Source organism: Pseudomonas sp. NPDC089554 (genome assembly GCF_050280645.1).
Lineage (GTDB): Bacteria > Pseudomonadota > Gammaproteobacteria > Pseudomonadales > Pseudomonadaceae > Aquipseudomonas.
Genome location: NZ_JBNNVR010000008.1, coordinates 1 through 91,710 on the forward strand (window position 1 = coordinate 1; position 91,710 = coordinate 91,710).

Consider the following 91,710-nt stretch of genomic DNA (forward strand, 5'->3'; position numbering starts at 1 on the left):
AGAACCTCATGACCGAGACCGAGAAGCGCGATATCGACCTGTTCGTGCAGTTCGAGGAAACACCGGTCATGGAGCGCGATCTTGGTGGACTCGTCGCCGATGCGCTCCAGGTCGATCACCGACTTGGAGATGCTGATGATCAGGCGCAGGTCGGAGGCCGCCGGCTGGCGGCGGGCGAGGATGCGCACGCACTCCTCGTCGATGTTGCGCTCCATCTGGTTGATCTGCTCGTCGACCTCGCGTACCTGCTGGGCCAGGCCAGAGTCGGCCTCGATCAGCGCGGTGACCGCGTCGTTGACCTGCTTCTCGACCAGGCCGCCCATGGCCAGCAAGTGGCTGCGCACCTCCTCGAGCTCGGCGTTGAACTGCTGGGAGATGTGATGGGTAAGGCTTTCTTTGTTGATCATCGTTCTCTGTCCGTGGCGATCCTGTAGGAGCGGGCTAGCCCGCGAACACCGGCAAAGCCGGTGCCATACGCATGGCGGCTAGCCGTAACGACCGGTGATGTAGTCCTCGGTCTGCTTCTTCGCCGGGTTGGTGAACAGCGTATCGGTGTCGCCGAACTCGATCAGCTTGCCCATGTACATGAACGCGGTGTAGTCCGAAACCCGCGCGGCCTGCTGCATGTTGTGGGTCACGATGACGATGGTGTACTTGGATTTCAACTCGTAGATCAGTTCTTCGACCTTCAGCGTCGAGATCGGGTCCAGTGCCGAGCACGGTTCGTCGAGCAGCAGCACTTCCGGCTCCACGGCGATGGTGCGGGCGATCACCAGACGCTGCTGCTGGCCACCGGAAAGACCCAGGGCCGACTCGTGCAGGCGGTCCTTGACCTCGTCCCACAGCGCCGCGCCCTTCAGCGCCCACTCGACCGCTTCGTCGAGGGTGCGCTTCTTGTTGATGCCCTGGATACGCAGGCCATAGACCACGTTTTCATAGATGGTCTTGGGGAACGGGTTGGGCTTCTGGAACACCATGCCCACGCGGCGGCGCAACTCAGCCACGTCCTCGCCCTTGCGGTAGATGTTGTTGCCATACAGGTTGATGGCGCCATCCACCCGGCAGCCGTCGACCAGGTCGTTCATGCGGTTGAAGGTGCGCAGCAGGGTCGACTTGCCGCAACCGGACGGGCCGATGAAGGCGGTCACGCGCTGCTTGGGGATGTTCATCTTGACGTCGAACAGCGCCTGCTTGTCGCCGTAGTACAGAGACAGGCCAGGCACCTCGATGGCCACGGTTTCTTCGGCCAGGCGCAGGCTCTGCTTGTCGCGGCCCAGGGCCGACATGTCGATGCCGTGGGAGTGGGAATCTTGCTGCATGGTCAACTCCATACGCTATCAATGCGTTTCAAAGGGCCGCCCTGCATACGGGCGGCACACTTGCAATCAGGGTCAGCTGTCGAGAGCCTTGTACTTCTCGCGCAGGTGGTTACGGATCCACACCGCCGAGAGGTTGAGGGTGGCGATCACCAGCACCAGCAGCAACGCGGTGGCGTACACCAGCGGCCGCGCGGCCTCGACGTTGGGGCTCTGGAAGCCGACATCGTAGATGTGGAAGCCCAGGTGCATGATCTTCTGGTCCAGGTGCAGGTAAGGGTAGTTGCCGTCCACCGGCAGCGACGGCGCCAGTTTCACCACGCCCACCAGCATCAGCGGCGCCACCTCACCCGCGGCGCGGGCCACGGCGAGGATCATGCCGGTCATCATCGCCGGGCTGGCCATCGGCAGGACGATCTTCCACAGTGTCTCGGCCTTGGTCGCCCCCAGGGCCAGCGAGCCCTCGCGCACAGTACGGGGAATACGCGCCAGGCCTTCCTCGGTGGCCACGATCACCACCGGCACGGCCAGCAGCGCCAGGGTCAGCGAGGCCCACAGCAGGCCCGGCGTGCCCAGGGTAGGCGCTGGCAGCGACTCGGGGAAGAACAGCCGGTCGATCGAGCCGCCCAGCACATAGACGAAGAAGCCCAGGCCGAACACGCCGTAGACGATCGCCGGCACGCCCGCCAGGTTGTTCACCGCGATGCGGATCAGCCGGGTGGTCGGGCCCTGCTTGGCGTATTCGCGCAGGTACACGGCGGCCAGCACACCGAACGGGGTGACGATCACCGCCATGATCAAGGTCATCATCACGGTGCCGAAGATGGCCGGGAAGATCCCGCCTTCGGTGTTCGCTTCGCGCGGGTCGTCGCTGAGGAATTCCCACACCTTGCCGAAGTACGCGCCCACCTTGGTCGGGATCGACATGGCGTTCGGCTGGATGGCGTGCACCACCTTGCTCAGGTTGATCTCGACCTGGCGACCGTTGCCATCGCGCGCCACCAGGCTGTCGCGGGCAAAGGCCTGGTGCAGGCCGGTCAGGCGCTCCTCGATGGCCTTGTAGCGGTTGTTCAGCTCGGCGCGCTCGGCCTCGATGTCGGCCTGGGCAACGGCGTCCAGCTTGCCCTCCAGCTCCAGCTTGCGGCCTTGCAGGCGCAGGCGCTCCAGGCCATGGTTGATGGCGCCGATGTCTTTCTTCTCGAGGGCCTGAAGCTGGGCATGCAGTTCATCGGCGCGCTTGAGGCGGCTCTGCAATTCGGCCCAGGCTGCCGGGCCTTCGGCCACCACGCGACCTTCCTGCTTGACGCTGACCAGGTAGCCATAGAAGTTGCCCCACTCGCGGCGCTCCAGGGCGATCAGGTCGACCGGCTTGGCTTCATCGACCAGCCAGTCGCCCACCAGCCAGGTGAAATCGGTGCCATTGAGGTCGCGGTTGCCCACCTTGATCAGTTCGCGGGTCATGAACTCCGGGCCCTGGTCGGGCACCGGCAGGCCGGCGCTCTTCAGGCGTTCGCGGGGCACTTCTTCCTTCTGCACCACTTCGCCGACGATCACATGGTCGGCCTGGCCCGGCACCTTGTAGGTGGCCTGGACCAGGTCGGCCGGCCAGAAGTGGCCCAGGCCGCGCACGGCGATCACCGCCAGCAGGCCAACGGTCATGATCACCGCCATGGCGACCGCGCCACCGCTGATCCACACGCCGGGAGCACCGCTCTTGAACCAGCTGCTGAGGGAATCCTTTTTCACGGATCTCTACCTTTCTATCAAAGCGAGGAGTATTTCTTGCGCAGGCGCTGGCGAATCAGCTCGGCCAAGGTGTTCATCACGAAGGTGAACAGCAGCAGCACGAGGGCGGCGAGGAACAGCACACGATAGTGGCTGCCGCCGACTTCCGATTCGGGCATTTCCACGGCCACGTTGGCGGCCAGGGTGCGCATGCCCTCGAACAGGTTCATCTCCATCACCGGGGTGTTGCCGGTGGCCATCAGCACGATCATGGTCTCGCCCACCGCACGGCCCATGCCGATCATCAGCGCCGAGAAAATGCCCGGGCTGGCGGTGAGGATGACCACGCGGGTCAGGGTCTGCCAGGGCGTCGCGCCCAGGGCCAGCGAGCCCAGGGTAAGGCTGCGCGGCACGCTGAACACGGCGTCTTCGGCAATGGAGTAGATGTTGGGAATGACCGCGAAGCCCATGGCGATACCGACCACCAGGGCGTTGCGCTGGTCGTAGGTGATGCCGAGGTCGTTGCTGATCCACAGGCGCATGTCGCCGCCGAAGAACCAGCTTTCCAGGAACGGGCTCATGTGCAGGGCGAACCAGCCGATCGCCAGGATCACCGGGATCAGGATCGCCGCTTCCCAGCCATCCGGGATGCGCAGGCGGATCGACTCCGGCAGGCGGCTCCAGGCGAAGCCGGCCACCAGGATACCGAGCGGCAGGATCACCAGCAGGCTGAACACGCCCGGCAGGTGGCCTTCCAGGTACGGCGCCAGGAACAGGCCGGCAAAGAAGCCGAGGATCACCGTGGGCATCGCTTCCATCAGTTCGATCACCGGCTTGACCTTGCGGCGCATGCCCGGGGCCATGAAGTAGGCGGTGTAGATGGCGGCGGCAATGGCCAGCGGGGCGGCCAGGATCATCGCGTAGAACGCGGCCTTGAGGGTGCCGAAGGTCAGCGGTGCCAGGCTCAGCTTGGGCTCGAAGTCGGTGTTCGAGGCGGTGGACTGCCACACGTACTTCGGCTCTTCATAGTTCTCGTACCACACCTTGCCCCACAGCGCGCTGAAGGAGATTTCCGGGTGCGGGTTGCGCAGGTTCAACGGCAGCAGCTTGCCACCTTGCTCGATGACGATGCGGTTGGCGCGCGGCGACAAGGCCAGGGTACCGGCACCGTCGGCCACCGGCTCGACCAGCAGGGTGCGGTGCGCGGTGCTGTGGAACACGCCGAGCTTGCCGGCGTTGTCCAGGGCGATGAAGCCCTTGCGGCGTTCTTCGGCGTCGACCTGCACGATCGGTGCGTTGCCCAGCTGGAAGCTGCGGATCAATTTCAGGCGCGACTCACCATCCGGGTCACGGGCCATGAACCACTGGCTCAGGCCGCCCTTGGAGTCGCCGAGGATCAGCGAGATGCCGCCGACCAGCTGGGCGCTGGCGGTGATTTCGGCGTTGCCGTCATCGAGCAACTTGTAGCGGCCATTGAGGCTCTTCTCACGCAGGCTGAACACGTCGGCCTGGGCACGACCGTTGAGCACGTACAGCCACTGCTGGCGTGGGTCGATGAAGATGGCCTTCACCGGCTCGGTCATCTGCGGCAGGTCGATGCGGCTCTGCTCGGTGCTGACCTCGCCGGTCATCATGTTCTCGCTGCGTTCGAGCTTCACCACTTGCAGGTGCGAGCCGGTGGAGCCGCTCAGCAGCAAGGTGTCGCTGTTGGCGTTGACGCTCACGTGCTCAAGCGCCCGACCCTGCTCGTCGAGAGCGAACGGCTGCTGGCCGTAAGGGAAGTCGATACCGGGCTCGATGGTCTTCTTGTTGTCCGGGTAGGTGACCTTGTAGGTGTGCTGGAACACCAGCGCCTGGCCGTTGGACAGGCCCAGCACCACCAGCGGGCTACCCGGCTGGTCGCTGCCGATCGAGCTGATCTGCACGCCTGCCGGCAGCGGCAGGTCCACGCGCTTGAGCTCGGCACCGCTCTTGGTATTGAAGAACAGCGCCTGGCCCTTGTCGGAAACGCGCATGCCCACGAGGTTCTGCTCCTCGAGGGCGATCATCAGCGGCTTGCCGGCATCCTGTTGCAGCCAGGTAGGCTCCAGGGCTTTCTTGCTGGTCAGCTCGGCCCCCTGGAACAGTGGCAGCACAACGTAGGCCAGGTAGAAGAAGATCAATGTGATCGCCGCCAACACCGCCAAACCACCCACCAACACGTACCAGCGGGTGAGGCGATCCTTGAGGGCGCGCAGGCGACGCTTGCGTTGCAGCTCGGGCGTATTGAAGTCAATCCGCACCGGTGGGGAATTTGGGGTCATTGTGGAATTGGCCAGATCATTCATGCGCACACCCTAGCGGTCCCATATGACAGAAAAGTGACAATGCAGTGACGCAAAAAAGCCCGCCGCGCAGGCGCCCTGGCGTCGGACTGAAACATTCGTGTTGAAAAGGCCGACACACTAGTGTCGGCCTTTCCATGCCGTTTCGGCTAATTACTTCTTGGCAACGTTGGCCGCGTGGGACAGGCCCAGGTCAGTCAGGGTCTTCTCTACGACTTTGGCCGGCAGCGGGATGTAGCCATCCTTCACCACGACTTCCTGGCCTGCCTGCGACAGCACCAGCTTGAGGAACTCGGCTTCCAGCGGGGCCAGAGGCTTGTTCGGCGCCTTGTTGACGTAGACGTACAGGAAGCGCGACAGCGGGTACTTGCCGTTCAGAGCGTTTTCTTCGGTGTCCTCGATGAACTCGGTACCGCCTTTCTTGGCCAGGGCAACGGTCTTGACGCTAGCGGTCTTGTAGCCGATACCCGAGTAGCCAATGCTGTTCAGCGAGGAGCTGATCGACTGCACCACCGACGCCGAGCCTGGCTGCTCGTTGACGTTAGGCTTGAAGTCGCCTTTGCACAGGCCTTCTTCCTTGAAGTAGCCGTAGGTGCCCGATACCGAGTTGCGGCCGAACAGCTGGATTGGCTTGTTGGCCAGGTCGCCGGTCACGCCCACGTCGCCCCAGGTCTTGACGTCGGTCTTGCCGCCGCACAGACGGGTGGAGGAGAAGATCGCGTCGACCTGCTCCATGCTCAGGTGCTTGATCGGGTTGTCCTTGTGCACGAACACGGCCAGGGCGTCGACGGCGACCGGGATGGCGGTCGGCTTGTAGCCGTACTTCTGCTCGAAGGCCTGCAGCTCGACGTCCTTCATCTTGCGGCTCATCGGGCCCATGTTGGCGGTGCCTTCGGTCAGCGCGGGTGGCGCAGTGGAGGAGCCGGCAGCCTGAATCTGGATGTTTACGCTTGGATATTCCTTCTTGTAGGCCTCAGCCCACAAGGTCATCAGGTTCGCGAGGGTGTCGGAACCGACGCTGGAGAGGTTGCCCGAAACACCGGTGGTCTTGGTGTAGGTCGGGATAGCCGGGTCGACAGCGGCTACCGCGTTGGCCGTAGCCACGCCAGCGGCAGCAAAGGTCAGGGCCGCCATCAAACGCTTCAGTTTCATGCCTTGCTCCTAGCAGGAATAATTGGGTGTTGGATGAATCGGGCCCAAGTATCCGAAGGGCGCATGAACACGATATGACCCCAATATGACAATTGGATGAAAGGCCATCATCACAGATCCGGGATGGCCTTTCGGGTTTCGCAGGACTGTCGCCGCTATTTATTCAGCGTTTGTTGAGCAGCAGGTACAGGCCAATCAAGAAGCCAACGCCACACAGCCCGGCTACGTAATAAGCCGGTGCCATGGGGCTGAACTTGAGCAGCGAAGTCACCACCAGCGGGGTGAGGCCGCCGAAGATGGCGTAGGCCACGTTGTAGGAGAACGAAAGACCACTGAAACGCACCACGGCCGGGAACGCCTTGACCATCACGTAGGGCACCGCCCCCACCACGCCGACGAACAGGCCGGTCACGGCATACAGCGGGAACAGCAGGTCGGGGCGGGTCGGCAGGCTGTGGTAGAAGCTCCACGACGACACCAGCAGCGCCAGGCTGCCGATCACGAATACCTTGCCTGCGCCGAAGCGGTCGGCCAGGCTGCCAGCACCAATGCAACCCAGGCTCAGCAACACGATTGCCAGGCTGTTGGCCTTAAGCGAGTCGGTGGGGCTGATGTGGTAGAGGGTTTGCAGCAGGGCCGGGGTCATCAGGATGATCACCACGATGCCCGCCGACAGCAGCCAGGTCAGCAGCATCGACAGGATGATCGCGCCGCGGTGGTCGCGCAGCACCGCACGCAGCGGCAGCTCCTCGGCCAGGGCCTTGCGCTGCTGCATCTCGGCGAACACCGGGGTTTCATGCAGCCAACGACGCAGGTACACGGCGAACAGGCCGAACACCCCGCCCAGCAGGAACGGGATACGCCAGGCGTAATCGGCCACTTCCGTGGGGGTGTAGACGGTATTGATCAGCGTGGCCACCAGCGAACCCAGCAGAATGCCCGCCGTCAGGCCGGCAGTCAGGGTGCCGCAGGCATAACCGGTATTGCGCGCCGGCACGTGCTCGGACACGAACACCCAGGCCCCCGGCACCTCGCCACCAATCGCCGCGCCCTGCACGATGCGCATCAGCAGCAACAGGATCGGCGCCCACAGGCCGATCTGCGCGTAGGTTGGCAGCAGGCCCATGATCAACGTGGGCACGGCCATCATGAAGATGCTCAGGGTGAACATCCGCTTGCGCCCCAGCAGGTCGCCGAAGTGGGCCATGATGATGCCGCCCAGGGGCCGCGCCAGGTAACCCGCCGCGAAGATGCCGAAGGTTTGCATCAGGCGCAGCCACTCGGGCATGTCGGCGGGGAAGAACAGCTTGCCGACCACCGTGGCGAAGAACACGAAGATGATGAAGTCGTAGAACTCCAGCGCGCCGCCCAGGGCAGACAGTGAGAGAGTCTTGTAGTCACTGCGGGTCAGCGGCCGCGAGGGCTGCTCGATACTGCTCGGCACGGAGGTCATGGACGTTCTCTTTATTAGGCTTGCAGGCCACGTTGGGCGTGGCTCTTGAACGGGGAACGGCGAAGATAACAAATTGCCCCACGCCGCTCATAGCGGTACAAAATCGCTTCAGATATTCATGAATGTCCGGTCGTCGCTGGACTTATGCGTCTATATACTGCCCGCTCGTGGGAAAACGTCGCTCGCGACCTGGGATATTGTGCGAAAACGCCGGCCATCCGCTGTGCAGGCGCTTTCGCAGAGTTTCCCTTTCGCCGCCCCCCGAAGCGAAATCAGCGTAGTATGTTGCCAGCTGAATCGTTTTAAAGGCGTCCCTCACTGCGCCAACCAACGAAGCGTCACGGGTCAGAGGCCCCACGGCATGATTGAGCTCGAACAAGAAGATCCTATCCCCCAGGGCGACCTGGCCTTGCAGATCACCGCATTGCCCCGCGAAACCAACGGCTTCGGCGATATCTTCGGCGGCTGGCTGGTCGCCCAGATGGACCTGGCCGGCACTGCCATGGCCAGCCGCGTGGCCGGTGGCCGGGTGGCCACTGTCGCTATCGACCGCATGGCCTTCCTGGTCCCGGTAGCGGTGGGTGCGCAGCTGTCGTTCTATACCCAGACCCTGGAAGTCGGTCGCAGCTCGATCCAGATGATGGTCGAAGTGTGGAGCGACGACCCGCAATCCGGCGAATGGCGCAAGGTTACCGAGGCCGAATTCGTCTTCGTGGCCATCGACCCCAACGGCCGCACCCGCTGCGTGCCTCGTCGCTGAAACCGGCGCGCGGTAAACTCGTCGAATGATGCGAGGTCCAACGGCCTCACCTGTAATCGACGAGACACGCGCATGGCTACCTTCCAGGTCGTAACCGAGCAACACGGCGAACTCAACTGCTGGCGTATCAGCAGCGCCCACGCCGAACTCCTGGTCGCCCAACAGGGCGCGCAGATTTTGAGCTACCAGCGCATGGGCGAGCCGCCGCTGCTGTGGCTCAGCGACCAGGCCATCTTCCGCCAAGGCAAGTCGGTGCGCGCAGGCGTTCCGGTGTGCTGGCCCTGGTTCGGCATCTTCGAGCGCAACCCTCAGGCCGTGAAGGCCGAGTACCAAGGCGAGCAGGCGCCAGCCCATGGCTTGGTGCGCGGTCGTGACTGGCAGTTGCTTGGCATCGAAGAGCGCGGCGACAGCCTGCGCATCGAGTTCACCCTGCCAGAGGCCCGTGGCGACCTGCCGGGTTGGCCGCACGATGTCGAACTCACTTTGGTGATCGAACTGGCCGAGCGCCTGACGGTAACCCTCACCAGCCACAACCATGGCAGCGACAGCGTGGCGTTGAGCCAGGCCCTGCACAGCTACTTCGCCGTCAGCGATGTGCGCCAGGCGCGAGTAGAAGGGGTCGATGGGCTGGGCTACATCGAAACCCTAGCCAACTGGGAACAGCGCCAGCAGCAAGGCGCGCTGGGTTTTGCCGGCGAGACCGACCGCATCTACCTGGCCGCCCCCGAACAGCTGGCCATCGTCGATCCGCACTGGAACCGCCGCATCACCTTGCGCGCCAGCGGTTCACGCACGGCAGTCATCTGGAACCCCTGGACCGACCGTGCTCGCGACCTGCCCGACATGGCCGACGATGGCTGGCAGCGCATGCTATGCATCGAAACGGCGAATGTGTGGGATGACGTGGTGACGCTCAAGCCTGGGCAGGCGCACTCGATGGGCGTGAGTATCGGCAGCGAAGCGCTCTGACGGCTCTATCGCGGGACAAGCCCGCTCCCACAGCATTGCGAAGGCTTCCAGACCTGCGTAGTACCTGTGGGAGCGGGTTTACCCGCGAAGAGGCCGGCCCAGGCAACCTCAGAGGTCGGCATCCTCCACCACCCTCACCGTCCCCGCATCCAGCGCATAGGCCGCATCGGCCAGGTCATTGCTGACCGCCTCCACCTTCAGCTTTCCGGTCACCCACAGCGGCGTGTAGATATCGTCGATCTTCACGCCCTTGGCAAAACGTACCAGCACCAGCTGGTTCGGCGGCGGTGGCGGCACGTGGATGCAGGCCCCGGGGTATGGCACCAGGAAGAACAAGGTGCTATTGCCCTTGGCATCGCTCTCCAGCGGCACCGGGTAACCCCCCAAGCGGATGTCCTTGCCGTTCATGGCCGCCACGGTCTTGGTCGAATACATCACCGCCGGCAGGCCCTTGCTTTGCTTCAGGCCGCCCTTCTGGTCGAACACACCGTTGGCTTCCGGGGAGTTGTGATCGATTTCGGGCATGGCTTCGAGTGCTCGCTGGTCCGACTTGGGCATCAGCTCCAGCCAGTCGGTTTCGGGCAGCTCGGCATGGGCCAGGGTACTGGCCAGCAACAGGGGGAGGAGAAAGAACGCACGCATGACAATGCTCGGCAACTCAAGTGAATTGCCGCGCATTCTAGCCTGGGTTCAGCGCTTCTTGATGAAACCGTAGATCACCAGCAGCACGATGGCGCCCACCAGCGCGCCGAAGAAGCCTGCGGCCTGCCCGGCCTGGTAGATGCCCAGGGCCTGTCCGCCGTAGGTGGCGAGCAGGGAACCGGCGATGCCGAGAAGAATGGTCATGATCCAGCCCATGCTGTCGTCCCCCGGTTTCAGGAAACGCGCCAGCAGGCCAACGATCAGGCCAACGAAAATGGTTCCAATGATGCCCATGACAAACCCTCTGCTGAGAAATGGAACAGGCCAAAGCCTAGACAGCGCTTTGGCCTGTTGCCATTTCAGAGGGCAGGCGCCCTGCAGAAGTTCGATCAGCCGGCGATCAACGCCTCTACTTCGGCGATCTTGGCCTTGAGGGTGGCCATGTCCTGGCAGCGCAGGGTGGCGTGGCCGACCTTGCGCCCGACCTTGAAGGCCTTGCCGTAGTGGTGCAGGTGGCAGTCGTCGATGGCCACGACCTTGTCCACTGCGGGCACTTCACCGATGAAGTTGAGCATGGCGCTCTCGCCCACCTTGGCGGTCGAGCCCAGCGGCAGGCCGGCCACGGCACGCAAGTGGTTCTCGAACTGGCTGCACTCGGCGCCTTCGATGGTCCAGTGCCCGGAGTTGTGCACGCGCGGGGCGATCTCGTTGGCCTTCAGGCCACCGTCGACCTCGAAGAACTCGAACGCCATCACACCGACGTAGTCGAGCTTGTGCAGCACACGACCAACGTAGTCCTCGGCCATGGCCTGCAACGGGTGCGCGACGCTGGCCACCGACAGCTTCAGGATGCCGCTCTCGTGGGTGTTGTGCACTAGCGGGTAGAAGCGGGTTTCGCCATCGCGAGCGCGCACGGCCACCAGCGACACTTCGCCGGTGAACGGCACGAAGCCTTCCAGCAGGCATGGCACGCTGCCCAGCTCGGCGAAGGTATCGACCACGTCTTCAGGCGTGCGCAACACCTTCTGGCCCTTGCCGTCGTAGCCCAGGGTGCGGGTCTTGAGCACCGCCGGCAGGCCGATGCTGGCCACGGCGGCGTCCAGGTCTGCCTGCGAGAGGATGTCGGCGAAAGCTGGGGTCGGAATACCCAGGTCGCGGAACATGCTCTTCTCGAACAGGCGATCGCGGGCGATGCGCAGGGCTTCGGCGCTGGGGTAGACCGGCACGAACTGCGACAGGAAGGCCACGGTCTCGGCCGGGACGCTCTCGAACTCGAAGGTCACTAGGTCGACTTCGTCGGCCAGCTGGCGCAGGTGGTCCTGGTCGCCGTAGTCGGCACGCAGGTGCTCGCCCAGGGGCGCGGCGCAGGCGTCCGGTGCCGGGTCGAGGAAGGCGAAATTCATGCCCAGCGGGGTGCCCGCCAGGGCCAGCATGCGGCCCAGCTGGCCGCCACCGATTACACCGATCTTCATGTGGTAAGCCTCAAGCCTGACGCGGGTCCGGGTTGTCCAGGACGGTTTCGGTCTGTTCGCTGCGGAACTGCTTGAGTGCCGCGTGGAACTGCGGGTGCTTCGCGCCAAGGATGCTCGCCGACAGCAGCGCGGCGTTGATTGCGCCGGCCTTGCCAATGGCCAGGGTAGCGACCGGAATACCAGCCGGCATCTGCACGATCGACAGCAGCGAATCGACGCCCGACAGCATCGAGGACTGCACCGGCACGCCCAGCACCGGCAGGTGGGTCTTGGCCGCGCACATGCCTGGCAGGTGGGCCGCACCACCGGCACCGGCGATGATCACCTCGATACCACGGCCTTCGGCCTCTTCGGCGTACTGGAACAGCAGGTCCGGGGTCCGGTGGGCGGACACCACCTTCACCTCGTAGGGAATGCCGAGTTTTTCCAGCATATCGGCGGTGTGGCTAAGGGTGGACCAATCGGACTTGGAGCCCATGATCACGCCAACCAGTGCACTCATCGTCGAGCCTCTCCTGCAAGCGCCGTACGGCGCGCTAAAAGCAACAAGCCACGCAGGTGGCGTGGCTTGTCATATGGATTCTGAATCGACCAGGCTGGCCGAAGGCGCGGGATTATAGCGCACTGCAAGCCACGCCGCCCACCCCTTGCAAGCACATGTCGGATCAAAGGGCAAGCTGTCCTGCGAGACAACTTTTCCGGCTACCTGCCCTTCTGCGCGAATCGGACACTCGGCCACGCCAAGTACAACTGCGCCGGAGGAAACACAGATGCCTGGATACAAACACATTGCCCTTGCGTTATCCCTCACACTGACCCCGTACGTACCCACGACATGGGCCGCCAGCCCATTGGTGGTCAAGGTCTTTATCCATGACGAACTGGCCGAGGTCAGCGAAGAAAAACTCAAAGAGGACTACTTCCAGTACTGGCTGGACGAAATGCGTTGGATTGCCAGCAACTATCCCGTGGAACTCACTTTTCTACGCGCGTTGCCCGGTATAACGGATATCGACTACCAAGCGCTCACTGCAGAGGACATGCTGGAAAGGTTCAAGAACTCAGTCGACGAGATTGACACAAACGAGGGGTTCTCCTACCTGAAAAAGAACCTGCTACTGACTCGCAACTCTTATGACCGCCGCACCACGGGTATCGCCTACGACAACCACAACTACGGCATCGCCTCGATGGATCACTACGGCATAGTAGGCCACGAAATCGGCCACATGCTGTCTGCTACCCACGAGAATGCACAGACTCGAAACAACGGCTGGTTCTGCGAGACCTATATGGCACCAGAACGCAACCCGCTGCGTTCCAACTGCTACCGCTACAGCGACGCCAACCGCAAACTGATCACCGACTACCTGAAGTACAACTCAAACTGAGGCATCGCCCGGTGCCGAGGCCGACTCCAGTTTGCGCCACAGCAAGCGCACGTTGGCCTTGCGCACCAGTGCGCAGCGGTACAGGCGGATTTCCAGCGGCACATGCCATTGGCTACCGCCACAAATCACCAGCTCGCCGCGCTCCAGCTCACCACGCATCGACAGGCGCGGCACCCAGGCAATGCCCATGCCTTCCAGCGCCATGCTCTTGAGGCTGTCGGCCATGGCCGTTTCGTACACCGTGGTGTAGCGCAGGCTGCGCTGGCGCAGCAGCAGGTTCACCGAACGCCCGAGAAACGCCCCCGCACTGTAGGCCAGCAGCGGCACGCTGCCCTCGCCTTCCAGGTCGAACAACGGCTTGCCGTCTTCGCCCACCGCGCATACCGGCAGCATTTCGGTGGTGCCCATGTGCAGCGAGGGGAAGATCTCGGCGTCCATCTGCAAGGCGGCGTCGGGGTCGTAGAACGCCAGCATCAGGTCACAGCCGCCTTCACGCAGCGCATGCACCGCATCGCCGACGTTGGTAGCCACCAGGCGCGTGGCGATGTTCAGCCCATCATTGCGCAACTGCGCCACCCACCGCGGGAAGAAACCGGACGCCAGCGAGTGCGCCGCAGCCACCTGCACCACCTCGCCCTGGCCGCCTTCCAGGTGATGCAAATGACGAAGAACTTCGCCCAACTGGTCGACAACGGTACGTGCCGTGACCAGAAAGAGCTGGCCCGCCTCGGTCAGTTCGATCGGCGTACGCGAGCGGTTTACCAAGGTCAGCCCCAAGGCCGCTTCCAGGCTGCGGATGCGCCGGCTGAAGGCCGGCTGGGTGACGAAGCGCCGCTCTGCCGCCTGGGAAAAGCTGCGCGTGGCGGCCAGGGCGCTGAAGTCTTCCAGCCATTTGCTTTCGAGGTTCATGAACAGCTCCGCACAGCGCGCACCAAAATGGCACACGCTCGAATGTCAATCGGCGTCACGCCAAAGCGTATGCCGTTTGTGCATAGGTTAGCGCGCAACAGCATTGGCCGCCAAATCGGCTCAGCCCTAGCATTGGCGGCATTCCGGCAGGTGCCGGGTTTAAATCGAGATGATATCCATCATGTCCGCTGCTGCATCGTTCCGCGTCGAAAAAGATCTGCTTGGTACCCTTGAAGTCCCTGCCGATGCCTACTACGGCATCCAGACCCTGCGCGCTGCCAACAACTTCCACCTCTCCGGCGTTCCGCTGTCGCACTACCCCAAGCTGGTCGTGGCCCTGGCCATGGTCAAGCAGGCCGCTGCCGACGCCAACCGTGAGCTGGGCCACCTGAGCGATGCCAAGCATGCCGCCATCAGCGAGGCCTGTGCCCGCCTGATTCGTGGCGACTTCCACGAGCAGTTCGTGGTGGACATGATCCAGGGCGGCGCCGGTACTTCGACCAACATGAACGCCAACGAGGTCATCGCCAACGTTGCGCTGGAAATCATGGGTCACCAGAAGGGTGAGTACCAGTACCTGCACCCGAACAACGACGTGAACATGGCGCAGTCGACCAACGACGCCTACCCCACAGCCATTCGCCTGGGCCTGCTGCTGGGCCACGACGCCCTGCTGGCCAGCCTCGACAGCCTGATCCAGGCGTTCGCCGCCAAGGGCCAGGAGTTCGACCACGTCCTGAAGATGGGCCGCACCCAGCTGCAAGACGCCGTGCCGATGACCCTGGGCCAGGAATTCCGCGCCTTCGCCACCACCATGGGCGAAGACCTGCAACGCCTGCGCTCGCTGGCCCCGGAGCTGCTGACCGAAATCAACCTGGGCGGCACCGCCATCGGTACCGGCATCAACGCCGACCCGGGCTACCAGGCCCTGGCCGTGCAATGCTTGGCCACCATCAGCGGCCAGCCGCTGGTACCGGCTGCCGACCTGATCGAAGCCACCTCCGACATGGGCGCCTTCGTGCTGTTCTCCGGCATGCTCAAGCGCACCGCAGTCAAGCTGTCGAAGATCTGCAACGACCTGCGCCTGCTGTCCAGCGGCCCGCGCACCGGCATCAACGAGATCAACCTGCCAGCGCGCCAGCCAGGCAGCTCGATCATGCCAGGCAAGGTCAACCCGGTGATCCCGGAGGCCGTCAACCAAGTCGCGTTCGCCATCATGGGCAACGACCTGGCCCTGACCGTCGCCGCCGAAGGTGGCCAGCTGCAGTTGAACGTGATGGAGCCGCTGATCGCCTACAAGATCTTCGACTCGATCCGCCTGCTGCAACGCGCCATGGACATGCTGCGCGAGCACTGCATCGTCGGCATCACCGCCAACGAACAGCGCTGCCGTGAACTGGTCGAGCACTCGATCGGCCTGGTCACCGCCCTGAACCCGTACATCGGCTATGAAAATGCCACCCGTATCGCCCGCGTCGCCCTGGAAACCGGCCGAGGCGTGCTGGAGCTGGTGCGCGAAGAACAGCTGCTGGACGAAGCGATGCTCAACGACATCCTGCGTCCGGAAAACATGATTGCACCCCGCCTGGTTCCGCTGAAGGCGTAACCCGGCCGCTACATCTCTGTCTCACCAGGTCGAGGGACTAGACACCTCTCAACCCTTGCAGGGCCCGAGCGCACGCTCCGGGCCCTTTTTTTATTCTCCCGGCACACAACTTGCTCGGTAATGCCACCCTGCCTCCATGGGAAGCCGAGCATGCTGCACAGCCACCTCACCACCCTCAACGCGGTTTCGCTGATTCTCAACGTCTTCCAGGAAGACGGCTGCCAAGCCTCGGTGCTGCTCGCTGGCAGCGGCATAGGCCCGGCTGACCTTGGCCATCCCGATGCGCGCATCACCACCCAGCAGGAGTTGCAGGTGTGTGCCAACGCGGTGGCGCAACGCGAGGACATCGGCCTGGAACTGGGGCGGCGCATGCATGTGTCGTGCTACGGCATGCTCGGTTACGCCCTGCTCTCCAGTGCCACTTTGGGTGACGCCTTGCGCCTGGCACTGCGCTACCCGGCACTGCTGGGAACAATCTTCCAGTTGCGCCTGGTGGAGGAAGGCCGGCGGGTCTGGCTGTGTGCCAGCGACTATCGTGAAAGCCCGGCCCTGGCGACCTTCAATGCCGAATTCTGCCTGGTCTCGCTGAAAGTCATCTGCGACGACCTGCTAGGAAGCACCTTGCCGCTGCTGGGCGCACGCTTCGAACATGCGCGGCCCGGCTACCATCCGCTCTACGGCGGTGCATTCCAATGCCCGCTGACCTTCGAGGCCAACGACAACGCCTTTGCCTTCGAGCGCCGCTGGCTGGACATGCCCTTGCCGCTGGCCGACCCGATCACCCACAAGGCCATGAGCGAACGCTGCCGCTTGCTGAACCTGGAGTTCACCGGGCGCCAGGCATGGCTAGGACGTATTCGCCAGTTGCTGGTGCAGCAGTTGGACGCCGCGCCTGGCCTGGAAGGGCTGGCGCGGCAGATGAACTGCTCGTCGCGCACCCTGCGCCGACACCTGCAAGCCATGGGCAGCAGTTATCAACAGCTGCTCGACGAGCTGCGCTTCGAGCGCGCCAAGCAGCTGCTAGCCGAGGACCAGATGCCCATCTACCGCATTGCCGAAACCCTGGGGTTCAGTGAAACGGCCAGCTTCCGGCATGCCTTCCAGCGCTGGAGCGGGGTAGCGCCAAGCCACTACCGCGGCTAAGCAGCACTGGCCACATCGATCCCCTTTTGGCCGTTTGCGTCGTTCTCTGCCAACCGGCGGCCTCCCACAATGAGGCACGCCAGTACAACCGGAGAACAACAAATGCTGACGATCTACACCGACGATCACCGCCTGCACCATGGCCGCTGCGAGCTGATCGACGGCAAGCTGATGCCATGCTTCGAGATGCCCTCGCGCGCCGACCACGTGCTGGCCCAGGTAGAGAAGCGCCAGCTCGGCCCGGTCCAAGAACCGAAGGATTTCGGCCGCGCCCCGCTGCTGCGGGTGCACAGCGCCGCCTACCTGGATTTCTTCGAAGGCGCCTGGGCGCGCTGGGCGCAGATGGGCCAAGAAGGCGACCTGCTGCCCTATACCTGGCCAGCCCGAACCCTGCGCCACAAGAAACCCACTGGCCTGCACGGCGAGCTGGGCTACTACAGCTTCGACGCCGGCGCGCCGATCACCGCTGGTACCTGGCAAGCTGCCTACAGCGCAGCCCAGGTAGCGCTCACCGCCCAAGCCGCGATCCAGCAAGGCGCCCACTCGGCCTTCGCCCTGTGCCGCCCGCCCGGGCACCACGCTGCTGCCGAGGTGATGGGCGGCTACTGCTACCTGAACAACGCCGCCATCGCCGCCCAGGCCTTCATCGATCAGGGCCACGCCAAAGTGGCCATCCTCGATGTCGACTACCACCACGGCAACGGCACCCAGGACATCTTCTACGAGCGCGCCGACGTGTTCTTCGCCTCGATTCACGGCGACCCGCAGGACGAGTTCCCGTTCTTCCTAGGCTACGCCGACGAGACCGGCAGCGGTGCAGGCGAAGGCTGCAACATCAACTACCCCCTGCCGGCAGGCAGCGACTGGGCTACCTGGAGCAAAGCCCTGGACAACGCCTGCCAGCGCATCGCCGCCTTTGATGCGCAGGTGTTGGTGGTTTCGCTAGGCGTAGACACCTTCAAGGACGACCCGATCTCCCAGTTCAAGCTCGACAGCCCCGACTACCTGGCCATGGGCGAACGCATCGCCGCGCTGGGCAAACCCACCCTGTTCGTGATGGAGGGTGGCTACGCTGTGGAAGAAATCGGCATCAACGCGGTCAATGTGCTGGAAGGCTTCCAGCGCGCCCAGCCAGGAGCCCGGACATGAACCGACTCAAACACGCGCTCGTCGCCGCCTGCCTGTGCGCAGGCGCCCTGCAGGCCCACGCCGAACAGCGCACCCTGCGGGTGTACAACTGGTTCGACTACATCACCCCACAAACCCTCACCGACTTCCAGAAGGACAGCCAGGTCAAGCTGGTGTACGACATCTTCGACACCAATGAGGCCCTGGAAGCCAAGCTGCTCACCGGCAATTCCGGCTATGACGTGGTGGTGCCGTCCAACGTGTTCCTGGCCAAGCAGATCGAGGCCGGGGTATTCCAGCCGCTGGACCGCGCCAAGCTGCCGAACTGGCAGCACCTGGACCCGGCGCTGATGAAGCTGATCGAAGCCAACGACCCTGGCAACCAGTTCGCCGTGCCCTACATGTACGGCACCGTGCTGATCGGCTTCAACCCGGACAAGGTCAAGGCTGCCCTGGGCGAAAACGCCCCGGTGGACAGCTGGGACCTGATCTTCAAGGAAGAAAACCTCGCCAAGCTCAAGCAATGCGGCGTGGCGCTGCTCGACTCACCTTCGGAGATTCTGCCGCTGGCCCTCAAGTACCTGGGCCTGGACCCCAACAGCAACCGCCCCGACGACTACAAGAAAGCCGAAGCCTTGCTGCTGAAGATTCGCCCGCACGTCACCTACTTCCACTCCTCCAAGTACATGGCCGATATCGCCAACGGCGACATCTGCGTGGCAGTGGGCTATTCGGGCAGCTTCTCGCAAGCGGCCAACCGCGCTCGCGATGCCAAGAATGGCGTGGTGGTGGACATGCGCCTGCCCAAGGAAGGCGCGCCGATCTGGTTCGACATGCTGGCCATTCCCAAAGGCGCGGCGAACCCGGAAGACGCCCATGCGTTCATCAACTACCTGTTGCGGCCTGAGGTGATCGCGCCGATCAGCGATTTCGTCGGTTATCCCAACCCCAACAAGGATGCGACCGACAAGGTGAACCCGGAGATTCGCAACAACCCGAACCTGTACCCGACTAGCGATGCGATGAAAACGCTGTACACCCTAAAACCGTTGGCGCGCGAGGGTGAAAGGGCGCGGACGCGGGCCTGGACGCGGATCAAGTCCGGAACCTGAGCCGCCCTTTTTCGCGGGCAAGCCCGCTCCTACAAGGACTGCGTTATACCTGTAGGAGCGGGCTTGCCCGCGATGGGCCGCGCAGCGGCCCCAGCTATTTCCAGGCCCTGCGCAACCGCAGCAACGCCTCTGCAATGTCCGCCTCCGGCACCGCCGCAAACCCCAGCACCAACCCCGCCCGCTTATCCACAGGCTCATTGCTGTCCGCCAGCCAATAGCTGCTCAACGGCTGCATCTCCACACCCACTGCCTCGGCCTTGGCCAACAACTCCTGCTCCCGCGCAAAGTTACCCACAGGCACCCTGACATGCAGCCCCGCCGCCACCTCTGGCATGGCCCCCAACCCAGGCACATCCGTAGGCCAGCCAGCCTTGAGCACATTGCGCCGCGCCAGCGCCGCCCGCCGCATGCGCCGGATATGCCGCAGGAAATGCCCCTGCGCCATGAACTGAGCCATCACGCACTGCGTGCCGACCTCCGAATGCCTTACCGCCAACGCTCGCCCCTGGCTGAAGGCCTCGGCCAGGGGCTGGGGCAGCACCAGGTAGCCAAGACGCAAGGCCGGGAAAGCGATCTTGCCGAAGGTGCCGATATAGATCACCCGACCATGGGGGTCCAGCGCTGCCAGGGGTGCCAAGGGCGCACCGCTGTAGCGGTACTCGCCATCGTAGTCATCCTCGATCACCCAGCCGTCCTGGCGCTGCGCCCAGGCCAGCAGCGCCAGGCGCCGGGCCAGGCTCATGGTCACGCCGGTGGGGTACTGGTGCGCTGGGGTCACATAGGCCAGGCGGCACTCGGAAAGCTGTGCGAGCTGTTCGCAATCCATGCCCTCCTCGTCCACCGACACACCCCGTACCTTGGCTCCCGCCAGGGCGAAGGCATGACCGGCTGCCCGGTACCCCGGGTTTTCCACAGCCACCTCCTCCCCAGGCTGCAACAGCAACTGTGCACAAAGGCTGATCGCCTGCTGTGCACCACTGGTGATCACAATTTGTTCAGCCGTGCACGTGAGCCCTCGTGAACGACGCAGGTAGGCGGCAATCAGCTCGCGCAGCGATGGGTCGCCGGCCGGGTCGCCATAACCTAGCAGCGCAGGGTCGGGGTCACGCCAGAAACCCGCCTGCAGCTTGGCCCAAACCTCGAACGGAAAAAGATCGAAGGCCGGCACGCCCACCCGGAAAGCGCGTGGAGCACCTGTTTTGGGCGGGGAAAGATGGTGGGTTTTCAAGCGCTCCAGCGCACCGCTGGACGGCGTCGAGCTGGATAAATCCTCAGTATCAGAAGGCAAAAATGTGGATAAACCTATTGATAACCTATGGGATAACCCTGTTGATAACTGTGTGGATAGTTTCGGTAGCTGACTCACATAGGTGCCATCCCCCACCCGGCTTTCGATATAGCCTTCGGCATACAGCTGGTCATAGGCACGCACCACGCTGTTGCGCGACAACGCCAGCATTGCCGCCAGATCGCGAGTGGCCGGCAAGCGCGTGCCGCTGCTCAAGCGGCCATCCAGCACCCGTGCCCGCAACGCCTGGTAAAGCTGCTGGCTCAGCCCGCGACGGCGGTCGAGCACAAGGCCGGCGGGGTCGAAAGGCAGGGCAAGGGGGCGTTCGCTCACAAGATTGGACCTATTAAATTGGCATGGAATGGCTCTTACACCGAACCAATAGCCTGCCTAGGATGGCACCATTCGACAAGGACAACACCATGTACAACGCCAAGCTCCATCAGGAACACGACCTCGAGCAACTGCATCGGCACATGCAGGCGACCCGCCTGGCGATGCTGGTCAGTCATGGCGAGCAGGGTCTACTGGCAACCCACCTACCTGTACTCGTGGATACTCAGGATGGCGAACACGGCACGGTGCTCGCCCACCTGGCCCGGGCCAACCGCCAGTGGCAGGACCTGGAACGCGGTAGCGAGGCGTTGCTGGTATTCCCAGGTGCCGACGCCTACGTCAGCCCAGGCTTCTACCCGAGCAAGGCACACAACCCCAAGGTCGTGCCCACCTGGAACTACGTCTCGGTACACGCCTACGGCCCGGTGGAAGTCATTCACGATGCCCCGCGCCTGCTGGACATCGTCAGCCGCCTCAGCGACCGCCATGAGCAAGCCCGCGAGCGCCCCTGGAGCGTCAGCGATGCCCCGGCCGACTACATCGACGGCATGCTGCGCGCCATCGTCGGTATCCGCCTGCCCATCGCTCGTCTGCAAGGTGCCCGCAAGCTCAGCCAGAACCGCTCGGCCGAAGACATCGCCGGCGTGCGTGAAGGCCTTGCCACGAGCAGCGACTACCTGGACAACCAACTCGCGGCGCACATGCGCCAACCCTGAAGGAAAGCCCCATGCCCAGCGTTACCCTGCGCCCCGTCGGCGCCCAAGACCACGCCGCCTGGCTCGCCCTGTGGCAGGCCTACCTGCGCTTCTACCAGACCGAACTGGCCGAAGAGGTCAGCCTCAGCACCTGGCAACGCCTGCTCGACCCCAATGAACCCACTCACTCGGCACTGGCCTGGGTCGATGGCAAGGCGGTGGGGATGGTCAACTGGATCTATCATCGTTCCAACTGGAGCATCGAGAACTCCTGCTACCTGCAGGACCTCTACGTCGACGACACGCAACGCGGCCTGGGTATCGGCCGCCAGCTGATCGAACAGGTGTACGCCACCGCCAAGGCCGCCGGCTGCATCAAGGTGCACTGGCTGACCCACGAGACCAACGCCACCGCCATCAGCCTGTACGAGCAGGTGGCCGAGCGCCCGGGCTTCATTCAATTTCGCAAGCCACTGTAGGCCCACCATGACCCAAGCATTGAACTGGAAACCCGCGACAACGCCCCAGGCCGAACCCCTCGAAGGCCGCTTCATCCGCCTGGAAAAGCTCGACCCGGCACGCCATGGCGACGACCTGTGGGAGGTGTTGCAGGGCCCGAACTCCGACCCTCTGCTGTGGGACTACCTGCCCTATGGCCCGTTCGCCGAACGCGCCGCCTTCGACCGCTGGCTGGAGGCCAACGCCGCCAGCCGCGACCCACTGTTCTACAGCGTCATCGACCTTGCCAGTGGCCAGGTCCAGGGCATTCTCAGCTACATGTCGATCGTCCCCGAACAGGGCCGCTTCGAGCTCGGCCACATCGCCTTCGGCGCGGCCATGCAACGCACACCCAAGGGCACCGAGGCGGTGTACCTGCTGGGCAAGCTGGGTTTCGAGCTGGGCAACCGGCGGCTGGAGTGGAAGTGCAACGATGCCAATGCGCGCTCCAAGCGAGCAGCAGAGCGCTTTGGGTTCATCTTCGAGGGGGTGTTCCGCCAGCACATGGTGGTCAAGGACAGGAACCGCGACACGGCCTGGTATTCGATTACCGATGGGGAATGGCCTGCGGTGAAGGCCGGGTTCGAGCGTTGGTTGAGTGACGAGAACCAGGGAGCTGGGGAGCAGGTGAAGACATTGGAGGCATGCCGCCTTGGGTGAGGCATTCGCGGGCGAGCCCACAAAGGATTTATCCGGCCTGCAAATTTTTGAAATCTGCATTAAAAAGCAGAAAAATCTTAGAAAACTGAGAAAATCTGCAAAATAATGCAGTTTTTCAAGCAAAAAAAGGGGAGCACCCGCTCCCCAGAGGTTAACCGCCTACAGCCGAGGGCTTCGCTCAGCCCTCGATCTCGATCAGGATATCGCCCGGGGTCACCCGGTCGCCCTTGGCCACGTGGATGGCCACGACCTTGCCGGCGATGGCCGCCTGCACTTCGGTCTCCATCTTCATCGCCTCGGTGATCAGCAGTGCCTGGCCGGCCTTGACCACGTCGCCTTCCTTGACCAGTACATCGACGATGTTGCCCGGCATGCTGGTGCTGACATGGCCCGGCCCGCTGGCCTGTTTGCGCTTGCTGCTGCCGCCGCCGACGAAGTCGTTGAGCGGCTCGAACACCACCTCTTCCGGCATGCCGTCGATGGACAGGTAGAAGTGACGCTTGCCTTCGGCCTTCACGCCCACACCGGTGATATCGACCCGGTAGGTCTCGCCGTGCACATCGATGACGAACTCGGTCGGCACGCCTTCGCCGCTGGCCGATGCCACCGCACCGGCTTCCGGAATCGGCAGCAGGGCTTCGGGCTTGAGGGTGCCGGCTTCGCGTTCCTCGAGGAACTTGCGGCCAATGTCCGGGAACATGGCGAAGGTCAGCACGTCTTCTTCGCTGTGAGCCAGGTTGCCGATATCGGCGCGCAGCTTGGCCATTTCCGGCTTGAGCAGGTCGGCAGGACGTACGTCGATCACCTCTTCGCTGCCGATCGCCTGGCGGCGCAGCTTCTCGTTGACCACGCCCGGCGCCTTGCCATAGCCGCCTTGCAGGTACAACTTCACCTCGTTGGTGATGGTCTTGTAGCGCTCACCGGCCAGCACGTTGAAGAACGCCTGGGTGCCGACGATCTGCGAGGTCGGGGTAACCAGCGGCGGGAAGCCGAGGTCTTCGCGCACCCGCGGGATCTCCGCCAGCACTTCGTTCATGCGGTTGAGCGCGCCCTGCTCCTTGAGCTGGTTGGCCAGGTTGGAAATCATCCCGCCCGGCACCTGGTTGACCTGCACGCGGGTGTCCACGGCGGTGAACTCGCTTTCGAACTGGTGGTACTTCTTGCGCACGGCATAGAAGTACAGGCCGATTTCCTGCAACAGCTCAAGGTCCAGGCCGGTGTCGAACTCGCTGCCCTTGAGCGCGGCGACCATCGACTCGGTGCCCGGGTGGCTGGTGCCCCAGGCGAAGCTGGAGATCGCGGTGTCGATATGGTCGGCGCCGTTTTCCACCGCCTTGAGCTGGCACATGGCGGCCAGGCCGGCGGTGTCGTGGGAGTGGATGAACACCGGCAACGACTGCTCGGCCTTCAGCGCCTTGACCAGCTCGCCGGTGGCGTAGGGGGTCAGCAGGCCGGCCATGTCCTTGATCGCCACCGAGTCGCAGCCCATGGACTCCATCTGCTTGGCCTGCTTCACGAAGGCGTCGATGGTGTGCACGGGGCTGGTGGTGTAGGCGATGGTGCCCTGGGCGTGCTTGCCAGCAGCTTTCACCGCTTCGATGGCCACGCGCAGGTTACGCACGTCGTTCATGGCGTCGAAGATGCGGAACACATCGATGCCGTTGACCGCCGCCTTGGCCACGAACGCCTTGACCACGTCGTCGCTGTAATGGCGGTAGCCCAGCAGGTTCTGGCCGCGCAGGAGCATTTGCAGGCGAGTGTTGGGCAAGGCTGCGCGCAGCTTGCGCAGGCGCTCCCACGGGTCTTCCTTGAGAAAGCGCACGCAGGCGTCGAAGGTAGCGCCACCCCAGACTTCCAGCGACCAGTAGCCGACTTTGTCGAGCTTGTCGCAGATCGGCAGCATGTCTTCGGTGCGCATGCGGGTGGCCAGCAGGGACTGGTGGGCGTCGCGCAGGATCGTGTCGGTAACGTGGATTTTCTTGGACATTCTTGTTTTCCTCAGATGCCTGCGTGGGCGGCGATGGCGGCGGCGATGGCCAGGGCCAGCTCTTCGGGCTTGCGCTTGATCGAGTAGTTGGTCAGTTCCGGGTGGCTTTCGACGAAGCTGGTGTTGAACTGCCCGCTACGGAATTCCGGGTTACGCAGGATTTCCTGGTAGTACGCGGCGGTGGTCTTCACGCCCTGCACACGCATGTCGTCCAGGGCCCGCAGGCCGCGGTCCATGGCTTCTTCCCAGGTCAGCGCCCAGACCACCAGTTTCAGGCACATGGAATCGTAGAACGGTGGAATGGTGTAGCCGGTGTAGATTGCCGTGTCGGTGCGCACGCCCGGGCCGCCGGGGGCGTAGTAACGGGTGATCTTGCCGAAGCTGGGCAGGAAGTTGTTCTTCGGGTCTTCGGCGTTGATACGGAACTGCAACGCGTAGCCGCGATGCAGGATGTCTTCCTGCTTGATCGACAGTGGCAAGCCCGAGGCGATGCGAATTTGCTCGCGGACGATGTCGATGCCGGTGATTTCCTCGGTGATGGTGTGCTCCACCTGCACCCGGGTGTTCATTTCCATGAAGTACACCTCGCCATCGGCGAGCAGGAACTCCACGGTACCGGCGTTCTCGTAGTTCACCGACTTGGCCGCGCGCACCGCCAGGTCGCCGATGTAGGCGCGCTGTTCGGGGGTCAGCTGGGGGCTGGGAGCGATTTCGATGAGCTTCTGGTTACGACGCTGGATCGAGCAGTCGCGCTCGAACAGGTGCACCACGTTGCCGAAGCTGTCACCGAGAATCTGCGCCTCGATGTGCTTGGGGTTGACGATGCATTTCTCGAGGAACACTTCCGCCGAGCCGAAGGCCTTGGTGGCCTCGGAGATGACGCGGGGGAAGTTCTGTTCCAGTTCCTCGCGGCTGTTGCAGCGACGAATACCACGCCCGCCACCACCGGAAGTGGCCTTGAGCATCACCGGGTAGCCGATGCGGTCGCCTTCGCTCAGGGCTTCGTGAATGTCCGCCACGTTGCCTTCAGTACCGGGCGTGACCGGAACACCCGCTGCGATCATGGTGCGGCGCGCTTCGGTCTTGTCGCCCATTCGGCGAATGACCTCGGCGGAAGGGCCGATGAACTTGATGCCACGCTCGGCGCAGATCTCGGCAAGTTCGGCGTTTTCCGACAAGAAGCCGTAGCCCGGATGTAGGGCGTCGCAGCCGGTTTCCACCGCGAGGTTGACCAGCTTGCGTGGGTTCAGGTACCCGGCCAGGGGCTCGGCACCAATGCAGTAGGCCTCGTCGGCACGTTTGACATGCAAGGCCTGGCGGTCGGCGTCGGAAAAGATCGCCACCGAGCGAATGCCCATCTCGGCGCAGGCACGCACGATCCGAACTGCGATTTCACCCCGGTTGGCGATCAGGATTTTTTTTATCACTGGAGTCTTCCCAAAGCCGTAGGAACAGACGATCCGGTTCTACCGGTCGGCGCGTGACCAGATGCTGCTGGCCAGTCGCATAATCAAACTAGCGCTGTAGGTCGATAAACAAAAATCAATATTTGTTAGAGGCAGCATTAGCAAAAGCTTATAGTTCGGTTACAAGGTTTTGCCGAGGCGGGAGATAAAATGCGTAAGTCATTGATGCGTATGACATTGCGTCAATTGCAGGTCTTCAATGAGGTGTGCGATTTGCGCTCTTACAGCCGCGCCGCGCAGGAGATGTCGCTGACGCAACCCGCCGTTAGTCTACAGATCCGTCAGCTTGAGGAGCTGGTCGGCCAGCCACTGTTCGAGTACGTCGGTAAGAAGCTTTACCTCACCGAAGCGGCCGAAGCGTTGCAGCGCGCCAGCCGGGACATCTTCGGGCGCCTGGAGAACCTCGACATGCAGCTGTCGGACATGCAGGGGTCACTGCAGGGCCAACTGAAACTGGCAATCGAATCCAGCGCGAAATACTTCGTGCCGCACCTGTTCGCCACCTTCAAGCAACGCCACCCGGAGGTGAACCTGACGCTCACGGTGGTCAACCGCGCCCAGGCGATTCGCAGGCTTTCGGACAACCGCGACGACCTGACCATCATGTCGATGGTGCCGCAGGACATGGGCCTGGAGTTCCTGCCCTTCCTGAACAACCCCATCGTCGCCGTGGCACCCGCCAACCACCCGCTGTGCAAGCTCGAACGCCTGCGTCTTCAAGACCTGGAGCCGCACACCCTGCTGGTTCGCGAACAGGGCTCGGGCACGCGCAAGGCCTGCGAGGAATACTTCAAGGAAAAGCGCGTGCACTTCACCCAGACCCTGGAGGTGTCGTCCAACGATGCTCAGCGCGAGTGTGTGGTGGCGGGCCTGGGCATCGCCCTGCTGACCCGCCATGCGCTGAACATGGAGCTGGCCGCGGGGGTGCTGAAGGAGCTGCCGGTGGAGGAGTTGCCGCTGTACCGCAGCTGGTGCGTGGTGCAGTCCAAGGCCAAGCGGCAGTCGCCGGTGGCCTTGGCGTTCCTGGCGTTCATTCGTAACGAAAGGTCGAAGATCAGCGGGCTTGCGGAGCGTTTTTCGGGGAAGTTGCCGACGCTACCTGCCATACCGTGATGTCACCCATGTCGGGGTAGTCGGCGATGTCGCGCAGCAGTTGGCGTTGGTCGCAGTAGCTTTCGATGGCGCGGCGATACTCCATGCGGCGCTGGTCCTTTTCGGCCTGCTTGCGAGCCTTGGCGTTGGGTTGGTACGAACCGTCGTAGTCACGAGCCATTGCCTGTCCCCCAGATCGGATATCGGAGCTTCAGGGTGGGCCTGGGGGTTTACAGATGGGTGACAGGGCTGTGAATTTTCATTGGCAATGCGGGCCTCTTCGCGGGTTTACCCGCGAAGAGGCCCGGACAGACTGAATCAATCGTCGGTAGCTTTAATCGACTTGGGCGACAACCGCAGGCTACGCAAGCTGCGCTTCACGCTCTTGAGGTGGTTGACCAGGCTCGGCCCACGGGCCATGGCCACCCCCATCGCCAGCACGTCGATCACCACCAGGTGGGCGATGCGTGAGGTCAGCGGGGTGTAGATCTCGGTGTCTTCATGCACGTCGATTGCCAGGTTGACCGTGGACAGTTCGGCCAGCGGGGTTTGGCTCGGGCACAGGGTAATCAGGCTGGCGCCGCTTTCACGCACCAGGTTGGCGGTGATCAGCAGGTCCTTGGAACGACCGGACTGGGAAATACACACCGCCACGTCACCGGGCTTGAGGGTCACCGCCGACATCGCCTGCATATGCGGGTCGGAATAGGCCGCCGCACTGAGCAGCAGGCGGAAGAACTTGTGTTGGGCATCGGCAGCCACCGCGCCGGAGGCACCAAAACCATAGAACTCCACGCGCTGGGCTTGGGCCATGGCGCTCACCGCCTGCTGCAACGCATGCGGGTCGAGGTGCTCGCGCACTTCCATCAGCGTGTGCAGGGTGGTGTCGAAGATCTTCAGGCTGTAGTCGGCGACCGAGTCGTCTTCATGGATGGCGAACTGGCCGAAGCTGGCGCCAGCGGCCAGGCTCTGCGCCAGCTTGAGCTTGAGGTCCTGGAAGCCCGAGCAACCGATGGCGCGGCAGAAACGCACGATGGTCGGTTCGCTGATGCCGACACTGTGGGCCAGATCGGCCATCGAGCTGTGCATGACGGCAGCCGGGTCGAGCAGCACGTGGTCGGCCACTTTCAGTTCGGACTTGCGCAGCAGGTGGCGCGATTGGGCGATATGTTGCAACAGATTCACAGGCTGGACTCGGTTATGATCGGCTGGCCGGGGATGTAGCTATCTTGTAGTTATACTACATGACCGGCAAACCGCCCAGCTAAACGAACGTGGAGAGTGGTGGCTTGACGATCCCTTGCGACATTCTGGTCTTCGGCGGCACCGGCGACCTGGCCTTGCACAAGCTGCTGCCGGCGCTCTATCACCTGTACCGCGAGGGCCGCCTGCACAACGCCGTGCGCATCATCGCCCTGGCCCGCCGCCCACTGCCGCGCAACGACTACCTCAAGCTCGCCGAGCGCCATTGTCGCGCACAAGTTGCGCGCAATGACTTCGACGAGGAGACCTGGCAGCGCTTCGGTGCACGCCTGGACTACTTCCCCATGGACGCCTCGCAAGGCGCCGACTTCAACCGCCTGGCCCGCTACCTCGGTGAGCCCGGCGGCCTGACGCGCATCTTCTACCTGGCCACCGCACCCAACCTGTTCGTGCCCATCGCCAACCACCTGCGCCTGGCGGGTTTGGCCGACAGCGAGGCGCGCATCGTGCTGGAAAAGCCCATTGGCCATTCGCAGGCTTCGGCCACCGCCATCAACGAAGCCATCGGCGCGGTGTTCGAGGAAAACCAGGTGTTTCGCATCGACCACTACCTGGGCAAGGAGACCGTGCAGAACCTCATGGCCCTGCGCTTTGCCAATGCCCTGCTGGAGCCGGTGTGGCGCAACAGCCAGGTGGACCACGTGCAGATCAGCGTCTGCGAAACCCTGGGCGTGGAGAACCGCGGCGGCTACTACGACCGTGCTGGCGCCACCCGCGACATGCTGCAAAACCACCTGCTACAGCTGCTGTGCCTGGTGGCCATGGAGCCACCGGCGCAGTTCGAAGCCGAAGCGGTGCGGGATGAAAAAGTGAAGATCCTGCGCGCGCTCAAACCTATTGCCGGGCAGGACGTCCAGGACATGACCGTGCGCGGCCAATACAGCGCCGGCAAGATCGGCGGCCAGGAAGTGCCGGCCTACTACTTCGAGAAAGACGTCGACAACGACAGCGATACCGAGACCTTCGTCGCCGTACAGGCGCATGTCGAGAACTGGCGCTGGGCCGGCGTGCCGTTCTACCTGCGCACCGGCAAGCGCATGGCCCGGCGCACCTCGCAGATCGTCATCCAGTTCAAGCCGGTGCCCCACGAGCTGTTCAGCGGTGGGCAGGTCAACCAGTTGCTTATCCAGCTGCAACCCGACGAACACATCAGCCTGCGCATGATGACCAAGAGCCCCGGCAAGGGCATGCGCCTGGCACCGGTGGAGCTGGACCTGAACCTGGCCCAGGCGTTCGGCCATACGCGTCGCTGGGAAGCCTACGAGCGTCTGCTGCTGGACGTACTTGACGGCGACTCGACGCTGTTCATGCGCCGCGACGAAGTGGAGGCCGCTTGGGCTTGGATCGACCCGATTCTCAAGGGTTGGGAAGAACACTTCCAGGCACCGCGCCAGTACCCGGCTGGTAGCAATGGGCCGGAGCAGGCCAACAGCCTGTTGGCTCACCAAGGCAGGCACTGGCATAGCTGAAGCCCTTCGCTCTGCTGGTGTACGTCAGCAGCGGGCAGCCTTGTGTCGAGGCAATGCATACCGCGTTGCCCTATCGATAAAGGTACTCATCGTGATAATCGACTCGAAAAACTGGAGCGCACGCCAAGAAGGCAACCAGCTGTATGTAGAAGGCACCGTCACCGTCGGGCACCCTGGTATCGAACCGCTGCTGGAGCTGTCCGAGATCCAGGACAGGTCATCCAACCTCAACCTTGACCTCAAGACGCGATTACTGGAAGGCGGCTTTCTCCAAGTCGTTACGGAAAAGCAAGTCGTGTTCGAAATGACCGTGGACTACCCCGTTCCTGAGATTAACGTGCGCGGTGAAACCGCGATGATCACCAGCATTGCGGTGGAATCTAGCGAGGCTTGACATTCATTTTGCTGCGGGGCGTTCGAGCAAGGCTCTGAACGTCCCCGCATCTACCGGGCGGCTGATCAAGTAGCCCTGCGCTTCGTCACAGCCCTGTTCGCGCAGGAATGCCAACTGCTCCTGGGTTTCCACCCCCTCCGCCACCACTCGCAGCTCCAGGCTCTTGGCCATGGCGATGATTGCCCGGGTGATCGCCGCATCCTGGCTGCCCTCGCGCAGCCCGCGAATGAACGCCTGGTCGATCTTCACGTAGTCCACCGGGAAGCGCTTGAGGTAGCTCAGTGATGAATACCCGGTGCCGAAGTCGTCGATCGCCAGCTTCACCCCCAGTTCGTGCAACTGCTCGAAGGTGGCGATGATGTGCTCGACGTTGTCCAGCAACTGGCTCTCGGTCAGCTCAAGCTCCAGCAAGTGCGGCTCCAGGCCACTTTCCTGCAATACCTGGCGCACCAGGCTGACCACCTTGCCCTGGCGCAACTGATAGACCGACAGGTTCACCGAAACCCGCACTTCCAGGCCCTGGCGCCGCCATTCGCAGGCCTGCCAGCACGCCTGACGCAGCACGAATTCCCCCATCGGCGCGATCAACCCGGTTTCCTCGGCCAGGCCAATGAAATCGCCCGGCGGCACCATGCCAAGCTCTGGGTGCTGCCAACGCACCAAGGCTTCTGCGGCATGCAGACGCCCGCTGCTCAGGCACAGCTTGGGTTGGTAGTAGACCAGCAACTGGCCTTCGTCGATGGCCTTGCGCAGCTGGTTTTCCAGGGTCAGGCGCTCCAGGGTGCTGGCGCGTAGGCTCTCGGTGTAGAACTGGAAACTGTCGCCGCCCAGGTGCTTGGCGTGCTGCTTGGCCATGTCGGCCTGGCTGAGCAGGGCATTGAGGTCGAAGGTCGCATCCGACAGCACGCTGATCCCAACCGACGCACTCACCACCACCTCATGGCCGCCCAGGCGTTGCGGCACCCGCAGCTTGTCGAGCAGCCGCGTGGTGACCCGCACCAGGCTCGACAAGTTGCTGTAGCCGTCGAACAGAATGGCGAACTCGTCGCCTGAGAGTCGCGCCACGGTATCGGCCTCGGGCACGGCGCTGGCAATGCGTTGGGCCATCTTCTTCAACAGCTGGTCGGCCAGCTCGTGGCCGAGGCTTTCGTTCAACAGCTTGAAGCGGTCCAGGTCGACGTGCAGCAGCACCAGGCTACGCCCGCTGGCCCGCACCCGTTGCCTCGCCTCGTGCAAACGCAGGCGGAACAAGGCACGGTTGGCCAGGCCCGTCAGGTCGTCGTAATGGGCCAGGTAGCGCAGGCGCTCCTCGGACTCGCGCCGTGCCGACAGGTCACTGAAGAACGCGACGATATTGCTGATGCGCCCGTGTTCATCGCGCACAACGTTGAGCAGCAGGTTCTGCGGGTACAGCTCGCCATTCTTGCGCGCCTCGACCAGCTCGCCCTGCCAGCGCCCGTGCAGCTCCAGGGCCTGCTCGATGGCCTGGCTGTGGCGTCGCGCATCGTGGCTACAGGGCAGTTCCAGGAGGTTGCGCAGAATCAGCTCGTCACGATGGTGTCCGGTCATGTCGCAGAACGCCTGGTTGGCCACCAGCAGCTGGAAGTCTGCGTCGAGAATGGCGATACCCTCGCTCGCCGCCTCGAACACCGTGCCCGCCAGGCGCTGCTGCTCCTCCTGCTCCTTGGCCGAGGTGATATCGCGACGGGTGCCGAGCATGCGCAGTACCCTGCCGCCAGGGCCGCGCTCCACCGCCCGGCCGCGGTCCTCGATCCAGCACCAGTGGCCCTGGGCATGGCGCACGCGGTACTCCACGCGGTAGTCCTCGCTGCGCCCCTTGAGGTGTTCGACCAGGGTGCGACGCAACGCGGGCAGGTCTTCCGGGTGCAGGCGGGGCTTGAGGTCGGTGCGCACCGAGCGCACCTGGCTGACATCCAGGCCGAACAGGGCATGCAACTGCGTGTGGTGCACCTCGTCGCTTTCCAGGTCCCAGTCCCACAGCCCCAGCTCACTGGCCTCCAGCGCCAGGGCCAGGCGCTGTTCGCTCTGGCTCAGGGCTTGGTTGGCCTGGGCCAGTTCCTGGCCACGCTGGGCCACCCGCTGTTCGAGAACGGCCTGGGCCTGGCGCAACTGCTCCTCGGCCCGGCGACGCTGCTCCACTTCGGTGCTGAGCACCTGCCGAACGCCCTGCAGGTGTTCGATCAGCGCCTGGTTCTGGAAACGCCGCAACAGGCCCCGCTCGACCAGCCGGTTGACCTGCCAGGCCACCACCGTCAACGCGCCCAGCAGAATCAGGCCCAGCCAGCCCCAGCCACGCTGCAAGCCGTCCTGGTACAGGAACAGGAAGACGACCGGCGGCACCAGGCAAGGCAGGGCGAAACTGAGAAAGGCGGTAAAGCTCGCCGCGTAGGCGACACTCGCCGACAGCGCCGCCGCGCCCAGCAGGCCGAACACCCAGGCCTGTTGCACGAAACTGTCCACCGGCACCAGGGCGATCGCGGCGCTGGCCAGTGTCAGGCCGCTGAAGGCCGAGCCGAACAGGAACATGCGCCACCACGTAGGTTGCGCCTGACGCTCGGGCGTCGCCGCCTCGAATGCCGCTACCTGGATCACACGCAAGGCGACCAGCGCCAACAGCCAGGCCATCCACACGCCTACCAGCAGGTAGCGCGCGGGGTTCCACAGCAGCCACGCACACAGCAGGCCGTTTATCAACATGAACAGGGTGGGCAACAACGAGCCCTGGTACAGCAGGCGAGTTCGCTCGATGGTGAGCTGGGTTGCGAACTGCCTGCGAACGTCCCTTGTCGTCTCGGGCGATGCACCGATCGCCGCGCAATTCTGGGTCATATGGCAGTGTTCTTATAATGGTTAGCCGCAAACGTGCAGCGAGCATACACAAGCGCGGGCTCAGGCCAAACTGCTCTGCGTCAGGAATTCTCCAACGGCCTGCGGCCTACCCGCCGACACTGCATAACCCATGCCGATGAACGTGTGCAGATTTCTCCCCTCGCGGTTTGCCCCTGCCCCCCGCGCGGCCCTAGAATGGCCGGATGCACACTGATGACCTCTCCCTCCTGCTCAACTCCCTCAACGATGCCCAACGCCAGGCCGTAGCGGCCCCGCTGGGGCGTCAACTGGTGCTTGCCGGCGCCGGCTCCGGTAAAACCCGCGTGCTGGTGCACCGTATCGCCTGGTTGATCCAGGTCGAGCAGGCCTCGCCCCACTCGATCCTGTCGGTGACCTTCACCAACAAGGCCGCTGCGGAAATGCGCCAGCGCATCGAGCAACTGCTGGGCATCAACCCGGCCGGCATGTGGGTCGGCACCTTCCACGGCCTGGCGCACCGCCTGTTGCGGGCGCACTGGCAGGAAGCGCGGCTGGTGCAGAACTTCCAGATCCTCGACGGCGACGACCAGCAACGCCTGGTCAAACGCGTGATCCGCGAGTTGGGCCTGGACGAACAGCGCTGGCCGGCCCGCCAGGCGCAGTGGTTCATCAACGGCCAGAAGGACGAGGGCCTGCGCCCGCAGCATATCCAGGCCGGTGGCGACCTTTACCTGGCGACCATGCGCAGCATCTACGAAGCCTACGAGCAAGCCTGCGAGCGGGCCGGGGTCATCGACTTCTCCGAACTGCTGCTGCGCGCGCTCGACCTGTGGCGCGACCACCCCGGCCTGCTCGAGCACTACCAGCGGCGCTTCCGCCACCTGCTGGTGGACGAATTCCAGGACACCAACGCCGTGCAGTACGCCTGGCTGCGCCTGTTGGCCAGCGGCGGTGGCAGCCTCATGGCGGTGGGCGACGACGACCAGTCCATCTATGGCTGGCGCGGTGCGAAGATCGAGAACATCCACCAGTACACCGCCGACTTCCCCGACGCCGAACTGATTCGCCTGGAGCAGAACTACCGCTCCACCGGCGGCATCCTCAAGGCGGCCAACGCGCTGATCGCCAACAACAGCGGGCGCCTGGGCAAAGAGCTGTGGACCGACATGGGTGAAGGCGAGCCGCTGACCCTGTACGCCGCCTACAACGAACACGACGAAGCGCGCTATGTGGTGGAAACCATCGAGCGCGTCATCAAGGATGGCAACGCGCGCAACGACATCGCCATCCTCTACCGCTCCAACGCCCAGTCCCGCGTGCTCGAAGAAGCCCTGCTGCGCGAACGCATTCCCTACCGCATCTATGGCGGCCAGCGCTTCTTCGAACGCGCCGAAATCAAGAACGCCATGGCCTACCTGCGCCTGCTCGAAGGGCGCGGCAACGACGCGGCACTGGAGCGGGTGATCAACGTGCCGCCGCGCGGCATTGGCGAAAAGACCGTCGAGGCGATCCGCGACCACGCCCGCCATAGCCAGCTGTCGATGTGGGAAGCCATGTGCCAACTGCTCGCCGCCAAGGCCCTGAAGGGCCGCGCAGCCAGTGCCCTGGGCGCGTTCATCGAACTGATGGAGCAGCTCGCCAGCAAGACCCAGGACATGCCGCTGCACCTGATGACCCAGGCGGTTATCGAGCAGTCGGGGCTGATCGTCTACCACCAGGAAGAGAAAGGCGAAAAAGGCCAGGCCCGGGTGGAAAACCTTGAGGAACTGGTGAGCGCGGCGCGCAACTTCGAAACCAGCGAAGACGACGCCGACCTCTCGCCGCTGTCGGCCTTCCTTGGCCACGCCTCGCTGGAAGCCGGCGACGCCCAGGCCGATGAGCACGAAGACAGCATCCAGTTGATGACCCTGCACAGCGCCAAGGGCCTGGAATTCCCCTACGTGTTCCTGGTGGGCATGGAGGAAGGCCTGTTCCCGCACAAGATGAGCCTGGAAGAGCCGGGCCGCCTGGAAGAGGAGCGCCGCCTGGCCTATGTGGGCATTACCCGGGCCATGCGCCAGCTGATCATGACCTATGCCGAGACCCGTCGTTTGTATGGCAGCGAAACCTACAACAAGGTGTCGCGCTTCGTACGCGAGATTCCGCCGGGCCTGGTGCAGGAAGTGCGCTTGTCGAACAGCGTCAGCCGTCCCTTCGGCGGCGCGAAAGCCAGCACCAGCAACCTGTTCGCCAACGCGAATATCCCGCAGACAGCCTTCAACCTCGGCCAGCGGGTGCAACATTCTGTATTTGGCGAGGGCATCATCCTCAACTTCGAGGGCTCCGGCGCACAGGCCCGGGTGCAGGTGAACTTCGCTGAAGGCAGCAAGTGGCTGATGCTGGGGTATGCCAAGCTGGAAGCGATCTGAGGCACTGCTCTGCGGTGCCCTTTCAGACAGCATATTCGGAATGCGCCTACTCCACAGGCACAAGTCAGGCAAAAGCTGGAAACATTTGGTCGCTGGTCATGTGCCCTGGAACCTGTGCACCATGGCGCGCGTGCAATCCACAAAACGGGAAATCCCAACTTATGCAACGTTTTCTTAGCATCGCACTGGCGCTTTGCGTTGGCCTGACGCTGAGCCTCGACGTCAACGCAGCCAAGCGCTTCGGTGGTGGCAAGAGCTCGGGCGCAGCGCCTATGCACCAGACTCGCCAGGCCGCACCTACCACTCCAGCTGCCGCCGCCACTGCCCCAGGCCGTGCACCGGCCGCCGCCAGCGGCGCCTCGCGCTGGCTGGGCCCACTGGCCGGTATCGCCGCCGGTGGCCTGCTGGCCTCCATGTTCATGGGCGATGGCTTCGAGGGTATGCAGATCCTCGACTTCCTGCTGATGGGCCTGGTCGCCTTCCTGGTGTTCCGCTTCATCGCCGCGCGCCGTCGCCAGCAGCAGCAACAGCAGCCGCAAATGGCCGGTGCCGGTCACGCGCCGTACCAGCGTGAAGCCCAACCTCAGCAGCCTGGCGCATCGATCTTCGGTGGTTCGGCCGCACCTGTGGCAGCCGCTTCGCCGGTCATCAACGCCCCGGCCTGGTTCAACGAGCAGAACTTCGTAGCTGCCGCCCGCAACCACTTCCAGTCGCTGCAGCAGCACTGGGATGCCAACGAGATGGACAAGATCGCCGAGTTCGTCACCCCGCAAATGCTCGAGTTCCTCAAGCGCGAGCGTGCCGAGCAGGGTGAAGCCGATGGCTTCCAGTCCACCTACATCGACAACCTCGATGTACAGCTCGACGGCGTGGAAGACCGCGCAGACAAGACCATCGCCACCCTGACCTTCCGTGGCGTGTCGAAGTCCTCGCGTTTCGACCAAGGCGAAGCTTTCAACGAAAGCTGGCACATGGAACGCGCCCAAGGTGAGAACCAGCCTTGGATGCTCGCCGGTATCCGCCAGAACGGCTGATTCTGACGCGCTGCACAAAAAACCCCGGGCTCTGTCCCGGGGTTTTTGCTTTTGCCAGAGTGGGCTACTAGGGTATAAACCGCAGCGTCGTCAACAAGGTCAGAGGATGTGAACCGTGGAAGAAGTGATCGAACAACTCCGTGAAGCCAACGAGCCAGTACCGGTGCCCCTGGAGCTTCCCGACGAAGACCAGTTGGTCGAGATCGAGGAGCAGCTGTTCATCAACATTCCCTTCGTCTTCAAGGAGTTCCTGCTGACCGTCAGCGACGTGGTTTACGGCTCACTGGAGCCGGTCACCGTGACCGACCCGCAGTCGCACACCTACCTGCCGGACGTCGCCGCCAACGCCTGGGATGCTGGCGTGCCGCGCGACCTGATTCCGCTGTGCGAGGATGGCAACAGCTACTACTGCGTCGAAGAAGACGGCACCGTGGTGCTGTGGGATGGCGACGAGGAGATGGTAGGCGAAGACAGCTGGGAGTCGGTCTGGCACTGGGCGCGGGACGTCTGGCTGGAAAGCTGAAACTACACGGGGCTGCCCTGCTGTGCAGCCCCGGCGCAACACTTCAATGCGAGTGATCGCGGCTATTCTCGAGGGTTTCCAGCAACGCCACCTGCATGCGCGTATGCACCCGCACGAACCAGCGCCACAACACCGCCACCACCACCGCTGCCACCACCGCGATGATCAGCAACAGTTCGTTGGTCGGCAGGATGCTCGCCGACAAGGCCGACAGCAGCAGGAAGATCACCAACAGCGACAGCAGCGGGATCACCTCGGCGACTACGCGACGCACGCGCTGGGTATGACGCCCGGCCATTTCCGGTTTCACCCCCATCTCCGCCAACAGCATCGACAGCGCCTTGAGCTTGCGGTACGCCGCGATCAGGAACGGCAGCGACAACAGCAACGCCGCGCCCCAGATCACCGCCTTCTGCTGGCCGACATCGCCGACCCACTCGCTCAGCCAACTGCCAATGCGCACGGCGAAGTAACCACCGCTGAAGAAGATGGCGATCACCAGTGCCAGGTTCACCCCCACCTGCAGCAAGATGCGCCGGATCATCGCCGCCAGCATAGCGCTCTCACCCTGGGGCTGGATGTTGCGCAACCACTCGCCATACAACGACAGCACCCGTGACAAGCGTTGTGGCATCACCTTGCCCAGCTTGATCGACAGCGGGTCGGCAGCGCGAATCAGGTAAGGCGTCAGCAGCGTGGTAATTGCCGACACCGCCACGGCAACCGGGTAGAGGAAATCGCTGGTGACCTGCAGGGTCATGCCCAGCGCGGCGATGATGAAGGAAAATTCGCCAATCTGCGAAAGGCCCATCCCAACGCGTAGCGAGGTGCGTCCGTCGTTACCGGCGATAAACGCGCCCATGCCGCAGGAAAGCATCTTGCCCAGCACCACCGCGATGGTAATGACCACGATGGGCCAGGCATAGTCGATCAACACCTGCGGGTCGATCATCAAGCCGATGGCGACGAAGAAGATGGCGCTGAACATGTCGCGTACCGGCTCGATCAGGCGCTCGATCTTCAGCAGTTGGCGCGACTCGGCCATGATCGCGCCAATCAGGAAGGCGCCCAGCACCATGCTGTACTCCAGCTTGACCACCAGCAGGCAGAAGCCGAAACACAGGCCCAGCACGGTGATCAGCAACATCTCGTTGCTCTCGAACTTGGCCACGTAGGCCAGCAGGCGCGGCACCAGCAGGATGCCGACCACCAGCGCGACGATCATGAACAGCGACAGCTTGCCGACCGTGGAGAACACTTCCCCGGAGCTCACCGCACCACTCACGGCAATGCCCGACAGCAAGGCGATGATGCCGATACCCAGGATGTCCTCAACGATCAGCACGCCGAAAATCAGCTGGGCGAAGCGCTCGTTCTTCATCTTCAGGTCATTGAGCGCCTTGACGATGATGGTGGTCGAGGAAATCGCCAGGATCGCGCCAAGGAACAGCGAGTCCATGGTGCTCCACTCGAACCAGCGGCCAATTTCGAAGCCGATCCAGATCATCAACACGATCTCGAGGAACGCCGCGATGAACGCGGTGGCGCCCACCTTGAACAGCTTGCGCAGGCTGAACTCCAGCCCCAGGCAGAACATCAGGAAGATCACCCCAAGTTCGGCGAGGGTCTTGATGGTGTCTTCGTCATGGATCAGGCCGAACGGCGGCGTATGCGGGCCGATGATGAAGCCGGCGACGATGTAGCCCAGCACCACGGGCTGGCGCAAGCGGTGGAAAAGGATGGTGACCACACCGGCGACCAGCATGATCACTGCCAGGTCTTGAATGAAACTGATGGCATGCATGGCGTCGGGCTCCTTTTCGATGCACGGGGGCAGACCGCTCCTCTGCCAGGAAACCCCGATCGAGTAGCAAGTACATACTGTTTTTAATGTCAGAAAAGCCCCAAGTACAAGGGCCCGCTCAGGGTAACATTGCGCTTGGCCATCAGCGGCCGGTGCAATATGTAGAAACAGATCGGCCCTTTCGCTTTCGCGAATGGCATGATCGGCGTGACGACGGACTGTCCGGCGACGTCCCGTACCAGGAAACCACCCGAGGGGAATAGAAGTGTCAGCAGATACCCACCCCGTTTCAGCGCAACCTCACCGTGAGCACACTATGGAACCTGGAAACGCCCAGCTGAGCATGACCGTCCTGATGACCCCGGACATGGCCAACTTCTCTGGCAACGTACACGGCGGCACCCTGCTCAAGTACCTCGACGAGGTCGCCTATGCGTGCGCCAGCCGCTATGCGGGCAGCTATGTGGTGACCTTGTCGGTGGACCAGGTGATCTTCCGCGAGCCGGTGCACGTCGGCGAGCTGGTGACCTTCCTCGCTTCGGTCAACTACACCGGCAACACCTCCATGGAGGTGGGCATCAAGGTGGTCACCGAGAATATCCGCGAGCGCTCGGTGCGCCACTCCAACAGCTGCTTCTTCACCATGGTCGCGGTCGACGACAACCGTCGCCCGGTGCCGGTACCGCCACGCCAGCCCCAGAACAGCGAGGAGAAGCGCCGCTTCCTCCAAGGCCAGCAGCGTCGGCAGATCCGCCAGGAACTGGAAAAGCGCTACCAGGACCTGAAAACCGACATCTAAATCGCCAGGCGCTGCGCCTCGAAACGCACCCGCGGGTGCGCGATGCGGTCTTGGGCCCGCACCAGCTGCAACTCGTAGCTGGCGCAGGCCTGGGTTTCCAGCAGCACCTCGTGCACCGCTGCGGCGGTGAACTCGAACGCCTGCACCCAGGAATCGCCCAACAGCACCCGCGCCAGGAACAGCCCGGAGGTCAGGTCGCCCACCCCCACCGGCTGCCGCGGGAAGGCCAGCAGCGGCCGGCGCAGGTGCCAGCAGTGCTCGCGGGTCACCAGCAGCATTTCGAAAGCGTCCTCGGCGCGCCCCGGGTACGCCAGGTGCTTCACCAGGACCACCTGCGGGCCACGCTCGAGCAGGCTGCGTGCCATTGCTACGCAATCGTCGAGGGACTCGGCACGACGGCCACAGAAACTGTCCAGTTCCAGCTGGTTGGGGCAGAGGATGTCGGCCACCGACGCGGCCTGTTCGAGCAGGAAGTCACTCACCTCCTGCGGCACGATGCAGCCTTTCTCTGCATGCCCCATCACCGGGTCGCACAAGTACAACGCCCGTGGGTTGACCGCCTTGATCCGCGCCACCCCCGCCAGGATCGCCCGCCCCTGCTCCGCGCTGCCCAGGTAGCCCGAGAGCACTGCATCGCAGTGGCCCAGCTCGCCGATATTGGAAATGCCTTCCACCAACGCAGGAATTTGCGCCGGCGCGAGCACTTCACCCGCCCACTGGCCATACTGAGTGTGGTTGGAGAACTGCACTGTGTTGAGCGGCCAGACGTTCACCCCCACCCGCTGCATGGGGAACACCGCCGCGCTGTTTCCGGCGTGGCCGAATACCACATGGGATTGGATGGCGAGCAGGTGAGGCGTACGTTTCATGCAGGAAATTTCCGAAGGTGTCTTGATGAACATGCGGCGCGCAGTATGAACCCGAATGCTACCTGTACGACAGGCCAGGGACGCAGTTAAGCTTTAGCCACCTGTCTGGAGCCTACGCAAATGTTGACCTTGGAGAACGTGTTCGTCCTGATGCTGCTGGCAACGGCGGGCGCCTGGTTGTGGCACAACCACGGGCTGCGCGAGAAGGCCCTGGCGCGGGTCAAGCAGCATTGCGCCAAGCTCGACCTGGAGCTGCTGGACGAAAACGTCGCGCTCAAGCGCATCGGCTTCGTACGCGATGCCAACGGTCGCAAACGCCTTGCGCGGGTCTACAACTTCGAGTTCACCGTCACCGGCGAGCAGCGCCACCCCGGCACCGTGACCCAGTTCGGCGCCCACACCATGCAGATCGAGCTGGCTCCCTACCCGTTCGAGATCAACACCCCGCCGCGTACCGACAACGTGGTCGAGATGCAGCAGTGGCGGCAAGAACACAACCGCTGGCGTCACTGATCAATCCATCTGGCGGCAGCTGGCCAACGCGGTTTGCAGCTCCTGCTGGGCTTGCGGCTGCTCGAAGATCAGCTCGATTCGCGAATCCTTGCGCCACTCAGTGGGGCGCCACTGCACGTTATCCCCAGCCAGACCATTGAACGAACACCATCCTTCACCGCTGTGGATAACCCCTTTGGCCCGTCGCCATGGCCATCGCTCCAGGAAAGCCTGCACCAGGGCCTGGTCGAAACGCTGCCTGGGGTGCCAGCGCCAGCCAATGCTCCAGCCGCCATCGCCTTGCTGAGACTGACAAATCGGCTGTTGCGGGTCTGTCCACAAGGCCTGCGGGCTAACGAGCGAGCTATCCACAGGGAGGCTATCGATTACCGGAAAATCGTCCGCCCCTGTGGGTAGAATGCCAAGGTCCTTCAGCGCGACCGTGCCATGTTCGGCCCAAACTGCGCTGATTTCAGGAAGACGCGCAGTTATCAACAGGCGCTGCTGGTCATCCACAGAGGCCGACTTGTTGAATATCAACAGCCCAGCCTGGGCAAGTGCCTGGGCCTGGGTATCCGGCAAGGGCTCTGCACGCGCCAGTGTCTGGCTGTCCAGCACCATCAGCAATGGCTGCACCGACAGCACATCGCGCCAAGGTGCCTGCGCCAATTGCCTGAGCAGCTGCAACGGGTGGCCCAGGCCCGATGGCTCGATGAACAACCGGTGCGGGCGAGCCTTGCGCAGCAGCCGGCCCAGGCCGACCTGAAACGGCACACCATTGACGCAGCACAAGCAACCACCCGCCACTTCGCCAATGGCGATTCCCGCTTCGTCGCGGCTGAGCAGGGCAGCATCCAGGCCGACCTGGCCGAACTCGTTGACCAGCACCGCCCAGCGTTCATCAGCGGGGCGCTGGGCCAGCAAATGACGTATCAGAGTGGTCTTGCCCGCGCCCAGGGGGCCGGCGATGACATGGGTGGGAATATGGCTGAGCATGGCGGGTGTCAGGCGGAAGGTGTGGACAAGTCTATCGTGTCCACACCACGCGGCAAACGCCCGCTAGCCCAACCAGTCCAGGCTCAGCAACAGGCGTCGCTCCCCCGCAGGCGTCGTCGGCGACCGGTGCACCAGGCCTGCGCCCTCGTTGCCCAGCCACTTCTCGCCCTTGAGCAGCGCCACTTCTCCGGCCTTCAGGCGCTGGATGTTATCCACAGGCGCGTGTTGCAGGTTCGCCCGATCGATTGCCCCTTCTTCGAGCCATTCACTGCCTGCCCCTACATAGGTGGTCAGCAGCCGCAGCGGCACGTGGTCGACGTGGAAACGCGGACACATGGCGCCCTCCAGCACCCGCAGGCGCAAGCCGATGCGCCGCGCGCCGAGCAGGCAGGTATAGGCTGCGATCAGCCACGACACATCGGCAACGAAGCCTTCGTAGCCATGCAGGTCGGCCGCCTCGGGGAGAAAACCGGCCAGCTGCGGCGCCTCGCGCTCGTTCACTTCGAGTACCCGCGAATCGCCGACAGATTGGCCGAGGTTGACCAGCAGCGCAGCGAAGTCCTCGACCTGCGCGGGTAGCTGTCGGCGCCACACCGCCAGGTTGACGCCATCCTGGAAGATTTCCGTCATCACCTGGGGCGATTCGCCGAACGCCTGGCGGATATCCACAGCCCTGGTTGCCAATCTCATGCCGCCGCCTCATCGAGCCAGGGGCCGAACGGGTCCGGCAGGCGCAGCCAAGCCATCGGCCCCTGGGCCATCTCGATGTCGGTCAACAGGCAAGCTTCCAGCTCTGTGGATAACTTGGCGAAGTCGATGTTCTGCCCAATAAACACCAGTTCCTGTCGGCAATCGCCGGTCTCCACCTCCCACTGCTTGAGGATCGCCGCCAGGTTGTCTTCATCCTGCGGCCACTGTTCACGCGGCACGAAGCGCCACCAACGCCCGGCCAGGCCATGGCGCATCATGCCGCCTGCTTGCGACCAACTGCCCGCTTCCTGGTACTTGCTGGCCAGCCAGAAAAAGCCTTTGGAACGCAGCAGCCGACCGTTTTCCCAAGGCTTGTGGATAAAGTCGAAAAAGCGCTGTGGATGGAATGGCCGACGCGACTGCCAGGTAGTAGCGGCGATGCCATACTCCTCGGTTTCCGGCACATGCTCGCCACGCAGTTCCTGCAGCCAGCCCGGCGCCTGGGCGGCTTGATCGAAGTCGAACAACCCGGTGTTCAGGATGCGCGCGAGCGGCACCTGGCCCATCACCATCGGCACGATCTGCGCACGGGCATTGAGGCTGCGCAGAATGGCAAGCAACTCTTCGCGCTCATGCTGGCTGATCAGGTCGATCTTGCTCAGCAGCAGCACATCGGCGAACTCCACCTGTTCGATCAACAGGTCGCTGATCGAACGCTCGTCGCCCTCGCCCAGGGTTTCACCGCGGCTGGCCAGGCTGTCGGCCGCCTGGTAGTCGCGCAGGAAGTTAAGGCCATCGACCACCGTGACCATGGTGTCCAGGCGCGCCATGTCGGACAGGCTGCGCCCCTGCTCATCGCGGAAGGTGAAGGTTTCCGCCACCGGCAGCGGCTCGGAAATACCCGTGGACTCGATCAACAGGTAGTCGAAGCGGCCTTCGCTCGCCAACCGGGCAACTTCGTCCAGCAGGTCCTCGCGCAGGGTGCAGCAGATACAGCCGTTGCTCATCTCCACCAGTTTTTCTTCGGCGCGGTTGAGGCTGACGTTGCGCTGTACTTCGCTGGCGTCGATGTTGATTTCGCTCATGTCGTTGACGATCACCGCAACCCGCAGGTTCTCGCGGTTACGCAACACATGGTTGAGCAAGGTGCTCTTGCCGGCCCCTAGAAAACCGGACAACACAGTGACGGGAAGACGCTTGGACATGGTGAACCTCATCAGACAGTGCGCATTCGAAACGATGCATTGCATGATGTTATATTATAACAATACAATTTCGCCAAGCCGCGTTCGCCGAACGGCTGCTGGAGATGGACATGAAACTGCCCCGCGTCACCCTGCTTGTACTGCTTGCATTGCCCGCACCGCTGCTGGCAGCCATACCGCGCACCGACCTGGCCACCTGCACCCGCAGCGCTACGCTGCTGGCTTGTAAGGACCGCAGCGGTAATTACTACAGCGTTCGCACCGAGGGCAGCACCTTCTACTTGCGCGGCTATGACGTGACTAGCCGTCGGCTCTGGGCACAGACCAACAGCCGCTATGGCCAGCTGACCTTCTTCACCGGCCTGGCCAGCGATGGCGAGGCCTGGGTGGGCTACAGCCGCCGCGTCGGCTGGACCACGCTGAACCGGGTCTCCAGTTCCAGCGGCCAACGCTTCAACCTTCATTGCAGCTTGATCGGCGGTTGCCGCTGACGCTGCCTTTTCATGGAACCCTCCCGATGACCAGCCTGACCCTTCCCGATATCGCCTCACAAACCGCCCGCAAGGTCCTGCCGTTGGATTGGGTAGGCATGCGCGGCATCGCCCTACCCATCCAGTTGGGCGGACGCACCCTGGGCGCCAAGGCTGATGTTGGCGTCAGCCTGGATGACGGCAAGTCGCGTGGCATCCATATGTCGCGCCTGTACCTCGCACTGGAAGCCTTGGAGCACACGCCCCTTACGCCGCTTGCCCTACGCCAGCTGCTGGCAGGTTTTCTCGACAGCCATGCAGGCCTGTCCAGCCGCGCTTATGTGCGGCTGACGTTCGATTACCTGGTGAAAAGACCAGCCTTGGTAAGCCCCTTGTCAGGCTGGAAAAGCTATCCGGTGACGGTAGATGCACGCATCGAGAATGAAATGTTCCACGTGGAACTAGGCGTAGACATCCCCTATTCCTCCACCTGCCCGTGCTCAGCCGCCTTGGCGCGGCAGCTGATCCAGCAGCAATTCCTCAACTGCTTCGCCAATCGCGAGGTGGATGCACAAGCCGTGCTGCAATGGCTGGGCAGCACCGATGGCTTGGTGGCAACGCCTCATAGCCAACGCAGCCAGGCGCGCATCCAGACGCGCCTGCACCGTCAGGATGCCCTGCCTGTGGAAGCGCTGATCGATAAGGTTGAAGCCGCCCTCGGCACCGCCGTACAGACGGCAGTGAAACGTGCAGATGAACAGGCCTTCGCCTTGGCCAATGGGCAGAACCTGATGTTCTGCGAGGACGCCGCACGACGCGTGCACCAGGCGCTGCGGGAGTTACCGTGGGTCGCCGGCTTCGCCCTGCGCGTGGAACATGCAGAAAGCCTGCATGCCCACGACGCGGTGGCGGCCAGTCAATGGCAGTGGTAGCCGTCAGCTACGCGGGCGTACGTTACCGCAGTCGTTGCCCAGCCAGACGGCCCGGGTGTTCATGCTGCCCTGCTGCTGAACACCGGACGCGTTGAAGGTACCGTTGACCTGGGTGACGAACTCGCGGTCGCTGAGGAAGGTGGCCTGGCCGGTGCCCTGGGCGCGGGGGCAACTGAACTGGAATTTCCACACGTTGCCCTGGCGCTCGGTGATCTTCTGGGTGCAGCCGGACTGCGGGTCTTGCAGCGGAATATCGTTGGTCTGCACCTGCTCAGGCGTCAGGCACGAGCGCACGCCCTTGCCCGCAACTGCAATGCCCTGCTTGGCCAGGGTGCCTTCCAACATGGCGCGCTGTTCAGGGGGTAGGTTCTTCAGCTGGCCAAGCATGAACTCCATGTCCGGCAGGGGCTTTCCATCGACCTGCATGTTGCTGGTGGTCAATTCCCACAGGCCAGGTTGCAGCATCTGAGCATTGGCCAGCAGCGGGCTGCCCAGGCCCAAGGCCAGGGCGATCAATGGCAGGCGAATCTTCATGGGTACAGGCTCCTCGAAATACCGGCTCGAGGCCGGACAGAGGCTTAGACGCGTTTTTGGCGTCCGGGTTGCACGCCTGCCCATGAACATGGTCTGTTAGGCATCTGTGCCTTTGGTAAGCAGGATGCGTATGGATTACCACAGCCCGTATTTCTTCGGCTATTTGCTCGGCCTGATTCACTTGCTCGGTGGCATCGCCGCGCTGCATGCCCTGTTCACTGTGCGTACCGCCCAGGGGTCGATCGCCTGGGCAATGTCGCTGTTCTTCGTGCCCTACCTCACGCTCATCCCCTACCTGGTATTCGGCGCCCGCTCGTTTTCTGCCTATATCCAGGCCCGCCGCCAGGCCAATCAGGAAATGCACGTGGCCATGGCCAACCTGAACTGGCGCCCCTGGGTCGAAGAAGCACTCGCCGCCCGCGAGTCGCAAAGCTATGCGGCGCTGCGGGCGATGCCCAAGCTAAGCCGCATGCCGTGCCTGGCCAACAACGAGGTCAAGCTGCTAGTCAATGGCGAGGCCACCTTCCATGCCATCTTCGCCGCCATCGGCGAGGCGCGGGACACCGTGCTGGTACAGTTCTTCATCATCCACGACGATGCGCTCGGCCGTGAGCTGCAACAGTTGCTGCTGCGCAAGGCGGCCGAAGGGGTGAAGGTGTTCGTGCTGTACGACAGCGTCGGCAGCCACGCCCTGCCCGCCAGCTACGCCCAGGTACTGCGCGATGGCGGCGTACAGATACACGCCTTTGCCACCCGTCGCGGCTGGTTCAACCGCTTCCAGGTCAACTTTCGCAACCATCGCAAGATTGTCGTGGTGGATGGCCTGCTGGGCTTTGTCGGCGGCCACAACGTCGGTGATGAATACCTGGGTGCAAACCCGCGGCTCTCGCCCTGGCGCGACACCCATGTACAGGTCAGCGGCCCGGCGCTGGCCTGCCTGCAGGAGTCTTTCGCCGAGGACTGGTACTGGGCGGCCCGCGAACTGCCGCCGCTGATTCTGCCAGACACCTACCCGGAAAACGGCGTGCTGTGCCAGGTAATGGCCAGCGGCCCGGCCGACCCGCAGGAAACCTGTGCGTTGTTCTTCCTCGAGGCCATCCACTCGGCCAACCGCCGCGTGTGGATCACCAGCCCGTATTTCATCCCCGACGAAGCGGTATTCGCCGCGCTGCGCCTGGCTGCGCTACGTGGGGTGGATGTACGTGTGCTGATTCCCTCGCGGCCAGACCACCGCATCGTCTATGCCGCCTCCAGCCTGTTCGCCTTCGAGGCGGTGCGCGCCGGTGTGCGCATGTTCCGCTACCAACCAGGCTTCCTGCATCAGAAGGTGGTGCTGGTGGACGATGAAGTCAGCGCGATTGGCAGTGCCAACCTCGACAACCGCTCGTTCCGCCTGAATTTCGAGATCACCCTGCTGACCATCGACCGAGCCTTTGCTGACCAGGTCGAGCGCATGCTGGAGGAAGACTTCGAGCAGTCGCGGGAGATTACCGCGGAGGACAGCCGGGATACGCATCGCTTGCAGCAACTGGGGATGCGCATCGCGCGGCTGATTTCTCCCATTCTGTGAATGTGTCGGTCCCTGCCAACTACCGATACAAATCCTCACGCGTCCACGGCAGGTCATGATGCCCATCGGCATAGGGCTTCACCGCCAGGATCTGGTGCAGGTTGATCCACCCCTTGGTGAAGGCATAAGCGCAGCCAGCCAGGTACAAACGCCAGATACGCAGGGCCTTCTCCGGCACCAGGGTCGCCGCCTTGTGCAGCTGGTTCTCGAGGTTCTCGCTCCAGTGGTTGAGGGTCTTGGCGTAGTGCAGGCGCAGGCTCTCGACATCCACCACCTCGAGGCCCGCCTCGCAGACACTGGCGCTGATCATCGAGATATGCGGCAGCTCGCCATGGGGGAACACGTAGCGCTCGATGAACTCCCCTGCCCCACGCCCGACTGGCCGGCCATCGACATGCTTGGCGGTAATGCCATGGTTCATCACCAGGCCGCCTTCACGCACTGCGCCGAACAGCTTCTGGCTATACAGCTTGAGGTTGGCGTGCCCCACGTGCTCGAACATGCCCACGCTCACCACCTTGTCGAAGCGGCCATCCTGGGGCAGGTCGCGGTAGTCGAGGATCTGCAGGTCGACCCTGTCGGCCAGGCCTTCTTCCGCCACGCGCTGGCGTGCCAGCGCCAGCTGCTGCTTGCTCAGGGTAATGCCGAACACCTTGGCGCCATATTCACGCGCAGCGAAACGCGCCAGGCCGCCCCAACCGCAACCGACATCCAGCAGGTAGTCGTCGGCCTGCAAGCGCAGCTTGCGGCATAGGTGGTCGAACTTGTCCTGCTGGGCCTGGGCCAGGGTGTTGTCGGGCTCCTTGAAGTAGGCACAGGAATAGGCCATGTCCGGGTCGAGCCAGAGCTGGTAGAAGTCGTTGGAAAGGTCGTAGTGGTAGGAGATGGCTTCGGCGTCGGTGCGCTTGTCGTGGGCGGTACGCACCGGCAGCACGTCGTCTTCGCCAGCGAGCAAGGCTTCGCTGAGCTCGTCGCACACGCGGATGACTTCGCCGATATTACCTTCCAGTTCAAGTTTGCCCTCGACGAAGGCAGCGCCCAATGCATCCATGCTCGGATGGGTCAGCTGGGCAATCAGCTGCGGCTCCTTGACCAGAATGGTGACCTGCGGGCTCGGCCCTAGATCGAACTGGTTGCCGTCCCACAGCTTGAGTCGTAAAGGCAATTGCAAGCTTTGCAACGCTGGTGGAAGTTGCGCAAGCATGGATGACCCTCCGTTTCATGATCGGGGCCCCCTGACATTTCGAGCGCCACCGCAAGAGGGTAGTTCATCCGTGCGAAGTTTCCGTTTATCGCGACCATAGTCTAGAACTATCGAAACAGGCTTACACGATGGATTGTATACAATCCACCAGGCAACCACTATCTTGTGCCCCTCTTGCGCTTTTTTCTCCCTGGAGTGAAACCCATGAAATCCTATGATGTGGTGATCATCGGCGGCGGCCCCGGCGGCTATAACGCGGCCATTCGTGCAGGCCAGCTGGGCCTGAGCGTCGCCTGCGTGGAAGGTCGCTCGACCCTCGGCGGCACTTGCCTGAACGTCGGCTGCATGCCCTCCAAGGCGCTACTGCACGCATCCGAGCTTTTCGAGGCCGCCAGCGGGAGCGAGTTCGCCCATCTGGGCATCGAGGTCAAGCCGACCCTGAACCTGGCCCAGATGATGAAACAGAAAGATGAAAGCGTGACCGGGCTGACCAAGGGCATCGAATTCCTGTTCCGCAAGAACAAGGTCGACTGGGTCAAGGGTTGGGGCCGCCTGGATGGCGTCGGCAAGGTCGTCGTCAAGGCCGAGGACGGCAGCGAAAGCACCCTGCAAGCCAAGGACATCATCATCGCCACCGGCTCCGAGCCCACCCCGCTGCCGGGCGTGACCCTCGACAACCAGCGCATCATCGATTCCACCGGCGCCCTCGCCCTGCCCCAGGTCCCCAAGCACTTGGTGGTGATCGGCGCGGGCGTCATCGGCCTGGAACTGGGCTCGGTATGGCGCCGCCTGGGCAGCGAAGTGACGGTCATCGAGTACCTGGACCGCATCTGCCCCGGCACCGACGAAGAAACCGCCAAGACCCTGCAAAAAGCCCTGGCCAAGCAAGGCATGAAATTCAAGCTGGGCAGCAAGGTGACCCAGGCCACCAGCAGCGCCGACAGCGTCAGCCTCACCCTGGAGCCGGCCGCCGGCGGTGCTGCCGAAACCCTGCAAGCCGACTACGTGCTGGTGGCCATCGGCCGTCGCCCGTACACAAAGGGCCTGAACCTGGAAAGCGTGGGCCTCGAGACCGACAAGCGCGGCATGCTGGCCAACGACCACCACCGCAGCACAGTACCCGGCATCTGGGTGATCGGCGATGTCACCTCCGGCCCGATGCTCGCGCACAAGGCCGAGGACGAAGCGGTATCGTGCATCGAGCGCATTGCCGGCAAGGCCCACGAGGTCAACTACAACCTGATTCCCGGTGTCATCTATACCCGCCCGGAACTGGCCAGCGTGGGCAAGACCGAAGAGCAGCTCAAGGCCGAAGGCCGTGCGTACAAGGTCGGCAAGTTCCCCTTCACCGCCAACAGCCGCGCCAAGATCAACCACGAGACCGAAGGCTTCGCCAAGGTGCTGGCCGATGCCAATACTGACGAGGTGCTGGGCGTACACCTGGTGGGCCCGAGCGTCAGCGAGATGATCGGCGAGTTCTGCGTGGCCATGGAGTTCAGCGCCTCGGCCGAAGACATCGCCCTCACCTGCCACCCCCACCCGACCCGTTCCGAAGCCTTGCGCCAGGCAGCAATGAACGTCGAAGGGATGGCCATGCAGATCTGAAACCGCTGAATGCATCGACCTCTGCGCGGCATTCCAAGCGTAAAGGTCGGTGCCGCCGTCGGCTATCGCTTAACCCCATGTCCCAGCAGGGCGCCTGGAATGTGAGGAATTTTCTTTAAGCCGTGTGGGCAATCAACTAATTGACCCGCCAGATACATCGACACTTTCCAGCACCCGGTTTGCCATAAATTGCTGGTGTCCTGCCGCCTTCCGTATACTTTTCGTTTATCGGGCAACCCTTGCCGCCTGCCACGCGCCAGCGAATCCACATCCTTCCTTCGAGGCCATGATGCTCAATGCAATGATTGTGGACGATCACCCTTTCATCCGCTCAGCAGTCCGAATGGTGCTCAAGCAACAGCATTATCAGATCGTCGCCGAGGCGGGTAATGGTGCAGATGCCGTGCAGCTTGCCCGCGAGCACAAGCCCGACCTGATGGTCCTCGATATCTCCATGCCGGGGGTCGATGGGCTGGGTGCCCTGGGTCGCTTCACCGACCTGCGCCTGCCGACCAAGGTAATAATCCTCACTTCCCTGTGCGCCACGTTCTTCTCCATGCGTTGCATGCGTGCAGGCGCCAGCGGCTATGTGTCCAAGGGCGACGACCTCGATGAACTGGTAAAGGCCATCGATGCGATCAAGGCCGGCTACACCTTCTTCCCCGACCTGGCCATGAGCTCGGTGCGCCACGATGACGCCTATGCCAGCGAAACCACAATGATCCAGGGCCTGTCCGACCGCGAGCTGTCGATCTTCCAGCAGCTCGCCAACGGCTTCAGCAACCAGGAAATCGCCGACAAGATGCTGCTAAGCAGCAAGACCATCAGCACCTACAAGGCCAGAATTATCGACAAACTGAAGTTGAAATCGCTGGTACACCTGTCCGAATTCGCCAAACGCAACAACCTTATTTGATGAAACCACTCGTAAACGTGTGCCTGGCAGCCTTGCTGCTACTGACAGGCTCCACAGGGGTGTTCGCCGAGGACGACGCCCTGCGCCTGCTTGGACGCTCGCAGGTAACGGGCTACCAGCTCGACCTGACCCAGGACGATGCCCACTGGCTACGCGCCAGAGGCACGCTGCGCCTGGGCATCTCGGCACCGGACTACCCGCCATTCGACCTTACCAGCGACCACCAGTACGAAGGCCTTTCCGCCGACTACGCCGCGTTGGTGGCGCAGTTGCTGCACGTGCAGTTGAGCATTCACCGCTACGACTCGCGAACAGCGCTGATCGATGCCCTCAAGCGCGGCGAGATCGACCTGCTGAGCACGGCCAACGGTTTCGAGGATGACGACCCCGGCATCACGCTGTCCAAGCCCTACAGCGACGACCAGCCGATCCTCGTCACGCGCACCGATGACAACACCCCGCAAGTCGCAGAAATGTCTGGCAAGACCATCGCCATGCTCAACCACTACCTGCCCGCCGACCAGGTACGCGAGGCCTACCCAACCCCCCCCTGCAGCTCTACCCCTCGACCATCGAGGCCATCAATGCGGTGGCGTTCGGCAAGGCCGACGTGTACCTGGGCGATGCCATCAGCGCCAACTACCTGATAAGCCGCAACTACCTGAACAACATACGGCTGACCGATTTCGCCGGCCTTGAAGGCACACGCTTCGCCTTCGCCGTGGCAACACCGCAAACCCGGCTGTTGCGCCTGCTCGACCAGGCCTTGGAGGCCATTCCCCACAGCGAGCGCATCGCCATCCTTCGGCGCTGGGGCGCGTTCGACATGAGCATCCCGGGGCAACACCTGCTGAACTTCGACGAACGCGAAGACCGCTGGATGCAGGCCCACCCGCGGGTCACGGTGGTGGCGGTGGAGAACTTCCGGCCCATCACCTTCTTCAACGAACGAGGCGAGGCCCAGGGCGTCGCCGTCGACCTGCTGGCCAAGGTGGCCTTGCGCACCGGCCTGCAATTCGAAATACGCAAGGCTTCCTCTCTCGCCCAGGAACTCGAAGACCTGCGCAGCGGCAAGGCGCAACTGATTGCCGCCCTCACCCCCAGCAACGAGCGCACCAACGACCTGCGTTTCACCCGACCCTACCTCAACAGCGCCTTCGTGCTGATCAGCCGCAAGGCCGCCGGTAGCCCGCAAACCCTGGAAGAACTCGGCGGCAAAAGCCTGGCCTTGATCCGCGGCAACTACCTTGCCGAAACCCTCGCCCAACGCTTCCCGAACATCCGCATCACCCTGGTGGACAGCGCGGCCGAGGTGATGGAACGGGTCGCCAAGGGCCAGGTGGACGCCGGGGTCAACTCCCTACCCATCGCCCGCTACCTGATTTCCCGCCAGTACCCGCGCCTGCAAATCACCAGCACCGTGGGCAGCGAACCGGCGCGCTTCTCTTTCGCCGTCCCACACGACGCCCCCGAACTGCACTCGATCCTGGAGAAAGCCTTGCTGAGCATCTCGCCCGAGGAAATGGGCGAGCTGACCACGCGCTGGCGCAACGACGTGTTCATCGACAACAGTTATTGGCAACGCAACCGCGAGGCGATAATGCGTGGGTTCCTGGTCGCCGGTGCCCTGCTGTTGCTGGCGCTGGCCTGGATCATCTACCTGCGCCGTCAGATACGCCGACGCGTGCGGGCCGAACAAGCGCTGGGCGACCAGCTCGAATTCATGCGTGTGCTGATCGACGAAACCCCGCACCCGATCTACGTGCGTGACCGCCAGGGCCTTCTACTGGCTTGCAACAGCGGATACCTCAACGTGCTCGGCGTCAGTCGCGAGCAGGTGATGGGCAAGGGCGCGCTCGATGTGCCCGACGTCGACCCCGGGGAAGCGGCGCAGTACCACGCCGAGTACCTCAGGGTCATGGCCGAGGGCACCCCGCATGTTCAAGATCGCCAACTGACCCTACGCGATGGCCAGCGCCTGACCATCTACCACTGGGTACTGCCCTACCGCAGCAGCGACGGCGCGGTGATCGGCATGATCTGCGGCTGGATCGACATCAGCGAGCGCCAGCAGCTGCTCGACATGGTGCAAGAGGCCAACCGGGCCAAGACCACCTTCCTGGCGACCATGAGCCACGAAATCCGCACCCCGATCAACGCCGTCGTCGGCATGCTGGAACTGGCCCTGAAAAAGGCCGAGCAGGGCTTGCCCGACCAGGTCGCCATCGAGACCGCCTCGGACGCTGCACACGGCCTGCTCGAGCTGATCGGCGACATCCTCGACATCGCCCGCATCGAAGCCGGCAAGCTGTCGCTGACCCCCAAGCGGGCCAACCTGCTTGCGCTGCTGCGCCCACAAGCACGTATCTTCGAAGGCCTGGCCAAACAAAAGCGCCTGCCGCTGGTGTTGGAGCTCGACCCGCAGGCCGACTGCGACGTGCTGATCGACCCATTGCGCTTCAAGCAGGTGGTTTCGAACCTGCTGAGCAACGCCATCAAGTTCACTGCCCAAGGCCAGGTCAGCCTGAGCTTGCAGGTGCTGCCAGAAAGCGACGCGCAGAGCCTGCGCATTCGCCTGCGGGTCGAAGACACCGGGGTCGGTATTTCGGACGCCGACCAGAGGAAACTCTTCAGCCCCTTCACCCAGGCGTCCAGCAATACCCAGTCGGCCCGCACCGGCTCCGGGCTTGGCCTGGTGATCTGCCGCACGCTGTGCGACATGATGGGTGGCCAGCTGCAACTGCACAGTGTGCTGGGCCAAGGCACCCGGCTGGACATGCGCCTCGACCTGCCGATCCTGGAGCCGCTCGCCAGTACAGCAGCGGTGGCCGACGACAACGCACCCGCCAGCGCACGCTGAGCATCCTGGTGGCCGACGACTACCCCACCAACCGCCTGCTGCTGGGCAAGCAGCTGGGCTACCTGGGCCACCAGGTCAGCGATGCCCAGGACGGCGCCCAGGCGTTGCAGGCCTGGCGCGAGCAGCATTTCGACGTGGTCATCACCGACTGCAACATGCCCGTGATGAATGGCTACGACCTGGCCCGCGCCATTCGCCAGGACGAAGCGCAGCACGGCAAGCCGCGCTGCACGATCCTAGGTTTCACCGCCAACGCCCTGCCGGATGAGAAAGAGCGCTGCCTGGAAGCGGGCATGGACGACTGCCTGTTCAAACCCATCACCCTGCCTGAACTGGCGCAGTGCCTGGGCCAGACAGCCCCTGCCGCGCCGCCGCCCAGTGACAGCGAACCCCAGCCAGAGACGGCTCCGTGCATCGATCTGGCCTACCTGGAAAAGCTCGTGCAAGGCGACAGTGCTGCACTTCATGCCCTGTTGACCGACCTGGCCGCCAGCGTCGCCAACGACCAAGCCGAGCTGGCAGCGATCGCCGAGGGCCAGGACCTTACGCTGTTGAAGGACATCGCCCACCGCATCAGGGGCGGAGCGCGTCTGGTCAGGGCACTGCCTGCGATCGAAGCCTGCATCCAGGTCGAAGCGGCCTGTGCTACTGCAGACGAGGCTCGAATGGCCCTGGCAGCCGAACACCTGAAGCAGGAAATGAACACACTGGCGCAGGCACTGCGGAGCAACCTGGAACGCGCCTGAGCAACCTGGCTTCAACGCCGTTTGAGCACTACGTCGTAGGGTTTGACGGCAGAGCCGCAGGCGCTGGCGGGGTAGATACGCACACTCGGCTCGCTACCCAGATCGCTGCCCCTGGGCAGCTCGAGCCTGTGCATCTGGCCCGGCAGGATGTAGGTATTGGGCAGCATCAGGTTGGTGTTGGCCGCGATCACGTTGACCTGCCGATAGAGGCGAACGACGTAGCGACTGTCGTTCCTGACCACCAGCTGCTGGCCCTCCACCGACCATTCCAGCAAGGTCCAGGGGTCGCTCTTTTCCGGCAACCCGCCGGGGCCTGCCAGCCCCGCCAGGTCAGCGTTGAGAGAGGCCATGTGCGGCTCCGGGCTCGCACCTGCGGTCATGCCCTGGCTCATGACGATGAACAGGCTGATGAAGGAAATAACCCGCGAAGGGTAACGACCAGGACGTTTCATTGGAGCACCTTCAGTGTTGGAGCAAGGGTTGTGTCCCAAGCAATCAACGACTCGATTTTTGTTGAGTTCAGTTACTGGCCGAAATAGTAGGCGCGAAGAAAAGTGCCTCGAATATGATATCGCCCAAGATCACGTGCGTTAATTCTTACGACGTGCAAAAGGGCCTGGCGCACAGGTGCCCAGGCCACAGAAGTGCACTGGTGGTAAGGCCTACCGCGCATCAGGCGATGGCTTTTTGCGCAACCCCCGTCACGGCAGGGGTTTTCAGGCTCAACACCAGGGAGGTGGCGTCCAGGTCAGCGCCACCGTTCTCCATGTGCTGCTGCAACAGGGCGTGCGCAGCCTCGGCGGTAGCGATCGTGGTGCCAACTTCACGGCCTGCGTCCATGGCCAGCGTCAGGTCCTTGGCCAACAGCCAGGTCTTGAAGCCTGCTTGGTAATCCTTCGACGCCGGTGCACTTGGCACCACGCCCACACCGGGGTTCCATACGCGGAATGTCCAATTGTCTGCGGTCGAGCGAATGGCAATTTCAAAGAATGCCTTCAAGTTCAGACCCAAGCGCTCGGCCAGCGCGGTGGCTTCACAGTTCACTGCGACGCAAACCCCCATGATCAGGTTATTCACGACCTTGGCGGCTTGGCCGGCTTCTGGCCCGCCGACATGGGCAACGTACGCCCCCAACGGGCTCAGTAGCGCTTTGACGCGGTCAACGTGGGCGTCCTCGCACCCGACCATAAAGGTCAGGGTGGCAGCGATGGCGCCTTCGGTTCCACCCGATACCGGGGCCTCGGCGAAAATACGCCCTGCTTTTCTGGCCGACCCATGCAGCGACCGCGCGTTTTCGATACCGATGGTGGAGCAGTCGATGACTACGGTGCCCGGGTCGATGTTGGCGAAGACGCCATTCGGACCGGCCAGCACCTCCTTCACTTCGCTACCGGTGGGCAGCATGGTGAACACGGCTGTCACACCTTGGCAGGCCTCAGCGACGCTCGAACAGATCTGCACGCCATTCTGGGCAGCGCGCTCGCAAGCTGCCGGATCAATATCCACACCTCTGACGGTATAGCCTGCGTTCATCATATGTTTGGACATGGGGTTGCCCATGAAACCGAGGCCGATCCAAGCGATAGTCTTCATTGTTGTTCTCCATTGCGCTACAGGGTTGTATCAACGGGGTTTCGATAGCTGATCGATCGATAACAGGAAGGGATGAACAAGGACTTCGCTCCAGACACCTTCACGCGCGAACGGGTCATTGCGCTGAAAGTTCAGGGCTTGTTCAAGGGTGTTTGCTTCGACTACCAGCAGGCTGCCGATCTTCTTGTCGCTCTGTTCAGACGTGTATGGGCCTGCGATCAGGATCTTGAGGGAGGCCTGTTTCAGATAAGCCCGGTGCGCCTCATAGAACGCCTCTCGCCGGGTAGGCTTAGACGGATTATCCTTGCAGTAAATAACGTATAACATGCGGCACCTATTATTATGGGTGGATATACGTATTCGGCTTGACGCATGAGTAACTTATTGACTCGACGAGATTAACCGTACCTGCGCTGCGCGTGCCTCAACAACAGGATAAACACACGCCCGGTGTGCAAAAATTCACGGATGGCGGTGCTGCCGTTGTGAATTCAATCAAAGAAAGAGGCTTCGGTTCGCGTCCACTTGTTCTGCAATGAACTTCGCGACTTCCCGAATATGCGCGGCCTTGCGATGGTCTTCGTGCACATGCATGTAGAACGAGCGCGTAATATTGACCTGGTCCGAGAGCACAGGCATCAATGCGGGGAAGGACGATGCGATATAAGCAGGCAGGATGCCGAGCACCTTCCCTCCCAGCACCGTATGCACCTGGGTTAGCAGGTTCGTGCTGCGCAGGCGCGAAGCGAGTTCCACCTCCAGCCCAGTGGAGAAGTCGAGCTGGGGCGCGAATAGCAAATCCTCGACGTATCCCACGAAAGGATGTCGACCGAGATCGCGCTGGGTTCGAATCGCAGGCGCGGCGTCCAGATACTGGCGAGTGGCATAAATGTGCAGCCGGTAGTCCGTCAAACGGCGGGAGGCGACCCGCAAATGCTCAGCCGTCGCCAGGCTGATACCAATGTCCGCTTCACGCTTGGAGAGGCTGAACACCCGTGCTGCCGCATAAATTTCAACTTCAAGATTGGGGTGGCGCTTTGTCAGTTCCGCCATTCTCGGCGCCAGGAATACACTGCCGAAGCCATCGGGAGCGCCGACCCGAACCACACCGCAAATCTGCCCCGCATCGCGCTCTTCACTCTTATAAGAAAGTACGATGCTTTCCATACTTTCTGCAGCATCCAGTACCTTCTCCCCTTCGGGCGTCAATTCATATCCCGCATTACTTTTGTGAAACAGCCTTATTTTAAGGCCCTCTTCCAAAGCTGAAATATGGCGTGCGACTGTTGTATGTTCTGTTCCCAGTTTTTCGGCAGCACCAGACAATGTCGCGGCTCTGGCGACGGCTAGAAAATATCGAAAGTCATCCCAGTTTTCGCTCTTGTGTTTTTTTGCCATCACTTCACTCTCGATGATGCTCGCCACTTATGCCTGCGCACGCTCCCACGGCGCCCTGGCAATAAAATGGGCCTCGATGAAGGTTTTGAACGCTTCGACTTTCGCAGAGGTGTAGGCCGCTGAAGGCCTGACCAGGTAAATGCCTGCATCGGTACTGAAGGTCCACTCCGGCAACACCCGAACAAGCCTTCCACTCTCCAGGGCCCTGGCCATCAGCCAGGTGCTGCCCGCGACGATGCCCAAGCCATGCATGGCGGCGATCAGCAGGCCTTCATTGTCGTTGCTTTTGATCGACCCTTTGGGCCGCAAAGTGACGGCCTTGCCCCGAGAGATCAGGCGCCAGTCAGGGAAGTCGCTGAACCCGGTGTAGGAAAGACACTGGTGATTCATCAGCTCATGGGGCTGCGCAGGCGTTCCCCACTGTTCGAGGTATTCAGGCGAGGCGCACAGGATGCGCGTTTGATCGCACAGCTTGCGCGCGATCAGCCGACTATCCGGCAGGTCGCCGATACGAATGGCCAGGTCATAGCCCTTCGAAACGATATCCACGAAGCTGTCCGAGTACTCGAGCTCCAACGACAGGTGCGGGTGCAGCTTGGCGAACTCGGCTATCAAGGGACTCAGCCACATACGCCCCATGGCCGAGGGCAACGACAACCTGAGCGTGCCCTGGATACTGGAGGAATCTTGCAGCGCTTCGCACTGCGCCTCGTCAATCAGCCGTGCTGCGGCGCGGATGTTCTCGACGAAACGCGCTCCCACGTCAGTGAAACGAACCGCGCGGGTCGTCCGCTCGACCAAGCGCACACCCAGCCTCATTTCCAGCGCAGAGATGCGCTTGGACAGGATCGAGGGATGGCGCCCGAGCACCTTTGCCGCCGCCGCGAACGTTCGGTGGTCCGCTAGCGCGAGAATGGCCGAAAGCTCATCGGCGTGACGACTGTCGAACGGGTCCATCTATCACCTCGGCAGTGAAAATCAGGGAATCAATACGATCGACCCCTTGGAGTGGCCCTGCTCGATGTCCTGCTGGGCCTTGCCGGCATCCTTCAGCGGGTAGGTTTTCGCGACATGGGCCTTGATGATCCCTTTGGCGACGGCATCCAGCACATCGGCCGCGCGCTCCTGGTAGGCCTCGGCGGTGGCCGTGTGCGCCACCAGCGAAGGCCGAGTGAGGTACAGCGAGCCTTTGGCATTGAGGGTACCTATCGCTACAGGGTCCGGTACGCCGCTGGAAATGCCGTAGGAAACCATCAGGCCGCGCACCTTCAAACAGTCCAATGAGGTGTCGAAGGTTTGCTTGCCGATCGGGTCGTACACCACATCGGCTTTCTTGCCGTCAGTCGCTGCCTGGACATTGGCCGCCAGCGTTGCACTGTCGAAAACGAAGACATGGTCACAGCCGGCGGCCCGCGCCCGCTCGACGCTCGCCTGCTTCGAAACCACCCCGATGACATTCGCCCCCAGGTGCTTGGCCCAAGCCGCCATCAATTGGCCGACGCCGCCCGCAGCACCATAGAGCAGGATGTTGGTGCCCTGGGTCACTGGATAGGTGGTCTTGATTAGGTACTGGGCAGTGATGCCCTTGAACAACACGGCCGCCGCTTCTTCGAAGCTAATATCCTCTGGCAGCTTCACCAAACGCTCTGCCGGGAAATGCCTGACGGCTGCATAGCTGCCAATCGGGCCGGTAGCGTAGGCAACGCGATCACCCACGTTGACGTTGGTCACGCCAGCGCCGATGGCCTCGACAACGCCGGCCCCCTCAAGGCCCAGGCCGGACGGCAGCGGGATCTTCACCTCGCCACGGCGCTGGCTGATATCCAGGGGGTTCACACCCACGGCGTACTGCTTGAGCCGTACCTGCCCTTCAGCAGGTTCACCGACGTGGGTGCTGCCCAGAAGAAGCTGTTCAGCACCGCCAAAGCTTTCCAACCGCACGATATCGACCATGACTCACCTCCAGTGATTGCATTTGCACCAAAGGTCGCACCTTGCACCAGGTGCAACAAGCCAGGTTTCGTGCACTACATATCTGCACGTGTTGCACGTATTTGGGCAATCAGGCTGGAATCAAGCCCGCTTCCCGGTAGCTCAAGACCAAGTCATCGAACAGGTCGATGTCTGCCCGCGTGCGGGCAATCAGTTGCGCGCCTGCAATAGCGGTGTAGATCGCGCGTGCCCGGCGCTCGAAGTCCTGGACATCACCGTTGGCGCCTTCTGCCAGGACCTGCGCCAGCCACCTGACGTTGACGTCGGCGAACGCCTTGACCTCCTTGGAAACCGGGTCAGGCAGGTCTTCGTATTCGGCCGCCATGAAGCTGGACATGCAAAGCCTATTACCGTCCATCAGCGACTTGCGGAAGATCGATGGGTAGAGCTGTAGGCGTGTAGCCAAGTCGGGATTGGCGCCCCGTATTTCCTCGAGCGCTGCCAATGCATCCTGCCAGTAGCGCTCTGCCACCGCCGCCCCGAGGTCTGCCTTGCTGGGGAAGTGGTAGTAGATGCTGGCGTTCTTGATGCCGACCTGCTCGGCAATGCTGCGGAAGTTGATACCGCTGTAACCGTGTAATTGAGCGGCCGATTTCGCCGCCGCCAAGATGGCCTCTCGAGCATTTTCGCTCATGTTCTAGCCCCCGCTGGTGCCTGTTCGTGTCGGGCGATAGTACTACGGCAGGGCTTACCTGCCAATTGACAGGTAGGGGTTGACAACAGCGAAACTCGGGATCAATCTTTGCCTACCAACTGACAGACAGGTGACCGCCATGGCTACTTCACACAACGATGTTTCCCCATTGAAAATCTATGACTGGTTCGATGGCCCCTACCCAGCCCGCGTGCGCATTGCGCTGGCTGAAAAAGGGCTGCTGCCCAAGGTCGAGTTCATCTCGGTGAACCTCTGGACCGGCGAACACAAGGAACCTGAGTTCCTGGCCATCAACTACTCGGGCACGCTTCCGGTGTTGGAGCTGGAGGATGGAACCTTGATCGCAGAGTGCACGGCGATCACCCAATACCTGGATCTTCTGGACGGCACCCCGACCCTGACGGGCGAAACCCCGGTCGAAAAGGGCCTGATCCACATGATGACCAAGCGCGCCGAGATCGAATTCCTCGATGCCGTCAGCGTCTACTTCCACCACGCCACCCCGGGCCTCGGGCCTAAGGTCGAGCTCTACCAGAACCCCGAGTGGGGTGGAAAAATGGGCGAGAAGGCGACCCGCGGCATGCGCTACTTCGACAACCTGCTCAAGCACCAGCCCTTCGTCGCTGGTGACAAGTTCTCGATGGCCGACATCGCGGTGTTGGGCGGCATGATCTTCGCCTCGTTGGTGAAGCTGCCCGTCCCTGAAGAGCTGGTTGCGCTGCGCGCATGGCATGAGAAGGTCCAAGCACGGCCGAGCGTTCAGGCCTGGCGCGCCATGGTTGCGCAAGGGGCTCCAAAGAGCTGATACCAGCTGAAGACGCTGGCAGGCCAACACTTGCTGCAACAACGCAAAACCCCCGTCGAGACGGGGGTTTTGCGTTTATTCAGGAAGTTCATGCGATCATGCGCGTTTCCCCAACTGCGGGTCACGCAAGGCGGTAAGCAGGACGATGTTTGAAATCACCAGCTATGTCGGCCTGTTCCTGGCGGCGTTCGCAGCGGCAACGCTGTTGCCCATGCAGTCAGAGGCCGCGCTTGTCGCGATGCTCCTTTCGGAGCACTACGTCCCGGTCGTGCTCTTGGCGGTCGCTACTTTCGGTAATGTACTTGGCTCGCTCGCCAACTGGGGCCTGGGGCTCGGGGTCGAGCGCTTCAAGCACAAACGCTGGTTTCCGGTCAGCGAGGTGAAGCTCGAGAAAGCCCAGGCCACTTATCAACGGTATGGCTATTGGTCGCTGCTGCTGAGCTGGGTGCCCATCATCGGCGACCCCATCACACTGGTCGCCGGGGTGATGCGCGAACCGTTCTGGCGCTTCCTGCTCCTGGTTACCCTGGCCAAAGGCGGTCGATACCTGGTGCTGATGCTCCTCGTGCACGGAGCAATCGCATGAGCCACGCCTCAGTGGAAAGGACATGCCAGCCAGACCCCGAACAAATGGAAGTTGCGACTCAATACGTCGGCAGTGGCCCTGCCAGCCGCTCCCTTCTGGTACGCTCCGGTCTACGCTTTGATCGTGAAACGGAATTTCTCCATGACGACTGATCGCTTGAACCTTCTTCAATTTGAGCACCTGAGCCTTTCAGATGCTGCAATCGAACAATTCGAACTCTCCCTCGAAGCACTGCGCGCCGAGGGCTTGCAGGATCGCTACGAGCAGCCGCTTGGCCTGTACCTCGCCGATATCGCCGACGCTGAAGATGTCCAGCAACTGCTGGCGGCGAAAAACCTCGGGCTGGGCCTTGTGCATGGCCTGCTCTTGGCCAAGGCGGTCAGCCCTGCAACTGCGGAAAAACTGCGCCAGCTCTTCAGTGAAGCCGCTGAACGAGCAATTCCAAAAAGCGATTGATGCTTGCCGCTGGCAGATTCAGACTCGCCAGTGCGTTTGAGAAGTTAAAAAAAGGGAGCCACTAAGGCTCCCTTTCTTATCTCACGGCTCTTTTTATTTGCGACCACCCAGTTGGGGGCTTACAACATAGTTTGACACAGCGCCCCTCAAAAACACTCGGCCCGCTGGTTGGAGCCAGTGCGCCGCGCGCCATCATAGATTGACACAGCTTCTGACCTTCATCGAATACAGGCATCACAATCTAACAACATAGTTTGACACAGGTTATGTCCAGCCCCGCTTTTTGAAAGTCCGCGATAAAGGGCGACAAAGGTAGGAGAAGCAACTGTCCATTTTCTGAAGCGTTCTGCCAAACGGACGTCAGGTAACTGCTCTGCATGGTACTGCGAGCTGAGCATCTCATTAGCAAAACAACAGCACTGCTCGATCAGCGCCGCGATCACGGCTCGGCGCTTACTCGCCTGACTCAATAGCCTCGGGTAAGGTGTCGTAGAAAGCTTTGGCATAGCTATCTTTGAGATCGAGCGCACCCTGGTAGATACCCAATGTTGTGGCTCCTCGGCCGCGGACAACATCGGTTGAGCGAGTCTGTTTGGCTCATCGTCACCGCGCTGGGACCTCGACGAAGCCAGCGTTGATCAAGTCAGTGCGCACTGCGCCCAAGCAACTGTTAGGGACGGCTAGCCAAAAGAGGTTTTTCGCTCTCGTCAGTGCCACGTAGCCGATCCGGCCTTCTTCCGTAGCAGTGCCGTCCAGCAATGCGATGATATTGGCCTTAGTAGCGACGTAGAGCACGGCGCCAATGGATTCGCCCTTCACCTGGTGAACGGTTTCAACTCTTAAACCATGGCTTTCAGCTTTAGCACCATTTAGCGCGACGTCCTCCAGGCGCTTCTTGGCCATCATGTTTCCGAAGGTAGCGACCGTGGTCAGACCGAACCTTTGGTCAATTTGGGCAAGCAACGTGCGCAAATTTGCGACGAGCTTCGGATGCCACTCTACCTTGGCTTGCAGTGACGAGGACGGTAGTCCGTTATCCGCATTGCGTGTAAATGCCCACAGCAATCTCCTGAGCTTCAGCATCCAGCCATCTTGAGGCGAACCCTGCAGAGCCGAACCGAGCCCAGGTGGTGCATCTTCAATAAGGCTCACTACCGCGCTACACACCAGGCGGTAAGCATCCTGATAACGATGCAACTGATCCCGGGCCAACGATGCTTCTGCAAATAGCTTCACGACTCCTTGTCCTGGTGCCGCTGACTTACCCGCAAGCTTGGCGGCGCGTTCAGTTCCCCTACTGAGAATGACTGCGTCTGTCGCCTCAATGCCCAATTCGCCGATGCAACCTTTGAAGGTGCTTAACAGCTTAGGAATTTCGGCGTCCTTGTACCCTACGAAAAATGCGCCACCTTGGCCGGCTTGCCTGTCCGGCTCATCGTGACGGCCGCAGAGGCGGTTGGCTATATCGATGATGGGTGGGAGGGAGCGGTAGTTACGGGTAAGTCTGTAGTCTTTCACTCCCTCGCGATCGGCATAGTTTTTCAAAAAAATGCCATCAGCCCCGGCGAAGGCGAAGATGCCTTGGTTAACGTCACCGATCAGGGAAACCTGCACGCCCGCCTTGATGAGCAACTCCAGTGTCACTTTGTGCATCGTACCCAGATCTTGTGACTCGTCGACCAGTACGTGTGGATACCGGGTAGCCAATGCCCTCAGAATCGCGGGTTGATTAAGCAACGTTCGAATAACCCAGTAGCGTCCCAGGTCATGGGTATAGGCGCCGGTGCGCCCCAGCTTTTCAATGAGGTCTATAGCCTTTCCGCGATCAAGCTGTTCCGTCGCCCCATGGGTGTCGATGAAGAACATTGATTTTCCATTCGCTAGACCCACCTGTACATCTTTGATCGGGATTGGGCGCTCTGTTTTACTTTTCCAGTACTGGAAGCTGTTCAAGAAGGGCTCAGAACCCGAAACGAGATAAGCGGTTTGCTTGGCTCCCATGGTACGGTAGGCATGGGGGCGCAGGACATGCTGGGTGAAGAAGCCATCCAGCGTGTCTACCTCGACACGCTTACGATTGGCGTCGTCTGGCAGGCCAGATGCAAGCTCGGCGTATCCTTTGTTGAAGGTATTGACGGCGACATTAGAGAATGACAGGAGCACGACCCGGCCTCGGTGGTCGGCCAATTGTTCCCGAATGGCGATCAGCCGCCTAATAGCCGTGGCTGTTTTACCACTGCCGGCGCAAGCCGTGACGGCCATTGGCTGCAATGGGGCGCTGATGACCGCTTTCTGCTCATCGGACAACTTCATGGCATCGCCGCTCCTTGGCAAACGTGTCTGATCGCTTTCTCGAGGTACTCTGGTACCTTGCAGCCCGGCGTTGAAGCAATCTGTTCGGCAAGCGCCTGGCCGAATCGGCCCTTCTGCACATTACTGCTGGTGTCTTTGCGCTCGAACATCCCGCAGAACAGTGCCTTCGCTTTGGCAGTATTGTCAGGTGCTGCATTTACGATTTTTCGAAGCGCCCCCGAGATCCTTGGATGAAGCTCGGCCAATGCTTTCAGCATGGCATCCCGGTTTTCCGCCAGTAGTGCCAGGTCGTATTCAAGGGTCTTCACCCCGTGGTACACCTTCACAAACTGATCTTCGGACTCCTTCATCTTCAGCGTGTTGCTGGATATCCGGACAACATCGCCGAGCCCGGGATAGACCGCCCTTAGCTTCTTCTTTGCCTTCACCTCTTTCTTCGGCTCTGCACCCTCGTCCGCTAGCTCTTCAGCTTCACCCTCCTTTTCCACATATGCTTCATCTAGGTAGGCTGCTTCCGCGAGCAGCTCTTCCAAGATCTCCTCGTCAGGCCGCTCAGCTTCAGCAGGTTCAGGAACATCCTCTTCGTCGAACGGATCAGCATCGGTGATAACCGAAATAGGGATGCGCAACCCTTTCTCTCCGAACAGCGGCAGGAAAGAGTCGAAGTTCAGCCCCTCGACACTGATGAGACTGATGCCAAACTCCCGCAAATCGAAGCCAAGAGTCTTCGCAAGCGCGTCGACCAGCATGAGCTCCGCCGCGCCCTCCACGAAGATGACGCGGCGGGCGAAAAACAGCTCCGCTCTGGTCACATCCAGGTAGCGTTCGAGTTTCTCCCGCTTACCTTTCGCGAACTGGACATCACGTGGAAAGAACGTCTCCACGCCGGCGTCGTTCTCGACCAGACACACTAGGGACTCGAGCTTTGAGTTACTGGCAAAATTTGGCGAGTGACTGGTGACGAACAATTGCACCGGCTTTTCACCTTCGTTGGTCGGAATGCCGGCCAGATAGCTCAGGAGAACGCGCTGCAGTTGTGGATGTAGGTGGGCCTCTGGCTCCTCCACGATCAAGCTTCGGTACGCTGCATCAGGATTTTTAGCCAGCTCGCTGAGCACCACTGCCATGAAAATCAGATTGTTGAAGCCTAGGCCGTTTTGCTCGATTTCCATGGACTCAGCAGTCAAGGAGAGGCGGGCAGAGAGGCGTTGAAAGTCAGTTGCGCTGAGTCCGACGGCCAGCATCTGTGCCAGCTGCTCCCCCATCATGGAGGCGTGGCGTGTAGAGATTGCCGAATGGGTGCTTTTGATCGCCTCGTTCTGCTGCAACTCATCATCGAGGTCTTTCAACGCAGTGTTGATCGCCTCTCGACCATCCTCATCGGTGAGAAGGTGAAGCAGGCGAGCCAGTTGGCTGTTACGGCTTGGACGCAGTCCTTGGGCGGCATCACGTAGTGGCTGGAGGTAGACGCCGCGTAGGTTCTCCATCATGTCCGAAGTGAGCGGGATGTCCTGGTGATCGCCACACCACCGTTTTACTCGGAAGCGGCCGGTTTTGTCGGCATCGGTGTACCTGACGTGGATGTGGGCATTCATGGCGCCGTCGGCCGCGGGCTGGAGGGCCGCGATAAAGTCGGCCTCATCGTCGTGACTCAGATCTTTGAAGACGAAATGGAAGCTGATATCGCCTTCAGGTTCGCCTTCGGCGGGCCGATGACGGTCGGCGATATCCAGACGTGGGTACGGCTCCTCATGCCCGGCCAGGAGGGTGCGAAGTGCATCCACTACGGCGCTTTTTCCCACGTTGTTTGGGCCGACGAGAACATTCAGCCCAGGCTGGAATTTCAGCTTGGCGTCATGCAGCTTGCGGAAGTTTTTTATGGTGAGTTCGGCCAGGTACATGAGGGTCTCCATCCTTGATTTGCGGATGGAACCCTATTCTGGCGGATCGACGCAATAGCGCCGATAGATGAGAAGCAGCGGCAGGTAAGGAAGTCCAGAATCGCCTTAGTTTCGTAGACTCCTCCGGCCCTCGTAATGAGGCGCAAAGATTGGCGAATTGCTGCATGAGCTAAGGTGCAGGCTCCGCTACAGGAGGGCTAAGCTGCCGTAGAATGAGCTATGAATGCTAGACTCCTGGCGGGGTCTAGCATTCATAGGTTTGCACCACCCTAGCCCTGGCCAGTCAAGACTCGACCCTCAGCTGGCCAAGGGCTTTCATTTTTGATGGGCATCCAGGTGGGTGGATGTGCACTCGATGCCCGTGACTCTTCTCCTAGCGATCCGCATACGGCCTCCTTCGTGATGTTTCACTTTGGTGTTGCGCCACCACAGCCCTAGCCAGTCAAGACTCGACCCTCAGTCGGTCTAGGGCTTTCATTTTAGGGGCACCGAGGAGGGTGGAAGCTCTCGATGCCGCGTACTCTCCTAAGCATTTGCTTTTGCCCTCGCAGTCCGTTTCGTTTTGGTCGATGGGGCAGGTGGCGGCGGAGGCGTGGGCACGTTTGCTTGTTTAGCTGCCTCAGCGTCTGCTGCCGCCTTTGCGGCCAGAGCATCCCAGTAAGCGCGAACCGCTTCTATATCGCCGTAGGCACCGATCTCAGGCAGCCGCTCGATGAATCGGCCATACAGGCCGTCCTGGACCTTTCCGTTATTGCGCATCCACTCGACCGCAGCGTTGGGGTTGGTGAGCATCACGTAGTGAAAATCTCCCGAAGCACCTGGCTTGGTGGTGATGAACCTCAGCTCCCGAAGTGTCTTCATCCGGCGACGCCAAGTGTCCACTGCCCGCTCTCCGAGAAATCCCGCTTCGGCAGCAAAGGTGCTGGGGTTCTCAATAGTGATGACCGGATGATCGGGCATGCGCGCCCATAGACAGAACAGCACGTGGCCGGCAGGCTGTCCCTTGGACTGTGCGTCGATGATCTGCATGGCAATAGGCAATGTCCGTGGGATCGTGCTGAAGCCGTCGTGAGTTTTGCGAGTCCATTGCCATGCTTCGGGGATATCGGGAAAGTGAACCTGCATGAGTTGTTGAGCACGTTCCGCCATCGTTAAGCGACGTTTTGCTGACTGTTTTGCGTTGGCCATTTCGCAGCCCTTATCCGTTTTTGTTGAGCCCAGTTTCCTGGCATATGCCCAAGCTGGCAAACCGTCATTACACGCTCATATCACGCATTTCTATGCACGTGAATGAACGACTCAGGCCACTCAGATTCATGATTTAGCCTAGTTCAGGTATGGGAATTGCGTGATATCGCGCATAAAAATCTTAAAAAACTTAGAAATTTCAAATCCTTATGTAGGTTCTTCGGTGCTCGCCGTGCTCGATGTACTCAGCGTGCTCGGTGTGCTCGCCGTGCTGCCGGGTGTTAGGTGTGGGAAGAGGGGATTGGCGGGAGGGATTAGGCCTACTTTTTTGAGCCTAAAGGTTCCGCGAAGATTGAGAAATGAGGGATTGCTTTGGTAGCAGCCACCATTCCTAGTCCGGAATGAACCCCTGACCCTTGCCGCAGCCTTCTATACTGGACTGGGTTGATTCAGTGAAATGGACAGAGCATGAAGCGAACCATAGAGGGCATGGCAAATGCTGGCGAATCGTTGCTGCGCGAGGCTCTTGAAGCGATAAGGGCGCACAGAACGGCTCAAGACGAAGGGGCATCTCCAGAGATGGTAGAGCGTCTTAGATTGCTGGCGGATTCCCTCTATGACGCGGTAGTGAACTTCCAGTTGCTGGAAGCCGGCAAGCTGCCCTACACGGTTAACTGATAAGGGGAGCGCAAATGCCCAGGCCCTCCAAGATTTTGCCGCCCGATCACCCAGCCTACACCGAAGCGGTTGAAGCAATGCGTCGGTATCACGAAGCGCTGAATGCATGCGTGCCTGCGGTGGAAGTGGAAAGGCTACGTCTAATTGCTGAGGGTTTGTTCCAAGCTGTAACGGACTACCAGATGAAAGCGTTCGGCATGGGCTTTGGAAGCACTCACTGATCGTCGCTGCTGGAAGATGATCCATCACACCGAATAGCGTCTTTCAGCCAAAAGCAGACTTTCGCGCAACCGGCTGCTGCAGTGTGGGCTGAGGCATGTGCCGCCTCGCAATAGGTTCACCCGCCTCACGGAGCGAGGAGTCTGGATTCCTGGCTTGGTGCTGCTCATACTGCAGCCCAGAGGAATGCGTAGGCGCGGTCGATGAAAACAGTTCTAGGGATGGTGCTGATAGTAGCGCTGGTCGCGGCGATCTTCATGGCGCTTGGCCTTGCCGAAAAAAACTACATGTTAGGCTTCGGACTGCTTCTGGCCGTACTCTCAGGCCTAGTCACCATCGTCTTGGCGGTCACGGCAAAGATCCGAGCTCTACGCACGATCTTTTTGCCCACGCCTGCGCCCGTTGAGAACAAGTCGTTCTCCTTTAGCAACACCACGGCAATGCAGAATTTCCGCAGTGATGATTCCCGTGAATTGGCTTCGCTACGTCAGGACCTACGCGCGCTACAGCAGAAGCATGAAAGCACAGCATCTGAGGTAAATGTGCTGAAAACGCATATGCGGCTGTGCTTCGATAACATTCGCTATCATGAGGAAATCACACTGCCCTACGCGCTGGCAGGCCAGGTCGGCATAGTGATCGTCGCGACAATGCTGACCCTCGTTGGCACGGCGTTATGTGCGTACCCTGACTCCGCCTACATGCTAGCAAAGGCCATCGATGCTCTGTTCGTTGCGGGCTGGCAGCACGTTGGTCACTGGTATGCGCGCTGAGCAGCGCGGCCTTGCATAGGAGGTAAGACATCAGTGTCTCTGATCGACGATGTTGACGCTTTACAGGCTATCTACGTGAACCGCGCGACGGGGCTTGGGAACAACGACGACGAGCGTGACTATCCCCTTTACCGTCAGAGCATCTTGGACAACCCACGTGCGGCGTCGCTTGCTCCTGCGTGGGTGAAGCGGTACCGGAACCTAGATCAGTTCTGGGGCTTCATAAAGCCAAAATTTGGGTCGTACGCGGAACGTAGAAGCTTCATTTGGGACGAGTTCAGAGCACTTGCCGATTACGCAGAGTCCGGCGATGTGCATCCTGCTGATGCAGTAGTGTCTGAAGCGGTGAACCGCCTCGATGCCGACCACGTACGTACTGCCTGGACAAAAGCGATTGAACGCCGTGCCTCAGATCCTGAGGGAGCAATCACCATGGCGCGGACGCTTCTTGAGTCTGTTTGCAAGCATATCCTTGAGGATGCCGGCGATAGCGAGCACGAGACAAATCCTGATCTCAACAAGCTCTACAAGAAAACAGCCACTCTGCTCAATCTGACGAAGGCACAGCATGAGGAGGTAGTTTTCAAGCAAATTCTGGGAGGCTGCACTGCCGTTGTATAGGGGCTGGGTTCGTTGAGAAATCGCCTAAGTGATGCTCACGGAAAGGGTAAAGCTGGTGCGAAGCCAGCACCTCGGCACGCCGAACTGGCCGTAAACCTAGCGGGCTCGATGGCGATGTTTCTGCTTGCAACCTGGGAGTCTCGATCAGGTCAAGAGCAGGGTTGAGAATCTCCTCAAGTCCTTGTCAGTGCTGGCTGCAGCAGCTGTAACTCTCAAGTGCGCTGCCTCGGCCGAGCTGGGGCAAAGTTTGGTCCTTGGCTATAGGATCGACCCAGCTGCATCCGGTTCTGCCGTAGAGCCGTAAGCGTCCGGGGAACTCACCTTCCGAACTTCAGCCTTACCCGCTGAGTACCCTCGCTTTTAAACGGCTGAGTGGTAAGGCTGCCGGTGTTGCCCGTAAGGATCGCGCCATTGCGGTGAGGGGCATAGGGCCAGTTGAAATCGACGAGTGGGCGAGTGGGTACCGTTAGGTTGTATGCCATTGTTTCGCTCGACACGTATGGGGTGAGATCCATCACTCCATTCAGCCGGTAGTTGGGGTTCTCGATCACAGTGCTGAACGCAAAGGCGAGCGGATAAGTCTTGAAAGCCGATATCTGCATCGGCTCGTAGCCAGCCCCAAACACCGTATGGAATAAGTCTTTCAGCATGCCCTGGCGGGATGAAGGGTAGAGCCACATGTGGAATTGCAGGCTGGAATGAAGATTACCTCGGCCCAGCACGAACCGTCGCAGGTGCCGGATCATGAGTGATCTTGGTTCTGGGTTGTCACTCAGCGCGATCAGATGACCAGCAACGGCGCGGGCGACTTTATTGAGGTGTACTCCATGCAGGTAAATATGCCCCATAACAGGGTATCTCGCTGATTCCAACGGTTTCGACGCTGCTCTGTAGGCATCAATTAACGCGGGATCGAGCTCGGCCCCTAGCACCCTGTTATTGCAGTCTGAACAAAGCGTCGATTTCGTTACGCCGTTTTGCGCCAAGAAGGTGCCCTGGCGGCCTCGGAAGTTCGGGTCAACCTGCTGTGCGATCCTCGTCACCTGGCGCTGACCGGGAGATACGAGGCCCTTGGGGAATAGGTGATCCTTGGTCATCTTGCCCCGCCTTAGGCAAAGATTGCATCGCCGAGGCAGCACAAGGTTTGGAGTTGGTGCCACTAATGTCATCTCAGGCCCTGCACGCTTCGCATCATTCAGCTTTTCTCCTCACCCAGAAGGCTTTTGATTCTACCTCAAGCGTGTTACGGGTAGAGAGATCGGGAGACCGCGCCACGGGCTGTCAGCGAGCGCTGCCAGGACCCAGGCAAGCCTCGATCATTTCTGCGACGTCAAGCAAACGCTCGCGCAAAGCGGGAAGCCAGACCACTGCCACGGACGAGTTCCGCTGTGCCAATTCAAGCACTGCCTGAAGCGCATGGTCTGAATGCCGCATCAATTCAACCAAGTGAAGGCCGCTGGGACCATGGCTGCCCGCCAGCCAGTGCTTAGCGGTACGCTCACTGGCATCGGTCCAATGGCGCAGCGTCTTAATTGCTCTATGTGACGTGCCTAATTCGGTGCATAGGGCAGCGGCTACGGCGCTGGCGTAGATTTCTGCATTGATTGGAAATGAATTGCCCATTTTCGCGATCATTTTTCTGTGTCTCCTCTTTATATTCGTTTGTGGAGTATCTGACGAAGACCGGTAGGCGTGGTGCGGTCTACGGCTTGGCATGGGTGTAGACCACAAGCTGCTGAGGGGGCATCGATCAACAAATGAGACGAGCACAGCTATCCCTGGCAGAGGGCAGCAATAGAGCCGCCGCTTACGTCCGCATGTCGACGGAACACCAGCAGTACTCCACTGAGAATCAGCTGGATGCGATTCGCGTTTATGCAGCAGCGCATGAGCTGGAGATTATCCGGGTGTACACCGATGCGGGGAAAAGTGGCTTGAGCCTAAATGGTCGGGAAGCTCTTCAGCAGCTACTTCGAGACGTTGAGGCGGATCAGTCCGAGTTCTCTGTAGTTCTGGTCTATGACGTAAGTCGCTGGGGGCGCTTTCAGGACCCTGATGTGAGCGCCAGCTACGAAGTTCGATGTCGGCAGGCGGGTGTCAGGGTAGAATACTGTGCCGAACAGTTCGTTAACGATGGCTCACCGGTCTCCAGCATCATCAAGAGCGTTAAGCGCATGATGGCCGGTGAGTACAGCCGTGAGCTGTCCGTCAAGGTGTTTGCGGGGCAGTCGCGCCTGGTCGAGTTGGGCTACCGACAAGGAGGTCCAGCTGGCTATGGATTGCGTCGTCAACTTATCGATCAGACTGGGCAGCCTAAAGCAATCTTGGGTCGGGGAGAGTACAAAAGCCTTCAGACGGATCGGGTGATCCTCACGCCAGGTCCTGAGTCCGAGCAACAGGTCGTTCAAGACATTTACCAGGCCTTTGTCAGGGAAGGTCGAACAGAAGCTGAGATTGCAACGCAGCTGAATCGGCGTGGCCTACTAACAGACTTCCAGCGGCCGTGGACACGGGGCGTAGTGCATCAGGTCCTGATCAACGAAAAGTACATCGGTAACAACGTCTGGAATCGCACGTCTGGCAAGCTGAAACAGCCTCGTACACCTAATCCAGTTGATCAGTTCGTGCGGGCCGACGGTGCCTTCTCCTCATTGGTCGACCACGCCTTGTTTCTCGCGGCGAAGGCCATCATCCGTGCGCGGTCACAGCACTGGACTGATGAGCAAATGCTAGCCACGCTGAAGCAACTATTTGCGGAGCGAGGTTGTCTATCTGGTTTGATCATTGATGAGCAAGAGGATTGCCCCTCCAGCAGTTGTTATAGCCAGCGCTTTGGTAGTTTGCTACGCAGCTACAGCTTGATTGGTTATTCACCCGCACGAGACTACAGCTTTCTGGAGGCCAATCGCCGACTGCGAGAGCTGTATCCGCAGATCTTGGTCGACACGCAGGAGCGCATTCGTCTTGTCGGTGGACGCATCTCGGTCGACCCTCAGACCCAATTGGTTTGGGTTAATGATGAGTTCTCGATCTCGGTGGTGTTGTGCCGCTGCCAATGCTCAGAGTCGCCGCGCAGACGTTGGCAGCTACGCTTCGACTTCGGTTTATTACCGGACCTGACGGTCGCTGTTCGCATGCTCCCCGGTGAGCAGGAAGTGCTTGATTACTACCTCTTTCCCATGATCGATTTGGCGGCACCTCACCTGCGTCTGGGAGATACTAATCCACGCGAACTGGAACTTTACCGGTTCGACAGCTTGGATATCCTGGCGGCCCTGAGTCGACGTATCCCCCTGGGGAGCGCTGCGTAATGGCCACATCGGGAGAGCATCTTGCACTTCATGTGGCTCAGGTAGCGCCTATTGCGCAGATCCCGCTCACGGATATTCGCGTGCTCAACCCGCGTAGTCGCAATCAACAAGTGTTTGCACGCCTGGTGGAAAACATTGCGAGTTTGGGGTTGAAACGACCGATCACTGTGACCCGTAACGGCTCGAGTTTCGATTTGATCTGTGGGCAGGGGCGCTTCGAAGCTTTCAAGGTCCTGGGGGAGTCGGTCATTCCGGCGGTCGTGGTGACTGCGGCTGAGGCGGACCGCTATCTCATCAGCTTGGTAGAGAATCTGGCGCGACGCAAGCACTCGAACCGCGACTTGCTGATGGCGATCAACGTACTGCACGAGCGTGGTTACTCCATTAGACAGATTGCCCAGAAAACCTGTTTGGACCGTGCCTATGTCGGCGGCATTCTGATCTTGTTGCGGCAAGGAGAGGAGCGCTTGATCGCTGCCGTCGAGAAGGGCTGGCTACCGATTAAAGTCGCGATCCATGTGGCACGGTCTGACGATGCCCAGGTCCAGGCCGTCATGGTCGAGACCTATGAAAGTGGGCTGTTGAAAGGGGATGAACTCATCAAGGTGCGGCGTCTGATCGACCGTCGACGGGTTCTAGGGAAAGATTATGGTAAGCATCAGGGAGGCGAGCGCATGACCACTCCCCGCCAGTTGCTGACCGCCTATCAGACTGAGGTGCGCCGTCAGCGCCTGATGGTGAAGAAGGCCGACATCAGTGAGCAACGATTGCTCTTCGTCGTTACCGCATTGCGTCGGTTACTGGCCGATGATTTTTTTTGCTCAATCTTACGCAGCGAAGGCATTGATGACATGCCGCAGGTATTGGCTGAGCGTATTCGGGGGGACGCATGACTGTAGTCAAGCGTGCCTTTGAACCTGATCTGATTACCGTCCGCCTACCGCTGATCTTGCCCTCTCGCCAAGTCACCCACGATATGCTGACCTCCGCCAAGTATGCGGCGATCTTAGCTTCCATCCGTGAGCTGGGGGTGGTTGAACCGCTTGCGGTGCATCCCGAGCCGGTTTACGGGGCGGGAGAGGAGCCCCGTTACCTGTTGCTGGATGGTCATTTGCGGCTAGCTGCGCTCGCACAGTTGGGAGCAAAAGACGCGTTGTGCCTGTTGGCGACAGATGACGAAGGCTTCACCTACAACCGGCAGATCAACCGACTTACCCCAGTTCAAGAGCACAAGATGATTCTGGAGGCCATTCGCAAAGGAACGACCGCCGAGCGGATTGCCGAAGTCTTGAGCGTCGACGTTGGACGCATCCGCGAGCGCCAGCATTTGCTGCGGGGGATAGCGCCGGAAGTCGCTGAGATGCTGAAAACGCGAATGGTCAGTCACGCAGTTTTTCGCGTGCTGCGCAAGATGAAGCCTATGCGCCAGATCGAATTAGTCGAGATGATGATGTCGGCTAACTGTTTTACTGGCCGCTATGCCGAAATGGTCTTGGCCGCAACGCGTCCTGAACAGCTGGTTGAGGCAAAGAAAGTCAGTGAGGGCGTGACTGCTGAAGACATTGCACGTATGGAGCGGGAAATGGAAAAGCTCTACCACGACTACCGGTTGGTTGAAGACACCCTTGGCGAAACCATGTTGGTACTCGTGGTTGCCAAGGGCTATGTGTCTCGTATGCTGCGCAATCAGACTATCGCATCTTACTTGGAGCGTTTCGAGCCTGACCTGGTGCGCGAACTGGCGGGGGTTGTGGAGGCGGTTACCGCCGATGCTCGTAGTCTGGAGCGTGAATAGACCTCTACCGGCTGCGCTGAGTGGGAGGTCATCATTCGTTTTTGGGACAGATCGTCAGTTCTATGTTGGTGAGGGCATGTGCTCTGGTTGAAATCGCGGCTTCGTCCCACGTAGAGGTCGCAATCAGTGGGACATTGGGACCAAGGCTGGCATTGGCATCAGTTTTTCGGGTTTCGCCGCGAAATCGAAGTGTTGCGCCGTCCTATTGACGCTGAGGTTCAGTCGCGTCAAGTTGCGTAGCATTGGGATGCTCTCATGCCGTTCACGAATCAGGAGCTGCCAGGGCGTCAATGTGCCGCAAGAGCGCACCATCACTTCCTCTTGGATGCGTCTGAAAGCCGCGTCGTTTATGGGTGCGACAGTTTTAATTCTCTAGAGCATCGGGCCGAAACAGCTGTTTGGCCAGGTGCGACAGTTTTGCCCTTTACAAACATGTCGCTGGAGCCCGCGAGTTTCGGGTTCCGGTGCGACAGTTTTAATTCTCAAAATCCAACTGTAATTCTGCACATTAAAAACGGTTTTCAAACATTAAAAACTGTCTCAGAGGGGGCCGCGCCTGGCCCCGTCTCTTCAGAAGGCCTTCCTCTTTGCCCTTCCTTTACGTAAACATCCTCGGCGCCCTCAATGCCATTGACCATACAGCCCGATGAATCGCTCGCGTCGTACGTGCGGCGTACGGGTTGCAGGCCCCGCACAGCATTTCATCAGTAGTAGCAGCAAGTCGCGGCGGACGTCTCGATGTCCGCTACGGGTCGAAAGCAGTAACCCACGACCGGCAGCTTCGACCCATAGGGCCATCCGTAAGTGCAGCTAATGCCCGTCGGCTTTCAAAACTTCCGACTCAATCCCTCTACATATTGGGTCATCAGCTTCTCGGCCAATGGCCCGAGTAGAGATCTTTACCAAAGCCAGGGCGATTCAGTCAGGTGGCTGTAGCCGTCTTCATAGCTCTGCGGCCACCATAGTTGAAATGAAGAGACCGCGCAGACGCCTGACGTGGACCGGCCGTTTGGAGCTCGAAATGCTAAGCGAATGCGATTGAATCAGCCATTGTTCCAAAAAAGCCGAATAGTGAATTCGAGTCGTCCCGTGTAGTCGGCCGTCGAACGCTGAGGTAACTTTTTTCCACGTAAGTTACTTCATTTACATTCAGAAAATTCTACGACTTGGCGACGAGCATTTCGGTCAACCTGGCCAACTTTTCCAAGACGATTCGCATGGTCGAAAAACTGAAAGTCCTTGAATCATAACTTTCTCCTTCAAACTTACAACTTGAGAACTTATGAAACTCTATTACTCCCCTGGCTCCTGCGGGCTTTCCCCGGCTATCGTGTTGCGCGAGGCATCTCTCGACTTCGATTTAGTCAAGGTAGACTTCGCCACGAAAACTACGGTCGAGGGTAATTATCTTGAAGTGAACCCAAAAGGCTTCATTCCGACCCTGGTTCTCGATGACGGTCACTTCATCACCGAGGGTGCAGTCATCCTGCAATGGATCGCCGATCAGAACCCAGGCCTCAAGCTGCTGCCATCATTCGGCACACAAGAGCGCTATCGCGCGCTGGAATGGCTCAACGTTATCGCGACCGACCTGGCCAAAGGCATGTCGACCATGTTCCAGCCATTTTTCGACGACGATGCGAAAAGTCGTTATGCCGAGGGATATCTCAAAGGTCGGTTTGGGTTCGTCGAAGCGCATCTGTCGATCAACGATTACGTGCTCGGCGGCGAATTTTCCGCACCTGACGCCTATCTCTACAACGTGCTGAGCTGGCCACCTCGTGCGGGTATCGACATGTCCGTATACCCAGCCATCGAACGATTCATGCAGCGTATGGAACTACGGCCCAGCGTCCGGGCAGCACGCGCAGCAGAGGGCCTTCCTTCGCGCTGACCCGTGATCAGATCGCACGTCGCCAGCCAGGATCAAGGGCTGGCGGCGGCGATCATTCATTCGGAGTTCAATGCCCCCGAGCGGCGCCGAACCAAACGAAGCAGAGATGCGAGTGCAATGAGTTCGCCAGCCAGCGGCGCCCCTAATCCCTATCAAAGAGCGCCGAGATTCATTATTTACAGGAGTCCAAGATGATCGCTGAAAAATGCAATGAGTTGTCGGTCCAAGTCTTGCCCGTCCTCGATGACAACTATATTTTCCTGATAGAGGATATGCGGACCGGCGCGTTGGCTGTGGTAGATCCTACCGAGGCAAGTCCGGTATTGGAAATGCTGGATGGAAGGCGTGTGGATCTGATCCTCAATACTCACCATCACTGGGATCACGTTTCGGGCAACACTGAGATCAAGCGCAAGGCTGGAGCGCGGGTCATCGGTCCGGCGGCCGAGGCGGATGATATCCCTGGCCTCGATCAGGGGGTGGTCGGAGGCGACACGATAGCGTTTGCCGGGCATATCGTCAGGGTGATCGACGTTCCAGGCAATACGATCGGGCATATCGCCTTCTGGTTCAAGGAAGCCGGACTGCTCTTCTCTGGAGACACGATCTTTCATCTTGGCTGCGGACGAGTCCAGGAGGCGACACCGGCTCAGATGTGGACCTCGATCGACAAATTAAGGTCGCTGCCGCCGGAAACGCTCATTTATTCCTCACACGAGTACGCTGCCAAGAATGCCCGCTTCGCGCTCACTATCGACCCGGACAACGCCGATCTGCTGAAGCAGATCAAGCTGATAAAGGAAAAGCGGAATGCGGGAATGCCGACTGTTCCATCGACACTAGCAACGGAGCTCGCGGCCAATCCGTTTCTGCGCGTCGATCAAGACTCCATACGTCAACGCTTGGATTGCAAGGAGAGCGCGAATTGGGAGGTCTTCGCCCAACTGCGCCGTATGAAGGATGCTTTCCAATAGCTGAAAAATGAGCGAAAAAGCGGCTACCGCCTGAGGGATTCAATGCAGATCGGGATGCGCGGCGAAGAGCTGCGTAACCCACTCGACGAATACGCGAAGCTTGGCTGAAAGATGCCGATTCTGCGGATACACCACGTAGATAGGCAGGGGATCGTTGGTCCATTCCTCAAGGACAGGTATCAACCGCGAATCAAGAATCATGGGGGTCATCAAAATTTCCGCCATCTGCACGATACCCAGGCCTGCCACACCCGCAACGGTATAGGCAGAGCTATCGTTGAGGGCTACAGGGCTAGAAAGCGTGACCTGAATGCGCTCACTCTCACGGGCGAAATACCAATCGAATATCTGCCCGGTACGTGCGGAGAAGTAGTTGATGCACTGGTGTTGCGTCAGCTCGCTGGGGTGTAAAGGGCGGCCATGGCGCTCCAGGTAGGCAGGCGATGCGCAGGTACGATAGCGCACAGTCCCGATTCGTCGGGCAATCAACCGCGAGTCGGCCAACTGGCGTCCGCCACGGATGGCGCAATCCACGCCTTCCTCGACCAGGTCCACGGGCCGGTCGCCGCAGCCGATTTCTAGCTGGATTTCGGGGTACATGGCCAAAAATGCCGGTAGGGCCGGAACGATCACTTCGCTGGCCAGCCAGGTGGCCACATCGATGCGCAGACGACCTGTCGGATTGAGGCGGTTGTGTGCCAATGCGTCCTCGGCATCCCGTATCTGCGAGAGAACCCGTATGCAGCGCTCATAGTAGTCAGCGCCTTCGGCGGTCACGCTGACATGCCGCGTAGTCCTGTTCAGAAGTTTTGCTGACAGCGTCCTTTCTAAGGCCTGTACCAGCGTGCTCACTGTTGCCTTGGGCAGTCTCATGTTTTCCGCTGCACGTGTGAACCCGCCAGCATCCACCACCTGCACGAATACCTCCATCGCTTGAAGCTTGTTCATTTACCTTCCTCGGAGCTTGCATGATTTGGGGCGATTGCGATGGGGGCGCCTCGCAACTTGGGTCTCGTCGGCTAACTGCCATCAACCGAAAGCCGTCATTCGAGATTGGCAGCTTTTGGGTCGAGAGCATCTCATCATGCAAGATGTCCTCATCCACGAGGGTGGTAATAAGTGACCATAAAGGCTCTTTCGGCCATGTAAGAAGCTACACTTCCAGGTGAGAAAGGGAGCAACATATGAAAAGAACCTTGTCGGGGATGATTGAGGCCGGCGAACCGCTGATGCAGGACGCACTTGTCGCGCTTCGCACTTACCACGAGGCCGAAGTTTCTGGCGAGACTCCTGAACAGTTCGAGCGGCTGCGTGTTCTTGCAGAGTCGGCCTTTCAAGTCGTTACCGACTATCAGCTCTATGCGCTAGGACATCAACCGCTTATTCGTCAGTAGCGGGCAAGGCCTGTACCGGGGACCACACGAATGCGCTTCGGCCACTTGAACAGCGCGGGCTTAACTGCCATAGAGTGAAAGCCATCATTCAGGATTGGCTGCGTTGGTCGGATAGCGACTGTCATACCACAACCGTCGCTGTAGTCTTTCAGACCTCTGTCTGCTCCGCCATCTCCAATGCGTCATCGACTTCAATACCTAGGTATCGCACTGTGCTTTCAAGCTTCGTATGGCCGAGTAGGAGCTGAACTGCTCTCAAGTTCTTTGTCCTGCGATAGATCAGGGATGCCTTCGTACGTCTCATGGTGTGGGTACCGTACATCGCTGGATCAAGGCCAATTTCTTTTACCCACGCTTTGACGATCCGGGCGTATTGTCGGGTGGAAAGATGCATTGAGGCGTGTAGCCGACTAGGAAAAAGGCAATCCTCGTTATGGAGCTGGGCTTGATTTATCCAGGCTTCTAGGGCCAGCCGCGTCTGTTCTGTAATCTCAAACTGCACAGACCGTTGGGTTTTCTGCTGCATCACTATTGCCCGCGATGACACGTGCTCCCCATGAGCAACGTCGCGGACGCGCAGCTTGGTCAAATCGCAAGCTCGTAGCTTACTGTCGATTGCCAGATCGAAAAGAGCTAAATCACGTGTCTCCTCCGCGATTTGGAGCCTTACCCGAATGGCCCAGATATCTTTCAGTCGGAGCGGGGCTTTCAGAGGACCGGTTTTTTCCGTGATCTTTTTTGGCGTCGCCTGCGGGAGGGTGGTTGAGGCTGAGGAGGTAGCGTTGCGCGGCCGTAGTTTCAAAACAGAAAACGATCTCAAACGGCATGTCACGAATGGATTCGGCTCGGGTGCTGGGGCTAGCTACGTACCATGGCTTCGGGTCCAAGATGTATCGTCCAGGGGGCGGTCCCACAAGATCCCAGGGGTCAAGGTTGACCGCCTTCACCATCTATTTTCGGACCTTGAACGGGCATACCTTCTGCTGTGGGAATTCTCCGAGTCGGTTGTGGACATCATGCGGATCGCCACGATGAACTCGTGCAGTTCGTTGCCGTCCCGCTCCTGGTAGTCGAACTGGTTGATGAACGTCGAATACGAGTCCCCAAGATCGTTTTCCTGAAGCCACTTCTCGTATCGAGCGGCTACCTCCAGAGCCTTCAACCGAAACTCTTCATCCTGCCGCTGTTGCTCCAGCTCTGTCCGGTGTGAGCGGATGATCTACTGCTCTTTCGGGCTCAGCTCACCGAATTCATGGGCCATGTCGACCCCTTTCTCCGTTGGATTGGTCGGCCTGCTGCTCTTCTGCCTCAGCCTCAGCCTCAGCCTCAGCGTCCTCGACCAGCTTGGTGACCCCGCCGATCAGTTCGGCCACCGGCGGGCTGACCCCGCACAGGTCGTAGGTGCTCAGTTCTCGCTGCGACTGGCCCTCCCATGGCGCAGGGCTTCGACACGGCCATCAATGGCTACACGACCGCGATTGAATTCTATCTCGATCTCAGGCTGAAGGGACGCCCTCTAGCGCAGGCGACCTGGACAAACTATACGGAATCGTTCTCGTGGCCAAGCAAGATCGACTAGGATGACGCGAAATCGAATGGACTCAAGCGACGCTATGACTAAAAACCTTTCGCTAGCAAGGCCCGACAATAGCCAGCTCCCGCTCAAATCATTGGCCACATCGACGGCTTGTCTCCAGAGTTCACCTCAGCAGACCGCAGTGGCCACTTGCGCTGGATCGAATGGACTATGAGAAATTTGATTTCCAAGATCAAAGCGATATGGACCGCGTACAAACAACAGGCCGAACAGCCCTGCACCTCTTCTCCAGTGGAAATTGGTTCCGAAGCGCCGATCCGGACGAAGTTAGAGGATCGATTGCGAAGAACAGACTATGCGGAACGGATAGCACAAGTCCTATCAGAGCTCAGCCCCCGCGAAGGACGTGTATTCTCCATCCGGGGTGGTTGGGGCTATGGGAAATCGTCCCTCAAATATCTAGTAATCGAACAGCTGGGCGCCAAATCCAAAACCGCAGACTGGCTCGAATTCAACCCCTGGCAATGGGGAGACGGCAACGCCATTGCACGAGCGCTATTCAGCCAAATTGCTGATCAGCTTGGCGGCGACCTGTCTAAAGACGGACTCGCTAGGGCAGAAAAGCTCAGAAAATACGGGGCTATTCTCACAAGCATTAGTGCACCACTTAAAAAAACGAGCGGCGACAATAGTCTCATTTCATCGGTACTGACCAGCGCGTCAGTAGTGTTCGTTGCCTCCTCAATAGGGTTTGATCTCCCCAACGTAGCAAAGATCGCGGCTGGGCTCGCAGTACTTGCTATTGTTACATCCTTGGCTGGGCGCTGGTTGACGATCAAGGGGCGTGACCGAAGCAATGAGCCACTGGACAAAATTCGGGAGCAGCTGGAAAGCCACCTTCAAAAGCTGAAACAGCCTCTGATCGTCTTCGTCGACGATATCGACAGGTTAGAGCCAGACCAAATCCGGCTACTGCTTCGCCAGGTCAAGGCGAATGCCAACCTGCCTAATATCGTTTTCGTCTTGTTGTTCCAACCAAGCATCGTTGAACGAGCGCTGGATCCTGTCGCTGACGGCGATGGTCGCGCCTTCCTGGAAAAAATCGTTCAGGCCAACTTCGATCTACCAGCGGTTCCGGTGCAAACCGTCCAGACCATCTTCACAGAGCAACTCTCTGAGCTCGCCGGACGCTATGCAACCGAGGCAAACGGATTTGAGGACGTTCGTTGGGGCAATGCCCTCTTTGGGTGCATTCTTCCTCACGTACGCAACATGCGAGACGCACGCAGACTGATCTCATCAATTGCGGTGCATTTGCCACTGCATGCCACAGGGGATTTGCTTGAGGTCAATCTCATAGACTTCTTCGTACTAGAAACCGTTCGCGTATTCGAGCCTGACCTTCACATGGCGATATTCCGTGAAAGGTCATTGGTTCTTCAGGAACGCAGGTTTAGCGGTGACCGCCGTGATCCAGAGTTCAAAGCAGCCGCCGAACGACTCGTCGAGTCAACACAGGCTGAGGACCGCGACTACGCCCGGAACACGATCAGGTTCCTCTTCCCGCCGATCGAATGGGCATTCGGCGGGACTCATTTTTCCAGCAATTTCCGAACTCAATGGCTGAGTGCTAAACAAGTCTGCACGTCTCGCTTTTTCCCAAGATACTTTGAGCTCCAAACAGCGGTCGGAGAAATGTCTGAGCAACGGTTCGTCGATTTCCTGGCAGCGGCTGCTACAGAGGACACGCTTGCATCTTCGGTCGCTGAGATTGAGTCAGACGGGCTTTTATCATCACTGGCTGCCCGTTTGGACGAAAGCGTCGAACGACTACCGCTGGAAACCCCAGAGGTACTGCTCCCAGGAATGTTCCTGATTGCTCAGAAGCTCGTAGCATCTGACGGAGATCCATTCAGTTCACCATGGGTTTGCGCCTGGCGAGCGACGTCCTGGTACTTGAAGCGCATCCCGGAAGACCAACGTGGTGGTCTGGCGCTGGAAGCTCTTCGCGTAACCAAAGGTCTGTCCATCGCTTCAATGCTTATTCACCTCAGTGATCCGGCTGAGCGAGGGGATGAAGATCGATCGGATGTGGAACCGGCGCTTGATTTAGAGACCATCGAGGCGATGAAGGTAGTTTGGTTGAATCTGGTGAGAGCTCAATCCATCGACGTCAAAGCGATGCTCGAAGACCCCGATTTGGTCAGACTTCTGTATCGATGGAAGGAGTACTCTGCGGACCAGGATGAGCCAAGGCGGTGGCTGCTTGAAGCTATCGACACAGACCAAGGATTTGTAGAAATGGCTACCAGCATGATGAGCACGGGAAGAAGCCATACCGCTGGCGACCGAGTGTCCAAGGTCCACAACATGTTCAGTCGGAGTGCGTTCGCTGACTTCATCGGTTTGGAGTTTGCTAAGGCAAGATGCGATGCAATCAACCCTGACGATCATCCTGGCCATGAAGTGGCCCTGAAAACCCTGCACGATCATCTTGTTGCATGGCAACAAAATAACGGGGATTGGATCTATCGCTGAAGGCCTGCTGCAGGCCTTTTATGGGGTCGTCGGAGAGGCGACGCTGCGCTTCGATGTGGCATTTGACCTCTAAGAGGTCCTTGCCGACTTTGGCCTCTATAGGCGCATCTGCAGCATGCTCGGCACGTAGGATGTCCGCCGGCACTGCGGAGTTTCCCTCAATCCTGTTGCTGTAGTACGAGTTCACTACCCGCAATAGGTTAGTCATCGGCATGCGCAGGGGTCTCGGGATCTTGCCATGGAGCTCCGCGTCCGGACGCATAACATGGAGGATCTGATCCTGCAACTCCTCAGGGGCTTTGTCTTGATGTAGTGGTCTACTAACCCCGGACACCCATTTACTGGGAGCTCTGATGCTTGGCTTGTTCGTCATTACGGCGGCGTTCGTCTTCCACAACGAGCTTTCAGTCATTCAGGAACGGCAGCAATTCTTTGCCAATTTGGCAATCGGCGGTGCTCTCTAGCTTGATGACCATCGGAGCAGGCAGGTTCAGCCTGCACGCCTGGATTGAACAAAGCTTCATGGGATGGAGTGGTTCAGCCACGTGATGGCGAATGTCGCCTCCGGCTCCACCGGAGGTTGACATCCCCGCGGCCAGCGCGCAATCAGCGGGTCACGTGCTCGTAGCCTGCAGGTTTTTTCACCACGCCGCATTTGATAGGTGCCGCATTGCCGATCTGCGCGACATACTCGATGCTATGGGGCTTGAATTCCTTGGCCGCATCGGTCAAATCTTTCTCGAGCGTATGGGCTACCAGATAGGCGTTGGACTGGCTGTAACCGAACTCGCGGTGCCAAACCGTATCAACGGCGGTCAGCTTTTCCCAGCCCTTGGCTTCCAGGAATTTATTGAAGGAATAGCGGTTCTCCTTAGCGTCAGAAAAATCGAGCGAAAGCATTACGTGAAGTCTCATAGGTACATCCTCAGCACTACGCAGACGTGGGTAACGCTGGTCACCTGCGAAGAAACCCACTCGGTTCAAACCTAAACCAGCTAGTTAATTTTTTGCAGAATTTGTGCGTTACCGTCAATGGCCAATTCCCTACAAAACCTGTTTCTTTTTAATGGTTAAGGTCTAATAGGCTTCTGTTGAGAATCGTTCTCCATATATATTTTTATTTGACTCATTTTGTAAAAATCTCGGCAACTCTTTCCATGTAAGCCCTGGGCCTAATACTGACGACCGCAATCGGACAAGAGGAGTATGGCCATTTGCCTTGCAACTGTGCTATTGCTTTGGGCTCTATCTGACACGCAAAGGAAAATGCACATGTCTGGTTCTGGCGTCAGCTACCTGGGGCCTTCCACCCCAACCACTTCCTGCACCACTCTCCAATTCGATACCCAGCTGGCCTCGCCGAAAGCAGCGGTGATTGCTCAGTTGAAGCCAAACGACATCCTAGACGTCGTCTTCGCCCAGGCCAATAACCCGCAGATCGTAATCGCCCTGTGGAACGGCGCGGAGGCCGGCAGCATTGTCGACCCGCACCTCACCCAACTGCGCAATTGCATGGGCCAAGGCGAGATGTACAAAGCCAGGGTTCTGCACGTCGGCGGCGGCCAGGTTCGCCTGCGCATTTACCACGTCTAATCGAGAGCAAGGAGAGCTCCATGCTCTGTTCGTCCGAATGCGGACTGGGGTTTGGACAGGACCAATACCCCACGCCTTGCTCATAATTTTCATCGACAAAGTGGGCTGACTCGCTGCCACCTGACTGGTAGGTGCTCCACAGCGAATCAGTAACCCGACCTCGCTGTGCCAATGAGCGGATGTCCGCTTCAAAGTCATCACAGCTCTCATACACTCCCACCACCGCATCGCAGATCCGGGCATTCATATTGGCCATAGTTTGGCCTTGGCCACCGATACGCGCGGTCTCCAGCGCTTTGCGTAAAATCCCGAGCTCGCCGTGCAGTAACTCCATCCTTGCAGCTGCTGCGCCTTGCAGATTAGGGATGAGTGCAGCTGCTCTTTCCCAAGCAGCGCTAGCAGCGTGCAAATCGGAAATGTAGTGGGTTGAGGTGCAAAGCTGGTGATAGATTTCTGCGCGACGCAACGCAGTGGGATCCTCATTGGGCACCATGGGCGCGTCAGCGAGGTGTCGGCCGCGGCACATTCGCCACATGACATCCAGGTTATGCCCCACACCGTTGAAAGGCTTATCACAGAATGGGCAGAGATTATGAAGGACTGCGTTGTGCTTGGAGCATACGGTCACATAAGGCGCGACGTACCGCCGCCAGTAGGAGAAGCCGCGGTTCTTCAAATCTTCACGGACACATTCTGGACAGAACGAGGAATCCCACACACTGAAGCGTTCACCCTCGGAAATGTACTGCTTTCCTGAGTAGGCGTGGTCCCAGCGGGCTTTGAAGACGTGAGTCGACGCCATCATGGTGTGGCCGTGAACTAGCCGATTGAAGCCGTAGCATCCTGGCCACCCCATCGCCTCCGCAAGCCGCTTTACCTCAATCGTCTTCAGCACGTGACGGGTGCCGAGCTGATGGAAGGTCAGCGGAACGTCGATGTGCCAGCTGAGGTGCAAGTTACGCCGCACGTATGATGCGAGCGATTCGTCGGGCTGAATGGGCAATGGCATTGAGGGCGCCGAAGCAGGTTACGTGAAAGGAAACGGAAGAAAGGAAGGTCGTCTAGAGAGAGGGAGCCAGGGACGGCTCCCCCTCTGCGACAGTTTTTAATCTCAGAAACAGTTTTTAATCTCCGAGATCACAGTGCTCGCGCTCAGGTGATGGCTTATTCCACCGTCACCGACTTGGCCAGGTTGCGCGGCTGGTCGACGTCAGTGCCCTTGAGCACTGCGACGTAGTACGACAGCAGTTGCAGCGGAATGGTGTAGAGAATCGGCGCGAGCGCGTCATTGATATGCGGCACCTTGATCACATGGGTGCCTTCGCCATTGCTCATGCCCGCCTGCTCGTCCGCGAACACCACCAGCTCACCGCCACGGGCACGCACTTCCTGCAGGTTGGACTTCAACTTCTCCAGCAGCTCGTTGTTCGGCGCCACGGTGACCACCGGCATGTCGGCGTCCACCAGGGCCAGCGGGCCGTGCTTGAGTTCGCCGGCCGGGTAGGCTTCGGCGTGGATATACGAAATTTCCTTGAGCTTGAGCGCGCCTTCCATCGCCACCGGGTATTGCGCACCACGGCCGAGGAACAGGGTGTGGTGCTTGTCGGCGAACAGCTCGGCGGTCTTCTCCACCACGCTGTCCATCGCCAGTGCCTCACCCAGACGAGTGGACAGGCGACGCAGTTCGTCCACCAGCTCGGCTTCTACGCCCGCTTCCAGGGTGCCACGTACCTGGCCCAGGGCCAGGGTCAGCAACATCAGCGACACCAGCTGGGTGGTGAACGCCTTGGTCGAGGCCACGCCGATTTCCGGGCCGGCCAGGGTCAGCAGGGTCAGGTCGGATTCACGTACCAGCGAACTGATGCCGACGTTGCAGATTGCCAGGCTTCCGAGGAAACCCAGCTCCTTGGCGTTGCGCAGCGCGGCCAGGGTATCGGCGGTTTCGCCAGACTGGGAAATCGATACGAACAGGGTGTCGGGCTGCACCACTACCTTGCGGTAGCGGAACTCGCTGGCCACTTCCACCTGGCAAGGAATGCCGGCCAGGCTTTCCAGCCAGTAACGCGCGACCATGCCGGCGTGGTAGCTGGTACCACAGGCGACGATCTGCACGTTGCGCACCTTGGCGAACAGCTCGGCAGCCTGCGGGCCGAAGGCCTGGACCATGACGTGGTCCTTGCCCAGGCGGCCTTCGAGGGTGCGCTGCACCACGATGGGCTGCTCGTGGATCTCCTTGAGCATGAAGTGGCGGTAGGTGCCCTTGTCTGCGGCCTCGGCGCCTTCGTGGTACTGCACGGTCTCGCGCTGCACCGGCTGGCCGGCCTGGTCCCAGATGCTCACCTGGTCACGACGGATCTCGGCGATATCGCCTTCTTCCAGGTACATGAAGCGATCGGTGACCTGGCGCAGGGCCAATTGGTCGGAGGCCAGGAAGTTCTCGCCATGGCCCAGGCCGATCACCAGCGGGCTACCGCTGCGCGCGGCGACCAGGCGGTCGGGCTGCTTGGCGCTGATGACCGACAGGCCGTAGGCGCCATGCAGGCGCTTGACCGCTGCCTTGAGGGCATCGACCAGGTTCGGCTGGGTCTTCAGCAGGTTGTGGATAAGATGAACGATCACCTCGGTGTCGGTCTGCGAGGTGAACACGTAGCCCAGGCCTTTCAGTTCTTCGCGCAGTTCCTCGTGGTTCTCGATGATGCCGTTGTGCACCACCGCCACTTCATTGCCGGAGAAATGCGGGTGGGCATTGTGCTCGGTCGGCGCACCGTGGGTGGCCCAGCGTGTATGGGCGATGCCCAGCTGGCCGAGCAGCGGCTCGGCGGCGACGGCAGCTTCCAGCTCGCTGACCTTGCCGATACGACGGCGGCGCTCGAGCTGGCCTTGCTGGGTGTACACCGCCAGGCCCGCGCTGTCATAGCCACGGTATTCCAGGCGCTTGAGGCCTTCGATGAGGATGGAAGTGATGTTGCGCTCGGCGACTGCACCGACGATTCCACACATGGTCATTGCTCCTGGCTGATCGCGGCACAGATCAGGTTGATGCCGCGTGCTTGTATCTGTTCGCGTGCCGCGCTGGGCAGGCGATCATCCGTAATAAGGGTGCTTACGCTGCCCCAGGGCAGCTCGAGGTTGGGGATCTTGCGCCCGACCTTGTCGGACTCGACCATCACGATCACTTCCCGGGCCACCTCGGCCATGACACGGCTCAGGCCCAGCAGTTCGTTGAACGTGGTGGTGCCGCGTGCCAAGTCGATGCCATCGGCACCGATGAAAAGCTGGTCGAAATCGTAAGAGCGTAGTACCTGCTCGGCGACCTGGCCCTGGAACGACTCGGAATGCGGGTCCCAGGTGCCGCCGGTCATCAGCAGCACGGGCTCGTGCTCCTGCTCGCTGATGGCGCGGGCCACGTTCAACGAGTTGGTCATCACCACAAGACCCGGCTGGCGGCCCAGTTCGGGGATCATCGCGGCGGTGGTGCTGCCACTGTCGATGATGATGCGCGCGTGTTCGCGGATCCGCCCTACAGCGGCGCGGGCGATAGCTTTTTTGTAGGAAGACACCGGTTGCTGCGTTTCGACCAGCATCTCTTGCGGGACTGGCACGGCGCCGCCGTAGCGCCTCAGTAACAGGCCGTTGGCTTCGAGGGCGGCGAGGTCTTTACGAATAGTCACTTCCGACGTTTCGAAATGCTTGGCCAAGGCATCCACACTGACCTCGCCCTGCTCACTGAGCAAGGCAAGGATGTTGTGGCGGCGCTGGGGCGTGTTTCGTTTCGACATGACAGGCTTAAGTTTCGATTCGAAAGATAATGATGGCAATCAAAACCTAAGATGAGCGATCCGTCAAGGTGTGGATAAGTTATTCGCTAGCTTTACCTGCCAGCCCAACAAAAAAGCCGACTTATTCACATAAGTCGGCTTCTCGAAGAAGGCCTGTGGATAATCAGCTCTTCTTGATTTTCTCCGGCCGCTTCCAGCCATCGATATTGCGCTGACGCGCCCGCGCCACCGCCAGTTGCCCAGCCTCGACCGACTGGTTGATGGTGGAGCCCGCGGCAGTCGTGGCCCCATCCTTGATTTCCACAGGCGCCACCAGCGAGTTGTTCGAGCCGATGAACACGTCCTTGCCCATCACCGTCTTGAACTTGTTGGCGCCGTCATAGTTGCAGGTGATGGTGCCCGCACCGATGTTGGTCCGCGCGCCTACCTCGGCGTCGCCCAGGTAGGTCAGGTGACCCGCCTTGGCGCCCTCTCCCAGATGCGCATTCTTCAGCTCGACGAAGTTACCCACATGGGCCTTGGCCTCAAGCACGCTGCCCGGGCGCAGGCGAGCGAACGGGCCGGCATCGCTGCCCTCGCCCAGCACGGCGCCTTCGAGGTGGCTGTTGGCCTTGACCACGGCGCCCTTGCGCAGGGTGCTGTCCTTGATCACGCAATTCGGGCCGATCTGTACGTCGTCCTCGATGACCACCTTGCCTTCGAGGATCACGTTGATGTCGATCAGCACATCGCGGCCCACGGTCACCTCGCCGCGCACGTCGAAACGCGCCGGGTCACGCAGGGTCACGCCCAAGGCCATCAGGCGGCGGCCTTCGCGCAACTGGTAGTGACGCTCGAGTTCGGACAGCTGGCGGCGGTCGTTGGCGCCCTGCACTTCCATCGGGTCGTGGGGCTGCTCGGTGGCCACCACCAAGCCGTCCGACACCGCCATGGCGATCACGTCGGTCAGGTAGTACTCGCCCTGGGCGTTGTTGTTGGACAAGCGGCCCATCCAGTCCGCCAGGCGGCTCGCCGGCAGCGCCAGGATGCCGGTATTGCCTTCCTTGATCGCTTTTTGCGCGTCGCTGGCGTCCTTGTGCTCGACGATAGCCGCCACCTGGCCCTGGGCGTCGCGCACGATGCGGCCATAGCCAGTTGGGTCATCAAGGTTCACGGTCAGCAGGCCGAGCTGCTGGGCGTTGGCCTTGGCCAGCAGGCGTTGCAGGGTTTCTACCTCGATCAACGGCACGTCGCCATAGAGCACCAGCACGGTGTCGGCAGTGATCGCTGGCAACGCCTGAGCGACCGCATGGCCGGTGCCCAGCTGTTTGTCCTGCATGACGAAGTTCAGGTCATCGGCAGACAGGCGTTCGCGGACCTGCTCGGCACCATGGCCAATGACCACGTGAATTCCCTTGGGCTGCAACTGGCGCGCGCTGTGGATAACGTGGCCGAGCATGGAGTTGCCTGCGACCGGGTGCAGCACCTTCGGCAGCGCAGAGCGCATGCGGGTACCTTGGCCTGCGGCGAGAATGACGATATCGAGGGACATTGACTGGCTACCAATCCTGGGCGGTCAGGGACGTGACCAAAAGAGAAATTCAGAAAAAGAAAAAGGGTAGCCGAGGCTACCCTTTAACTCAATCGCAGCGAAAGTGTCCGGCCAAGGCCGAATTACTTGCCTTTGCGCAATTGCTGGACAGTACGCAGCTGGGCTGCAGCCTCGGCCAGACGTGCGGCAGCAGCGCCGTAGTCGAAGTCCGAGCCTTTAGCGTTCAGCGCGTTCTCAGCAGCCTTGAGGGCTTCCTGAGCCTGTGCTTCGTCCAGGTCGGCAGCGCGCTGCACGGTGTCGGCGAGAACCTTGACCATGTTCGGCTGCACTTCGAGGAAGCCACCGGAGATATAGTACACCTCCTGAGTGCCACCCTGCTTGGTCAGCGTGATCGGGCCCGGCTTGAGATTGGTGATCAGCGGCGCGTGGCCTGGAGCGATACCCAGATCGCCCAGGTTGCCGTGCGCTACTACCATCTCGACCAGACCGGAGAAGATTTCCCCTTCCGCGCTGACGATATCGCAATGGACTGTCATAGCCATCTGCTTGCCTCAACCTGATTAGCGCCCCTTGCGGGGCGCCGGGATTACAGTTTCTTGGCTTTCTCGATCGCTTCGTCGATGCCGCCGACCATGTAGAACGCTTGTTCTGGCAGGTGGTCGTAGTCACCTTTGAGGATACCGCTGAAGCCAGCGATGGTGTCCTTGAGCGAAACGTACTTGCCTGGCGAACCGGTGAAGACTTCGGCCACGAAGAACGGCTGCGACAGGAAGCGCTGGATCTTACGAGCGCGGGCAACCAGTTGCTTGTCGGTCTCGGACAGTTCGTCCATACCCAAGATCGCGATGATGTCTTTCAGCTCTTTGTAGCGCTGCAGAACATACTGGACCTGACGGGCAGTTTCGTAGTGCTCGGTACCGATCACGTTCGGGTCCAGCTGGCGCGAAGTCGAGTCCAGTGGGTCGACCGCTGGGTAGATACCCAGGGAGGCGATGTCACGGGACAGTACGACGGTGGCGTCGAGGTGGGCGAAGGTGGTGGCTGGCGACGGGTCGGTCAGGTCGTCCGCAGGTACGTATACGGCCTGGATCGAGGTGATCGAACCTTCTTTGGTCGAAGTGATGCGCTCTTGCAGAACGCCCATCTCTTCGGCCAGGGTCGGCTGGTAACCTACTGCCGAAGGCATACGGCCCAGCAGTGCGGATACTTCGGTACCGGCCAGGGTGTAACGATAGATGTTGTCGACGAACAGCAGAACGTCGTTACCTTCGTCACGGAACTTCTCAGCCATGGTCAGGCCGGTCAGCGCTACGCGCAGACGGTTTCCTGGTGGCTCGTTCATCTGACCGTAGACCAGCGCTACCTTGTCGAGAACGTTGGAGTCCTTCATCTCGTGGTAGAAGTCGTTACCCTCACGAGTACGCTCACCCACACCGGCGAACACGGAATA

The 91,710-nt window shown here is 60.8% G+C and carries 87 protein-coding genes and 1 pseudogene; 42 read left to right on the top strand and 46 right to left on the bottom strand.

Annotated elements, in window-relative coordinates; genetic code table 11:
* The 6 genes from phoU to ACQKPE_RS04210 all read right to left on the bottom strand — a co-directional run.
* The coding region (phoU, locus tag ACQKPE_RS04185; RefSeq protein ID WP_427663508.1) for a phosphate signaling complex protein PhoU at positions 1-407 on the bottom strand (407 nt) is incomplete at its 3' end.
* A 78-nt stretch (positions 408-485) separates the two neighbouring features.
* Positions 486-1,319, bottom strand: coding sequence for a phosphate ABC transporter ATP-binding protein PstB (pstB, locus tag ACQKPE_RS04190; RefSeq protein WP_427663509.1), 834 nt, complete (start codon positions 1,317-1,319; stop codon positions 486-488).
* Between the two features lie 72 nt (positions 1,320-1,391).
* Positions 1,392-3,062, bottom strand: coding sequence for a phosphate ABC transporter permease PstA (gene pstA / locus ACQKPE_RS04195; protein WP_427663510.1), 1,671 nt, complete (start codon positions 3,060-3,062; stop codon positions 1,392-1,394).
* Positions 3,063-3,079: 17 nt separating this feature from the next.
* The gene (locus ACQKPE_RS04200; protein ID WP_427663511.1) at positions 3,080-5,368 is read right to left on the bottom strand and encodes an ABC transporter permease subunit; all 2,289 of its coding nucleotides are present in this window, start codon (positions 5,366-5,368) and stop codon (positions 3,080-3,082) included.
* A gap of 150 nt (positions 5,369-5,518) precedes the next feature.
* On the bottom strand, positions 5,519-6,517 hold the full coding sequence (locus ACQKPE_RS04205; protein ID WP_427663512.1) for a phosphate ABC transporter substrate-binding protein PstS: 999 nt from the start codon (positions 6,515-6,517) through the stop codon (positions 5,519-5,521).
* Positions 6,518-6,680: 163 nt separating this feature from the next.
* Positions 6,681-7,970, bottom strand: coding sequence for an MFS transporter (locus ACQKPE_RS04210; RefSeq protein ID WP_427663513.1), 1,290 nt, complete (start codon positions 7,968-7,970; stop codon positions 6,681-6,683).
* Positions 7,971-8,331: 361 nt separating this feature from the next.
* Between ACQKPE_RS04210 and ACQKPE_RS04215 the strand changes: the two genes are divergently transcribed.
* Together ACQKPE_RS04215 and ACQKPE_RS04220 are read left to right on the top strand one after the other, a co-directional pair.
* Complete coding sequence (locus ACQKPE_RS04215; protein WP_375098534.1) at positions 8,332-8,730, top strand: acyl-CoA thioesterase; 399 nt, start codon at positions 8,332-8,334, stop codon at positions 8,728-8,730.
* Positions 8,731-8,802: 72 nt separating this feature from the next.
* The gene (locus ACQKPE_RS04220) at positions 8,803-9,699 is read left to right on the top strand and encodes a D-hexose-6-phosphate mutarotase (protein ID WP_427663514.1); all 897 of its coding nucleotides are present in this window, start codon (positions 8,803-8,805) and stop codon (positions 9,697-9,699) included.
* Positions 9,700-9,807: 108 nt separating this feature from the next.
* Here the strand turns inward: ACQKPE_RS04220 and ACQKPE_RS04225 are convergent, their stop codons facing one another.
* The 4 genes from ACQKPE_RS04225 to purE all read right to left on the bottom strand — a co-directional run bounded on the left by ACQKPE_RS04225 (position 9,808) and on the right by purE (position 12,315).
* Complete coding sequence (locus ACQKPE_RS04225; protein WP_427663515.1) at positions 9,808-10,341, bottom strand: DUF3299 domain-containing protein; 534 nt, start codon at positions 10,339-10,341, stop codon at positions 9,808-9,810.
* 48 nt (positions 10,342-10,389) lie between these two features.
* Positions 10,390-10,635: a GlsB/YeaQ/YmgE family stress response membrane protein gene (locus ACQKPE_RS04230; RefSeq protein WP_427663516.1), complete on the bottom strand. Its 246-nt coding sequence runs from the start codon at positions 10,633-10,635 to the stop codon at positions 10,390-10,392.
* A gap of 95 nt (positions 10,636-10,730) precedes the next feature.
* Positions 10,731-11,813, bottom strand: a complete 1,083-nt coding sequence (locus ACQKPE_RS04235; RefSeq protein WP_427663517.1) for a 5-(carboxyamino)imidazole ribonucleotide synthase — start codon at positions 11,811-11,813, stop codon at positions 10,731-10,733.
* Positions 11,814-11,823: 10 nt separating this feature from the next.
* Complete coding sequence (purE, locus tag ACQKPE_RS04240; protein ID WP_427663518.1) at positions 11,824-12,315, bottom strand: 5-(carboxyamino)imidazole ribonucleotide mutase; 492 nt, start codon at positions 12,313-12,315, stop codon at positions 11,824-11,826.
* A gap of 268 nt (positions 12,316-12,583) precedes the next feature.
* Here purE and ACQKPE_RS04245 point away from each other — a divergent pair, with 268 nt between their 5' ends.
* The gene (locus tag ACQKPE_RS04245) at positions 12,584-13,204 is read left to right on the top strand and encodes a hypothetical protein (RefSeq protein WP_427663519.1); all 621 of its coding nucleotides are present in this window, start codon (positions 12,584-12,586) and stop codon (positions 13,202-13,204) included.
* Here the strand turns inward: ACQKPE_RS04245 and ACQKPE_RS04250 are convergent.
* Positions 13,196-14,113: a LysR substrate-binding domain-containing protein gene (locus ACQKPE_RS04250; RefSeq protein ID WP_427663520.1), complete on the bottom strand. Its 918-nt coding sequence runs from the start codon at positions 14,111-14,113 to the stop codon at positions 13,196-13,198. The two genes, ACQKPE_RS04245 and ACQKPE_RS04250, sit on opposite strands and share 9 nt — an antisense overlap.
* A gap of 181 nt (positions 14,114-14,294) precedes the next feature.
* Here ACQKPE_RS04250 and aspA point away from each other — a divergent pair, with 181 nt between their 5' ends.
* The 4 genes from aspA to ACQKPE_RS04270 all read left to right on the top strand — a co-directional run bounded on the left by aspA (position 14,295) and on the right by ACQKPE_RS04270 (position 19,102).
* Positions 14,295-15,719, top strand: coding sequence for an aspartate ammonia-lyase (aspA, locus tag ACQKPE_RS04255; protein WP_427663521.1), 1,425 nt, complete (start codon positions 14,295-14,297; stop codon positions 15,717-15,719).
* A 150-nt stretch (positions 15,720-15,869) separates the two neighbouring features.
* On the top strand, positions 15,870-16,862 hold the full coding sequence (locus ACQKPE_RS04260; protein ID WP_427663522.1) for an AraC family transcriptional regulator: 993 nt from the start codon (positions 15,870-15,872) through the stop codon (positions 16,860-16,862).
* 102 nt (positions 16,863-16,964) lie between these two features.
* On the top strand, positions 16,965-18,011 hold the full coding sequence (locus tag ACQKPE_RS04265; RefSeq protein ID WP_427663523.1) for a histone deacetylase family protein: 1,047 nt from the start codon (positions 16,965-16,967) through the stop codon (positions 18,009-18,011).
* Positions 18,008-19,102 (top strand): polyamine ABC transporter substrate-binding protein, encoded by a 1,095-nt coding sequence (locus ACQKPE_RS04270; RefSeq protein WP_427663524.1) that lies wholly within the window; start codon positions 18,008-18,010, stop codon positions 19,100-19,102. Before ACQKPE_RS04265 ends, ACQKPE_RS04270 begins: the two co-directional genes overlap by 4 nt.
* 94 nt (positions 19,103-19,196) lie before the next feature.
* Here the strand turns inward: ACQKPE_RS04270 and ACQKPE_RS04275 are convergent, their stop codons facing one another.
* Entirely contained in the window at positions 19,197-20,723 is a 1,527-nt protein-coding gene (locus tag ACQKPE_RS04275; RefSeq protein WP_427663525.1) for a PLP-dependent aminotransferase family protein, read from the bottom strand.
* Positions 20,724-20,812: 89 nt separating this feature from the next.
* On the opposite strand from ACQKPE_RS04275, the gene ACQKPE_RS04280 reads away from it, so the two are divergent.
* Genes ACQKPE_RS04280 through ACQKPE_RS04290 form a run of 3 tightly spaced genes read left to right on the top strand, consistent with a single transcriptional unit; the run spans position 20,813 to position 22,579 of the window.
* Entirely contained in the window at positions 20,813-21,442 is a 630-nt protein-coding gene (locus ACQKPE_RS04280; protein ID WP_427663526.1) for an FMN-binding negative transcriptional regulator, read from the top strand.
* Between the two features lie 11 nt (positions 21,443-21,453).
* Positions 21,454-21,900, top strand: coding sequence for an N-acetyltransferase family protein (locus ACQKPE_RS04285; RefSeq protein WP_427663527.1), 447 nt, complete (start codon positions 21,454-21,456; stop codon positions 21,898-21,900).
* A 7-nt stretch (positions 21,901-21,907) separates the two neighbouring features.
* Positions 21,908-22,579 (top strand): GNAT family N-acetyltransferase, encoded by a 672-nt coding sequence (locus ACQKPE_RS04290; protein ID WP_427663528.1) that lies wholly within the window; start codon positions 21,908-21,910, stop codon positions 22,577-22,579.
* 178 nt (positions 22,580-22,757) lie between these two features.
* On the opposite strand, the gene oadA is transcribed toward ACQKPE_RS04290, so the two are convergent.
* Both oadA and ACQKPE_RS04300 read right to left on the bottom strand, forming a co-directional pair.
* Complete coding sequence (oadA, locus tag ACQKPE_RS04295; protein WP_427663529.1) at positions 22,758-24,566, bottom strand: sodium-extruding oxaloacetate decarboxylase subunit alpha; 1,809 nt, start codon at positions 24,564-24,566, stop codon at positions 22,758-22,760.
* An 11-nt stretch (positions 24,567-24,577) separates the two neighbouring features.
* Positions 24,578-25,993, bottom strand: a complete 1,416-nt coding sequence (locus tag ACQKPE_RS04300) for an acetyl-CoA carboxylase biotin carboxylase subunit (RefSeq protein ID WP_427663530.1) — start codon at positions 25,991-25,993, stop codon at positions 24,578-24,580.
* A 189-nt stretch (positions 25,994-26,182) separates the two neighbouring features.
* On the opposite strand from ACQKPE_RS04300, the gene ACQKPE_RS04305 reads away from it, so the two are divergent.
* Positions 26,183-27,145, top strand: a complete 963-nt coding sequence (locus ACQKPE_RS04305; RefSeq protein WP_427663531.1) for a LysR family transcriptional regulator — start codon at positions 26,183-26,185, stop codon at positions 27,143-27,145.
* Here ACQKPE_RS04305 and ACQKPE_RS04310 read toward each other — a convergent pair.
* Positions 27,087-27,305, bottom strand: coding sequence for a PA3496 family putative envelope integrity protein (locus ACQKPE_RS04310; RefSeq protein ID WP_375098516.1), 219 nt, complete (start codon positions 27,303-27,305; stop codon positions 27,087-27,089). The two genes, ACQKPE_RS04305 and ACQKPE_RS04310, sit on opposite strands and share 59 nt — an antisense overlap.
* A gap of 137 nt (positions 27,306-27,442) precedes the next feature.
* Positions 27,443-28,309, bottom strand: coding sequence for a transcriptional regulator HexR (hexR, locus tag ACQKPE_RS04315; protein ID WP_375098515.1), 867 nt, complete (start codon positions 28,307-28,309; stop codon positions 27,443-27,445).
* Between the two features lie 104 nt (positions 28,310-28,413).
* Between hexR and zwf the strand changes: the two genes are divergently transcribed.
* Together zwf and ACQKPE_RS04325 are read left to right on the top strand one after the other, a co-directional pair.
* Positions 28,414-29,856 (top strand): glucose-6-phosphate dehydrogenase, encoded by a 1,443-nt coding sequence (gene zwf / locus ACQKPE_RS04320; RefSeq protein ID WP_427663532.1) that lies wholly within the window; start codon positions 28,414-28,416, stop codon positions 29,854-29,856.
* A gap of 91 nt (positions 29,857-29,947) precedes the next feature.
* Positions 29,948-30,250, top strand: coding sequence for a hypothetical protein (locus ACQKPE_RS04325; RefSeq protein WP_427663533.1), 303 nt, complete (start codon positions 29,948-29,950; stop codon positions 30,248-30,250).
* A 3-nt stretch (positions 30,251-30,253) separates the two neighbouring features.
* Here the strand turns inward: ACQKPE_RS04325 and ACQKPE_RS04330 are convergent, their stop codons facing one another.
* Positions 30,254-33,100, bottom strand: coding sequence for an EAL domain-containing protein (locus ACQKPE_RS04330; protein WP_427663534.1), 2,847 nt, complete (start codon positions 33,098-33,100; stop codon positions 30,254-30,256).
* 203 nt (positions 33,101-33,303) lie between these two features.
* Here ACQKPE_RS04330 and uvrD point away from each other — a divergent pair, with 203 nt between their 5' ends.
* The 3 genes from uvrD to ACQKPE_RS04345 all read left to right on the top strand — a co-directional run bounded on the left by uvrD (position 33,304) and on the right by ACQKPE_RS04345 (position 37,044).
* Positions 33,304-35,487 carry a DNA helicase II gene (uvrD, locus tag ACQKPE_RS04335; protein WP_427663535.1) on the top strand — a complete coding sequence of 728 codons (2,184 nt, stop codon included), beginning with the start codon at positions 33,304-33,306 and terminating at the stop codon, positions 35,485-35,487.
* Positions 35,488-35,648: 161 nt separating this feature from the next.
* A complete protein-coding gene (locus ACQKPE_RS04340; protein WP_427663536.1) occupies positions 35,649-36,521 on the top strand; it encodes a Tim44 domain-containing protein in 873 nt (290 codons plus the stop codon).
* 115 nt (positions 36,522-36,636) lie between these two features.
* Positions 36,637-37,044: an SMI1/KNR4 family protein gene (locus ACQKPE_RS04345; protein WP_427663537.1), complete on the top strand. Its 408-nt coding sequence runs from the start codon at positions 36,637-36,639 to the stop codon at positions 37,042-37,044.
* A 43-nt stretch (positions 37,045-37,087) separates the two neighbouring features.
* On the opposite strand, the gene ACQKPE_RS04350 is transcribed toward ACQKPE_RS04345, so the two are convergent.
* Positions 37,088-38,848, bottom strand: coding sequence for a cation:proton antiporter (locus tag ACQKPE_RS04350; protein WP_427663538.1), 1,761 nt, complete (start codon positions 38,846-38,848; stop codon positions 37,088-37,090).
* 316 nt (positions 38,849-39,164) lie between these two features.
* Here ACQKPE_RS04350 and ACQKPE_RS04355 point away from each other — a divergent pair, with 316 nt between their 5' ends.
* The gene (locus tag ACQKPE_RS04355) at positions 39,165-39,647 is read left to right on the top strand and encodes an acyl-CoA thioesterase (RefSeq protein WP_375098507.1); all 483 of its coding nucleotides are present in this window, start codon (positions 39,165-39,167) and stop codon (positions 39,645-39,647) included.
* Here ACQKPE_RS04355 and pdxY read toward each other — a convergent pair.
* The gene (pdxY, locus tag ACQKPE_RS04360) at positions 39,644-40,516 is read right to left on the bottom strand and encodes a pyridoxal kinase PdxY (RefSeq protein WP_427663539.1); all 873 of its coding nucleotides are present in this window, start codon (positions 40,514-40,516) and stop codon (positions 39,644-39,646) included. The genes ACQKPE_RS04355 and pdxY overlap by 4 nt on opposite strands.
* 120 nt (positions 40,517-40,636) lie before the next feature.
* On the opposite strand from pdxY, the gene ACQKPE_RS04365 reads away from it, so the two are divergent.
* Positions 40,637-41,029, top strand: a complete 393-nt coding sequence (locus tag ACQKPE_RS04365; protein WP_427663540.1) for a DUF3301 domain-containing protein — start codon at positions 40,637-40,639, stop codon at positions 41,027-41,029.
* On the opposite strand, the gene ACQKPE_RS04370 is transcribed toward ACQKPE_RS04365, so the two are convergent.
* The 3 genes from ACQKPE_RS04370 to zigA all read right to left on the bottom strand — a co-directional run bounded on the left by ACQKPE_RS04370 (position 41,030) and on the right by zigA (position 43,899).
* Positions 41,030-42,004 (bottom strand): CobW family GTP-binding protein, encoded by a 975-nt coding sequence (locus ACQKPE_RS04370; RefSeq protein WP_427663541.1) that lies wholly within the window; start codon positions 42,002-42,004, stop codon positions 41,030-41,032.
* A 63-nt stretch (positions 42,005-42,067) separates the two neighbouring features.
* Positions 42,068-42,694 (bottom strand): DUF1826 domain-containing protein, encoded by a 627-nt coding sequence (locus ACQKPE_RS04375; protein WP_427663542.1) that lies wholly within the window; start codon positions 42,692-42,694, stop codon positions 42,068-42,070.
* Positions 42,691-43,899, bottom strand: a complete 1,209-nt coding sequence (gene zigA, locus ACQKPE_RS04380) for a zinc metallochaperone GTPase ZigA (protein ID WP_427663543.1) — start codon at positions 43,897-43,899, stop codon at positions 42,691-42,693. Before zigA ends, ACQKPE_RS04375 begins: the two co-directional genes overlap by 4 nt.
* A 110-nt stretch (positions 43,900-44,009) precedes the next feature.
* Here zigA and ACQKPE_RS04385 point away from each other — a divergent pair, with 110 nt between their 5' ends.
* Positions 44,010-44,390, top strand: coding sequence for a glutamine synthetase (locus ACQKPE_RS04385; protein WP_427663544.1), 381 nt, complete (start codon positions 44,010-44,012; stop codon positions 44,388-44,390).
* 26 nt (positions 44,391-44,416) lie between these two features.
* Positions 44,417-45,301 carry a GTP cyclohydrolase FolE2 gene (gene folE2, locus ACQKPE_RS04390; protein ID WP_427663545.1) on the top strand — a complete coding sequence of 295 codons (885 nt, stop codon included), beginning with the start codon at positions 44,417-44,419 and terminating at the stop codon, positions 45,299-45,301.
* Between the two features lie 3 nt (positions 45,302-45,304).
* Here folE2 and ACQKPE_RS04395 read toward each other — a convergent pair whose 3' ends face one another.
* The gene (locus ACQKPE_RS04395; RefSeq protein ID WP_427663546.1) at positions 45,305-45,835 is read right to left on the bottom strand and encodes a DUF3617 domain-containing protein; all 531 of its coding nucleotides are present in this window, start codon (positions 45,833-45,835) and stop codon (positions 45,305-45,307) included.
* A 130-nt stretch (positions 45,836-45,965) separates the two neighbouring features.
* Between ACQKPE_RS04395 and cls the strand changes: the two genes are divergently transcribed.
* Positions 45,966-47,405 carry a cardiolipin synthase gene (gene cls / locus ACQKPE_RS04400; RefSeq protein ID WP_427663547.1) on the top strand — a complete coding sequence of 480 codons (1,440 nt, stop codon included), beginning with the start codon at positions 45,966-45,968 and terminating at the stop codon, positions 47,403-47,405.
* Positions 47,406-47,424: 19 nt separating this feature from the next.
* On the opposite strand, the gene cfaB is transcribed toward cls, so the two are convergent.
* Positions 47,425-48,609 (bottom strand): C17 cyclopropane fatty acid synthase CfaB, encoded by a 1,185-nt coding sequence (cfaB, locus tag ACQKPE_RS04405; protein WP_427663548.1) that lies wholly within the window; start codon positions 48,607-48,609, stop codon positions 47,425-47,427.
* Positions 48,610-48,813: 204 nt separating this feature from the next.
* Here cfaB and lpdA point away from each other — a divergent pair, with 204 nt between their 5' ends.
* The 5 genes from lpdA (at position 48,814) to ACQKPE_RS04430 (ending at position 54,736) form a co-directional block, all read left to right on the top strand.
* Positions 48,814-50,214: a dihydrolipoyl dehydrogenase gene (gene lpdA / locus ACQKPE_RS04410; protein ID WP_427663549.1), complete on the top strand. Its 1,401-nt coding sequence runs from the start codon at positions 48,814-48,816 to the stop codon at positions 50,212-50,214.
* 289 nt (positions 50,215-50,503) lie between these two features.
* A complete protein-coding gene (locus ACQKPE_RS04415; protein ID WP_427663550.1) occupies positions 50,504-51,130 on the top strand; it encodes a response regulator in 627 nt (208 codons plus the stop codon).
* Positions 51,130-51,777 (top strand): transporter substrate-binding domain-containing protein, encoded by a 648-nt coding sequence (locus tag ACQKPE_RS04420; protein ID WP_427663551.1) that lies wholly within the window; start codon positions 51,130-51,132, stop codon positions 51,775-51,777. The genes ACQKPE_RS04415 and ACQKPE_RS04420 overlap by 1 nt, the downstream gene beginning before the upstream one ends.
* Positions 51,720-53,990 (top strand): ATP-binding protein, encoded by a 2,271-nt coding sequence (locus tag ACQKPE_RS04425; protein ID WP_427663552.1) that lies wholly within the window; start codon positions 51,720-51,722, stop codon positions 53,988-53,990. Before ACQKPE_RS04420 ends, ACQKPE_RS04425 begins: the two co-directional genes overlap by 58 nt.
* 8 nt (positions 53,991-53,998) lie before the next feature.
* Positions 53,999-54,736, top strand: coding sequence for a response regulator (locus ACQKPE_RS04430; RefSeq protein WP_427663553.1), 738 nt, complete (start codon positions 53,999-54,001; stop codon positions 54,734-54,736).
* A gap of 11 nt (positions 54,737-54,747) precedes the next feature.
* On the opposite strand, the gene ACQKPE_RS04435 is transcribed toward ACQKPE_RS04430, so the two are convergent.
* The 7 genes from ACQKPE_RS04435 to ACQKPE_RS04465 all read right to left on the bottom strand — a co-directional run bounded on the left by ACQKPE_RS04435 (position 54,748) and on the right by ACQKPE_RS04465 (position 60,353).
* Positions 54,748-55,188 carry a hypothetical protein gene (locus ACQKPE_RS04435; protein ID WP_427663554.1) on the bottom strand — a complete coding sequence of 147 codons (441 nt, stop codon included), beginning with the start codon at positions 55,186-55,188 and terminating at the stop codon, positions 54,748-54,750.
* A 220-nt stretch (positions 55,189-55,408) separates the two neighbouring features.
* Positions 55,409-56,329, bottom strand: a complete 921-nt coding sequence (locus ACQKPE_RS04440) for an NAD(P)-dependent oxidoreductase (RefSeq protein ID WP_427663555.1) — start codon at positions 56,327-56,329, stop codon at positions 55,409-55,411.
* Between the two features lie 30 nt (positions 56,330-56,359).
* The gene (locus tag ACQKPE_RS04445; RefSeq protein ID WP_427663556.1) at positions 56,360-56,656 is read right to left on the bottom strand and encodes a YciI family protein; all 297 of its coding nucleotides are present in this window, start codon (positions 56,654-56,656) and stop codon (positions 56,360-56,362) included.
* Between the two features lie 168 nt (positions 56,657-56,824).
* Positions 56,825-57,754, bottom strand: a complete 930-nt coding sequence (locus tag ACQKPE_RS04450; RefSeq protein WP_427663557.1) for a LysR family transcriptional regulator — start codon at positions 57,752-57,754, stop codon at positions 56,825-56,827.
* On the bottom strand, positions 57,755-58,684 hold the full coding sequence (locus tag ACQKPE_RS04455; RefSeq protein WP_427663558.1) for a LysR family transcriptional regulator: 930 nt from the start codon (positions 58,682-58,684) through the stop codon (positions 57,755-57,757).
* A 21-nt stretch (positions 58,685-58,705) separates the two neighbouring features.
* On the bottom strand, positions 58,706-59,680 hold the full coding sequence (locus tag ACQKPE_RS04460; RefSeq protein WP_427663559.1) for a quinone oxidoreductase family protein: 975 nt from the start codon (positions 59,678-59,680) through the stop codon (positions 58,706-58,708).
* Positions 59,681-59,789: 109 nt separating this feature from the next.
* Positions 59,790-60,353 (bottom strand): TetR/AcrR family transcriptional regulator, encoded by a 564-nt coding sequence (locus ACQKPE_RS04465; RefSeq protein ID WP_427663561.1) that lies wholly within the window; start codon positions 60,351-60,353, stop codon positions 59,790-59,792.
* A gap of 139 nt (positions 60,354-60,492) precedes the next feature.
* Here ACQKPE_RS04465 and ACQKPE_RS04470 point away from each other — a divergent pair, with 139 nt between their 5' ends.
* The 3 genes from ACQKPE_RS04470 to ACQKPE_RS04480 all read left to right on the top strand — a co-directional run bounded on the left by ACQKPE_RS04470 (position 60,493) and on the right by ACQKPE_RS04480 (position 62,221).
* Positions 60,493-61,179, top strand: a complete 687-nt coding sequence (locus ACQKPE_RS04470) for a glutathione S-transferase (protein WP_427663562.1) — start codon at positions 60,493-60,495, stop codon at positions 61,177-61,179.
* Between the two features lie 145 nt (positions 61,180-61,324).
* Complete coding sequence (locus ACQKPE_RS04475; protein ID WP_427663564.1) at positions 61,325-61,765, top strand: YqaA family protein; 441 nt, start codon at positions 61,325-61,327, stop codon at positions 61,763-61,765.
* 141 nt (positions 61,766-61,906) lie between these two features.
* Positions 61,907-62,221: a hypothetical protein gene (locus tag ACQKPE_RS04480; RefSeq protein ID WP_427663566.1), complete on the top strand. Its 315-nt coding sequence runs from the start codon at positions 61,907-61,909 to the stop codon at positions 62,219-62,221.
* A 603-nt stretch (positions 62,222-62,824) separates the two neighbouring features.
* Here ACQKPE_RS04480 and ACQKPE_RS04485 read toward each other — a convergent pair.
* The 3 genes from ACQKPE_RS04485 to ACQKPE_RS04495 all read right to left on the bottom strand — a co-directional run bounded on the left by ACQKPE_RS04485 (position 62,825) and on the right by ACQKPE_RS04495 (position 67,623).
* The gene (locus tag ACQKPE_RS04485) at positions 62,825-64,534 is read right to left on the bottom strand and encodes a UvrD-helicase domain-containing protein (RefSeq protein WP_427663568.1); all 1,710 of its coding nucleotides are present in this window, start codon (positions 64,532-64,534) and stop codon (positions 62,825-62,827) included.
* Positions 64,531-66,435, bottom strand: coding sequence for an ATP-dependent nuclease (locus ACQKPE_RS04490; protein ID WP_427663570.1), 1,905 nt, complete (start codon positions 66,433-66,435; stop codon positions 64,531-64,533). The genes ACQKPE_RS04485 and ACQKPE_RS04490 overlap by 4 nt, the downstream gene beginning before the upstream one ends.
* A 525-nt stretch (positions 66,436-66,960) precedes the next feature.
* Positions 66,961-67,623 carry a hypothetical protein gene (locus ACQKPE_RS04495; protein ID WP_427663572.1) on the bottom strand — a complete coding sequence of 221 codons (663 nt, stop codon included), beginning with the start codon at positions 67,621-67,623 and terminating at the stop codon, positions 66,961-66,963.
* Between the two features lie 468 nt (positions 67,624-68,091).
* Here ACQKPE_RS04495 and ACQKPE_RS04500 point away from each other — a divergent pair, with 468 nt between their 5' ends.
* From ACQKPE_RS04500 to ACQKPE_RS04520, 5 genes are all read left to right on the top strand, one after another.
* The gene (locus ACQKPE_RS04500; protein WP_427663574.1) at positions 68,092-68,301 is read left to right on the top strand and encodes a hypothetical protein; all 210 of its coding nucleotides are present in this window, start codon (positions 68,092-68,094) and stop codon (positions 68,299-68,301) included.
* 14 nt (positions 68,302-68,315) lie between these two features.
* Positions 68,316-68,522, top strand: coding sequence for a hypothetical protein (locus ACQKPE_RS04505; protein WP_427663576.1), 207 nt, complete (start codon positions 68,316-68,318; stop codon positions 68,520-68,522).
* Positions 68,523-68,723: 201 nt separating this feature from the next.
* Positions 68,724-69,293 (top strand): hypothetical protein, encoded by a 570-nt coding sequence (locus tag ACQKPE_RS04510; protein ID WP_427663577.1) that lies wholly within the window; start codon positions 68,724-68,726, stop codon positions 69,291-69,293.
* 33 nt (positions 69,294-69,326) lie between these two features.
* Positions 69,327-69,914, top strand: coding sequence for an abortive infection family protein (locus ACQKPE_RS04515; protein WP_427663579.1), 588 nt, complete (start codon positions 69,327-69,329; stop codon positions 69,912-69,914).
* A 12-nt stretch (positions 69,915-69,926) separates the two neighbouring features.
* The gene (locus ACQKPE_RS04520) at positions 69,927-70,079 is read left to right on the top strand and encodes an abortive infection family protein (RefSeq protein WP_427663581.1); all 153 of its coding nucleotides are present in this window, start codon (positions 69,927-69,929) and stop codon (positions 70,077-70,079) included.
* Positions 70,080-70,231: 152 nt separating this feature from the next.
* Here ACQKPE_RS04520 and ACQKPE_RS04525 read toward each other — a convergent pair whose 3' ends face one another.
* Positions 70,232-71,011, bottom strand: coding sequence for a hypothetical protein (locus tag ACQKPE_RS04525; protein WP_427663583.1), 780 nt, complete (start codon positions 71,009-71,011; stop codon positions 70,232-70,234).
* A gap of 184 nt (positions 71,012-71,195) precedes the next feature.
* The gene (locus ACQKPE_RS04530; protein WP_427663585.1) at positions 71,196-71,549 is read right to left on the bottom strand and encodes a hypothetical protein; all 354 of its coding nucleotides are present in this window, start codon (positions 71,547-71,549) and stop codon (positions 71,196-71,198) included.
* Positions 71,550-71,671: 122 nt separating this feature from the next.
* Here ACQKPE_RS04530 and ACQKPE_RS04535 point away from each other — a divergent pair, with 122 nt between their 5' ends.
* The 5 genes from ACQKPE_RS04535 (at position 71,672) to gloB (ending at position 77,888) form a co-directional block, all read left to right on the top strand.
* A complete protein-coding gene (locus tag ACQKPE_RS04535) occupies positions 71,672-73,225 on the top strand; it encodes a recombinase family protein (RefSeq protein ID WP_427663587.1) in 1,554 nt (517 codons plus the stop codon).
* Positions 73,225-74,118: a ParB/RepB/Spo0J family partition protein gene (locus tag ACQKPE_RS04540; RefSeq protein ID WP_427663589.1), complete on the top strand. Its 894-nt coding sequence runs from the start codon at positions 73,225-73,227 to the stop codon at positions 74,116-74,118. The genes ACQKPE_RS04535 and ACQKPE_RS04540 overlap by 1 nt, the downstream gene beginning before the upstream one ends.
* Complete coding sequence (locus ACQKPE_RS04545) at positions 74,115-75,020, top strand: plasmid partitioning protein RepB C-terminal domain-containing protein (RefSeq protein ID WP_427663591.1); 906 nt, start codon at positions 74,115-74,117, stop codon at positions 75,018-75,020. Before ACQKPE_RS04540 ends, ACQKPE_RS04545 begins: the two co-directional genes overlap by 4 nt.
* Before the next feature lie 1,282 nt (positions 75,021-76,302).
* Positions 76,303-76,914 carry a glutathione transferase GstA gene (gene gstA / locus ACQKPE_RS04550; RefSeq protein ID WP_427663593.1) on the top strand — a complete coding sequence of 204 codons (612 nt, stop codon included), beginning with the start codon at positions 76,303-76,305 and terminating at the stop codon, positions 76,912-76,914.
* A 191-nt stretch (positions 76,915-77,105) separates the two neighbouring features.
* The gene (gene gloB / locus ACQKPE_RS04555; protein WP_427663595.1) at positions 77,106-77,888 is read left to right on the top strand and encodes a hydroxyacylglutathione hydrolase; all 783 of its coding nucleotides are present in this window, start codon (positions 77,106-77,108) and stop codon (positions 77,886-77,888) included.
* A gap of 39 nt (positions 77,889-77,927) precedes the next feature.
* On the opposite strand, the gene ACQKPE_RS04560 is transcribed toward gloB, so the two are convergent.
* A complete protein-coding gene (locus tag ACQKPE_RS04560; protein ID WP_427663597.1) occupies positions 77,928-78,836 on the bottom strand; it encodes a LysR family transcriptional regulator in 909 nt (302 codons plus the stop codon).
* Between the two features lie 236 nt (positions 78,837-79,072).
* Between ACQKPE_RS04560 and ACQKPE_RS04565 the strand changes: the two genes are divergently transcribed.
* A complete protein-coding gene (locus ACQKPE_RS04565) occupies positions 79,073-79,282 on the top strand; it encodes a hypothetical protein (protein WP_427663599.1) in 210 nt (69 codons plus the stop codon).
* Positions 79,283-79,430: 148 nt separating this feature from the next.
* On the opposite strand, the gene ACQKPE_RS04570 is transcribed toward ACQKPE_RS04565, so the two are convergent.
* The gene (locus ACQKPE_RS04570; RefSeq protein ID WP_427663617.1) at positions 79,431-79,994 is read right to left on the bottom strand and encodes a tyrosine-type recombinase/integrase; all 564 of its coding nucleotides are present in this window, start codon (positions 79,992-79,994) and stop codon (positions 79,431-79,433) included.
* A gap of 1,035 nt (positions 79,995-81,029) precedes the next feature.
* Here ACQKPE_RS04570 and ACQKPE_RS04575 point away from each other — a divergent pair.
* Positions 81,030-83,357, top strand: coding sequence for a KAP family P-loop NTPase fold protein (locus tag ACQKPE_RS04575; RefSeq protein ID WP_427663601.1), 2,328 nt, complete (start codon positions 81,030-81,032; stop codon positions 83,355-83,357).
* Between the two features lie 19 nt (positions 83,358-83,376).
* On the opposite strand, the pseudogene ACQKPE_RS04580 reads toward ACQKPE_RS04575, so the two are convergent.
* Both ACQKPE_RS04580 and ACQKPE_RS04585 read right to left on the bottom strand, forming a co-directional pair.
* Positions 83,377-83,730, bottom strand: a pseudogene (locus ACQKPE_RS04580) (hypothetical protein); the annotation flags it as partial.
* 233 nt (positions 83,731-83,963) lie between these two features.
* Positions 83,964-84,272 (bottom strand): hypothetical protein, encoded by a 309-nt coding sequence (locus ACQKPE_RS04585; RefSeq protein WP_427663603.1) that lies wholly within the window; start codon positions 84,270-84,272, stop codon positions 83,964-83,966.
* A gap of 357 nt (positions 84,273-84,629) precedes the next feature.
* On the opposite strand from ACQKPE_RS04585, the gene ACQKPE_RS04590 reads away from it, so the two are divergent.
* Positions 84,630-84,950, top strand: coding sequence for a hypothetical protein (locus ACQKPE_RS04590; RefSeq protein ID WP_427663605.1), 321 nt, complete (start codon positions 84,630-84,632; stop codon positions 84,948-84,950).
* Here ACQKPE_RS04590 and ACQKPE_RS04595 read toward each other — a convergent pair.
* The 6 genes from ACQKPE_RS04595 to atpD form a co-directional block, all read right to left on the bottom strand.
* On the bottom strand, positions 84,850-85,959 hold the full coding sequence (locus ACQKPE_RS04595) for a TniQ family protein (protein WP_427663607.1): 1,110 nt from the start codon (positions 85,957-85,959) through the stop codon (positions 84,850-84,852). The two genes, ACQKPE_RS04590 and ACQKPE_RS04595, sit on opposite strands and share 101 nt — an antisense overlap.
* A gap of 155 nt (positions 85,960-86,114) precedes the next feature.
* Positions 86,115-87,950 (bottom strand): glutamine--fructose-6-phosphate transaminase (isomerizing), encoded by a 1,836-nt coding sequence (glmS, locus tag ACQKPE_RS04600; RefSeq protein WP_427663609.1) that lies wholly within the window; start codon positions 87,948-87,950, stop codon positions 86,115-86,117.
* A gap of 2 nt (positions 87,951-87,952) precedes the next feature.
* Positions 87,953-88,729, bottom strand: a complete 777-nt coding sequence (locus ACQKPE_RS04605; protein WP_427663611.1) for a DeoR/GlpR family DNA-binding transcription regulator — start codon at positions 88,727-88,729, stop codon at positions 87,953-87,955.
* A 163-nt stretch (positions 88,730-88,892) separates the two neighbouring features.
* Complete coding sequence (gene glmU, locus ACQKPE_RS04610; RefSeq protein ID WP_427663613.1) at positions 88,893-90,260, bottom strand: bifunctional UDP-N-acetylglucosamine diphosphorylase/glucosamine-1-phosphate N-acetyltransferase GlmU; 1,368 nt, start codon at positions 90,258-90,260, stop codon at positions 88,893-88,895.
* Positions 90,261-90,382: 122 nt separating this feature from the next.
* Complete coding sequence (locus ACQKPE_RS04615) at positions 90,383-90,802, bottom strand: F0F1 ATP synthase subunit epsilon (RefSeq protein WP_427663615.1); 420 nt, start codon at positions 90,800-90,802, stop codon at positions 90,383-90,385.
* Between the two features lie 44 nt (positions 90,803-90,846).
* A partial coding sequence (gene atpD, locus ACQKPE_RS04620) for a F0F1 ATP synthase subunit beta (protein WP_427663616.1) occupies positions 90,847-91,710 on the bottom strand: 864 nt, incomplete at its 5' end.

What these genes read in the sequence shown, in the direction of transcription:
- pstB (WP_427663509.1), bottom strand. Translation starts at nt 1,319, where the DNA reads ATGCAGCAAGATTCCCACTCCCACGGCATCGACATGTCGGCCCTGGGC.
- ACQKPE_RS04200 (WP_427663511.1), bottom strand. Translation starts at nt 5,368, where the DNA reads ATGAATGATCTGGCCAATTCCACAATGACCCCAAATTCCCCACCGGTG.
- ACQKPE_RS04205 (WP_427663512.1), bottom strand. Translation starts at nt 6,517, where the DNA reads ATGAAACTGAAGCGTTTGATGGCGGCCCTGACCTTTGCTGCCGCTGGC.
- ACQKPE_RS04210 (WP_427663513.1), bottom strand. Translation starts at nt 7,970, where the DNA reads ATGACCTCCGTGCCGAGCAGTATCGAGCAGCCCTCGCGGCCGCTGACC.
- ACQKPE_RS04215 (WP_375098534.1), top strand. Translation starts at nt 8,332, where the DNA reads ATGATTGAGCTCGAACAAGAAGATCCTATCCCCCAGGGCGACCTGGCC.
- ACQKPE_RS04220 (WP_427663514.1), top strand. Translation starts at nt 8,803, where the DNA reads ATGGCTACCTTCCAGGTCGTAACCGAGCAACACGGCGAACTCAACTGC.
- ACQKPE_RS04225 (WP_427663515.1), bottom strand. Translation starts at nt 10,341, where the DNA reads ATGCGTGCGTTCTTTCTCCTCCCCCTGTTGCTGGCCAGTACCCTGGCC.
- ACQKPE_RS04230 (WP_427663516.1), bottom strand. Translation starts at nt 10,635, where the DNA reads ATGGGCATCATTGGAACCATTTTCGTTGGCCTGATCGTTGGCCTGCTG.
- ACQKPE_RS04235 (WP_427663517.1), bottom strand. Translation starts at nt 11,813, where the DNA reads ATGAAGATCGGTGTAATCGGTGGCGGCCAGCTGGGCCGCATGCTGGCC.
- purE (WP_427663518.1), bottom strand. Translation starts at nt 12,315, where the DNA reads ATGAGTGCACTGGTTGGCGTGATCATGGGCTCCAAGTCCGATTGGTCC.
- ACQKPE_RS04245 (WP_427663519.1), top strand. Translation starts at nt 12,584, where the DNA reads ATGCCTGGATACAAACACATTGCCCTTGCGTTATCCCTCACACTGACC.
- ACQKPE_RS04250 (WP_427663520.1), bottom strand. Translation starts at nt 14,113, where the DNA reads ATGAACCTCGAAAGCAAATGGCTGGAAGACTTCAGCGCCCTGGCCGCC.
- aspA (WP_427663521.1), top strand. Translation starts at nt 14,295, where the DNA reads ATGTCCGCTGCTGCATCGTTCCGCGTCGAAAAAGATCTGCTTGGTACC.
- ACQKPE_RS04260 (WP_427663522.1), top strand. Translation starts at nt 15,870, where the DNA reads ATGCTGCACAGCCACCTCACCACCCTCAACGCGGTTTCGCTGATTCTC.
- ACQKPE_RS04265 (WP_427663523.1), top strand. Translation starts at nt 16,965, where the DNA reads ATGCTGACGATCTACACCGACGATCACCGCCTGCACCATGGCCGCTGC.
- ACQKPE_RS04270 (WP_427663524.1), top strand. Translation starts at nt 18,008, where the DNA reads ATGAACCGACTCAAACACGCGCTCGTCGCCGCCTGCCTGTGCGCAGGC.
- ACQKPE_RS04280 (WP_427663526.1), top strand. Translation starts at nt 20,813, where the DNA reads ATGTACAACGCCAAGCTCCATCAGGAACACGACCTCGAGCAACTGCAT.
- ACQKPE_RS04285 (WP_427663527.1), top strand. Translation starts at nt 21,454, where the DNA reads ATGCCCAGCGTTACCCTGCGCCCCGTCGGCGCCCAAGACCACGCCGCC.
- ACQKPE_RS04290 (WP_427663528.1), top strand. Translation starts at nt 21,908, where the DNA reads ATGACCCAAGCATTGAACTGGAAACCCGCGACAACGCCCCAGGCCGAA.
- oadA (WP_427663529.1), bottom strand. Translation starts at nt 24,566, where the DNA reads ATGTCCAAGAAAATCCACGTTACCGACACGATCCTGCGCGACGCCCAC.
- ACQKPE_RS04305 (WP_427663531.1), top strand. Translation starts at nt 26,183, where the DNA reads ATGCGTAAGTCATTGATGCGTATGACATTGCGTCAATTGCAGGTCTTC.
- ACQKPE_RS04310 (WP_375098516.1), bottom strand. Translation starts at nt 27,305, where the DNA reads ATGGCTCGTGACTACGACGGTTCGTACCAACCCAACGCCAAGGCTCGC.
- ACQKPE_RS04330 (WP_427663534.1), bottom strand. Translation starts at nt 33,100, where the DNA reads ATGACCCAGAATTGCGCGGCGATCGGTGCATCGCCCGAGACGACAAGG.
- uvrD (WP_427663535.1), top strand. Translation starts at nt 33,304, where the DNA reads ATGCACACTGATGACCTCTCCCTCCTGCTCAACTCCCTCAACGATGCC.
- ACQKPE_RS04340 (WP_427663536.1), top strand. Translation starts at nt 35,649, where the DNA reads ATGCAACGTTTTCTTAGCATCGCACTGGCGCTTTGCGTTGGCCTGACG.
- ACQKPE_RS04350 (WP_427663538.1), bottom strand. Translation starts at nt 38,848, where the DNA reads ATGCATGCCATCAGTTTCATTCAAGACCTGGCAGTGATCATGCTGGTC.
- ACQKPE_RS04355 (WP_375098507.1), top strand. Translation starts at nt 39,165, where the DNA reads ATGGAACCTGGAAACGCCCAGCTGAGCATGACCGTCCTGATGACCCCG.
- pdxY (WP_427663539.1), bottom strand. Translation starts at nt 40,516, where the DNA reads ATGAAACGTACGCCTCACCTGCTCGCCATCCAATCCCATGTGGTATTC.
- ACQKPE_RS04365 (WP_427663540.1), top strand. Translation starts at nt 40,637, where the DNA reads ATGTTGACCTTGGAGAACGTGTTCGTCCTGATGCTGCTGGCAACGGCG.
- ACQKPE_RS04370 (WP_427663541.1), bottom strand. Translation starts at nt 42,004, where the DNA reads ATGCTCAGCCATATTCCCACCCATGTCATCGCCGGCCCCCTGGGCGCG.
- ACQKPE_RS04375 (WP_427663542.1), bottom strand. Translation starts at nt 42,694, where the DNA reads ATGAGATTGGCAACCAGGGCTGTGGATATCCGCCAGGCGTTCGGCGAA.
- zigA (WP_427663543.1), bottom strand. Translation starts at nt 43,899, where the DNA reads ATGTCCAAGCGTCTTCCCGTCACTGTGTTGTCCGGTTTTCTAGGGGCC.
- ACQKPE_RS04385 (WP_427663544.1), top strand. Translation starts at nt 44,010, where the DNA reads ATGAAACTGCCCCGCGTCACCCTGCTTGTACTGCTTGCATTGCCCGCA.
- folE2 (WP_427663545.1), top strand. Translation starts at nt 44,417, where the DNA reads ATGACCAGCCTGACCCTTCCCGATATCGCCTCACAAACCGCCCGCAAG.
- ACQKPE_RS04395 (WP_427663546.1), bottom strand. Translation starts at nt 45,835, where the DNA reads ATGAAGATTCGCCTGCCATTGATCGCCCTGGCCTTGGGCCTGGGCAGC.
- cls (WP_427663547.1), top strand. Translation starts at nt 45,966, where the DNA reads ATGGATTACCACAGCCCGTATTTCTTCGGCTATTTGCTCGGCCTGATT.
- cfaB (WP_427663548.1), bottom strand. Translation starts at nt 48,609, where the DNA reads ATGCTTGCGCAACTTCCACCAGCGTTGCAAAGCTTGCAATTGCCTTTA.
- lpdA (WP_427663549.1), top strand. Translation starts at nt 48,814, where the DNA reads ATGAAATCCTATGATGTGGTGATCATCGGCGGCGGCCCCGGCGGCTAT.
- ACQKPE_RS04415 (WP_427663550.1), top strand. Translation starts at nt 50,504, where the DNA reads ATGCTCAATGCAATGATTGTGGACGATCACCCTTTCATCCGCTCAGCA.
- ACQKPE_RS04420 (WP_427663551.1), top strand. Translation starts at nt 51,130, where the DNA reads ATGAAACCACTCGTAAACGTGTGCCTGGCAGCCTTGCTGCTACTGACA.
- ACQKPE_RS04435 (WP_427663554.1), bottom strand. Translation starts at nt 55,188, where the DNA reads ATGAAACGTCCTGGTCGTTACCCTTCGCGGGTTATTTCCTTCATCAGC.
- ACQKPE_RS04440 (WP_427663555.1), bottom strand. Translation starts at nt 56,329, where the DNA reads ATGAAGACTATCGCTTGGATCGGCCTCGGTTTCATGGGCAACCCCATG.
- ACQKPE_RS04445 (WP_427663556.1), bottom strand. Translation starts at nt 56,656, where the DNA reads ATGTTATACGTTATTTACTGCAAGGATAATCCGTCTAAGCCTACCCGG.
- ACQKPE_RS04455 (WP_427663558.1), bottom strand. Translation starts at nt 58,684, where the DNA reads ATGGACCCGTTCGACAGTCGTCACGCCGATGAGCTTTCGGCCATTCTC.
- ACQKPE_RS04460 (WP_427663559.1), bottom strand. Translation starts at nt 59,680, where the DNA reads ATGGTCGATATCGTGCGGTTGGAAAGCTTTGGCGGTGCTGAACAGCTT.
- ACQKPE_RS04465 (WP_427663561.1), bottom strand. Translation starts at nt 60,353, where the DNA reads ATGAGCGAAAATGCTCGAGAGGCCATCTTGGCGGCGGCGAAATCGGCC.
- ACQKPE_RS04470 (WP_427663562.1), top strand. Translation starts at nt 60,493, where the DNA reads ATGGCTACTTCACACAACGATGTTTCCCCATTGAAAATCTATGACTGG.
- ACQKPE_RS04475 (WP_427663564.1), top strand. Translation starts at nt 61,325, where the DNA reads ATGTTTGAAATCACCAGCTATGTCGGCCTGTTCCTGGCGGCGTTCGCA.
- ACQKPE_RS04480 (WP_427663566.1), top strand. Translation starts at nt 61,907, where the DNA reads ATGACGACTGATCGCTTGAACCTTCTTCAATTTGAGCACCTGAGCCTT.
- ACQKPE_RS04485 (WP_427663568.1), bottom strand. Translation starts at nt 64,534, where the DNA reads ATGAAGTTGTCCGATGAGCAGAAAGCGGTCATCAGCGCCCCATTGCAG.
- ACQKPE_RS04490 (WP_427663570.1), bottom strand. Translation starts at nt 66,435, where the DNA reads ATGTACCTGGCCGAACTCACCATAAAAAACTTCCGCAAGCTGCATGAC.
- ACQKPE_RS04495 (WP_427663572.1), bottom strand. Translation starts at nt 67,623, where the DNA reads ATGGCCAACGCAAAACAGTCAGCAAAACGTCGCTTAACGATGGCGGAA.
- ACQKPE_RS04500 (WP_427663574.1), top strand. Translation starts at nt 68,092, where the DNA reads ATGAAGCGAACCATAGAGGGCATGGCAAATGCTGGCGAATCGTTGCTG.
- ACQKPE_RS04505 (WP_427663576.1), top strand. Translation starts at nt 68,316, where the DNA reads ATGCCCAGGCCCTCCAAGATTTTGCCGCCCGATCACCCAGCCTACACC.
- ACQKPE_RS04510 (WP_427663577.1), top strand. Translation starts at nt 68,724, where the DNA reads ATGAAAACAGTTCTAGGGATGGTGCTGATAGTAGCGCTGGTCGCGGCG.
- ACQKPE_RS04525 (WP_427663583.1), bottom strand. Translation starts at nt 71,011, where the DNA reads ATGACCAAGGATCACCTATTCCCCAAGGGCCTCGTATCTCCCGGTCAG.
- ACQKPE_RS04530 (WP_427663585.1), bottom strand. Translation starts at nt 71,549, where the DNA reads ATGATCGCGAAAATGGGCAATTCATTTCCAATCAATGCAGAAATCTAC.
- ACQKPE_RS04535 (WP_427663587.1), top strand. Translation starts at nt 71,672, where the DNA reads ATGAGACGAGCACAGCTATCCCTGGCAGAGGGCAGCAATAGAGCCGCC.
- ACQKPE_RS04540 (WP_427663589.1), top strand. Translation starts at nt 73,225, where the DNA reads ATGGCCACATCGGGAGAGCATCTTGCACTTCATGTGGCTCAGGTAGCG.
- ACQKPE_RS04545 (WP_427663591.1), top strand. Translation starts at nt 74,115, where the DNA reads ATGACTGTAGTCAAGCGTGCCTTTGAACCTGATCTGATTACCGTCCGC.
- gstA (WP_427663593.1), top strand. Translation starts at nt 76,303, where the DNA reads ATGAAACTCTATTACTCCCCTGGCTCCTGCGGGCTTTCCCCGGCTATC.
- gloB (WP_427663595.1), top strand. Translation starts at nt 77,106, where the DNA reads ATGATCGCTGAAAAATGCAATGAGTTGTCGGTCCAAGTCTTGCCCGTC.
- ACQKPE_RS04560 (WP_427663597.1), bottom strand. Translation starts at nt 78,836, where the DNA reads ATGAACAAGCTTCAAGCGATGGAGGTATTCGTGCAGGTGGTGGATGCT.
- ACQKPE_RS04565 (WP_427663599.1), top strand. Translation starts at nt 79,073, where the DNA reads ATGAAAAGAACCTTGTCGGGGATGATTGAGGCCGGCGAACCGCTGATG.
- ACQKPE_RS04575 (WP_427663601.1), top strand. Translation starts at nt 81,030, where the DNA reads ATGAGAAATTTGATTTCCAAGATCAAAGCGATATGGACCGCGTACAAA.
- ACQKPE_RS04585 (WP_427663603.1), bottom strand. Translation starts at nt 84,272, where the DNA reads ATGAGACTTCACGTAATGCTTTCGCTCGATTTTTCTGACGCTAAGGAG.
- ACQKPE_RS04590 (WP_427663605.1), top strand. Translation starts at nt 84,630, where the DNA reads ATGTCTGGTTCTGGCGTCAGCTACCTGGGGCCTTCCACCCCAACCACT.
- ACQKPE_RS04595 (WP_427663607.1), bottom strand. Translation starts at nt 85,959, where the DNA reads ATGCCATTGCCCATTCAGCCCGACGAATCGCTCGCATCATACGTGCGG.
- glmS (WP_427663609.1), bottom strand. Translation starts at nt 87,950, where the DNA reads ATGTGTGGAATCGTCGGTGCAGTCGCCGAGCGCAACATCACTTCCATC.
- ACQKPE_RS04605 (WP_427663611.1), bottom strand. Translation starts at nt 88,729, where the DNA reads ATGTCGAAACGAAACACGCCCCAGCGCCGCCACAACATCCTTGCCTTG.
- glmU (WP_427663613.1), bottom strand. Translation starts at nt 90,260, where the DNA reads ATGTCCCTCGATATCGTCATTCTCGCCGCAGGCCAAGGTACCCGCATG.
- ACQKPE_RS04615 (WP_427663615.1), bottom strand. Translation starts at nt 90,802, where the DNA reads ATGGCTATGACAGTCCATTGCGATATCGTCAGCGCGGAAGGGGAAATC.